A 115,343-nucleotide genomic window follows, 5' to 3' on the forward strand; every position below is an offset into this window, starting at 1 on the left:
TGTTACTCACCCGTCCGCCGCTAGGTTGTTTAGAAGCAAGCTTCTAAACAACCCCGCTCGACTTGCATGTATTAGGCACGCCGCCAGCGTTCGTCCTGAGCCAGGATCAAACTCTCCATTAAAGACCAACCGAAGCTGGTTTATAGAAAGAGCGATAAGCTCATTTTGAAACTGACGAGATAAAAATATCTCTTGTTTGATTTTGCGAACAAAATCGTTTTACTCACTCGTTGTTCAGTTTTCAAAGATCAAACCTGCATTTTGTCTCACTTTGTTTCACCACCGCATCTCAGCGGCGACTTAAATAATATATCATGTTTTCTACGTCTTTGCAACACTTTTTTTCAAGAGAATTTTTTTAAACAATTCTGCTTTGTTTTCGTGTTGCTGACTATCTTGTAAAAGACAGCTATAAGAATATACCACATAAATACGCTAAATAGCAACACCTTTCTTTAAAATTCTTTTCTCATCTTTAAATCACTGCATTTAAATAAAGAGACCATTATTCCCACAAGCAAAATAACAGTCTCTTTAACATTCATTTCTTTCTCTTAATGAATAGTAAAACTGGGGCACTACTAGAATGTCCCTCTCTTTTTACATTTAGCCACGTCAGTCCTTAATCCATGGATTTTTACGCGAACGAGCATTATAGGATGAGGAACGGGGTTCTCCTCCACTTGAATTATGGGATTTTTGCTTCTTATTGCTAGCATTTTTACTGGAAACCTTTGCTTTGGACGTCTCTTCTTTGGATGTACTGCCAGAACCGTCTTTTGATTTACCTTTACGCACGCTACGATCCTTTGGTTTAGAAGAAGAAACAACTTCATTTTGGGATGCAATAGTCAGATTGTTACCCATCTCCTGCGTTCCTGGAATTGCTGGTGCCGACTGGACGTTCTCTTCCCGGCACCCACAGTCTGGCATAAACATATAGGGGGTTGTATATCCCTCTAATGGATACATAGGTGCATTCCCATGCGCAAACGGATGATAAGGGGAATTCGCAGATTGTTGTCCTTGTAGCTGGCTATAGTCGGACACGTTTCCACCCGCAGGCAAACCATATTGAGGTCCTCCCCATGCCTGGCTCCATTGACTGCCCTGGACTGCACTCTCTGGATACTGCTGTGGATGCCCTTGATTGATAAATGGAGGATAGACAGGGTAGGATGCATTTTCAGACGCCTCATGACTCGGATAATATCCGGGGGCGCAGCAATCTGAATAGGCAGGATAAGGTGTTGGATGGGCATTTATGGGTGATGTCTGCACAGGCCCCCAGCACCATGGATGCTCACATTCATGATGATAGCCCTGATCAGAAACTACAGTAGGAGAGGCATATTCTGCTAAGGAGGTATTTATAGGCGCATTCCCCAAAGTTTGTGGAGACCCAATCCCCGGATACCACGAGTTCGGCATTGCATTTATTTGTGGGCTATAATCAAATGTCGGCTGTTGTGTCGACCACTCGGAATTCACCATCGGCTCCGATTTTGTGCAGCCGCAAAATTTTTCAGCTACAGGTTGCTTCACAACAGTTGTAGGAAGCTGTGGCTTAGATGCAATCGGTTGGGTAACTATAGGTTGCATTTGAGGTGGAGCAGGTGGAGTAACTATGGGCTGCATTTGAGGTGGAGCAGGTGGAGTAACTATGGGCTGCATTTGAGGTGGAGCAGGATTTACGGGTGCCATAGGAACTTCAGGCAGTTTTAATTCAGGAAGCTTAGGAGGATTCACTGTTTCTTTTGGCTGTGTCATCTCTTCTTTAGGGCTAGGCATATTCTCCTGCTTAGGCTGCGTCAACTCCGCCTTGGGCTGGGTAAGTTCTTGCTTGGTTGGGGATTCAGGTTTAGGCTGTGTCATCTCTTCTTTGACTGCGGTATTTTTTTTATTCTCAGTAAAATCAGACGCCTCTTCTTTGTAGTGTGGAATATTAACTGTTTCTCCAACCAGAAGTGCGTTCGGGTTTTTAAGCTGGGAATTGGCATCAATAATTAGCTTAAGCGGTACATTCCACGCCTTGGACAACTTCCACAATGAATCTCCTTGCTTAACCTTGTGTTGATATACCGTTGACGGCTGTGTTTCCATCGTAACAGGGTCTGTTGGAATTTTAATTTTCTCGCCGATGCTCAACTGATTAGGGTCTGCCAATTGGGGATTGGCGGCAATAACTTTCTCCAGCGTCACATTATACTTCTGTGCCAGCAAGTACAGAGTGTCACCTTTTTTGACGATGTGTATTTTCACAGGTCACAAACCTCCTAGACTTTCGTTCGGGCGGGATAAACGCCCGGCTTCTGTTATTACATCCTATGCACCTCCCGGGCGAATGACCCCATACAAACAAAAAAATCCTCTCAACCGAATACTCTCACGAGCATTCAGCTAAAAGGATTCGGTTTTATTTTAGTCCTGCCACACTTTGTAGCCATCCTTATCCACGATCTTCCGGAACTCAGCCAGGAGCTCCAAAGTCACTGGGCCAGCAACACCGGAGCCGATCGTACGACCATCCACTTCATAAGCTGCAATAACTTCTGCCGCAGTTCCTGTAAAAAACACCTCGTCCGCAACATATACATCATGCAGTGTAAAAGGTTGTTCCTTAAGGGGGTATCCAAGCTTAGTACACAAATCGATAATAGCATTACGAGTAATCCCTTCAAGCGCTCCCAAATAGCAAGGAGGTGTATATAACACTCCATTTTTGACAATGAAAATGTTGTCCGCAGAGCCTTCTGTCACATACCCTTGGGAATTGAGCATAATAGCCTCACCTACACCAGCATAGTTAGACTGGATCTTCACGAGGATATTGTTGAGATAGTTCAATGATTTAATCTTCGGATTCAAAGCATCTGGGATGTTGCGACGCTGAGAGACAGAAATTGTCTTCAGGCCAGTCAAGTAAGCTTCTTCCGGGTAAATGGCGAGCTGTTCCACGATAATGATGACACTCGCCTTCGCACAACGAAGAGGATCTAAACCTAGATTTCCTGCACCTCGGGATACAATCAGACGGATATATCCGTTACGCATTTCGTTAAGACGAATCGTTTCAGCCATTGCTTCCAACATCTCATCAGGAGACAACGGAATGTTTAACTGAATGGATTTCGCAGAATCATACAGACGCTCCAAGTGCTCCTTACATTTAAAAATATTCCCGTTATAGATACGAATGCCCTCAAATATACCGTCTCCGTACAAGAATCCATGATCATATACGGAAACCTTTGCGTTTTCCTTAGTCACATGCTGCCCATCCAGATAGATCCATTGTTCTGCCATTAAAACCACACCTCCGATTAATGTTCCTTTAAAATAGGTTCGATCGCTGCTTCAACATACTTGTAACTTGGATAAGAGCCAAGAATACGTACATGGCATCCCAAAGCCTCAATCTCTGCAAAGGCTGCCGGAAGCAGAACGGAATGCAGAGATTCCAAAACTTCAATGTAAAAATAATAATTCCCCAATTGCTTTTTGGTCGGACGCGATTCAATACGGGACAGATTTAACCTGCGCCATGCAAATGCGGATAAAACCTGATGCAGCGCTCCCGGGAAATCCTGCGGTGGCGTGACCAAAATACTGGTTCGCTGACCTTCAGGTGTACCCGGGAGACTTATAGGTTGATGGCCGATCAAGACAAAGCGGGTAAAGTTGTTATCGTGATCCGTTACTTTGCTGGCCAAAATATCCAATCCGTGTTTGGCAGCCGCGAGCTTGGTTCCGAGAGCGGTCCAGCCTTTACCGGGGTTATGTTTAACAATTTCGACGGCTTCTGCCGTACTTCCTGCACCCTCCAGCTCGGCCTGAGGAGCGGAAGCCTGTATGAATTCTTTACACTGGGGAAGCGCTACAGGATGAGACATAATTTTGACCACTTTGCTCAAATCCAGCTTGTCCAAATCCTTCGTAAACTCACTACGATGTCCAATAAGATTTTGAATTGAAGGATATACCCATTCCGCCTGCATTTGAATGTCTACTTCATGTACAAGCCAGTCCATATGCAAACTTACAGAGCCATCAATCGTATTTTCAATGGGAATTACACTATAGTCTGCCTGTCCCTTGTCTACTGCCTGAAATACTTCCGCAATATGCTTGTAAAACAGTAATTCATGGGGCGTATCTCCTAACAAATACTTAATCGCTTCATGAGAAACGGTCCCCTCAGGAAGAAGTGCAATTCGTTTCATATCGTAAGTTCCCCTTTAATCATATCCATAAAAGGGAGTGTATTCCCTTCTGTATATACTTTAACTCCTTCACTCTCAGGGCGCAATTTTAAAACAGAAGCAGTGATCCCCTCTTTGTTCATGGTATCCGTTAAATACTGCTCCAGCTCCGCTTTCCGATTCACCCGTTGATCCGTCAATGCCAGCAGCGTCGGTCCAGCCCCACTGAGAGCCACACCCAAGGCACCATAATGGTGCGCATCCTGCAGGATCTCTGTCATACCCGGCACAAGCGCCGCACGGTAAGGCTGATGAAGCTGATCACGCATCGCTTGGGCAATTAAATCGGTTCTTCCCGACGCCAATGCTGCTACTAGCATGGAAGCATGACTTATATTATATACGGCATCCTTCAATGATACATGCGCGGGTAGAACCTCTCTGGCTTTCGACGTGGATAGCTGAAAATCTGGAATAACTACCATAACCTCCAGATTAACATCCGGTTCAAGTCGTAAATGCCTAGCATTCTCGCCATCCCACATCGCTGTAATAATACCACCAAACAGGGAAGCTCCAACATTATCCGGATGTTTTTCAATGGCGCTTGCCATATCGAACAGTTTGGAATCCGGCAGAGGTGAGCCAATCAACGTATTGGCAGCGACCAAGGCGCCTACAATGGCAGAAGCACTACTGCCCAAACCACGAGTAAGTGGAATATCCGAGTACATCGAAATATCGAGCTCAGGAACAGATACACCTGCTTCCCGAAAAACCATTTGTGCTACCTTGAAAATCAGATTAGTTTTATCTTGGGGAACACCATTCATTTCATTTCCGTATAAATGAAAAGCCGTCTGTTCGGCCTTTTTCATTTCAATCCATGCATATAAGGACAATGCCATGCCCAATGTATCAAAGCCGGGACCCAAGTTGGCCGTACTCGCAGGCACACGCACTCTTGCTGTTTTTAAAACGGTCATACAGACAATTCCTCCTGCTTTTATTGACTATCCCTCTACTCGATATACGCTCTTGATGCGACGGATGACGTCCAAAGTTTCAAAATGCTCCAAAACCTTTTTCATACTCGCTTTACTGGCTAAATGAGTCACGATAATAATTTCAGCATCGGGGTTAACCTCATTCGGTTGCTGCACAACAGATGCCAGACTGACATCAAATTCAGCAAATACTTGCGTAATCCGTGCCAACACCCCTGCTTTATCATCCACATGCAGAAGCACGAAGTTTTTGAAATACACATCTTCATCGTTACTAATTTTTTTGGGATTGTAAGGAACGATGGCTTTAAGCCCATTGACACCAAGTTTGAGATTTTTCACTACAGCTACTAAATCGGCTACAACCGATGTTGCCGTCGGCATTTCACCTGCACCTGCACCATAAAACATGGTTTCACCCACTGCTTCACCATGCACATACACCGCATTGAATACCCCGTTCACCGAAGCCAATGGATGCTGCTTGCGTACCATAGTCGGCTGAACGTTAATCGTAAATTCATCACCTTGGCGCTCTGCAATCCCGAGCAATTTCATTTCATATCCTAGTTTTTTAGCAAAAGCAATATCTTCACTGGTTACCTTTGAAATGCCGCTGACACTTACATCCTTGAGCTCTACATTAGAGCGGAAACCAAGCGTGCCGAGAATTGCCATTTTACGAGCTGCATCCAGTCCTTCCACGTCTGAGGTCGGATCCGATTCAGCATACCCAAGCTCCTGCGCTTCCTTGAGAACTTCCTCGTACGAGGCCCCTTCCTGACTCATTTTTGTTAAAATAAAGTTTGTCGTACCGTTCACAATCCCCATAATGCGGGTAATGCGATCGGAGGAGAAGCCTTCAATTAATGTACGAATGATCGGGATACCACCTGCTACACTAGCTTCATAAAAAATATCACACTGCTTTTCCTGCGCCTTTGCTAATACTTCAGAACCGTGCAAAGCCATTAAGTCCTTATTTGCTGTTACGATGTGTTTTCCCCGCTCCAGCGCTTCAAGAATGTACTCCTTCGTCTGATCAACGCCGCCCATGACTTCAATAATTACATCAATTTCAGGGTCCCGAATAACTTCCCATGGGTCCTCAGTAAGCTTGGCTGTCTCCACTTCAATGGAACGATATTTTTCTATGTTTTTTACAGCTATTTTTTCAATGATGATCGGTGAACCGACTTGTCTGCTCAAGTCTTCCTGATTGCCTTCTACGATTCGAACGACTCCCGTTCCAACCGTCCCCAAACCTAACAATCCTACTTTGACCGGTTTCATCCATTCCCCTCCCGCGAACTTATGTCTAATGAACTGAATTGCCTTAACCTTGCCCAATCAGGCGAACACGTTTAACTCCAGAGATATCTTCCAAGCCCTCCAGTAGAACACCCAACTCTTCACTGAGTCTGGACATTTCTACGGAGATGACTACGTTGGCTCTGCCTTGCAGTGGAATACTTTGCTGGATCGTCAGCACATTGCCTCCGAAATCAGCCACTCTGCCAAGCACCCTGGACAACATTCCAGATTGATGCTCTAAATCAATAGAGATATTGACAATTCGCTCACGCTCCAGCTGGTTAACCAAATGTATGCCATCCTTATATTTATAAAAGGCGCTTCGGCTTAGCCCAACTTGCTCCACGGCATCATGCACGGTTTTAACATCTCCTGAAGCCAGCAGCAGTTTTACCTGTATGGTCTTAACAATTGCTTCAGGCAAAATATCTTCCCGTACCAAGTAATAGCGCTCTTTCAAGAACGTCCTCTCCTCAAAGACTTATGTTTTTGTATAGAGGACATTATAACGAAACTCTTGAAAATCGGCAAGCAAACAATGCAAAAAACGGCTACTGCCTTCTATAGAGTTTCCTATAGTACAGTAACCGTTCAGGTTTTAGACCTTTATTTAAAATTTAGTAGTAGCTGCTGCCTTCAACAAATTCGAACTCGAAATCAGCAATGCGTACAGATGTACCATCTTTGGCGCCACGCTTGCGTAACTCAGCATCCACACCCATATGGCGTAACGTTCTTGCTAATTTTAAAATGGCATCATGCGAGTTCAACTGCATTCGCTTCATCATGCGCTCAATTTTAGGACTCTGCACCACGAATGTATCGTTTTCACGTACAATTGTAAAGCCATCGTCTTCTGCTGTATCCAGCTTAAATACCTTACGTTCATTGACTTCTGCTACTTCCTCAACAACCGGCTCGTCCGGTATTTGATCCAGCAAATCAGCAGCCCGGTAGAGCAGTTCCTTCACACCTTGACGTGTCAGTGAGGAAATAGGCATGATTTCAAGATCAGGACGTATAGAAGCAATCTGCTCTTTGAAGTGAGTCAGGTTTTCTTCCGCCTCCGGCATATCCATTTTATTGGCCGCCACAATTTGTGGACGCTCAGCCAATGTTGCATTATATTGCTTCAATTCGTCGTTAATTTTAGTCCAATCTTCAAACGGATCACGTCCTTCGGAGCCCGCCATATCCACGACATGGATAATAATACGCGTCCGCTCAATGTGCCGCAGAAATTCATGTCCCAGCCCAATACCTTCATGAGCTCCTTCAATCAAACCAGGCAAATCCGCCATCACAAAGTTACGATGATCACCCACATCCACAACGCCCAAATTCGGAGTAATCGTTGTAAAGTGGTATGCCCCAATTTTCGGTTTTGCGGAAGATACAACCGACAACAAGGTAGACTTCCCTACACTAGGGAACCCGACCAAACCTACGTCAGCCATTACTTTTAACTCAAGCGTGATATAACGTTCTTGTCCCTCTGCGCCGTTCTCAGCCAACTCAGGCGCTGGATTATTCGGTGTAGCAAAACGGATGTTCCCGCGTCCTCCGCGTCCTCCTTTAGCTACGACGACTTGTTGACCATGACGTGTCATATCTGCTACTACTTCACCAGTATCATCATCTATGATGACCGTTCCCGGTGGTATACGTACGATCATGTGCTCCGCATTGGCTCCGTGTTGGCTTTTGTTACGACCTTTCACTCCACGTTGGGCTTTAAAATGACGTTGGTACCGAAAATCCATCAAGGTACGCAAACCCTCATCTACACGGAAAATTACGTCTCCACCGTTCCCTCCGTCACCACCACCTGGGCCACCTTCAGGAACGTATTTCTCACGGCGAAACGCAATTAATCCGTCCCCACCGTCACCGCCTTTAACAAAAATCTTCGCTTTATCTACAAACATGGTTACACCTTCCTTATGTCTGGCACTGCATCCGAATTTGAAACATTTCGCCCGTAGGGAGCTTCTCTGTTCGAATGCGTTCACTTCCGAGTACGGATCTGACCCGCTTTAGGATATTCAAATCCGCAGGTATGTCACTTCCTTCAAAACGGACGATAACATCATTCTGATCCATACCGAAAAAAAGTGTCAATCTGCGCACTTCTCCCCAGGACGACCGGCCCCCGCCATATTGATACGCACGCACCGTTTCTATGACGGCCGAGGCAAGCGACTCGCCGTCTTCGGGAGACATGACAGCGTCTAACTTTAACTGTTCCTCAACCTGTACCGACAACTGTAAATTACCGGCGTTCACGCGAAAAGACTGCAAATAAAACACCAGTGAGGGAATACCCAACTTAGATATTTTACTGTCTTCCGCCACGCGCCCTTTTATTGTTTCCACATAAGCAACAGATTTATCATGCTTATTCATACGAATATATCCATAAAGCACCTGCAAGTCATTCATCCAGTCATGCCGATGATGGTTAAGCATTGAAATCGCTGTACGCTCAAAAGAACGCAAAGCAGCTTTCCGCTCATACTCAACCTGTCTTTGCGTATACCACATACCAAAGCATGCAGCAACTACAGACCATACTGCTAATAAGATAATCGTTAATACTTCAGGATAGAGCAGTGAAAAAACCAAAGGAATCAGAATGGAACCCAACGCCAGATAAGGCGCTCTTATCCGCTGGAACATGGCTTCTCTCCGTTCTGCGAAATTAAATGGATTATTAAAGAACCTTAATCCAGTATAGCACAGACTAACTTTCCAGTTCATTACCATCATGCAAAAAAGCCTCCGACAAAAGTGCCGGAGGCTTTTCAGCGTGTCTAAGCCGCTATTAAGCTTCTACAGTAGCTGCTACTGGAGCAACGTCGATCGGGTAGATGCTCACCTTTTTGCGATCACGGCCCCAACGTTCGAACTTCACAACGCCGTCCACTTTCGCGAACAGAGTGTCGTCCTTACCGATGCCCACGTTCGTGCCCGGGTGAATTTTCGTTCCGCGTTGACGAACCAGGATGCTACCGCCGGTAACTGCTTGACCGTCAGCACGTTTCACTCCAAGACGTTTCGATCTACTGTCACGTCCGTTCTTTGTGGAACCTACACCTTTTTTCGATGCGAATAATTGAAGATCCAATGTCAATTTCAACATGATGTCTACCTCCTTCTTTGATTATTTTCTATTTGAATATACTTACCGTATGATTCAGCAATACTTGTCAGCATAATCACCATGGACTCCAGCAACAGTTGAACCTGTGCGTTCGCATCATGATAACTTTCAGGAGAAAGATACGCACTTAAAAAGCCGTTTTCCATTTCCGTTTCCATCTCAACGTCCGTAAGAGCTCCAATCGAATTGACAGTTCCTACCGTTACCGCTGAAACGCCAGCACATACGATATCCTCGCCAGATTTAGCGAAATTCGCATGCCCTTTAACGGAAAACCCCTGTATGCTGCCATCCTCCAGTCGTGTAATACGCACGATAATCACTTATCGCACCCTCTTACGCTTGGATTTTTTCAATCGTCACTTTCGTGTACGGTTGACGATGACCTTGCTTCACATGGTAGTTCTTTTTAGGTTTGTATTTGTATACGATGACCTTTTGACCTTGACCATGCTTCTCAACTTTAGCTGTTACAGAAGCTCCAGAAAGAAGCGGTGTACCTGCTGTCAAGCCATTGTCGCCGGACACTGCCAGAACACGATCGAACGTTACAGTTTCACCATCATTAGCTTCCAACTTCTCGATGAACAATACGTCGCCCTCTTGAACTTTGTATTGCTTACCACCTGTTTCGATAATTGCGTACATTTGCTTGCACCTCCTTATGTCTCAGACTCGCCTAATAGCAGGTGACAGATTCCCTTAGGATACTGTACTTCAGTACCTGATTGGAGCGGTTACAGCATGTGCAGCCAATCTTACGCATCACACATACTAAATGATTGTAGCACAAGCTTTGTACACATTCAACCTTTAGTTTTAAAATGATTTTTGGTTTCGAACCGCTCTACACGAGCGTCTTTTCCTCACGCACTTTTTTACGGGTCATTTCCAGCAAACCTAACCGCGTCCAACCGACAACATAAGATTTGGTCCGATCCTTCTTCAATCTTGCTTCCAGCACAGAGGATACTTCCCGACGATTCTCCTCTTGTTCCATGTCAATAAAATCAATGATGATGATACCACCAATATCACGCACACGTACCAGGCGGGCAATCTCTTCGGCTGCTTCAATGTTAGTCTGGGTCACCGTCTCTTCCAGATTACTGCCTCCCGTAAACTTCCCCGTATTCACATCAATGACGGTTAATGCCTCCGTATGATCAATGACAATATAACCGCCGCCCTGCAACCATACCTTTCGCGCAAAATCGCGTTCCAGCTGCTCATGAATGCCATAAGCTTTAAAAATTGTTTCTTCTGCACCACGAAATATACTTACATGAGCTTTCGCAGGACCAATCTGTTGCAGCATTATTTCTGCGTCCTTTGCTTGCTCTTCACTGTCAATAACCAGTTCATCCTGTTCAGGTGTAAACACATCCCTAATCAATCGCTGAACGATACTTAAATCCCGATGTAATTCGCACGGAGCCGAGTGTTCACCAGCTTTACGCTGAATAGCCGCCCACTGCTTACGCAGTTGATTTAAATCATTTTCAATCGCCTCTATACTCATGTCTTCCGAAACGGTACGGATTATGAGTCCTTCCTCACTTGTGCGTAGCTGCTCTCCCATTGCTTTCAAACGGGTACGTTCGCCCTCACGTTCGATCTTCTTGGATACGGCCACATAATCAGCACGGGGCATATATACGATCCAGCGACCCGGAAGTGAAAAATGAGTGGTGACCCTGGCTCCCTTGCTACCAACAGCCTCTTTTAATACCTGCACTACAATTTCCTGCCCCACCTTTAACACTTCTGAAATGGATGGCTTTACCTCCGGCTGCTTGTCCAAATGAGCATGAAGTACGTCATCTACATACAAAAAGGCATTCTTTCGCTGTCCAATGTCAACAAAGGCGGCTTGCATACCTGGTAGCACATTGACCACCCTCGCTTTGAAAAAAGAACCTAGAATTCCCCGTTTTCGCGGTAATTCAGCCGCATATTCAACCAATCGTCCCTCTTCCAACAGCGCCATTTGGGTCATCTGCTGCTGGCATTGTACAATCATTTGCTTCATGGTTTTTCAACCTCTCTGGATACAGCCTCTTCCTTAACTCATAAAACATTATTTGGGCTTGGGTTCTCCACCATCTGGCGGGCGTGTCGCAAAATAAGAGCGAATAAGACGTTGCTCCGGCAGTACGGCTACAATCCGTCCCTGTTCATTCATAACATAAACCATATGATACCGATCTCTTCTGAAAAGACGCAAAATAGGCTCCAAATGTTTCACTGGCAGGGATACAATAGGTAAGGCAATACTCCCCTTAGCTACTTCGCGGTAAAAAAGCTCGTCCCTCCCCAGCAAAAACCGTATAAAACGGTAAGGGATATTCCGATAATCCACAATATTAGAATAAAGCAAAAAAATCCCTACCGCCAGCAGATTTAAATGCATAGGTCCATTTTGCCTTAACAACGGTGAAATACCATACATACAAAATAGCAGACTCGTTACGATACTGGCTCTAAAAGTCCACACTAATGTGCGGTGATAAGAACAAGATAAGCTAATCAATGACTGTAATATTTTCCCACCATCAAGTGGTAAAATGGGCAGCAAATTAAACAGTGCAATAACTGCATTCCCCTGAATTATATAATTTACATAATCATACTCCAGCCCACTCACATTTCTGAACCACAAAAGGATGATGATCATGATTCCGTTTTGCAGGGGCCCCGCTAGCGCAATGACAATCTCCTTCCACGCATTGAGCTTCCCCTGATCCTCAATGACCGCCACTCCTCCAAAGGGTAACATCTGTATGGAAAGCACCCGCGCGCCCAACAACGAAGCAGCTGTCGCATGACCTAGCTCATGAATAAACACCAATGTAAATAAAGTTATGATCTCGATAAAATGTCCAGTTAATATAGAGGTCAGCATAACCAATACAAACAGTGGATGTAATGATAAGGTCACCCCTCGGACATTAATCAAGGGCTACCACTTCCGACGGGTCAATGTATTGATCCCCTCTCTGAACTGCCAAAAACAAAGTTGCCGCCTCGCTGCCACTGTGACTTGCTGGCAGTACACCGATCTCATCTCCCTCCTGAACCCAGTCGTTCACTTTTAAGGTAGAGCGGGAAAGCCTTCCGTAAGTTGCTGTGATACCGCCAGTGTGTCGAACTGTAACCGAAATCCCGCTTTTGGGATGATTTAATATGTCTAATACTCGTCCTGCATCTATACTTTTAACAGCGATTGCCCCGTTGTCGGTAACATTCGGCGTAATTTCTACTCCTTTAAGGCTCAGTACAAAAGGCTGTGTTATGTTGCCTTCGATCGGTGGAGATCCCTTTCGACTTGCGGCAACCTTGTGCGTTTCATGCTCCTCGCCAAAAATCGGCAAAAAGGAAGGAGCTCCGTCAAAATAAGTTTCATACCATTGTCCGACGGCTGCAAAATCCATATCCTTATTCAAGGCATCCGCAATAAACATTCTCAAATTCACTGCATAGGGAATATCCCAACGAAACATTCCCCATACCATTCCAAATAACACCGTTGCTATGACTGATCTTCGCCAAAAGGAAGTCCAAAAAGACGGACCACGATTCGTCCCAAAAGATTGCTGCCAGCGTTGCCGCTCATTTTTCCACTCAGTTTCTGGGTCTCTGGGCGAGTTGGCACTGACTATAGGCATCGACTTCATATCTTTATCCCCGTGCCTGTTCTGATATATGCCAGAGGGATATGTCTCCGCTTTGCTTCCCGCGATTAGCTGCTGTATACGTTCTTCTCTGCGCTGCTTGATTCCGGAATTTTTATTCATCCTGTTCAGCCCCCTCAGCGAGGTATGTTTGATACATCTTATGAGGACGGGCTTCAACTTATGTTGTCTGGTTCGGGAATACGCACCTAAAAATCAAAAAAAACCGGCGCTAGCGCACCGGTTATGTTTTGTATTTATGATATTCATGTAATGACCCTAAATTTTGAGAAACTGTATTATGGAAATTTAAAAAACAAACCAAAAACACTTAAATAAGATTACTACTTATTTAAGTGTCTAGTATTACAAATGAATACTACTACAGCTCCTACCTTAGAACCAATGGAAAATCACGTAGGAAGTGTGGAAGCAATTTACCAGTCATAACTTCCTGTTTTCCTCATCCACCCATACCAAAAAACTTCTTAAAGCGTGTCATCACGCTTTTCTTCTGGTCCAGCTGCATGAGGGGCACTGTATCGCCCAAAATCCGTCTCGCAATGTTACGGTAAGCAATCGCGGCCTGTGAATCTGGATTCATAACGGTAGGCTCCCCTGTATTAGCTGCTTTAATTACCATTTCATCATCCGGCACAATCCCAATAAGGTCTATGCTAAGCACTTGTAAAATCCCGTCAATATCCAGCATATCTCCGGATTTAACCATGCTATTGCGAATGCGGTTAACCACCAACTTGGGTGATATCACATGTGAGCTTTCCAGTAAACCAATTACCCGGTCTGCATCCCGTACGGCTGCATTTTCCGGAGTGGTCACAACAATGGCCTGATCCGCTCCGGCAATGGCATTTTTAAAGCCTTGTTCAATACCCGCAGGGCAGTCGATCAATATATATTCAAAATCCTTTTTAAGCTCCAAAATAATATCCTTAACCTGCTCCGGCGTAACAGCACTCTTGTCCTTGGTTTGAGCGGCTGGCAGCATATACAGCTCCTCAAAACGCTTGTCCTTAACCAGTGCCTGATTTAAACGGCAACGACCTTCCGCTACATCAACAAGGTCGTAAATAATCCGGTTTTCCAGACCCATCACAACGTCTAGATTACGCAAACCGATATCCGTATCCACCAAACATACCTTTTTGCCGAGCAGTGCAAGCGCTGTTCCTATATTGGCTGACGTCGTCGTTTTGCCGACGCCGCCTTTTCCTGAAGTGACGACGATAGCCTCTCCCATGTGCTACACCCCTTTGAACACGTTAAAATCGCGGCCCAGACGCACAATATTGCTCATTTTATCTATTTGCATAGCGCCATCCTTGAGATACGCAAATTCCATACCGGATTCACGTGTCTCCCATTCGTCTGGTGGACGGCTGATCATTTCGGAAATTCGCAGCTGTGTCGGTGCAAAATAGGAAGCCGCAATAATCGCTTCACTATTTCCCTCCATCCCTGCATGCGCCATGCCTCGCAAAGCGCCGAGGACATAAATATCACCAGTACATGTTATAATTCCACCCGGGTTTACATCTCCCAAAAAGAGTAGGTTCCCATTGTGATGAAGCACTTGACCAGAACGGATAATCCCTGTCACCGTGTGAATAGGGGGCTTTCCCTGCACTTCCACAGGCAGTCCAGGTGATTCTACAGACCTGATGAGCAGATTCCCCTTCTGCTTCAAAATCTCCAGAATACTTTCCTTCTGTTCCTCTGTCACTTCTCGGCTTCCCAGCTTAATATCCACATGAATGATCGGGCCTGTTAAAATATTTTGATGACTGTGCTCCAGCTTAAAACGCAGCTCACCCAGCAAATCTTCAAACTCGCATTGATCGTCCAGCAGGAATACCAGGCCATCTTTGATGCCTTTAATCGTGACATGATTCGATTTCACCGCCATTAGCCTGTCCCTCCTATCTCAATCATTTCGTCCCCGGGACGTCAAATCCCTGCTAACCCGGACAAAATGTGTGTAAAAAGACCTAGACAGCCTCTTCCTTTTTCACACGGGTACCCAAACGCTGCAATTGCTTGCGAACTGGGACATAAATGATGAGGGCGAACAGAAAATGGATAAATAAATCAGGAATCATATACTGAGCAAGTGCCCAATTGAAAGTCTGATGATTCAGCTGGAACAGCTGATCAATAGCAAATAGCATAGAATCCAGCAGGAAACTACCAATCAACACGGCTGCCATCATAATGGGCATCTGCGCACGTCGAGCTGTAAAAACAAGCCCCAATAAGTATGCAGACAACCCCATTGCAAAAGAATAAGGTCCAATGATAAACCCGTAGAACACTACATCATGAATAAGTCCAAAAACAATACCTAGCACCAATGCTGTATGACGGCTGTAATACACAGACACAAACAAGATCACGACATACACAAAATTCGGAACCATTCTTGAATGCCAACTATCCGGAAGAAGCCATGGAAGAATCGTCCCTTCAGCTATAAACAGTACAAACAGCAGCAGTATTAGAACCTGACCGCGCATCTTCATTATTCCGGTACCTCAGGAGTGTAGAGGATGAGCAATTCTTTCCAATCCACAAAGCTGGCTGCCGGTTTAATAATCGCTGTCCGTGTTTTGCCAAACTCTCCAACCTGAATCTTCTCTACCGTTCCAATCATTAGGTTTTTGCGGAATTTCCCGCCTGCGCCAGACGTAATAATCTGATCACCCTTTGCGATTGGATCTTTTTCCTCAATGCGAGTCATTTGAAATCTGTTCGTACCCGGATCATAGCTTTCAATCATACCAAACGATTGATTTTCCTTGCCCAAGACTGTCGCTGCAATGGCATAAGAATTCGGATTTTTAGGATCCAATGTAGTCAACAGTGTAACGGTGGACGTAAAATTCCCCGTTTGACTAATGACTCCTACAAATCCTTCAAGCGAACTGACTTCCTGACCAACCTTCGCTCCGTCCTTCTCACCAATATCGATCACAAGCGTTTTGGAATCATTGCTGACACTGTTCACTTGAGCAACACGATAATCATAATTATTCTTCGCCTTTTGCGTTTGGGTGAACTTCAGTTCATTCTGCAGTCTGGCATTTGTTTCAACATAATTATGGGTCTGAATCTGGTCACGAGTCAGCTTTGCTACAGCAATTTTTAACCGTTCATTTTCTTCGTAGATGCTGCGCATATTTCCGATATCTTCAAAGAAGCCCGCTATTGCTGAAGCGGGCCTGTAAAAGATACCTTGCACAAAGCCAATTGAATCTCTGGCGAACTTCTCGGGCCAGGTTAAGGAATTCCTCTGTCCAAGTGTAATCCCCATAAGGGCAATAAACAGAACGATTCCGATCAATAGAACAAATAGTCTTTTATTGCCAAACAGCTTAAACAGTTCCTACACCCCCGATTCAACGTTTGGAACGGACGGCAGAACTGCTGCGCGATTTGAACAAATGAATATTTTCCAGCGCTCTGCCTGTACCGATTGCCACACAATCCAGAGGATTTTCCGCTACGATCACCGGCATTCCGGTTTCACCTGCCAACAGCTTGTCCAGATTACGCAGAAGTGCTCCACCACCAGTAAGTACGATTCCTCTATCCATGATGTCCGCTGCCAACTCGGGAGGGCATTTTTCCAGTGTTACTTTGACCGCATCCACGATTGCATTGACTGTATCCGATAACGCTTCGCTAATTTCATCAGAAGTAATCGTAATCGTCTTCGGCAAACCTGTTACCAGATCACGTCCGCGGATTTCTGAGGTTTCCACTTGCTCTAATGGCATAGCTGAACCAACTTCCATTTTCAGTTGCTCTGAAGTCCGTTCACCAATCATCAGATTGTATTGGCGCTTCACGTATTGGATGATGGACTCGTCCATTTCATCGCCAGCCACACGCACGGAGCGGCTTGTTACAATCCCGCCCAGGGAAATGACTGCCACTTCGGTTGTACCTCCACCGATATCGACAACCATACTGCCTGTAGGCTCCCATACAGGAAGATCAGCGCCAATTGCTGCTGCAAACGGCTCCTCTATCGTATATGCCTCTCTTGCGCCTGCTTGCTTCGTCGCATCTTCAACAGCACGCTGCTCCACCGCAGTAATGCCTGAAGGCACACAAACCATCACGTTCGGATGGCGCGGAAACAAAGAGCGTTGTGCTTGCGCCTGACGGATAAAATATTTGATCATCGTTGCTGTCGTATCAAAATCAGCAATGACACCGTCCTTCATCGGACGAATCGCACGGATATTTCCCGGTGTGCGACCGATCATTTTTTTCGCAGATTCACCAACAGCCTCAATGGTTTTTGTATCTGTACGCAAAGCGACTACAGATGGTTCACGAACCACAATTCCTTTACCTCTTACGTATACAAGCGTGTTTGCCGTCCCCAAGTCTATTCCCAAATCTTTTGTAAAGCCACCCAGCATGATGTAATCTCCTTTTCTCTTCCCTGAAATCTGTTATCCATGTATAAACGGTTTATTCAGGCCGGATTATCCGGTCGTGTTTAAATGTTTGATTTAAATATTATATTATATTAGACCTTGTTCCTTCAAACTTACAAAGGTCCCGTCCCCGATCACAATATGATCAAGCACGTCGATACCCACGATGTTGCCCGCTTCCATCAGGCGGCGAGTCAACTGGACATCCTCCGGGCTTGGCTTCGGATCACCGCTCGGATGGTTATGAGCGCAAATGATTGAAGCACTGCTGCATTTGATTGCTGCCCGAAATACTTCACGAGGATGCACGATGGCAGAATTCAGGCTACCCATAGATAGTGTTTCCTGAGCAATGACATGATTTTTAGTGTTAAGGAACAAGCATACAAAATGCTCTTTCTGCAAATAACGAAGCTGCTCAAACAGCAGATCTGCCACATCCCGCGGGCAACTAATCACCGGGGTCTCCAAATGGCGAGACAATGCTAATCGACGCCCCAGTTCGATACCCGCTTTTAGCTGTATCGCTTTAGCATCCCCAATGCCCTTAATCTGGGTCAACTCGCTCAAGCTCATATCCACCAGTTGACGCAAATTTCCTGCCTGCTGCAAAATACGCTGCGCTAAATGCACCGAAGACTCATTTTGCGTTCCTGTACGCAGCAATATTGCCAGCAACTCCGCGTTGCTTAAGGCATCCGCCCCATATGTCATCATGCGCTCTCTTGGTCGTTCTTCATGGGGGAGGTCGCGAAGCATCAGTATTGGCGACTCCAGCATATGTTTATCCCCTTTATGGACGCAACACATTCACTCCAAAATCGGACAGCATGTCCGACAGCAAGGAAAGCGGCAATCCTACGACGTTAAAATAACAACCCTGAATAGATTCCACCAGCGTAGCACCCATGCCTTGAATGCCATACGCTCCTGCTTTATCAGACGGTTCACCAGTATTCACGTATGCCACAATTTGCTCTTGACTCAGAGGCTTCATTGTAACCTCCGTTTGGCGATGTCTGACAAGCATTTCGCCGGTTCCGGTATGTATGCAGGCTACCCCGGTGTACACACGGTGTGTTCTTCCCTGCAATGCAGTCAGCATGCGAACCGCGTCCGCATGGTCGGCAGGCTTGCCCAGTACCGAACCATCCAGCACGACAATGGTATCACTACCAATCACCAGTCCGGCTTCCTTCGACTGAGTGGCGGTGTTCACGACCGCTTCGGCTTTGCGTGCCGCAAGGGTCTCCACGATTTGCTGAGGCGTCCAGCTCTCAGGCGTGCTCTCATCCGCATGACTCGGCACCACCTCAAAGGGGAGTCTCAAAAATGCGAGTAATTCCTTCCTTCTTGGTGAAGTCGATGCCAGAATAATGCGGGGCGTAATTTTCCCGTCCATAAGGGAAGCTCCTTTTCATCAGTTAGAGCCTGCGGTACAGCCAGAACGCGGCAATGATGCCGATCAGACTAAGCAGGCTCAATTCAAAATTTATCGTTATGTTGTAGCTGATAATATCCAGGTCCGCTCTCGGCGACCAAGATATCCTAGTGGGGTGGGTCAGAAAGGAAAGGAACTTGATCGATTGAAGGGCTTTGGCAATCCATGCACCCAAGAGCCAACCGAGCAACAAAAACAGTATAAGCATTCCTACATTTTTTTTCATCCTGATCTTCCCTCGCCATTTTTTGACACCTTCATTATTATACGGTGATTTGTACTGCAATACAAACAGAAATCCGGCATGGGGAACTATTTCCAGTTCCTTGCCGGAAAATATGGTTAGCTTATTGTTTTATGAATTGGATAAATTCCCTCTCACGCAAAACATATTCCATCATGGAGGATTGAATCTCCCAAATGTGTTCCTTGGCTGTGTTCTTGTTATATTCCCCAATTGCAGAGATCGCACTGTTCATCGCCTTTTCAAGTGAGGTTGCGGAGACAGCCGCTTCCTTCGAAAGCCCAGTGGGAAGTGCAGTGATATTTTGTGTCCACTGCTGATGCAGGTCGTTCAGCTCCTTCATGTCGGAGGCTGGCACCGTATTCGGACCTCCTTCTCCGAGCAAGGTTGAGGAAAGTCCGCTCAACTTACCCACCAATGAACTGCTTAACTGAAAAAAGCTAGTGAGTTTATCACCTTCGCCTCCGTAAGCTGCTTTTTCGAATCCAGGCAATTCAAGCTCACGAACATACAAATCGACTCCTTGTGTTTTCAACTGATTGCTGAGCAACTTGGCTTGCTCCCTATCCGGCGATATTCCTGCATATACCCGGTTTTGGTCCTCGGTATCCCCTCCTGCTGCAATGCCTGCCTTCAACAGTTCTTCTTTTGCTTGTAAGGCCCGTTCTGGAGTGCTGAAAACCCCATATTGCAGCAAATAGTAGGTTTGTGGAGGTACCTGAGCCTCTATGACAGTGACAGGGACAGAATTCTCTTTTGCAGATATTGCATCCACACCAACAGATTCTTTAAAGACCGGTACAGCCTCCTCTACTGAAGGATCTGATCCCGGGACCATGCCTCCTCCGTTAAACAGTAACAACATAATATATCCAAACATGCCTCCAGTCACCAGCGCGCTGGCTACAGAGCCAACCAGTTTCCATCTTGAAGGGTGGGGCGGACGCTTTCTGTACTCTTGGACAGAATGATAAGCTTCCTCATCCTCTTCCAGGCTATCTGGTAGAACTTCCGCATCTGACCAGGAAGCCGCCGAACGACCAAAGGGGTCCTCCCATCCCTCTTGTACTCTTAATGTTGGAGCAAAACGCCGACTTGAAATGCGTTTGTTCAGATCCTCAGGCTCGTTGATCTCTGATTCTTGCGTAGCTACAGTATTTTTCTTCATTCCTCTGTTCCGTTCCGTTCCTTTATGCGAGTTATCATTTTCACGCTGTTCGTTCGTAATCGACTCGTTTTTGTACGGAAGCACCTGTAGCTTATCCTCCCGGCTTGTCTCCGGCAACTGTTGGTCGAACCGGAATGTCATCTTGGTCTTGTTCATGGATGCACTCCCTCCTTGTCCCATACTTCCTCATAGTCTGTTGTATGAGTCAAGCTAAGAATATATACCCCAGCATTACAAAAAAAGGGTATCCCGAAACACAGTCGTGTTCGGAATACCCTCGAATAAATGTAATTCATTGGCGTAACGGCTCATTTTTATACGTATTACACTTGCTGTCCGCGAAGATGGCGCGCTAACGCGTCACCTGCTTTCCAGATATCTCCCGCTCCCATCGTCAGCACAAGATCACCCGGCTGTAAGCGATCTTTCAACTCCTCGATCACAGCTTCTTTGGTCGGCAAATAGATTGCATTCGCATTGCTGTTTTGGACGATTAAATCGACGAGCTTGGAAGAATGCACGCCTTCAATCTGTTTTTCTCCCGCTGGTGAATAAATATCGGTAATTATGACTTCACTAGCCTCGCTAAACGCGCGGCTGAACGCATCGAGCAGGAAAAAGGTGCGGCTATAGCGTTGCGGCTGGAATACAGCAATAATACGTTTGCCAGTCGCTCTCGCTGCGCTAATCGTAGCCTCAATCTCTGTTGGGTGATGCGCATAGTCATCAATAATCAGTATGTCATTGCTTTCACCTAGTACTTGAAAACGACGCTTCGCGCCGTGAAATTCCACAATTGTCGCAGCGATTTGATCGAATGGAATCCCTGCTTCCAAACATGAAATCACAGTCGCCATCGCATTATACATGTTATGTTTACCCGGCACTGATAGTTCGATCGTTCCGAGTGCTGTTCCCTTGCGGCTCATAGTGAAGCTTAATCGACGGTCACCTAATTGGATATCTGTCGCCATATAATCCGCTTCATGCTCCACTCCATAAGTAATGACCCGAGTCTGGAGTTGAGGCAGCATTTCCCGGATGTTCTGATCATCTGCGCATACAATAGCCGCCCCATCCGGTCGAATTTGACTCAAAAACTGTACATAGGCACTTTTCAGACGATTAAAGTCGCCATCGTAATTTTCCAAATGATCCGCTTCAATATTGGTCACGATGCCTTGCCAAGGATGATATTGCAGGAAAGAACCATCACTCTCATCCGCCTCAGCAACGACAAACTCGCTTTTACCTGCTTTGGCATTCGTTCCCAAATTCGTGATTTCGCCGCCAATAATATACGTTGGATCAACGTTACATCTCTCCATAACCAGAGCGATCATGGAAGAGGTTGTCGTTTTACCGTGCGCACCCGCAACAGCTATTCCCTTACGTTCGTTAAGCAAGCGAGCCAGCATCTGCGAACGGTGCAGAGTTGGAATATTCAATTCCTCCGCTGCCACCCGCTCCACATTGTCACGTGACAATGCTGTTGAATAGACGACGATATCCGCGCCTGCAATATGCTCAGGCGTGTGTCCAATATATATTTTTGCGCCTTTTGCCGCCAGTTTTTCTGTCAGCTCCTGTGATACCACATCTGAGCCAGTCACGGTATAACCCATCTCCAGCATGACCCGAGCAATCGCGCTCATCCCGTATCCGCCGATACCGATAAAATGAACATGTTCCGAAGTAATCAACAAATTTCACCAACCTTTTTCCGAATCGGTTTGATACATAAGGGTAGCCCGTACATCCGCAATAAGGTACAGCGTGCCGGACACCACCCCCAGATCTTCCGCTTCCGTATGTGACTGAAGCAGGCCAAGAGCCTTTTTCCAGTCACCTTCTACAATTATTTTTAAATCCGTTTTGGCATAAGACGGCCGCAGCTTCTCCACGAGATGAGCCAATTCAGCGGCATTCATTTTGCGGCGAAAATCGGGCTCGGTCAGGATAAGCGTATCCACTAGTGGCAGTATATGCTGCAAGTATGCTTCATGATGCTTGTTTGACAGCATCCCCATCATTAAAACCAATTTTTTGTACGAATACACTTGAGGAAGACTCTTGGCCAGCGTCTGTGCTCCTTCTGGATTATGAGCTCCATCAAGGACAATCCTCGGCGAGGCACTGACTTGTTCGAGACGCCCTGCCCAGGCAGTTTGCCTAAAGCCCTCCAGCAGTTCTGCATCATCCAACACAAAAGCCATATACTGACGTAGGACCTCAAGTGCCATCATAGCTCCTGCCGCATTAGAACATTGGTGCTCGCCTAACAACGTGATGTCAATTTCCATATGTCGGAAGGGCCCCGCGAATGAAAAGGTCTGAGCTGTTTCATCCCCATTTAGCCGTTCATACGTAAACTGTTCTCCTGCCAGGTACAAGGTAGCTCCTTGCTTTGCCGCCGTTTCACGTATGACCTGAATAGCCTCGGGTTGGGAAACACAACTGACGACAGGTACACCCGGTTTGATGATACCAGCCTTTTCCCTTGCAATCTGTTCGAGCGTATCTCCCAAAATATCCGTATGATCATAGCCGACATTCGTAATAACCGAGACGATTGGACTCACGATATTAGTTACATCCATCCTTCCCCCGAGACCTGTCTCCCATACCACAACATCTGGGAAAGATACCGTAGCATAGTATAAAATAGCCAACGCTGTCGATACCTCAAACATCGTAGGTGATCCCAATTCACTATCTGCGATTTCTTTCACCAACGGATACAAGCGATTGGCAAGCAAAACCAGCGTTTCATCGGGAATATCGGTCCCATTGAATTGAAAACGGTTCGTAAATCGGGTGATGTACGGAGATGTAAAAGTTCCGACATCGTACCCACATTTCAGTAGCACAGAGGTCAGAAAGGCACAAGTCGAGCCTTTACCGTTGGTTCCCGCAATATGCACAAACTTCAGATGTCGTTGCGGATCACCCAACTTACTCATTAGCTGTTCAATTCGTTCCAATCCGGGTCTGATGCCAAACGGAATCAAGCCGTTAATCCATTCCACTGCTTCATCATAGCTTTGTAAAGGAGCCGTATCTCCGCCCCTGATCGTATCTGACATCCTCTTCACCTTCAGGTCATTTTATTGTGAGTGAAATTATCCCTTGAGTTCTTCAATACGTGCGATAACTTTAGCGCGCTTATCTGAGTAATCGGCTTGCTTGGCCTTTTCTTCCTCGATGACTTTAGCTGGTGCCTTCGCCACAAAGCCTTGGTTAGATAACTTTTTCTCCACGCGCTCCACTTCACTGTTCAAATGCTGAAGTTCTTTTTCCAGTCTGCTAATTTCCTGGGCAATATCAAGCAGTCCGGCCAGCGGCAGGTATAGCTCTGCGCCGCTAACTATAGATGTCATCGCTTTATCTGGAACGGTGAATTCTAATCCTGCGTCGAATTCAGACGTATTACAGAATCTACGTACATATTCCCCATTGCGGTTAATGATATCGAGAACGGCTTGATCGCCGGGTTTTATGAGTAATTCAATTTTCTTACTCATCGGCACGTTGACTTCAGCGCGGATATTGCGTACAGCGCGAATTACGTCGATCAGCAAATTCATTTCAGCGACTGCATCCTTATCCTCAAAAGCCGGATCATAAACAGGCCAAGCGGCCAGTGTAATCGTTTCTCCCTCATGCGGGAGATGCTGCCATATTTCCTCAGAGATAAACGGCATGAACGGATGAATCATGCGCAGCGTCCGATCCAATACATATGCAAGTACGGATTGCGTTTTCTTTTTCGCCTCTGCATTGTCGCCATATAGGGAAAGCTTCGCAAACTCAATGTACCAGTCGCACAAATCATCCCAAATAAAGTTATACAGAAGGCGGCCTGTCTCGCCAAATTCATAAGCATCTATTAGACGCGTGATGTCGCGTGAAGTTTCGTTTAGACGATGCAGGATCCAACGATCAGCGGTGCTCAAGTCACCAGTAATGTCTATATCTGCCGAAGTGACGCCTTCCAGATTCATCAGCGCAAAGCGTGACGCATTCCAGATTTTATTGGCAAAGTTACGGGCCTGCTCCACCCGCTCCCAGCGGAAACGAAGGTCTTGCCCAGGCGTGCTACTGGTGGAGATCATATAACGCATGGCATCGGTACCATATTGGTCAATCACGTCGAGCGGATCAACACCGTTGCCGAGGGATTTGGACATTTTTCTACCGTCCGCATCACGAACCAACCCGTGCATAAGTACGTCCTTGAACGGAATCTCTTCCGTAAACTCCAGCGCGGTAAAAATCATACGCGATACCCAGAAATAAATAATGTCATAGCCTGTAACCAAGACATTAGTCGGATAGTAGCGTTTGAGGTCCTCTGTCTGCTCAGGCCAGCCCAGTGTCGAAAACGGCCACAAAGCCGAGCTGAACCAAGTATCCAGCACATCCTCATCCTGTTTTAGCTTTCTGCCAGCGTACTCAGGCAAAGTTGTAGGGTCCTCCGCCGATACAATAACTTCTCCGGTTTCCTCATCGTACCAAGCCGGAATACGGTGTCCCCACCATAATTGACGGGAAATACACCAGTCACGCACATTTTCAATCCAATGCAGATAAGTACGTTCAAAGCGATCCGGTACAAAGTTTACCCCGTTGCCAGCCTTCTGCACTTCAATCGCTTTAGCTGCCAGAGGCTTCATTTCCACAAACCATTGTGTGGACAGATAAGGTTCTACAACTACACCTGTACGCTCACTGTGGCCTACTTGGTGTACGTGCTCTTCAATACGAATCAGTACGCCCTGCTCTTTCAGATCAGCGACGATTTGCTTACGGCAATCGCTACGATCAAGGCCCTGATATTTGCCTGCTTCGGCATTCATCGTTCCCGTTTCGTCCATCACCGTAATTTGTGGCAGCTGGTGACGTTGTCCCATTTCAAAGTCATTCGGGTCGTGAGCCGGTGTAATTTTAACCGCGCCGCTACCGAAATCTTTATCAACGTAGTCATCCGCAATGACCGGAATTTCCCGTCCGATGATTGGGAGCACAAGCGTTTTGCCAATCATTTGCTTGTAGCGTTCATCTTCCGGGTGTACAGCTACAGCTGTATCGCCCAGCATCGTTTCAGGACGTGTAGTAGCTACCGTAATAAATCCGCTACCGTCTTTCAGTGGATATTGCAGGTGATACAGATTTCCGTTCACCTCTTTGTATTCCACCTCAATGTCCGATAATGCAGTACGTGCAGCGGGGTCCCAGTTAATGATGCGTTTACCGCGATAAATCAGACCCTTCTTGTACAGTGTAACGAATACCTCGCGTACCGCTTGGGACAGTCCCTCATCCAGCGTAAAACGCTCACGAGAATAATCGAGAGAGAAACCCATCTTTTCCCATTGATTATGGATATTATCCAGATAAAGTTCCTTCCACTCCCACACTTTCTCCAAAAACTTCTCGCGGCCCAAATCATAACGTGTCAGGCCTTCTTCACGCAGCTTTTGCTCTACCTTTGTTTGGGTAGCAATACCCGCATGGTCTGCCCCTGGCAGCCACAAGGCATCATAACCCTGCATCCGCTTGGCGCGAATAATAATATCCTGCAAAGTAAAGTCAAGAGCATGTCCAATATGCAACATACCTGTAACATTCGGTGGTGGAATAACGATTGTAAAAGGCTCTGCCTCCGGATGTTGCCCGGCGCGGAAATAGCCCTTCTCCATCCACGTTTTGTACCATTTTTGTTCTGCTGATTTTGGATCGTACGTTGTTGGCATTTCCAAGGTTGTCTTGTTGTCTTGTTCTGACATATCAGGATACCTCCATGATTTTTCAATTGGCAAATAAAAAAAGCCCTTCATCCTCAAAGGACGAAAGGCTGTTCTCTCGCGGTACCACCTTTGTTTCACCCCTAGTGTATGTATCCACTGATCCATTACACATGGTGTGACACTTTATGCAGATAACGGTTGCGGACCGGCCTTATTCTACCGTGAACCTCTTATCTTCCGTAGGAATTAAATGAGGAACCGTTCAAACAGGCGACTCCCGGGTGACTTCGGCCAGTAGCTTCCTGCGGAACCTCACAGCGCTGCAATTCCACTCTCTGAAGGGCTTGCTGCCTACTCTTCCCGATCTCAGTCTTTCAATAACTATACCACATCATACATTTCCCATTGACTATAGTCAACACCCGCTGTGCATTTTTCAGCAACCGGATCAAGGGATGTACAATACCTGTCCTTCTTCCACATGATGCTCCGCCAATCTGTTATACAGTTGAAGCTCACGTGTGCTGAGCTGATAACGGTCAGCTATGGTTTCCAGTGTATCCTCGCGCTGTACAATGCATAAGCGCACCTTGCGAAAAGGTGTTTCATCTTGTGTATGAAAAAAAAGGTTCTTCCACTTGGCATTCTCCCGTTCTTCTTCGGCTTTCTGGTCCTGATCCTGCGGCTCCTGCTCCAATTGCTGCTGGTATTCGGCTTCCTTCACCGAACGGCTGGATTGGAGCAATGATGAGTAGACAACCGGGTCTGGCTCGTCTGCCCCTTCATCCTTTTTACTGTTAAGCGCCACACGCATCTCTGGCTTATCCTCAGTAAAGGTGTCATGGGCCTCGTGGTTCACCTGTTCTGACGCTTCAGGCCTGAAGTCGAAGTTATCTACTTGACTCTCCTCCAACTGTGGCTCCAGATAGACCTCGGACTCCGTGGCAGGATGCGGTTCATTCAACAAAGGGTCATATACTGCATTGGGAGATGCGGAAGATACTTTAGGTTCATTCCCCCCTGTCCATGCTTCCTCTTGCTGAAATCCCCACACTTCCGGAGACCCATGCTCATGCTTGACCTCTGGAGAGCTGTCTTCAACTGCTTTACCCGTCCAAGGCTCATAGAATCGGTTAGGATCTACTGCCGACTCATAAGCTTGCTGTTCCGACGATGCCTTCTGTTCTCCTTGGCCCTCAGACAGCTGTTCCCATGAAACGGACTCCTGTTGTGCTGGCACTCTGTAGGAGGTTTCAGGGTCTGTAACGTAATCGGAGGTCGAGTCATTGGTAGAATAGGCCTCTGCATGGCGATGCTCCCCATCGGCGGAATGGGATTGAACCGGTTGCTCAGGTGCATGCACTACGGTGAATTCCTCATCCAGCCAGACCGCCGTCTCCTCCGCGTGCGAGCTTTCCACGCCATGCAAAGAAAGAACACCTGTAATGTTTAGACTACGTAAAGAGAGCAGGTCCACATCAAAATTTTCAATCTCGACAGAGATATCTTCCAATCTCCCTACGCGGTTTAGCGGAATGGTAATTTCCACAGGGATCAAATGATGAAGCTCGCTCGTAATCTGTTCAGGTGTGCGGTACACGCCCTCCAGCAGCAAATGCCCTCGCAAAGCGGCATGGTCGCCGTGGGTTACAACCTGAATGCGTGGCAGAAGCTCAATTTCCTCCAACTCAGCAATCCCGGCAGCTTCCTCCGTCAAATGAATGCGTTCATAAATATCAAAACGCAAGCCTTGCGGCTGATCATTCTGTTGTTTGTTCAAGGATGGCATCCTCCTTTGGGCAGTCTCCGCACATCCTCTGACTTCTGGTCAGGCGCACGGAAACTCCATATTGCAAACCGTTTCTAGGTTCAAGTATATGCGCCAAAATAGAAGGCATGCCATCTTTTATAGCTGTTTGTGCAGCTTTTGAAAATCATCCGGCCAAGCATCCTCCACCGTAATTGTTTCGCCACTCAGCGGATGACAGAAGGTAAGACGCTCTCCGTGCAGCGCCTGCCTGCCAAAATCAGTAGCCCGACCCCCGTATAATACATCCCCAAGCAACGGGTAGCCAGCATGACTAAGATGTACGCGAATCTGGTGCGTCCGGCCTGTCTCCAGCGTCAGATATACGAGACTCACTGCACTTGAACCGCTTCCCCATACTTCCCCAAGTTCAATATGGGTAACCGCCTTCTGCCCAGTCGGAGATACACGGCGGCGCTGCTTATGATGCCTGTCCTTGCCAATCGGCCAATCCAACGTTCGCAGCGATGGAGGTACTTTCCCTCGTACCAAAGCTACATACCTGCGGCCGATATCCTTAGCTCTCATTTGCTCGTCCAGCTTGAGCAACGCAAATTCATTTTTGGCATATAGCACTGGGCCCGTCGTATCCACATCCAGACGATGTACATGCCGTACCGCCGCATGTATGCCATTCATCTCATAGTAGGATGCGACAGCATGATCCAACGTCAGCGGACCATCCTGCACAGCGCCGTCCGGATGTACTGCCATACCTGCTGGTTTATGCACTACCAGGCAAAAATCATCTTCATACAGTACCTTCAAATCATACCAACGAGGGGTGATGCCAAGGTTCATTACAGGAAAAAGGGCCAGCCGCAGCCGGTCCCCTGTAAGTTCAATCTCTTTTTCATGACGCAGTCTGCGCCACAGCTTTTCCGGTAATTCCAAACGATTCAGCAACCACTGATCTACAGCATCAGCGCTGTTTTTTTCCCCGTCTGCGACTTCCCGTCCTGGCGTGACTTCCAGCCACGGTCCTCTTCTTTTCCAGCCACCTTGCCAGCTCATAGACGTTTGAGCGCGCGATAGTTCGCCTCAATGGTGGCATCAATATCCTCTGCCGTATGCACGCCCGACACAAACATACCCTCAAATTGAGATGGTGCCACACTAACTCCCTCATTCACCATTTCAGTAAAGTAACGGCGGAAGTGGTCCTGATTACTCGTTTTAGCTGTGTCAAAATTGACAACCTTTTCTTCTGTAAAAAATGGACAAACCATAGAACCCACGCGATTGATCGTGACAGGGATACCCAGCTCGCTCGCATTACGTTCGAATCCGGCTTGAAGCCTTGCTGCCCGCTCTTCCAGACGATCGTATACTTCTGGCGTCAGCAATTTAAGTGTCGAATAACCTGCTGCCATAGCCAGCGGATTTCCGCTAAGCGTACCCGCTTGATATATTGGTCCCGATGGAGCAATCTGCTCCAGAATATCGCGACGTCCGCCGTAAGCACCTACAGGGAGTCCACCACCAATCACTTTACCCAGACAGGTAAGATCCGGCGTCACACCAAAGAGACCTTGAGCCGAATGAAGTCCAACCCGGAATCCAGTCATTACTTCATCAAAAATCAGCAGACTTCCGTACTGCTGGGTTACCTCACGCAAACCTTCCAAAAATCCAGGCTGTGGCGGTACAACGCCCATATTGCCTGCTACTGGCTCGACAATAATTGCGGCAATCTCTTCGCCAAATTTCTCAAAAGCTAGCTTCACCGAAGCCAAATCATTATAAGGGACGGTGATTGTATGGGTGGCCACGACTTCAGGTACACCCGGACTATCGGGCAAGCCTAAGGTCGCAACACCAGAGCCTGCTTTAATCAGCAAGCTGTCCGCATGACCGTGATATGATCCCTCAAATTTAAGAATTTTACTCCGGCTCGTAAATCCGCGTGCGAGTCGAATCGCACTCATAGTCGCCTCAGTTCCGGAGTTAACCATACGTACAATATCCATGGAAGGAACACGTTCACAAACGAGCTTGGCCATTTCAGTTTCTGCCAACGTTGGTGCGCCGAAGCTGGTTCCTTTTACAACAGCAGCCTGTAAAGCTTTAACCACTTCGGGATGTGCATGCCCCATAATAAGCGGTCCCCATGAACATACATAGTCTAAATAGGATTGACCATCAATATCATATACGCGCGATCCTTCGCCATGGTCGATATAAACAGGTGTAATCCCAACAGATTTAAAAGCCCGTACCGGGCTGTTTACGCCACCCGGAATGTATTGTTTTGCCTCATCGAAGGCTACTTTGGAGTTCGTATCCTTGCGCACTGTTCGTTGTTCATCGATCAATCTGACCACTCCTATCTTCTGAAAATAGACTTATTGCTTCAACCATCTTGCCGCATCCTTGGCCGAATAGGTAATAATCATATCTGCACCCGCACGCTTCATGCTTGTCAAAATCTCTAGCACCATTGCTTTTTCATCAATCCAGCCTTGAAGAGCTGCTGCCTTGACCATGGCATATTCACCACTAACGTTGTAAGCCACCATAGGCAGATCAAATTGATCCTTAATCGTGCGCATCACGTCCAGGTAAGAAAGAGAAGGCTTCACCATCAGCATATCCGCACCCTCCAGCACATCAGATTCCGCTTCTCGCAATGCTTCACGTGCATTAGCAGGATCCATCTGATAGGATTTACGGTCACCAAACTGCGGTGCAGAATCAGCAGCTTCCCGGAAAGGACCATAAAAAGCAGACGCATATTTGACGGAATACGACATAATCGGAATATGTGAAAAGCCTTCCAGATCCAGCCCCTGCCGAATCGCCTGTACAAAACCGTCCATCATATTAGATGGCGCGATAATATCCGCACCAGCTCTGGCCTGAGAAACGGCTGTACGTACCAGCACCTCCAGAGATTCATCATTCAATACTTCACCGCATACCTCACCATCATGCTCATGCATGTGTACCATACCGCAGTGTCCATGGTCCGTAAACTCACACAAACAAGTATCAGCCACAACCAGCAGTTCGGGATAACGAGACTTGATCAAACGAGTTGCTTCCTGAACAATACCATCGTCCACAAAAGCCGAAGTCCCTACACTGTCTTTTGTTTCCGGTATGCCAAACAGGAGCACGGCGGGAATGCCAAGCTCACTAATCTCTTTCAGTTCTTCCTCCAGCCGATCCAGAGAAAAACGGTATACACCTGGCATAGAGCTAATTTCCTGTTTCACTCCAGTGCCAAATGTTACGTAAATCGGTTGGATAAAATCAGCGGGATTCAATACCGTCTCACGCACCATACTGCGGATTGCAGCTGACTGGCGCAAACGACGATGTCTAGTAAAAGGAACACTCATGAATACAAACCTCCATTTTTTATACATTCATTAGCAAAAACAAAAAATTATAATGTCATAAGAGTACTTGATCGTTTCCAGTCACATAACGATTGAATCAGACTTTCAATGGTTGCCTTCTCTGACATAAAACTCACAGTCAAACCGGCTTGGGTAGCTGTCTCACCGGTCAAAGGACCGATCACAGCAATCGTAACTCCCTCCAGCAGCGACAACGGATCATGGATCCCCATTTGTCTGAGCGCTTCCAGAAAAAAGGTGACGGTTGAGGAACTCGTAAACGTAATCGCGTGAATGGCACGTTCCTCAAGCAGCTTGAGGAGCTCGTCATCCTGTGTGTTGGCTGCCAGCACCGTTTGATACAAATCAGCCTCGGTCACATGAAGGCCCATCTCCCTCAGCTTTTCTGGCAGCCACGACCGAGCTAGATCACCCCTTGGGAGAAATACATTCTGCCCTGCCTGCAAATCCTGCTCAAACCCTTCGAGCAAGCCCTCTGCCTGAAAAGGGCCTTCGATCTGTTCTGCTGCAATTCCGTGCGTCCGAAGCGCGGCTGCTGTAGCCGGTCCGACTGCGGCAATACGCGCTTTGAACAACGCGCGTACGTCTTTGCCCTGTTCCTTTAAGTGCGTGAAAAAGTATTCCACTCCATTAACGCTGGTAAAAAACACCCAATCATATTCAGGCAGTCGTGCAAATGCCTCTTTAATTTCCTGTTTGGTTGGCTCGTCCGAAGGGGCGACAGTCTGAATAACTGGAAATTCATAAGGCTCGCCACCAAGCTCTTCAATCCGGTGAACCAGACTGCTGGCCTGCGCACGCGCGCGAGTAACTAAAATCCGCTTGCCAAACAAAGGCATGTCCTCAGCCCATTTTAACTGTTCACGTTGATTGACCACTTCTCCGACAACGATGACGGCGGGAGGCTGAAAATTCGCGGCCTTCACCTTAGCTTCAATATCCGCCAGCGTACCCACCAGCGTATCCTGCTCGGCGCGGGTCCCCCAACGGATCAAGGCAACAGGAGTATCTGACGGCTTGCCGTGTTTTATGAGCTGTTCACTGATATAGCCGATCTTTGCTACACCCATCATAAAGATCAGTGTGCCCGTTGCGTTCGTCACTTTATCCCAATGAATACTTTTGTCGAGTTTATCCGGACTTTCATGACCTGTAATGATAGAAAGCGATGAGGCCATATCTCGGTGTGTGACTGGAATGCCCGCATAGGCGGGCACACTGATCGCTGATGTGATGCCAGGTATAATTTCATAGGAAATACCGTGTTTACGCAATAGCCCGGCTTCCTCGCCGACTCGTCCAAATATAGTGGGGTCTCCCCCTTTAAGACGAACAACTGTTTTGCCCTCCAAGGCCAAATCCACCAGCAGCTGATTAATTTCCTCTTGCTTCATGGTGTGACGATCTGGCAACTTGCCGACATATATTTTTTGGGCACCTGGCTTCATCAGTCCCAAGAGGCGTGGGCTTGCCAGTCTGTCGTACACAATGACATCGCCCAATTGAATGCATTCCCAACCCTTGACCGTAATTAATCTTGCGTCTCCGGGTCCTGCACCTACCAAATATACTTTTCCTGCCATGCTATCATCCCCTCACCTGCGCCAGAATCTGTTCCGCTCCTTTGGCTATCAAACTGGCCGCCACCGCTTCTCCTAGCTTTTGCGGATCATTTCCCTGGAGCGTTTCCTTCAAAATAACCTCGCCATCTGGCGATCCTACCATGCCCGTGAGGCTGATTTCTTGACCAGCCCAGACCGCATGAGCCCCGATCGGCACTTGACATCCCCCATTTAACACGCCCAGAAAGGTTCGTTCTGCCGCAACGGTAGCTGAGGTATCCCGGTCGTTGTAAAGGCGCAGCAAGGCCAATAGCTCTTCGTCGCTCGCACGACATTCAATACCCAGCGCTCCCTGCCCAACCGCCGGCAAACAGTCTTCTTCCGGTATATAGGACGTAATTCGCTCTTTCCAGCCCATCCGATGCAAGCCTGCTGCCGCCAAAATGATAGCGTCAAAACCTTCCGTCTCCAGCTTTTTCAGACGGGAATCAATATTACCACGCACAGGCTCCAATTGTAGATCAGGTCGCATGGACTTGATTTGACTGGCTCTGCGCAGGCTGCTCGTGCCCACCTTTGCCCCTTGAGGCAAATCCTCCAGGCTCTTGGCGCCCAATGTGATCAGGCAATCACGTGGATCCTCACGGCGCGGCACAGCGCCGTTGACAAGCCCTTCCGGTAATTCGGAAGGCATATCCTTCATACTATGTACTGCCATATCAATCTCACCAGCCAGCATGGCCTGTTCAATTTCTTTGACAAAAAGCCCTTTGCCACCCACTTTGGACAAGGTTACATCCAATATTCGATCACCCTTGGTCAGGATTTTCTTCACGACAAATTGCAAATCCATTCCATGCTCCGCGCACAGCGCGTTCAAATCTTCAATGACATGCCCGGTCTGAGTTAACGCCAGCGCACTCTGTCTGCTGCCTACCACAATTGTTCGCATGTTATTCCTCCTGATTTTGCGCAATCCATAGGTCTATTTCTTTTTCGGTCCAAGCCATAAATTCATGACGGCGTATTTGATCCAAAATTCCGCTACTCGCCAAGCGCCTCAGTAGTTTGGTCCTTTGCTGTGGAGAACTTATCTTATGTTTGATGATCTGTCGCATATCGTGCATGAAATCCAGATATGGCTCGTATTCGCTACCAAACAACGTATCCAAAGCTGATGTAATATCAGCGGTCACAGCAGGGCCAGCCCCTTCTGTGGAAATACTAATCGTCAATCTTCCTCGTCGAATGATACCCGGCGTTATAAAGTCTCCATCTTCCGATCGATCCGCTACATTTACCAGTATACCCCTTTGTCTGGCCTCATGCGCAACCTCATAATTCACTTCTCTCTGGTTCGTCGCCGCATATACAAGAAAGGCTCCCTGGAGGTCACCCTCGCGATATACGCGATTTACCCAGTGGAGCTGCTTGTGATCCGCCAGAACCTGTAAATCCGGCGTTATATTCGGGCTAATGACGGTAATGAATGCCCCACTTTCCATCATCCCCTTTACCTTTCGTTCCGCAATCCTACCGCCACCTACAACACAACAGATCCTATTCTTACAATTCAACGAAATCGGGACAAAATGCTGCAAAAGGCTTTTCACTCTCCCGTCCACTGATGAAATACAGACCAGGAATTCAGCAAAAAATTAAGAATCAATAGCGTGTAGCCCACCAATGCCCACTTTGCCATCACAAGCCCTGAACGCTGATTCAATCTTTTGCTCACTAAAAATACAATATACACGCACAAGGCAATCGCTGTCATCAGCACCTTGGTATCGAGCAAGAGACGCCAGCGTTCCTCGGCAATAATAGAAATAACGGCAACTACAATAGACACTCCCAGCAAAGGAGTACCAATCAACAGCGCCATATGCGTATACCGATCCATCATTTCCAGACTCGGCAGGCGCCTGATCGTGTCATTCCATTTCTTTACTTTCAATTTACGATGCAAAAACAGATATAACCCCGAAAATACAGCCGCTACCGTCATTGCTACAAAACCAAGATTAGCCAGCGCAATATGAATCAGGAGCAGCCCATGCACTGTATGCCAATTTCCAAGCGGGTTGTCGAGAGGCTTCATCCATATATTGTTGAGCACTAGCACTGCAAAACTAATAATATTAAGCAGCAATACCGCAAATTCGGATCGCTGATAACGTGTCAGAATCAAAGAAATCAGTACCAAAATAACTGAGAACAGAAATAGAAAATCATAGGTCACGAAAATAGGAAGATGCCCTTCATTCCAGGTTCTTATCCCCATATAAGCAAGCTGAAGCACCAGAACGACAACAAGAAGCCCTGTACCTGTCCGTTTAGCATTCGCATTGCGACGAATCCCATCCGAGAATACAAACAGAAGGCTCAGGGCAAAAACATAAATCATTGAATCATATATAAGCATGCCTGAAGCCACGTCTGTTCACCCACCTTTACAGGCTGGCCGGCGCAAACGACGCTGGCAAAGCCTGAGCCTGAACGGTCTTTTCATGAACACCGGCTTCCGGTTTCATTAACGCAGATGCATCGCTTTTATCTACTTTCTGAGCGGCGTCATCCAAACGATCCTCCAGAGCAAAAATGTGGCTAAACATGTCTAGGGCCTCATTTCCCTGCTTTTGGACAGCCAGTTCCTTTACCCGATTGATCGGATCATGCATCATCTGATTCAGCATACTCTTCGTCAAGCGGCTAATCACTTTGCGTTGCCGTTCATCCAGCTCGGGAAGCTTATTGAACAAGCTTTCCAACGTATCCTGATGTACAGACTCCGCTTTTTCCTGTAATGCACGAATCACTGGACGCACTCCCATCGTTTTCAACCATTGATAAAACTCGCTAAGCTCATCTTCGATCATATGCTCGATTTTTGTAGCTTCGGTACGGCGCATTTCCAAATTGCTCTCCACGATCCCTTCCAGATCATCAATATCGTACAGGAAAACATTCTGTAATTCACCAATAGCCGGGTCGAGATCACGCGGAACCGCAATATCAATCATAAACAAAGGACGGGACTGTCGACGTTTCATACTTGCTTCAACCCGAGTCCGATCCAGAATATAACCCTGGGCACCTGTCGAGCTAATAACAATATCCACATCCGCCAACCGATTCATGCCTTCCTCCATCGTAACCGGCGTTCCATGAAACTTGGAGGCAAGGTCTTCCGCACGGGACAAGGTTCGGTTTGCTACAATAACCTCGGCTGCTCCGCCGCTGTACAAATGCTTAACAGTAAGCTCGCTCATTTTACCAGCACCGAGAATCAGTACCTTTTTATCGGTAAACATCCCGAAAATCCGTTTGCCCAGCTCAACTGCTGCATAGCTGACAGATACGGCACTTTCTCCAATAGACGTCTCCGAATGGGCACGCTTGCCCAATGTGACGGCCTGCTTAAACAACATATTAAACCACGTTGCCGTAATTTTCTGGGATTGAGCCTGAAGAAAAGCGTTCTTTACCTGTCCCAAAATTTGTGTTTCTCCGATTACCATAGAATCAAGACCACAAGTCACACGGAACAAATGCCGAATCGCCTGCTCGTCCTCATATATATATAAATGTTGTGTAAATTGATCACGCGGAATGCCAAACCATTGCTCCATAAAACTGCGTATAAAATAACCGCACATGTGAAGGCGGTCCACCACAACATATATTTCAGTCCGATTGCAGGTTGCGACAACTACGCCTTCCAACACACTTTTGGTAAGTTTGAGTTGTTCCAGCGCTTTTGGCAAATCTTGTTCTGCAAATGTAAAACGCTCTCTGACTTCCACAGGCGCCGTACGATAATTCAACCCAACAACGACGATGTGCATTGCAAATTCACCTGCCTAAACTGTAATAAGAATAACCACTGTTATCATAAACTATGTTAATTATATCACAGAAGTCCGAATCTCCTCCGGCTGTTTTATGAATTGTTTATGAAAATTGGATGGCTTTCATGAACATCTAGCACGTTCTGTATGATTTGATTTAGTGTAAACCACTTTTAAAACAAATAACCATGGAAATGTTCCATGGTTATAATATAGGACGCACAAATGGCTCCATAAAGAACGATTTACACTAACTCGGCCAGCTTACACTCCGGTGATTCCACCTGAAGTTCTCCCAAGCCGCGAATCAGCTTCTTCGCATATGTTTTTTTCGGTTTTAGAACGGATACCAGGTAATCAATAGCCAGCTGCGGATCGACAGTCTCACCGCAAGTATAACAATCAATAGCGGCAAATCCTCTCTCAGGATACGTATGAATAGAGAGATGACTCTCCGACAACAGTACAAGCACGGTAGCTCCCTGTGGTTCGAATTGCTTGGATTGAACGGACATCACCGTTGCTCCGCAAGCTTCAGCTGCTTCAACTAATTGAGCCTCCAAAAGCTGCGCATCATTCAGCAATTCAAACTCAACACCCCAAGTATCTACGGCAACGTGTCTTCCGAAAGTTGAGTACTCCAATTCCATCTTTCGGTTCCCCCTTCCTAGGAATAAAATGTTTGAAAAAATTTCATCCGCTAGGACCTACGTCATTCACTTCCCGAGGGAATAACCTCTCGCAACATTCAATGTCCTGAGTGAATCCTGGTTCCTATATTCATTTTCAACGAGATTAAAAATAACATCTATGTGCAGCAAATGCAATCATTTTTTTGGAATAAAAAAGCCCCTTTCGGTAAAGAAAGGGACTACACTGCATAACGATTCATTCCATATATTCATGCCTTATTAAGCTTCCAGTGCAAATAATTTCGAGCAACTCATTCGAAGCTTGTGGTCAATCTGTTCCAACTCCGAGAAAGTGCGCGCCAAATTCCGCTGGTCAAGCAACGAATTAATGAGATGATATACGTCTGATATTTCATTTTCGACGTTCTGATGCTGAAAAAGCTGTTGCAGTTCCTGTACCGTATTTTTATATTCAAATACCAGCTTAGAGCCTGCGGCATTCTTCTCCATAATTTTACGAACCGTACCTTCATTATAAAAATACACCATAGTGAATCCTTGATACATTCGGTAAACGATGCCTTCACCCTTAAAACGAACAAAAAGTTTGCGTATAAATAGGGTTAGTTGCGGATGAATTAAGCGGCAAGTCAATTCACACACTAATGCTCCCTCTTTGGCTTCAAAAAACAAATGAACTTCCTCACCCGCACTATGCTCCAGAATGATTTCCTGACTTCCGTTATCCAGAACTTTAATGTGGTAATGCACCTGCGGATCATCCACTGCCCGCAAAAATTCGTCCATTTGAGTTTCCGACAAGGTCAATGTGGTTTTAACATACTCTGTGGCTAACCGCTGAGCCATACCAATCTCCTCAATTCTTTCCTGAACCTATAAGTTTAAGCTTTATGCTTCATTATACATCAGACCTACAGTGCTTTTCTTGCACATCAATCATAAATTTCCGCCATACATCGAAAAAAACAGAAAATAATGGGGTTGAGACTGCATTATCCTCCATATACTCACTTTTCTGCTTAAAGTCCACGAGTTCCTTTAGTTATTATATATTATTCCTACCCTTTTAATAAGTTTATTTTTCCGAAGCCCGAATCATGAAAAAAGGACGCCCTTAAGGACGTCCCTAGCCTTACAATTCCGTCTGCTCTTCGTCGTCATTCTCTATATAGCTGGAGATGACAGACCACAGCTCTTCCTTGCCCATACCTTCTTCGGATGAAAAGGGGATAAACAATCCCCCGGGAAGTATTCCGAGTTCCTGCTTGATTACTTTATAATGCTTTTCTCGTCGCGTTTTAGGGATTTTATCTGCCTTCGTGCCTACAACACATACGGGAAGCCCATTATGACGCAGCCAATCATACATCATGATATCATCCTTGGACGGCGGATGGCGTAAATCTACCATTTGAAGCACCAGTTTGAGTGGCTCACGCTCCAGCAAATAAGACTCAATCATCTGCCCCCAAGCCTTGCGGGACGTTTTGGATACTTTGGCGTAACCGTAACCGGGAAAATCGACAAAATAAAGATCATCATTAATCCGGTAATAATTGAGTTGCTGGGTTTTACCTGGCGTAGAACTGGTACGCGCCAAATTCTTACGGTTAATCAACCGATTAATCAGTGAAGACTTTCCTACATTGGAGCGCCCCGCCAGAGCAATCTCTGGCAAAGCGTCCACAGGAAACTGATCGGGGCCAACCGCACTTATTATAAATTCTGCTTTTGTTACTTTCATTGTGTCCTTAATTCCTCTCTAATGTACCCTTGCCTGCTCAACCAAAGCATGCTTTAGCACCTGATCCATATGGGCAACGGGGACAAATTCAACATCCTGCCGGATACTGTCGGGAATATCCTTCAAATCCCGTTCATTATCTTTGGGAAGCAGAATTTTTTTGTAGCCTGCCCGGTGGGCAGCCAGCGACTTCTCTTTCAAACCACCAATTGGCAATACACGACCGCGCAGAGTAATTTCGCCCGTCATAGCCACATCTTTGGATACATGACGGTTGGTCAAAGCTGAAATTAATGCGGTAGCAATAGTAATTCCCGCAGATGGGCCATCCTTCGGAATCGCACCCTCAGGAATATGAATGTGGATATCATTTTTCTCATAAAAGTCCAGTTCAATGCCCAGATCAACTGCTTTCGAACGAGTGTAGCTGAATGCCGCCTGTGCAGATTCCTTCATAACGTCTCCCAGTTTACCCGTAAGAATCAGTTTACCGCTACCAGGTACGACCGTCACTTCAATCATCAGTGTTTCACCACCGACCTCTGTCCATGCCAAGCCTGTAACCGTACCGATCTGATCCTCCAGTTCTGCAACACCGTAACGGAATTTAGCGATACCCAGATAATCCTTCAGATTATCCGGTGTGATTTGAATCGGGCCTTCGCCACCAGATACAACTGACTTCGCCGCCTTGCGGCACAGAGAAGCCATTTGCTGCTCAAGATTCCGTACACCGGATTCACGGGTATATTCGCGAATGACACGCAGTAGCGTATCCTCCCCGATAACCAGTTGTTCCTCGTCCAAGCCATGCTCTCTCTTCTGCTTGGGCAATAAATACCGATTGGCGATTTCCAGCTTCTCCAGTTCGGTGTAGCCAGGAATATATAATGTCTCCATGCGGTCCATTAGCGGACGCGGGATGTTGTGCGCAGCATTGGCTGTCGTTACAAACATCACATTGGACAGATCAAACGGCAGCTCGACAAAATGGTCACTGAACGTATTGTTTTGTTCAGGATCAAGCACTTCAAGCAATGCCGCCGATGGATCCCCTCGAAAATCGGAAGCCATTTTATCAATCTCATCCAGCAAAAATACCGGATTAGACGTTCCTGCGGTCTTCATCCCTTGAATGATTCGCCCCGGCATCGCGCCAACATAAGTCCGGCGGTGACCACGGATTTCCGCTTCATCCCGCACACCTCCGAGAGAGATGCGGACAAATTCCCGACCCATGGATTTGGCAATCGAACGAGCCAACGAGGTCTTGCCGACCCCTGGCGGACCTACAAGACACAGAATCGGTCCCTTAATGGTCTTCACTAGCTTACGTACAGCCAAATACTCCAATACACGCTCCTTGGGTTTATCCAGTCCGTAGTGGTCGTTATTGAGTACCTCTTCAGCTTTGACGATATCCAGATCATCATCGGTAAACTTGTTCCATGGCAAGCTTAACAACCAATCAACATAATTACGGATGACGCCACCCTCGGCAGAGCTTGCTGGCATTTTTTCCAGACGGTCGATTTCCTTTTCAACCTTCTCCTTCACCGGAACAGGCAACTCCAGTTCACTTAGCTGGTTGCGTAGTTCTTCAACTTCTCCTGCGCGACCTTCCTTCTCACCAAGTTCCTTCTGAATTGCCTTCATTTGTTCACGCAGATAATACTCCTTCTGCGTCTTTTCCATCTGCTTCTTCACACGCTGGTTGATTTTACGTTCCAGCTCCAGTACTTCACGCTCATTGTTCAAAATATCCAGAAGCTTCTCCAGACGCTGAGTAACGTCGATCGTCTCCAGTATATCCTGCTTTTCCTTAATTTTGAGCGTCAGGTGACTTGTGATCACGTCTGCAAGCCGTCCTGGCTCCTCAATATCGGATACCGCAGCGAGAGTCTCTGGTGTTACCTTTTTGGACAAGTTGATATAATGCTCGAACTGAGTTAATACAGTGCGCATAAGCGCATCCGTCTCAGGCTGTACGTTTTCTGCCTCGTGCAGCTCCTTCGCCATTACCTCGTAATATTCTTCATTGTCCGTATATTGAATAATCTCGGCGCGTTCCAGCCCTTCCACCAATACTCGAATGGTTCCATTAGGAAGCTTGAGCATCTGACGTACCTTGGCTACCGTGCCGACTCGAAAGATGTCCTCTTGTGTGGGTTCTTCAATATTTACTTCTGATTGAGAACACAGGAGAATCAAATTGTCTTCAACCATCGCTTTTTCCAAAGCCTTGACCGATTTTTCCCGGCCCACATCGAGATGCAGAACCATGCTCGGGTAGACCAGAAGCCCTCTTAAAGGCAGCAAAGGAAAACGACGACCTTTTGTCTTGGTGGGTCCCATCGCTTTCGCACCTCCAGTGATTCTCAGGTTCCGGATTTTACAATCCTGACGTTGCTATCTTTCATATTTTATCAAATGTTTTATGAAAAAACCAATGAAAGGGTGGTTTATCAGCAAGATCCTGTATCTGATATCGTCCCGTTATGCGTTCCATCAGCCTGTAACAAGGAAGATTGGGATGGGCGAAAAGTCTCAATTGGCGCATGTACAGGCAAATCCGACGTCATCTCTTCCCCAAACACATGTCGGAACACTTCTGTAACCGACTGTACGGGGATGACTTTTAGACCCTCAATGCTGTCAAAAAGAGCTTGCCAGTTATCCTGCGGAATGATCACTTTTTTGGCTCCCGCCTGAAAAGCGGCTTCAACTTTGGCTAATACACCACCAATCGGTTTGACACGACCATGGATGCTAACTTCGCCGGTCATAGCAATTTCATGATCCACCGGAATTCCCCGCATCGCGGAAGCAATAGCTGTTGCCATCGCAATTCCTGCGGACGGGCCATCTACCGGCGTACCCCCGGGGAAATTGATATGCAGGTCGTAATTCGACGGAGCCAATCCGAGCGTACGCAAAACGGTCAGAACATTTTCCACAGAACCTTTAGCCATGCTCTTACGGCGCAGTGTGCGGGACCCACCTCCGATTTCTTCCTCATCCACGACTCCTGTAATATTATAGTTTCCCTTTCCCTCAGGAACCGGAACCGCGGTAACTTCAATTTCCAGCAGCATTCCCATGTTCGGACCGTATACAGCTAAACCATTAACAAATCCGATTTGCGGCAAGCCCGGTATTTTTCGGTCAGGACGCGGCTGAATTTGACTGCTGCCCGCTACCCATTCCACGTCGGAAGCATTGAGACGTTCCCTTTTCTCGGTAAGTGCCAAACCAGCAGCAAGCTGGATCATATTGACCGCCTCCCGACCGTTCGTTGCGTAACGCTGTACAACTTCTACCGCCTCAGGACAAGGACCAAAGCCTAGCTTGTGGACAGCGTCCTCAGCAATACGGGCAATCTCCTGTGGCTGCAAGGCACGGAAATAAATTTCCATGCACCGGGAGCGAATCGCAGGTGGCAGTTCATGCGGCGAACGGGTAGTTGCACCTACCAAACGAAAATCCGCTGGCAAACCGTTTTGGAATATATCGTGGATATAAGCAGGAGTATGCGAATCTTCCGAGTTGTAATATGCACTTTCCAAAAATACCTTGCGATCCTCCAGCACTTTCAACAGTTTATTCATCTGCGTTGGATGCAGCTCACCAATCTCATCAATGAACAGCATACCCCCATGTGCCTTCGTTACAGCTCCAGGCTTAGGCTGCGGTATACCCGCCACCCCCATCGCTCCTGCCCCTTGATAGATTGGATCATGTACTGAACCTATCAGCGGGTCCGCAATACCGCGCTCGTCAAAGCGGGCCGTCGTAGCATCAATCTCCGTGAATTTGGCATCTCCCTTGAACGGGGATGACAGATTCTTCTTCGCCTCTTCCAACACCACGCGTGCAGCAGCCGTCTTCCCTACACCCGGCGGGCCATAAATAATGACATGCTGCGGATTCGCACTACATAACGCAGCCTTGAGCGCGCGCAATCCGTCCTTCTGACCCACGATATCCTGTAATGTGGCAGGACGTGTGCGTTCAGCCAATGGTTTAGTAAGTGAAATTGAACGCAATTTGCGTAGCTTATCTAATTCCTTCCGGGATTCTCGATCCACCGCACTACGGTTCGTTTTCTGGCTCCGCAGGAGGTTCCAGAAATACAGACCAATAACAATCCCGAAAAACATTTGCACCAATAACAAAATCATAGTCAAGTCCATCGTATTTCCTCCGTTTCTCATCTCAGCAATTTGAAAAATGCCGCTCTATGAAAAACAGTATTTCCTTTTCCGCGATAGCTAAACGGCGGTCTTTCAAAAGATCAGAGAGAAATACAAAAACACCGCGAAGAACAGTTCTGTAGCAGAGCTGCTCTCCACGGCGTATAAATGATGACAATAGATTATGACTATGCCTCTTTATAATAACTGCTTTTGCCTACACCTTCTCGGCGGTATGACGTTCTTCACGTCCAGGGATTTTCCCTGTTTCCTCATATGCCTTGACGATGATATCAATTTCTTTTTTCAATTCCTCGACCATATCAGCCTCAGGTACTTTGCGAATCATTTTTCCATAACGGAACAAAAGGCCTTCCCCGCGCGCTCCGGCAATTCCGATATCAGCTTCCTTCGCTTCACCCGGGCCATTCACTGCACAACCCAGTACTGATACTTTAATCGGTACCTTGAGTTTTGCAATGTAGTCTTCTACCTCGTTAGCAATAGAGAACAGATCAATATCCAGACGTCCGCAAGTCGGACAAGAAATCAGTGTAGCTGCGTTTGTGATCAATCCAAACGTCTTGAGCAACTCACGTGCTACCTTCACTTCTTCCACCGGATCGGCGCTGAGCGAAATACGCATTGTGGAGCCGATGCCTGATGCCAGCAAAGCGCCCATACCTGCCGCGCTTTTAACCGTACCCGTAAAGAGCGTCCCAGCTTCGGTAATACCCAGATGGAGCGGATATTTAATAATTTCAGCTGCCTTCGTGTAAGCGGCAATCGCCATAGGAACATCAGACGCCTTCAATGACACGATAATGTCATGGAAATCAAGCTCTTCCAGTATCCCGATATGATACAGTGCGCTTTCTACCATCGCTTCTGGCGTAGGGTAGCCATACTTATCAAGTAAATGCTGTTCCAACGACCCGGCGTTCACACCAATCCGAATTGGAATCCCTTTTTCCTTACATGCCTTAACGACAGCTTCCACTTTTTCACGTCGTCCAATGTTACCTGGATTAATGCGAACCTTATCAATTCCATTTTCAATTGCCAGTAGAGCCAGCTTGTGATTAAAGTGAATATCTGCAACCAGCGGAATATGAATCCGTTTTTTTATTTCCTTAATGGCTGCGGCAGCTTCCTCATTATTGACGGTAACCCGCACCAGTTGACATCCGGCTTCTTCCAAACGAAGAATCTCGGCTACAGTTGCTTCCACATCTGCTGTTTTGGTTGTACACATGCTTTGGATGATGACTTCATTGCTGCCGCCAATCGTCAGATTCCCGACTTTTACGGGATGTGTGTCTTGTCTTAAGAACATGTACTTTTCTCTCCCATTAACGCCAAACCTCCACCCCTTAAAACCTCATACAGGTTTAGTGAAGTGGAGATCCGGCTTCTCATGTTTTAGAGATCGCGAAGTATCAATCCTTAGGCGCTCTCTTCTTGTTTTTTATCCTTATCTGTACCACCGAGTTCCGGTGCGATTTTATCTTTTACAACCTGCTCATTGATGACGCAAGTAGTGATATCATCACGGGAAGGAACCTCATACATCACATCCAGCATAATGCCTTCAATGATCGCACGAAGACCACGGGCACCCGTGTTACGCTTGATGGCTTCACGGGCAATGGCTTCCAGAGCATCTTGCTTAAACTCCAAAGTAACATTATCCAGTTCAAGCATCTTCTGATACTGCTTGACTAACGCATTTTTCGGCTCAGACAAAATACGAACCAATGTGTTCTCATCAAGCGGCTCCAGCGTAGAAATAACCGGCAAACGTCCTACAAACTCCGGAATCAGACCGAATTTCAAAAGATCCTCAGGCAATACCATTGAAGTATATTCGCCTGGTTTCAGATCTTTTTGTTCGCTAGTAGCGTTAAAGCCGATGACCTTTTTACCGATACGGCGTTTAATCATTTGCTCCAGACCATCAAAGGCACCACCGCAAATGAACAGGATATTCGTGGTGTCAATTTGAATGAACTCTTGATGTGGATGCTTGCGACCGCCTTGCGGAGGTACAGAAGCAACCGTGCCTTCCAAAATTTTAAGCAACGCCTGCTGTACACCTTCACCCGATACGTCACGCGTAATGGACGGGTTTTCGGATTTGCGGGCTACTTTATCAATTTCGTCAATGTAGATAATGCCGCGTTCGGCTTTTTCCACATCATAATCGGCAGCTTGAATCAGTTTCAGCAAAATATTTTCAACGTCTTCACCCACATAACCTGCTTCCGTAAGGGAAGTGGCATCTGCGATAGCAAAAGGAACGTTCAAAATTTTAGCCATGGTTTGCGCAAGCAACGTTTTACCCGAACCTGTAGGTCCAAGCATCAAAATGTTACTTTTTTGCAGTTCCACATCATCAATTTTGTTTTGAGTATTAATACGTTTGTAGTGATTATATACCGCTACAGACAACGATTTTTTCGCTTGATCCTGACCAATGACATATTGGTCCAGAATGTCACGGATTTGCATTGGTTTCGGAATGTCTTTCAGATCTACTTCTTCTTCATGACCCAATTCCTCTTCTACAATCTCCGTGCATAACTCAATGCATTCGTCACATATATATACGCCCGGTCCAGCAACAAGCTTGCGAACCTGATCCTGAGATTTACCGCAGAAAGAACATTTCAATTGTCCTTTTTCATCATTAAATTTAAACATAGAGCCACCCCTTTACAGATTAATCGGTTTAGACAGCACCTGGTCAATGATACCGTATGCTTTTGCCTCTTCCGCTTCCATGAAGAAATCCCGGTCAGTATCACGTTCGATTTTTTCGAGGGGCTGACCCGTACGCTCTACATAGATTTGATTCAGCTTAGCACGTGTTTTGATAATCCAGTCCGCATGAATCAGCATATCGGAGGCTTGCCCCTGAATGCCACCGAGCGGCTGATGGATCATGACTTCACTGTTGGTAAGTGCGTATCTCTTGCCTGGTGCACCCGCTGTTAGCAGCAACGAACCCATACTTGCAGCCATGCCTACACAGATCGTCGATACGTCCGGCTTAATGAATTGCATTGTATCATATATACCCATGCCCGCAGTTACAGAACCGCCTGGCGAGTTAATGTACAAATTAATATCCTTCTCTGGATCTTCCGCAGAAAGGAACAATAGCTGTGCAATGACGAGATTGGCGACATCGTCATCAATCGGGCCACTTAGGAAAATAATACGATCCTTAAGCAACCGCGAGTAAATATCGTAAGATCGTTCTCCTCGATTCGTTTGTTCCACAACCATAGGGACGAGACTCATCACGACCAACCTCTTTTCTTTATTAAAATGAACACCTGTATTCATCCGCTTCCTTATGTCCCATTAAAACGGAAGCAGCAAGCATGAAACGTGAACACCTTACAAAATATTTTAACATGTTCAGAGTCTCGTGTCATATTTGCATGCGCTCATATATGCAGTGCGGGCTGTTTAAAGTACACTCTGCCGAGACCTTCTCATATTTAACCATGTTTCGTATGTATGTGCAAATATACGGTAGTGACTTATGTAAAACAAGAAAACACGACTCACAGCACTTTCCATAAACGACTAAAATTTGGGTTACCAAAGGTAAAAATAAGGCACGTAACTTTCACTACGTGCCTTATCCCTATCTAATTGCTACGTTGCAGCTTGTTACAGCATACTCCGTATATTTATCGTTTGAATTATTCAGCAGCTTCAACTGGCGCTTCTACTTCTTTGCTGTTTTCCACCAACAAAGCAATTGTTTTGCGCAGTGAAATTTCTTCTTTCAGGTTAGCGAACGAGCCGTTACCTTCCAGAATGCTGCGGATTTCCTCAACTGAACGTTTGTAAGCTTCAGCCATGTTTTTCAGTTCTTCATCAATTTCCGCTTCGGAAACTTCGATGTTTTCTGCTTTAGCCACTTGCTCCAGCACGAGATTGTTACGTACGCGCTTCTCAGCATCAGCTTTCATTTGCTCTTCCAGGTCTTCCTTGCTTTGACCAGAGAATCCGAGGAACATTTCAAGGTTCATACCTTGGCTACGCAAACGGTTGTCGAAATCGCGAACCATGTTTTGCACTTCGCTCTTCACCATTGCTTCAGGAATGTCGATTGTTGCATTCTCAGCAACTTTCTCCACTACAGCACCCTCACGGGCTGCTTTAGCTTCGTTTTCCTTACGATCCAACAATTGCTTTTTCAAGTCTTCCTTGAATTCAGCCAGTGTGTCAAATTCGCTTACATCTTTAGCAAATTCATCGTCCAGTTCAGGAAGAACTTTGCGTTTCAGTTCGTGAACTTTCACTTTGAATACCGCTTGTTTGCCAGCGAGGTCAGCAGAATGGTAGTTCTCAGGGAACGTTACTTCAACGTCCTTGGAATCGCCAGTGTGCAAACCAACCACTTGCTCTTCAAAACCAGGGATAAATGTGTTAGAGCCCAGTTCCAAAGAATACTTCTCAGCTTGTCCACCTTCAAACGGTACACCGTCCACGGAACCGTCGAAGTCAATAATAGCTGTATCACCGGATTGAGCAGCGTCTTCATCAACGACAACCAATTCAGCATGACGTTGTTGCAGGCGCTCCAGTTCTTGAGCCAATTCTTCGTCGCTTACTTCGAGTTTGCTTACAGGCACTTCTACGCCTTTGTAATCGCCCAAAGTTACTTCAGGTTTAACAGTAACCTTCGCTTTGAACTTGAAAGATTCGCCTTTAGCAAATTGATCAATTTCAACGTCAGGGCTGTCAACCGGGAAGATGTCCGTTTGCTCTACAGCTTGGCTGTAAGCTTCTGGCAACAGGATGTCAATTGCATCCTGGTACAGACTTTCAATACCATAGCGTTTTTCAAAAATAGGACGTGGTACTTTACCTTTACGGAATCCTGGTACACTTACTTGTTTTGCCACTTTATTAAAAGCTTTGTCGAGTGCAGCGGCTACACGATCCGCGTCAACCTCAACTTCAAGAACCCCAAGGTTCTTCTCTATTTTCTCCCAAGTTGCTTTCATTTTATGCTTTCCCCTCCAACAAAATCTTCACTTAGTTTTCATTACAATCAACGCACACAAAATAACCACTATAGTATATCTAACATTACTGTCTTTTTCAAGAGCAGCCCTTTGAATGCTTCACAGGTAAACGTTTCCGGTCATTAAGGAGTGTTCATTCCCGCCGCTACAAATAGTCGCATCGACCGATACGCCTGCTCAAAACGGAAGCGCAACGCATCTGTAATGCCATATATAGCACGGGTTTCTTCCTCATTATTATTTCCGTTTAAACTTTCCGAAACTGTCTGATGGAGTGCTGCAGCCCAAATATCTGGCATTCCGTCCTCTTCCACCAACATTGATCTATAATCTTTCGTACCGTATACTGCCATCACAAACTGTGACCACAGCTCCTGTGCAAAATAGAATAGTGTAGGCTCGTGCACCTCAGTCTGATCGGCCACCCGTTCCAAAATACGCATAATCGACTCTGGAAAATCACCTGGCTGTAACGGAACCGTTTCAATGTCGATTTCCGCTTGTTCATCACCCCGTTTGATTTCTATCGTCCCTTCCGTTCCGCGTCTTCGCATGGTCTGTAGAACACGGAATTGAAGTAAAGGATGGATTTCCCGTTCCGTAATCCAGCGAAGCAAGGCATCATCGATTTCTGGGAGTTCCAGATAGGACAACTGCTCCAATGCTAAAATCGTCTGTTCGGATAAGGGTTCATCCATAGCCATCCGCAACAGCTTGTTGCCGTAGCCTGCATCCTGCTCCTGCTTAAAGCGTGCATGACGGCGAGCTAACTCTACTTCACTGACTTCTTCTTCCACAGCGTCCGTTACCGCTCCGCTGTCAGCGTACTGTGGAAATGCAGCTTCCAGCCATTGTAATAGAGCGTTCCATTCATCGTATTGCTTCTGCTCCTGTCCCTGACACTGCATTAAAAAACGCAGCATCGCCATCGCCTCTCCGTAACGTTCGTTTTCAAGCATCACAGTAAGTTGAATTTGATAATAGTCCAGTGTCTTCGGAAACAATACAATATTATTTTCTTTTGTCGTCACCTTGGAGTCCTTTATTCAAGGCACCCCCTCTCCTTCGCAAGCTCAAGTATTTGTAGATTATATGAGAAACAGTAGCCGAAGTCCAACCACTCGTCTTACACATATTCACCTGTATTCTAACATACCCTTTTATAAGGCAAAAAAAACTACGTCTACTCAGAATTTATGCTGTATAAAGCTTAAATAAGCGATATATGCAAAATAAGACTTGAATTTCTTTTATCCATATGATATATTAATATTCGCTTGAATTTTATGTCCCAGTAGCTCAGCTGGATAGAGCAACGGCCTTCTAAGCCGTCGGTCGGGGGTTCGAATCCCTCCTGGGACGTCATAACAAGAAGCTTCCATAATGGAGGCTTTTTTTGTTCTCATGAGATAAACCACGGGGGAACGTCGGGCCATCGGCATCGTTAGCCTATACTTCTCAGTCGACCATAGGAGAGTTCTCTCCTGATATATTACACCAAAAAAAGCTTCCGCAAGGGAGCTTTTTTTCATTATAAATAATGTAGAAAGAGTAGTCTGCCCAACGCTACTTTAGGCGCTGGTTTCAAGTCTCTACTCTTTCAAAAAAACGCAGAAATTGCTATCATCTATCATGTTGCACCATTTTTAAGTGAAGGAGGTATACTGACTCCCTTGACTACGAATAAACTGCAAAAGTCGCGGGAAATTCATCGTTTTCTTGCCACTTTGCTTTCCATATTAGGTACTGGATTGGGTATGTTTTATCTCGCCATTCCTTCCTATATGATTGGAGGAGCGGCTCTTATCATCACACAGGGAATTCTGATCTATTTTACAATGTTCTCTCTCGGATACCTGCTTATTATCTCGGGACCGTTGGCCATTCTTTTTCACATTTTAGGCATTGTTTTTACAGTACGGTCTTTTCAAATTCCACACCATGCGGAGAGAGCGCCGACGGTTGCATCCTTGCCTTCCAAATGGCGCACTTTACTCAGTCTCGCTTTGGGAGCTACACTTCTACTTCTTGCAGTCACAATGAAATACGTAGATATTATCGAGCCTTTTACACAAACAGGTGAAAATAAACGCAACGTAGCCGCAGAATCAGAGCAATATCTGGAGCAGAAATATGGAGAGGACTTTCAAATTCAAAATATTAGCTATCATAGTATTCCCTCTACTGAATATACCATGGAGGTGATCTCTAATCGTCATCCTTCCGTACTCTTTAACATGACTAAGCGTCCTTATGAGGATGTCCCATTTAGAGAAAATTATCTTAACGCCCTTTGGGAGAGTCAACTGGACATGAAGCTCAAACCCGTTATACAGAAGCTTTACGATGATTCAGCCGCTGTTCATTCTGGGGTGCAAGAAGGGACTACGGATAAAATGATCAAAGAATACGACGATTTTAAACTGAATCCCAAAGCGGTCGGCGATCAGTATATTCGTATAATTGTATTCGAGGATCTAACTGACTCAGGATTGCCATTGGAAAAAGAACGAGTATTACAAACCGCGAAAGTTCTCAAGACAGTGTTGGCCGGAAATAAAGCCTCATTAGATATCGAATACTTCCCTTCGACTATGAATACCAAACGAAACCTTAAGGCAATAGAAATAAACGATTATATGTTTGGTCAGGACCATTTTGATGAAAAGACCTATGAAGTCCAGATAGAAGACATTTATAAACTTATGTCAACAAAGGATATACAAATCACATCGCTTGACCGCGTGAATTAGCAAGGAGATTAATCAAATGAAATTAATATCTTGGAATGTAAATGGCTTAAGAGCCTGTGTGACCAAAGGGTTTTATACTTATCTAAAAGAAACAAATGCCGATATTTTTTGCGTACAGGAAACGAAGCTTCAAGAAGGTCAAATCCTCATGGAGAACATGGAGGAATACACACAATACTGGAATTATGCTGAGAAAAAAGGATATTCCGGCACGGCTATTTTCACCAAAATCAAGCCGCTCTCTGTGCATTATGGACTTGAAGAAAATGAAGAACCGGAGGGCCGAACCATTACTTTGGAATTCGAAAAATTTTATCTCGTCAATGTGTACACACCAAATACCAAACGGGACTTATCCCGACTGCCCTACAGACTGGAATGGGAAGACCGTTTTCGCAGCTACCTGCAACAACTGGATGCTTTGAAGCCTGTCATCGTTTGTGGAGACTTGAACGTAGCTCATCAGGAGATCGACCTCAAAAATGCCAAAGCTAACTACGGAAATGCCGGATTTACGCCTGAGGAACGGGAACGCATGTCACAGCTGCTAGACGCCGGATTTATAGATACCTTCAGATACTTTTATCCTGACCGGACGGATGTTTATTCCTGGTGGTCCTACATGCTAAAGGTGAGAGAAAGGAATATCGGCTGGCGGATTGATTACTTCCTCGTCTCGGAGAGACTTCGTCCGCTATTGATGGATGCGAGCATTGATTGTCATATTACAGGCAGTGACCACTGTCCTGTGATATTGGAGTTGCAAGATATTTCAGCATAGCCCCCCCCCTGCCTGGCACAAGGATTTATGAAGTCTTAAAAAGCCGTCATGCTCTGTTATTACAGCATGACGGCTTTAATTAATGGAGCTATTTCCCCAAATATACCTCGATACGGGAAATCAACCGCTCTCTCACATCTTGCGCCTCTTTTTGATCTAATACAGCCTGGCTTATCGTCTTCTTTTCGCCACTGGCGTAATGCAGTACATACTGGGTCACTATGCATTCCGGTGCATAAGTATCCTTGCGATCCGTATTAAAATAAGTCACCTGGCAGCTTCCGAGAAAACAGAAAGATAGCTCACCTGTAGCTGTGAACAGCCAGCCTGGCAGCTTGGGCTCCAGTCTCAAGGATAGGCCCCTATGATCATAGCCAAACGGTTGCCCGCCGGTCATCATCCATATCCACATATGAATAAATTCTGCCGTAGATCCGCTCAGCCTCGCAATATATCCCGTTCCATGCAAACTTGCATCAGGATTAGCAATACTAGCAATAAAGGAGCTGTTCTCCAGCGTGCTTCTTCCGTAGACCTCTGGGTCCATAAAAGGCGGTAACGCTTTTTTAATGTCTGAAAAAAATTCAGTGTATAGACCCGCCCTTAAGCATTCAAGTAAATATTTGTATTCCATATGCATAAATATAGATTCATTTTCCAGCCAACCCGGTGTAAAAGCTCTGGAACGACCGAGTTCGAATGGCTGCCCCGCCAGACTTTCATTCACCTTATACATGCCCAGCTTCCCGTCGTAAAGTCCACTCTGCCTGATTTGCCGATACAGCTTCTGCCCATTTACAATGTCACCAACCACTTTCATAGCCCGGGTCGGTCCCTCCAGAAAATATGGTGTATCCTTACGTTCGAAGGAATGTATGTTTACGAGCTTGTCTTCGCAGTCATCCTCCTGTACCTCGAATTCTCTGGCTTCATAATAAAAAAAGGTTGGGTATATCCCCTCACCGATAAGCAGAGCATTATCCATCCCCTGTTGGAGCTTACGTTCAGCCTGGCGCAAAAACACCAGCACATCATCAAACGCTAGTGGTGTTTCTACCCCTTCAAATCCAAAACGAACTGTTTCTCGATACGCTTCTCTAGCATCGGAAATTCGTGACCAGAAGCTGTAATCCTTGCTTTCATTCCTGTAATCAGCCTCATCAGAAGCGTGGTAGTATTCCTCCATTGTGAGCCTCAGCTGTTGGATTAACTTAGCAACTTCTCGCGGCAACCGTAGCACAGAATCGCCCAAAAGCTTCACCTGTGCATGTATTAAAAATCTTACGAGTCGCTGTAATTCACACAGTTCACTGAATCCAGAAGCAAACAGCCCCGGAAGTCCGTTCATGGAATCATTCCATCCCGGCTTGCCCGCCTCCATCTCAATTCCCAAGCCCTCCGGGTCCAGCGTGGACAGCTTGATGGCTGCCAATGACAGCAGCTTTTCATATAAATTGGACTTATAAATCTCTCCGCTTCCATGTTCGGTTCGAACCCAATGAACATCGCGATCCCGGGCGTGCAGCTGAGCTTCTTTCTCCTTGCTCTCTACGACCGCCCCGTACTGACGGATACGTCCGTCCTTGATCTGCACGTATTTGTTTCGACGTGGCTGTACCCATGCCGGACTGTCGTAATACATGTACTCTCGGGTCGCGAGCAAGAGTTCCTCTTGTTTGTCCGGATAAATACTTAGATAACTTTCGATTAGATCCATGTTATAAGTCCAATGGTCGATCCAAAAACCTTCACCAAAATCAGCCTCATAGCATTGTTCGGAATGCTTGAGAGCTTCGGTTACAAACGTCTCAACCGTTTGCTTTAGCGCGATGTTGTCATGAATGATATGTTGAATCAACTCACCCGGGGTGAACGACGATTGGAAAAAAGCACGCAAAGACGAATGATCTGCCACCTCCACCTGTCCTAGCAACGGTTCCAGCTCTCGTATTTGAAAGCTACACCCCTTTACAACAAGCGGATTATAGCCGTCTGGCTGAATCAGGCTCATAAACAAACGGATATTGAAATCTCCTATGCTGGGGTTAAACCACACATCATTTCTCCGGTTCTGGTTCGCATCTCGAAAATTACCATTTCCTTGAGAATAATATCCCGCCTGGAGCTTAAAGAAATTATAGTCCCGTTCCAGATCCCCATGCTTGCGCGAAAATACATGGTATACAAATGGTTGCTCGGTGCCGTTGTCCAGCAGCAATGGATAACCCCCGCGTAACAGGTTATCCAGATAGTTCTGACGGCAGTATTCGTCAAATAACGGAATGGATGTCCGCGTTGCCATTTCATCCGTCAACTCTTCGATCAACGCTTTGGCTTCCTCCGCCTTCCGCTCAACATAAGACATGGTTGCAATTTCCGTAATCCGTTCATTGATAGAGTGAATATCATTCACATGCCCAATGATCGTACAGTGATTGACGGCAGTACCTGCCGCTAGTCGTGCTGTGTAGCCGCTAAACCCACAAGGCACTTTATTCGTCGTCACAGGCTGCTGTGAAACCAAGTATTCGACGCGTGAATGGATAAAGCGATCCGGGAAGGTCAGTGCCGTATTTTCACCAAATATTACGGACGGATCGACAATTGGACTCAATAGCCTGGTCTTTCCCTCCTCCTCCACAAAGCTGTACATAAAATGTCCCGCTTCAATTTGATGAATCTCACTTGTATCCGCTGTACTTCCACGTACCTTATAGTAAGGAATGCTATTGTTGAGATTATACACATCCATCCAGCTTTTCAGTGTATGTCCTAGCTCCTTGTATGCCGTATTATCAATACCGAAGGGCAGCACGGCAGGCATGCCGTCCAGCACCTCCAGTTCAAGCTCTTGAGCGGAATGATTGACAATCTCCACCTTGCGCACCAAAGCAGCGTAACTTTCATGAGGAAGCGTGAAATATTGCACACGCACCTCAAGCCCTGTGTCTGGATTAGAGCTGTGTATTTCGAGCATATGGCGGGATATCAGCATTTTTTGCTGTTCACGCTCCACAGGATGCACAGCCGAAAATGGCTCCACATAGCTCCACTCCCCCTGCATCTTCACCTTTAAAAACGTTCGAAAGCCATGTATCGGCACAAGACTATAACTGCGGTTGGCCGGAAAAAACTCCATGATTGCTCCATTCTTATCCTCTACACCAAAGCTTGCGATTCCTTGCCCACGATTAACATAATACGCCCACAGAGGAATCCCCTGAACCCCAGCAATACCGGGTAGAAAACTGGAAAAGGGCTTGGCCTGCGCATAATTCTCAATCACAAAACGTCCTTGATTGTCAAAATAATACTGCTGCATCGTATCCCCCTTTTCTATTTAAAACCCGTTATTCACCATCACTTGTTTGAACCACAGCGCACTTTGTTTGGGAGTCCGTTCCTGTGTGTCGTAATTGATGTGTATAATACCGAAACGTTTGCTGTATCCCCAGGCCCATTCAAAGTTATCGAGGAATGACCAGACAAAATAGCCCTTAAGATGACCTCCCTCCCCAATAAAGCGATGGCATGCCTTTAAATGTTCCTCAATGTAATACTGACGCCCAATGTCCTCAATCTTTCCATTCACCAGTTCGTCCTTCATCGCTGCTCCGTTTTCCGTAATCAGGATAGGTAATCCCTTGGTAAAATCCTTCTCAATCCGCGTCAGCAGCTTATAAAAGGATTCGGGGTGAATCTCCCATCCCATATCCGTTACCGGTTCCTCTATGGAAACCTGCTCGACCTGAAGCAACGAAGCGTCTGTAATCGCTCGAATGATGCTGCGGGCGTAGTAGTTGATGCCCAAAAAATCCCCTGGCTGCTGAATCAGCTCCATATCACCAGGCTGTACAAAATCCAATCCGTTCAAGCGCGCCCCGTACCATTCCACCATATCCTCAGGGTATTTCCCGTTAAACAATGGCTCGGCAAACCAACGATTAATAAAGCCATCCCGCCGGACAGCAGCGGCTACATCTTCGGGGTGTGCAGAGGCTGCATCGACATGCTCCATGTTCAGCGTAATACCGATGTTGCCCGTCAGGCCCTTTTCCTTGTGTAAATTCATGGCTATCCCGTGACACATCAGAATATGGTGAGCGGCAGTAAAGGCTTCCCTCCAGTTCTCGTGGCCGGGGGCATGCTCGCCTGTGCCATAGCCCAAAATAGAGGCGCAGTAGGGCTCATTTATCGTATTCCACCAGCTTATACGCTGTCCAAATCGATCCATGATTACAGAAGCATACGTTTTAAAATGTTGGATAATCTCTCGCTGCGTCCAACCGCCCTCGTCCTCAATCCACTGCGGTAGATCCCAATGATACAGCGTCAGCATTGGAATTAGCCCGGCCGACTCAATCTCATCCAGCAGACGCTCATAGAAAAGTAGCCCCTGTTCGTTAACCACGCCGGGGGCGGGAATAATGCGCGGCCAGGCCACGGAAAAACGGTAATGTAAAAAGCCAAGTTGCTTCATTAATTGCACGTCTTCCTTAAAGCGGTGAAAATGGTCACAAGCCACATCTCCGCAGTCCCCTCCTATCACCTTCCCGGGTGCTCGACAGAAAGTATCCCAAATAGAAGGCGTTCTCCCTTCCTCATCCACGCCACCTTCAATTTGATAAGAAGAGGTCGAAGTTCCCCACATAAACGTGGTGGGGAATGTATAGGTATTCTCACTCATACTCGGTATCATCCTTTCAGGAATCAAGACTTCACAGCTCCGGCCATTGCACCGCCGACAATAAAGCGCTGGAGGAAAATATACAAAATAACGAGCGGTAGTGTAACAATCAGAATGCCGCAAGCGAGCAGCGGCCAGTTGTTCATGTATTGTCCGTAGAAGGAGAACAATCCCTTGGTCACTGGCTGATAAGCAGGATCAGACAAATAAATAGTAGGACCTATAATGTCGTTCCACGCCCCAATAGCTGTCAAAATAATGCCTGTCGCCAACACCGGCTTCATCAGCGGGACAAGAATTGTAAACAAATATCGTGAATATCCGCACCCGTCCATTGCAGCCGCTTCATCCAGCTCTCGGGAGACAGACTTGATATATCCCACAAACATCAGGAAAGCGATGCCAGTACCTGTTGTTTTCAGCAAAATGAAACCAAGCTGGGTATTGTAAAGTCCCAGGCTATTAATGAGAGCAAATTGCGGAATCAGCGGATTCGGGAGATACATGGATATCAGAAAAAACACATAAAAGAAGGTGCTGAACTTAACATATCCCCGCGCCAGTGGAAAAGCCGCAAACACGGATATAATCAGCGTTAATAACGTAGATACGCCTGTATACAAAATGCTGTTCCACATGTATTGAGAGAAATTCCCTTTTTCCCAAGCATCCATAAAATTCTCCAAGCGCAGACTTTTGGCTAGAGCTACAGGGTCCATCAGATACTCACTTTGAGACTTCATCGATACATTAAAAAGGTAGAAAAGCGGGAATACATACAACGAAAGCATGAGCAGTACGATGATGTAGCTCAGTATTTTGGCTCCTTTGGTACTGCTCATTACATTTCCACCTCTCTTCTACGTAAGTAATACAGGGCAATCATCGATACCGTAAACACGAACACGAACTGGATCATAGCAACTGCGGAAGCAAGGCCGTAATCTGATGTCCCAGAGCCAAAGGCTGTGGCATATACATCAAACGCAAGTGTCGTCGTGTTGAATTTACCACCTGTCAGCACATAAATAATGTCAAAGGTCTGCAATGCGCCGATAATGGACAGCAGCATATTGACGGTAAAGGACGGTGCAATCATCGGAAAGGTAATATTTTTGAACGCTTTCCATCCAGAGGCACCGTCCATATACCCTGCTTCATATAAGTCACTGGGGATAGATTGGAGTCCGGCTAAGAAAATAGTCATCGAGTAACCCATGTACATCCAAATTTGCACAAAAATAATCAACTCAAATGCAATATCGTAATCCCCGAAGAAGTTGGAGCTGGTTCCAAAAAAGTTCATCAAGGCTTGCGCAGGGCCCCCAAGCGGATTGGCAAGCAGCTGCCAGATCAGGCCGGATACCGTTACCCCGAGCACAACGGGTAGGAAAAATACAGAGCGATATAACACATCCCCTTTGAGCTTCTTATTAATAAGGATGGCCATGAACAGCCCCACTGCATTTTGAATCACAACCACCGCTACGGCAAAGTATAGGGAACGGCCAATGGAAGCGATGCGATCTCCAGAATCGGAGGAGGTGAAAAAGGTCGTGTAATTCTCGAATCCGATAAAATGCCACGTCTGCCCCGGAACCCCGGTAGCATCTGTAAAGGAAAAAAGCACGGTTACCATAGAGGGTCCAAAACCAAGAAGCAAATAGAGCAGCACCGGAATACTCAGCAAAAGATAGGGCATTATCCGGGCCGCACCCTTTCCGAAGGGATACATGGGTCTCACACCTTTTTACATTATTATGGGAGCTTTGCAGTTGCCCATTTGTTTTCCTGTAAAATCTATAGATTTATTTAGGGGCTGCCGCATCCCAGTCTGCCTGAGATTTCTGGGCAAGCTCCAAAGGCGTCTTTAACGGACCGGCAGGCGCCAAAAATTCTGCATGTACGCTGGCTTCCTTAATGTACTGTCCAACATTCTTACGATTGATAAACAGCTGATCCCAAGAGAGCTTGAAGTTTTCCAGTGAAGGCTGGATTTCATTAACAAAGTCGCTGCTTATCTTCACATCAGACTGTGTTGGCAAAAATCCAGCAGCGTTCACGAAATCGGTATAGTTCTGCTTCTCGGAGAGCATTTCAAGCCATTTGATCGCATAATCCTTGTTTGGCGATTTTTCTAATACCATCCAGGTCATATCGTACTTGCCTGCAAGGTTTTTATTTTTGGCTGGATCGTTACTGCCCGGAATCGGGAAATAACCAAATTTCAGCTCTGGATTGGCTGTCTGGATCGTAGTTGCATCCCACGTACCATCCGCAATCATAGCTACACGCCCTGAAGCAAACAAGCTTGGCAAGGTTCCATAGTCAATCCCCATAAATCCACCAATGGCGTTGTTCATTAAAACTTGTGATTTTTCCAAAACTTCGAGCTGGGCGGGGTCTGTCAGCTTCGTCTTACCTGTCCACAGCCCTTTGATATATTCCAGCTGATCATCATGGATAGAGGCTTGAAGCCCTTGGACAGCAAGGTTAATAGGCCATACATCCTTACCGCCAAAACCAAGCGGTTCTACGCCATTATCCTTGAGCACCTTCATCACATTCACCAGTTCGTCCCATGTCGTTGGCACAGTAAGATTATATTTTTCAAAAATCTCTTTGTTGTAAAACAGACCTGTCAGGGCCACCTTTCCCATGTTTACACCGTATACTTTGTCGTTGTAGGTCATGGCATTTTTGACATCTGTAGGATTATAGTTTTTGATAAAAGCTTGATCCGACAGATCTGCAATGAGTCCTCCCTCAATCCACTGCTTCCACATCGGATCAGCTGCTCCCTTAGACCATTCCTGCGGTGCGCCTACGAAGCTGAATTTCAAAGGAATAATGTCTGCATCACCGGTTGAACCAGCATTCATACGCGTTTGCATCAGTTGATCATAAGTTGAATCAGCAGGAACCGTCGTATACTCCACCTGAACATCGGGATACTTCTCTTCAAACTTTTTATTAAATTCCTTTATATAGTTATTAATATTTTCTTGCTGCCAATGAATAATCTTTAACGTGACCTTTTTATTCCCGTTCTGTCCAGCTTCACCACCTTTGCCGCAAGCAGCCAATACCACTATTAAAGCGGTTACAATAAGTAAAGAAAAACACTTTTTCAGCATTGCAAAATTCCCCCTGTACTCTTAGAATGAATGCATTTACTTTTACGAAAGCGGTTTAGTTAATTACAGCTACTATTATGTATCGGATAGCCTGTATTTGTAAATAGAGATTTGTAAATTATCGAAAAAAACACAAATTATCGTTATTACTCTTTAAAATATTAGGCAACATCCTTTATTCGCACTGTTGACTCACTTCTATGAGGTAGCATAGAATACGAGTAATCATTAAGTTTGAAAAGCAAAGTCAATTTAACTAAATCAGTTTAGTTACGGAGGATTCCATGAATATAAAAACAATAGCTAGCATGGCAGGCGTTTCAGTGGCAACGGTTTCGAAAATCATTAACAATTATACGGACATCAGTGAGGAAACCCGGCAGCGGGTACTTAAAATCATGGAGGAAACAGGCTATAGACCCTCCTCCTCGGCTAAAACGCTTGCTACCAAAAAATCTAATCTGGTAGGCGTTATATTTGCCGGCAAGCTGAATGTTGATTTTAGTCATCCTTTTTTTGTAGATATCATAAATGTCTTCAAAAAACAGATTGGCTTGCTCGGTTACGATCTGCTGTTTTTTTCAAATGAGAAATTTCTGGATAATGGAGAGGACTATTTGGCTCGCTCGAAATATTTTTCAGTGGACGGGTGCATTATTATTGCTGGAGATGAGGTGGAGAAGAGTGTTTTTGATCTCGACGCCAGCCCTATCCCCTGCATCGGTGTCGATATTGAACTAACCGGAGCTAGTTCCTGCTATATCATGTCCGACAATCAGAAGATTTCAATGAAGGTTGTTGAGCACTTTTACATGAATGGATACCGCGAAATGGGTTTTATAGGCATTGAACGCCCCTCTTTGGTTATTAAAGAGAGAGAGGAAGCCTTTATCGCTTCACTAAAACGGTTTAGTCTTGACGTTAGACCTGAATGGGTCGTGTATGGTAAGGACTACGCAGCAGAAGATGGATACCAGATCGCGAAGACGTGGATACAACAAGGAAATTTGCCAAAAGCTATTTTTGCGGCGACCGACTTACTTGCTTTTGGTGCCATACGTGCTTTCAAGGAAAGCGGCTTGAGGGTACCCGAGGATATTGCTGTAGTGGGATGTGATGATATAGAAGCCTGTCGTTATACCGAACCTCCACTGACGACGGTAAAACAAGACAAGCAAAAAATAGGCCGTCTAGCCGCTATGGTGCTGTTTGACCTGATGAATAAACAAATGGATACGAAATGTATTAAAGTAGAGCCGGAACTAGTCATTCGTAGCTCCTGCGGAGCCCGGCAACATTGGAACCATACGAAGGTCAAGAGTTAGCATATGCCTTAAAAAAGATGACTTCTGATAAATTCAGAAGTCATCTTTTTGCAGTTTAATATTCAGAGACCCATCGCTTAATCTATTACTTGTAGGCCATCGTCGCATTCACAGCCTTTTTCCAGCCTTCATACAAGCTTTCACGTGTTGCTTCATCCATATTCGGGGCAAAAGAGGTTTCCACCCTCACCCGCTTGCGAAGTTCATCCGTACTCTTCCAATATCCAATAGCCAAACCTGCCAGACATGCAGCCCCCAGTGCCGTCGTCTCATGGATAACTGGCCGCTCCACTGTTGCATCCAGAATATCGCTCTGGAATTGCATCAGAAAATTGTTCAATACAGCTCCTCCATCCACCCGCAGCAATTTCACTGCAATACCTGAATCAATCTCCATGGCTGTAAGCACATCCTTGGTCTGATAAGCGAGTGACTCCAATGTGGCGCGGATAAAATGCTCCTTCGTGGTCCCGCGTGTCAGGCCGAACATCGCTCCGCGAACATCGCTATCCCAGTAGGGGCTGCCCAGTCCGACAAAAGCGGGTACAAGATACACTCCTTCTGTAGACGAAACACGGGCGGCATAAGGCTCACTGTCCTTCGCTTCACGGAACATGCGCAGCCCGTCTCGCAGCCACTGGATCGCCGACCCCGCTACAAACACACTCCCCTCGAGTGCATATTGTACTTTGCCTTCCTCCAGTCCCCAAGCGATGGTCGTAATCAGGCCGTGCTTGGATTCAACAGGCTGATCCCCCGTATTCATCAGCATGAAGCAGCCTGTGCCGTAAGTATTTTTGATCATCCCCTTTTCGTAACATGCCTGACCAAACAAGGCTGCCTGCTGGTCACCTGCTGCACCGGCAATAGGTACATTCTGACCAAAGAAATGATAATCCACGGTGTGCGCATATACCTCGGAAGAAGGTCTTACCTCAGGTAGCATGATTTTCGGAACACCCAGAATGTCCAGCAGCTCTTCGTCCCACTTTAGTTCATAAATGTTGTACATCAGCGTCCTAGCTGCATTGGAGTAGTCTGTTACATGTGCCGTTCCGCCGGATAATTTCCAGATCAGCCACGAGTCAATCGTACCGAATAACAGGTCACCTCGTTCTGCCTTTTCCCGAGCGCCCTCCACATGGTCCAGTATCCACTTTACTTTAGTGCCTGAAAAATACGGGTCGATCAACAGCCCTGTTTTGCTGTGAAACAGCTCCTCGTGCCCTTGCCGCTTCAATTCTTCACAGATGTCCGAGGTTTGGCGTGATTGCCATACGAGTACGTTATACACAGGCACTCCTGTATTTTTGTCCCACACAGCCACCGATTCTCGCTGATTGGTAATGCCAATGGCAGCCACTTGATTTGCTTTTACACCGGATTCGGAAAGACAGGAGGCAATGACTCCGAGAATAGAGCTCCAGATTTCATTCGCATTCTGCTCCACCCAGCCGGGATGAGGAAAATATTGTGGAAATTCTCGCTGAGCCGAGTACACTACATCTCCTTCGCTATTGAACAAAATCGCTCTTGAGCTTGTCGTTCCCTGATCTAGTGACAAAATATATTTTCCCATTGTTCATCTCTCCCCGTGTAAATCCATCGTTTTTAAGCTGTAAGTTTGTGATCCGTTTTATGATTTTTATAAGTACGACTCATACGGAAGGTAATCAAAAGTACAATCACGATGATCCCTAGTAAAATCCAGAAAGCCGGAGTCACACTCCCCTTAAAAACAGCCTGATAAAATAGCCCTGCGAAAGATCCACCCAACAGCGGCCCTACAATGGGCACCCAGGCATATTTCCAATTGGATGCTCCCTTACCGGGAATCGGTAGTAAATAATGCATCAGACGCGGCCCAAAATCTCTCGCTGGATTGATGGCATAGCCCGTTGTGCCTCCAAAGGATAAACCGATACTGACAACCAAAAAACCCACAATCAGCGGTTTCAAGCCCCCTGTAAATGAATTGGCACCAAATGACTGCAGAGCAAGAACAAAGATGAAAGTACCTATCATTTCACTAAGCACGTTGGCAAACGGATGATCAATAGCCGGTCCTGTCGCAAATACACTGAGTTTGGTTGCTGTGTCCTCCGTCTCTTTCCAGTGAGGCCAATAATGCAAAACGACGATTATCGCACCCGCCATGGCCCCGAGAAGCTGAGCCACAATATAGCCGGGAACGTCCTGCCATGGAAAAATGCCCTGAAATGCCAACGCCAGTGTCACTGCCGGATTCAAATGCGCTCCGCTGATTTCACCCACTGCATACACCCCAATAGCAACCGCGAGCCCCCATCCCATTCCAATTACAATCCAGCCGGAAGCGTGAGCAAATGACTTTTTCAGAGACACCCCTGCGCACACTCCGCCACCTAGGGCAATAAGAATCATTGTCCCTATGAATTCGGCTGCGTATGGCGACATACAACCTACCTCCTCAATAGATCATCCGATTTCGATCGCTTTCATCGCGCAAAAAAAGAAAAGCCATCACAAACCAACCCTGTGCTGTACCATGGGTGTCTGCGTGGCTCTCTTGTCTCCGTCACGATTATTAACTTAAATTTGATACTATATAAGCATGTAAGCGATGTCAACTACGGATTTACGTCTTTTCATAGCTTAAAATAATCGTTGACCATGTTAGTTTCTCCGATTTATGATGTAAAAAAATGGTTTAATGTAAGGGTTTCAGGATGAATACGACACTCCCAAACTCGATGAAGAAGGGAAGAATGTTATGCTGAAATTTCTGCAAAAAATCGGCAAGTCGTTAATGCTTCCAGTAGCCACTCTACCCGCCGCAGGGATTTTACAAGGATTAGCACTGATTAATTATGAAACGGATATACCACTTGGTCCCGGAGTTGGCGGATTTCTGAATCATTATGTCACTCCTTTTCTGAACGAGGGGGCGGGGGCTATCTTCGGTAACCTTGCGCTCATTTTCTCCATCGGTGTTGCCATTGGTCTGGCAGGCGACGCAGTAGCCGCATTATCGGCAGTCATTGCCTATATGGTGCTGACCCGTATTTTGGCGGCAGTGCCGGGTATATTTGCATATATTCCAGACGACGTCAAGCTGGACATGGGCGTATTGGGTGGTATTTTTATCGGTGGATGGTCTGCTTTTCTGTTTAAAAAATATCACAATATTCAACTTCCAGATTGGCTTGGCTTCTTCTCAGGCAAACGCTTTGTCCCCATGATCACCGCCTTCACGACCATGATTCTGGCCATTCTGCTCGGTATGATCTGGAGTCCGATACAAGATGGGATTGCAGTCTTCGGCAACTGGATTGTCGGCTTTGGCGGAATCGGATCAATGATATTCATGATTGCCAATCGGCTGCTGATCCCACTCGGTTTGCATCATGTGTTGAACTCGATCGCATGGTTTCAAATTGGTGACTACACCAATGCTGCCGGTGAGGTCGTTCATGGTGACCTGACGCGTTTTTTCGCAGGCGATACATCGGCGGGTATATTCATGTCCGGCTTCTTCCCCATTATGATGTTCGCTCTGCCGGCAGCGGCCCTCGCATTCATTCATACAGCCAAACCGGAAAAACGTAAAGCAATCGCTTCCATCTTCATCGGTTCTGCGGTGGCATCATTCCTGACTGGAATTACCGAACCCCTCGAATTTTCATTTATGTTCATTGCACCATTGCTTTACGGCGTTCATGCTCTGCTGACAGGTCTGAGTGGCCTAGTCGTGTATCTCCTGGATGTCAAACTCGGTTTTTCTTTTTCAGCAGGACTCATTGACTATCTGGTCAATATGAAGCTCTCCACCCACCCATTGCGAATGATCCCAGTCGGGCTTGCCTTTGCCGGCGTGTATTACTTCCTGTTCCGATTTATCATTCTCAAATTCAACCTAAAAACTCCTGGGCGTGAAGATGATGTAGAAGACAGTCTCCTGTCTGAGGTTAACGAAACTATACCCGATGGAAAGGCAAGCACCACATCCGATACTCAGTCCAGTCAGGCAGGCAAGGTACTAACCTACCTCGGCGGTTCAGACAATATCCAAAGCATTGATGCCTGCATCACGCGGCTGCGTCTTGTCGTCAAAGACGACAAAGCGGTTAACGATCAAGCTCTCAAGCAGCTCGGAGCGTCGGGAATCATCAGGCTTGGTAATGGTACCCTGCAGGTTATTTTCGGGACTCGGTCCGAAATTCTGAAAGATGAAATACAGCGGCTGATGTAAGTAAAAGGGTATCTCTTCAATCATCGAGATACCCTTTTGGGTTGCCGTCAATCTGCCAATAACTTAGGTACACCTAAATTATAGTATAATATATACGTTGTTACATGTACTATTTTCTTTTAGGTACTTATCTTAGATTGGTGCTGTGCGCTCTTTTTTTGTTTCAACAATAACCATTCACGACATACCTTTACCTTTATCTGCGCAAAGGCATAGACGACGCCGAAGGAGCAGGCCACAGTCGTCAGATAAACCAAAAGCAACGCTACAAATAAAGGAAGCTGACTTACCAAGTCACCGACCAAGCGCAGCACGATGACCAGAATGAATACGTTCGCTGTAAAGGCCCTGTACGCATAAGTAGAGAACCATTTGTAATAGGGAAGTGAACGGGAATTTACGCTGATCAAATGTCTTGCCAGCATGTAAATCAGGAAAATCACTACCAAACTGTACAAGGTCATGGACGGCTTCAGATAAATCAGATTGCCAAATGACATATGCTTGAATCCAAAGCTGAAAAATTCGCGATTTATCCAAATGAGAATAAGTAGCATCACCGGAATGAGTATGAACTGAATCCGTCGAAGCACCCCGTCAAATTTTCCCTTGAACACCCAAGCGATTCCGCCTAGTAGAGCATATATAAAATAGCTGACGAAAAAGCGGTCAAGGTATAGCAAACTGGACGCATAAGCTCCATGGAATACATAGGTATAATACATCCATACCCAGGCGCCGAAGATTATAAAGCTCACAATAAGCAACGGAATGACCCGTAAAGGCTTAGCCAGGTACTTATAGCAGACGAAAATAATGACTGGCATCAGTAATTGAAATTGCAGCATCATCACTGTGTACCAATATTGCGGTGATGAATTACCGAGCACATAAGACTCAATGAGCGTCCAAAACGAAGTAACGTGTTGATTAACCTGTATGTGCGGGAAGAAGAGCAAGCTGGCTGACGCCCACAGAAAATAAGGAATCACGAGCTCGCTGAATTTTTCCTTGTAAAAATGTGATACCCTGGTATGCTGATTATTCATCACCATTCCATACACGATGGCAAAAATAAAGACTGGCGCGGTATATTTCACTAAATTATAAATAACGCCTAGTAAGGCCAGATCCGCGTTATTATGGGCATACTTCAGTAACATGCCCAGAACGCTTTGCAGGATCGCTCCGCTGACGGCAAACACCTTTAAAATGTCGCTTTCATTAATATTAACTTTTGGGCCGGTAGTGTTTTCCATAATACGCACTTCCCCTTTGAGAGCTTATGTTGGCTTACGTCAAATGGTCGTGCATTCCTCCCTTTTGCCGTTGGTATAGTACATCCATCATTGCCAAGGATTGCAGACGAGCTTCGGACCTGAAGAAGTTCGCAGCACCACGGTGCTGGTCCGTCTCTCAAGGATTTCGCGCAGGACGTAGGCGCCGCCCTTCACCTCCAATTGAATATCGATTCGAACATCCAACTGCTCCAGCTTGCGCAAGAGGCCTTCAGCTGTAGAATAATCAATAGTCTCAGAACCATCTATTACGAGATCAAGATCACTGGTTGCCTTCACAGCGGGGTATCCTGTCGCTATTTCGAATCCCGCACTTCCCGCTGGCCCCCAGCGCCAATCCGCCATCATTTCTGCTAACAAGTCCATCAACTGAAGAACAGGCTGCTGCCGTCTCTCTGTAGGCAAGGAGTTCCACATCTGACGTTTCACTATCGCATAGGGAGACACGAGCTGGGACACCCCCTTCGGGTCCAGGAATGCAGCTTCCCGTTGATTTCGCTCCTGTCCACGTACTCCGACGGGAATACAACCATCCGCCGACGGATCGGCTCGACGAACGACCACAAAGGGGGTCCGCCTCAGCGAGGCGGTTACCCACTCCTTGTCTTCATATAAGGAGAGATATTTCAAATTGGACACTTCAATCAGATCATGTGGATGGATTACCATTGCTCCAAAAGCGCATCTCGAACGCCACGGGTTGCAGTCCGCCCGCCCGCCATAGCTTCCTTGGTCTGCAATCGGAAGCTAAGGTCGCGGGGCGCTCCTTTTGTACTCTCGATTGCCTCGGAAACGGTCTTTTCCACGATGGCTACATCACTACTCTGTGGATCGTCTGCATGGATACCGCTCAGCATCTGATATAATGCCCCCAGAGTACTGTAGCTACGAACATCGTAGGCCATAGCTGGAACTTTCTTGGTAGCTTCTTCAAGCTCGGCAATCGTCCGCTTGGTAATCCGAGCAGCAGAAGCCTTGGACATGGCCTGAATATTGACCTTGCTGTCATCCAGTGCGATCAAACGATTCGATTGCAGCCCATGCGCGAGGAAGCCCCCGGAAATCGCGTTACCGACAATCACACCGATAACTGGATGGCCTTCTAATCTAGCGGTTGCGTAAGCATCTGCACTTGCAGCCAGGGCAAGACTGATACCGACCATTTCTTCCTTATAGCCATAGGCTTGACTGGGTACATCAATGATGGCAATGATCGGACGTTTGGTTTCTTTTTTCTCATCTTGACGGATTGCGTCCCTGATGATTTGAGCCACCGTCCAGCCTTCAAGCATACCAACCTCACCGTTTCTGACACGCGGGAATCGGTTGGAGGCATTCGGAACAATGGCGATATATCTGCACAGTTGTCCGTGCTTATCCACGTCTGCCGCAAGCACTGAAGGAACATCGCTGATTGGGTGAGCAATGTCCGTCAAGCGGGAGAACCAGCGATAACCTCTACTATCCGACATGTCGGCCGCACCCTCTTTTGCCAGCGGGACAGGCTGCTGCACAGGCTGTATCTGCGTGTAAAATTCGCGATAGCGCTCAGGTGTCCAAGCTTCTGTAGGATCAAGAGTGTTTAACAGGGTCAGATAGAAATCGATTTGCTCTGTTTTAGCAGGCTTCGCCGGTGCCTTGAGCGCAGTATCAATCGCTTCGACAACTGCATCCGTCGTGTCTTCCACCATTTCGTCAATCAATCCGGTTTGGAAGCGCTGGTTAGCTCCGATTGTGTTCCAAATCAAGGCTTTGTCGCTTGCATCGAACTCCATGACCCCTGCTTCCTGCTCTATGACCTCCGGCCCGTTCAGACCGAGGCGCGCTTTCTTCGTAGCAATCAGAGTGGTAAACAATTCTGCTGTAATGGACATTCCCCCAAATGCCCCTACGCGGCCCGGGATCAATCCGATAACAGAAACGTATTTACGCAGGGCAACGATCTGGGTGGCAACCTCCGAAATCGACAACAACCCATAGTTCGCTTCCTGTAGCCGAACCCCTCCTGTATCGAAGATCATGACGGGATATAGTTTGTTCCCTCTCTTATTCTCTTCCAGTGCCAGTTCGAGCGCTCCGGAAATTTTGGCCCCGCTGACTTCTCCAATCCCCCCTCCTTGAAAAGCGCCTTCCATCGAAATGATCAAGACCTTCTGTTTGTGTATTTCGCCAAGAGCCAGAATGATCCCGTCATCGCTCTGAGGAACAATGCCTTGCGGCTCTAGGTGAGGGGATTGGATTTTGTCCAACGGCCCAAGTATCTCACGGAAAGTCCCTTCGTCCAGCAGCGCTTTGGCTCTCTCGCGTCCATTCAGCTCCACAAAACTATTCTGCATAATCCAGCACCTCCAGCATTTGCGTAAATCTAAGCATTACTACACCCGGAGTAGCTCCGAAGTCATGAACTGTAATATTAGCAGTAATTGAATAACGGTTAAAAAAACGGGTCAGAACATTCTCCCATACTTGTCCAAATCCTTCACTGCCTGTTAAAATGCTGACGTTGGTGGTCTGGCCTTTTACAGGCTCTACAATAATCTCCAAATCTCCCGAACCGACAACACCTATATGTGCCGGCTTACAGATGGGCTTCGTAGTCTGGTATTGAAACTGTAATTTTTCCATCCTTCAGAAACACCTCCAATTAAAAGTATCAATCGATAAGAAATAATGTGGCAGCTAGCAGGTCGGCACTGCCTCCGGGCGAGAGTTGTCTAACATTGCAATACTCGGACAAGCGGTAGAGCAGCTTTCTGCCAGACTGGGTTCTTAATCCGTCTGCTGCAAGGAACGCTGCGGACATTCTCTGAATCGCCATCAGATCCGTCAACTGACCGCGGTGCAGGATGCAGGTATCATCCACACTTGCCATCAAGGCCAATAAAGCTTCTATGCGTGCTTCCACCTCTGTCTTCCCACAAGCCCTGGCGCGCAGCAAAGCAGGCAAAGCTTCGTCCCGGATGTGTGGAAAGCCTAGCTTCGCTTCTTCCTCTGCCCCTACTACCGCGTATCTCTTCTTAACCGATTGTCCATTCGTCTGCTGCACCGGGCGATACCGGTCATGGAACGATGCGATTCTTCCTGCAATACTCATAATCTGATGTGGATCCCGTTCCCTTGGAAAGGCTGCCCGTGCACTGGTTAAAAGGCCAAGGGCCCAAATGGCACCCTTATGTGTATTGATACCGTTCGTTGCACTGAGCATCACCTTCTCGCCTTCCCGCCCGATTAGAGCTATCTTTTCGCGCAAAGTCTGGTCCACCGGGTGAAGGTATGACACAATGGCTATTTCCCGAAACGTATTCTCCAATACTCTCGCGGATGCAAGCATTAGCTCGATGGACATATCTGTATGAGAGCCATTGTCTCTGGCATCGACAAGTCCAGGCTTGGGCGTAAGAAGAGCCTCTTCCATCAGTGCCTTTACAGCTTTGGCAGCCAGAGAAGCCGCGAAAGCTGTATGCTTCATCGTGAGCATGGCTTTAAGACCAGCTCCGGAATTTAGCCGGCGGATCATACAATCCGTCTGACCAATCTACGAGATCGTTAATCGTCTGTGCTGCCAGCATCGAGCGCTTGGCTTGTCTGCGCATGATCCCAAGATCCTCCGGATAGGCCACGATCCCTCTGTCACGCAGCAGGCTTACATCGCTCTCATTGCTTTCCATCCCTAAAGGCGTTACGCCTCCGATTGCCGCGAGCGCCTTCTTTCTCTCCTCTATGCTGTCCGTCTTGTAGAGGTATGCAATGCCTTCCTCGGTAAGGACGTGGGTGACATCATCCCCGTAAATCATGACTGGCGTAATGGCAAGACCAGATTCATCCTTCACCTTGATGGCATCTAGCGAATCTACAAATACTGGCTTTTTGTTGGCACCGTATGTTTCAACCATCTGCACGACCAATTTCCGGCCTTTGGAGAGTTCCGTCGGGCGCTCGATCATGTCAAGCCAGGCAGGAGTCGCATGTCGCCGCCCCCGAGGATCATGCCCCATATTCGGCGCTCCTCCAAAACCGGACAATCTGCCGGAAGTAACGGTAGACGAATTACCTGCACAGTCCATTTGTAGCGTTGATCCGATAAACATATCTACAGCGAACTGGCCTGCAACCTGACACATCGCGCGGTTGGAGCGCATAGATCCGTCCTTGCCGACGAAGAACACATCTGAACGAGCCGCAATGTATTTCTCCATACCGACCTCGCCTCCAAAGCTGTGAATGCTTTCGACCCAACCCGATTCAATCGCCGGAATCAAAGTTGGATGCGGATTCAGGGCCCAGTGCTTGGCAATCTTCCCTTTCAGGCCAAGCTGTTCACCATAGGTCGGCAGCAAAAGCTCAATCGCTGCAGTATTAAAGCCAATGCCGTGATTAAGCGACTGCACCTGATGTTTTCCATAAATACCCTTGATCGCCATCATGCCCATCAGGATTTGCAGTTCAGTAATATTCTGCGGATCACGGGTGAACAGTGCTTCCAGTGCGTACGGTTTGTCGGCTTGTACAATGACGTCGACCCAGGAGGCTGGAATATCGGTTCTCGGCAGCTCGTCCACGATTTCGTTGACCTGCACGATCACGATCCCATCCTTGAAAGCGGCCGCTTCCACGATCGTCGGAGTTTCTTCTGTATTGTTTCCGGTATACAGATTGCCCTCGCGATCTGATTTGTCTGCCGCTACCAGCACCACATCTGGAATAAGGTCAATGAAGAGACGTCCGAACAATTCCAAATACGTATGGATGTCACCGAGCTTAAGTATCCCGTCATCAATCATTTGCGCAACACGCAGGCTTTGGGAGCCACTGTAGGAGAAGTCCAGCTTCCCAGCGATGCCCTTCTCGAAAATATCCAAATGTTCGGGTCTTGAAATGCTGGACATAATCATATGCAAATCATGCACTTTGCCAGGATCGACTTCCAGCAGCTTCTGGGAAAGGAAAGACGCTTGCTTCTGGTTATCTCCTTCCAGGACGACCTTCGCGCCTGGATCAATTAGCGCCTCCATCAGGTCGACAATTCGGGAGGAGTCGATGTATTTTCCGTCGAGCCACTTTTCCACCTTTCCTAACTTTTCCTGCTTTTTATCACGTTTTTGTGACCAGGATCGCAGTACTTTATTCATTCTTCTTGCTCCTTCCATTTTCTAATCAGATACTGAGTCGCTTCCAGACCGATTTCGTCCACGGCCATTTGCCGGGTACTCTTGTGGGCTTGCTTAACAAGTCTGGAAAGAGTATGGCCCGGCGGCATTTCGATGAAACAGTCAGCTCCCGATTCGACGCAGACAGCCGCCATATCCATCCACTGGACGGGATTTGCTACGTTTAGGGCAAGGTCCTCCGCAATTTTTTCCTTGGCTTTCGTCTTTCTGCCCGTATGATTCACCAAATATGGTATTTGAGCGTCCCGCAAAGAAAAAGTGTGTATTTTCAGCAATAGCTTATTGGCTACCTCTGACATCAGCGGGGAGTGTGAAGGAATCGGAACCTTCAGAAGCGCCGTTTTAGCGCTCCCAAGCTCTTTCACTTGCATAAATGCTTTATTTAACCCTACCAATGATCCGGATACGACGATTTGTTGCTCTGAGTTTATATTCGAGAGATAGACTGGCGTCGCCTCACTATGGGAGAGAAGCACGGCTTGTTGAACCTCTGCCTTCGTAAGCCCCATAATCACACCCATTCCATAGCCTTCAGGGAAGGCTTCTTCCATCAACCTGGCACGGAGCCATACGATCCGAAGCGCATCCTCGAACGAAAGAACTCCCGCGATGACCGCCGCAGGAAATGCACCAATGGAGTGCCCTGCCACGAATTGGGGCCGGATACCCTGCTCGATCAACCGATAGGCTATTGCCGTCTCCTTAACGAAGAGTGCCGTCTGAATCCAGACCGTTGAGCCCATAGCCTTCTCATCATCACGCAGTTCATTTCCGATGATACTTGTTGCCTTTTTCACATACTCGGGCACATCTTGGAGCATTCCAGGAACCTGTGACCCCTGGCCGGGAAATGTAAAAACGATGTTCAGAATCTCACCACCTTTAGCGGATTCAATTTCTTACATTGTCAATTGTAATAAGTGAGCAAATACCTGTAAAATATATATATTCACATATAATCGATAACCTAATGGTTATAAAGGAGCTACTCCATAATGGATTATTTGCAGCTTAAGTATTTTCAAGTGACCTCGAAGTATGAGCATGTCACACGTGCCGCGAACGAGTTGTTTATCTCACAGCCTGCCTTAAGTAAAATGATTAGAAACCTGGAGACGGAATTGGGTGTGCAGCTATTTGACCGCGAAGGAAAACATATCGTGCTGAATGAATATGGCAAGAAGTTCCTGAAAAGAGTGAACCAGTCGCTATCAGCACTAGAGCAAGGCGTATCCGAAGTCAAAGAAATGAAGAACGAAAAGGTAGAGGTCATCACGTTATACGTCGCTGTCGGCTCTATGCTATTGCCCAACCTTGTCGGCAAGTTTCGCGATCTCTATCCTCAAATTAGATTCAACCTGACCCAGCACCCTGCGAAGATGAAGAAAGGACCGGCGTACGATTTTGCGATTACGTCCGAAGAGTTGGCGGACAACGAGCATGCGATCCTGCTGGAGGAGGAAATTTTGCTTGGCGTACCAAAATCTCACCCTCTGAGCGTTCAGGACACCGTATTCCTGAAAGATCTAGAGCATGAGAAGTTTATCAGCCTTACACCTGGTAATTCGCTTAGGAAAACAACGGACCTCTTTTTTACTCACATCCCTTTTGAACCCAACATCGTCTTTGAAAGTGATGATCCGGCTACGGTAAGAGGGTTGATTCAAACAGGACTTGGCATCTCCTTTATTCCTTCTATCCTGTGGAGGAACGTCGTAACCGAAGACATTAAGCTGCTTCAAATCAGGGAGCCTCGATGTACGCGAACAATCTATCTGTCCTTTCCTACTGGGGAACTGCACACCGATATAGAGAAATCGTTCTTCGAATTCATCATTAGATTTTTCCAAGATATTGCTCAGCATTGACGATTTAGATACCTTTTGACATAATATCTGCCTTATTGTTTTATCATTCTTCGGATTAGTAAGATCAATATCTTTAGAGTATTTAATTTCTATACATGCTTTGTTTCAATTTTTTTGTTTTTGGTTAAGTCAATGCACATAAATGGGTAACAGCTTCATATGATGGAGCTAAACCATTTACAACTTGTTTAGCAGGCAGATTATCTCAGACAGCAAGGAGGGAAATGATGTGAAAACAGTACAATGGCTGGTATTATGTCTTGCTTTTCTCACGATGTTCAGTGCTTGTAGTGGACCCTCGTTCTCTGAAAGTCAATCATCTGAAACTAATTTGTCAAACGGAAAAAAGATAACGCTTACATTGTGGTACTGGAACCGTTCCATTGACGATGAACTACTCGCCCAGGCGGAAAAACAATTTCCCAACATTGAATTAAAAACTCAAAAAATAGGCGGTGACTTCAAAGCCAAACTGAAGACAACGCTCGCAGCTCGTTCCGGTGAACCAGACATCGTAGCTCTGAACGATTGGATGGTGGAGCTGTTCCCCAGTGCGGATCGTTTTTATGACTTAAGGGAACTCGGAGCAGACCGCTTGAAGGATCAATATTTGGAATGGAAATGGAATCAAGGGATCACTCCTGATGGTAAAATGATTGCATTTCCCATGGATACTGGGCCTACCGCCCTCTTCTACCGAAGTGATCTGTTTGAACAAGCAGGCTTGCCTAGTGATCCTGAAAAGGTTAGTGCCTCCATTCGCACATGGGATGATTACATGGCGGCCGGAGAACAACTTCGCCAGAAATTCGGAAGCCGTTCATTTTTGGCTGACAATATTGTAAACGTTTACAATCAGGTACTCGCTCAGCATACAAACCTTTACTTCAAGCCAGATGGCAGCTATATCGGCAATCAATCCCCTGACATCCGTCTGGGCTGGAAAACCGCTGTCGATTTCCACAAGAAGCATCTGCTCGCCAATGCGGATGGCTGGACTCCCGAATGGAACGCTTCAGTCAATAACGGCAAAATCGCCTCTTTTGTAGGGGCTATCTGGATGAAGCAAGTTCTCACAGAGGCCGCGCCGGATACAGCGGGCAAATGGAGAGTCGCCCGTGCTCCTGGAGGAGACGGCAACCTGGGTGGTTCTTTCATTTCTATCCTCAAATCCAGCAAACATCCCAAAGAAGCCTTTGAAGTGCTGACCTGGCTGCAAAACCCGGAACACCAACTGGAAGCCTACCACAAAATCGGACTGTTCCCGTCCACTCCCGGCGTCTATAACGATCCTATCATGGGGACACCCGAGCCTTTCTTTGGTGGTCAGGCCACCGGACTCATCTTTGCCACCTCCGCACGTCATGTGAAAAGCAGCTATTTCGGCGAGCGCTATCCTGTCATCCACGGCATTGTGACCCGTCGTCTTGCTAATGTCGCCAAGCAGGATGCCAATTCCGATGCATTATGGACGGAAACAATGGATCGAATCGAACGGGAATTACAGCGGTAAAAACAAAATTCAAAAAAGGCGTGTGGACATTATGCTGAGAGAAATCTGGAAGCACCGTGCCGTTTATGCTGCGATCTCGCCGTTTTATCTACTGTTTGGCATCTTTGGACTGTTTCCGATTGGTTTTTCATTATATCTAGCGTTTCACAAATGGGACGGGATCGGAGACATGACCTACAACGGCTTGGGCAATTTTCGCTACCTTGTGACAGACAATGAATTTTGGCAGGCTGTAGGCAATACGTTTGTGATTTGGGTGTACGCCACGATTCCAATGCTATTCTTCGCACTGATTATTGCCTTTCTGCTTTATGCCCCTTTTGTGAAAATGCGCACCTTATGGCGAGTTGGATTCTTCCTGCCCAATGTGACGTCTATTGTGGCTGTTGCCATCATATTTGGTGCCTTATTTGCCAACAATTTTGGATTTCTCAACTACCTTCTGCAACTCTTGGGACTACCCATGGTTCAATGGTTGAATGTGCCATGGGGTATCCAAATTGCCATTTCTTCTATGGTCGTATGGAGATGGATGGGCTATAACGCAATCATCTATTTGGCCGGACTCCAGAGTATTCCGCATGTGCTGTATGAGGCCGCCAAAATAGACGGGGCAACCGGAGCGCAAGCTTTTTTCCGCATCACTATCCCCATGCTACGCCCAGTCATTCTGTTTACGGTGATTACGTCCACCATCGGCGGTATGCAGCTCTTCACCGAGCCACAGGTCCTTGTCGGTAATGACGGCGGTTCCGGGGCAAGTGGCATGACCATCGTTTTATACCTGTATCGCGAGTCGTTCATTAACAACTATTTTGGATATGGTGCAGCCGTCGGATGGGGCATGTTCCTCATCATTGCTCTATTCTCCATCATAAACTGGAAACTCGTTCAAGGTAAAAAATAACGATGGGAAGGAGCTTCACAACATGATGCAGACACGCGCAAAATCCTTTGTTTTATATGCCGGATTGTTGGTGGGAATCATTCTGTCGATGTTTCCATTTTACTGGCTGATCGTCATGGCAACCCGTACAACCTCAGACATCTATCGTTTTCCACCACAATTGTGGTTTGGCAGCCACTTCTTGGATAACATAACGAGAGTATTACAACAGATTAATTTTGCCGGAGCCTTTTTTAATACCCTTTTTGTAGCCGGTTCTGTTACCCTATTGGTTCTGTTTTTCGATTCACTAGCAGGTTTTGCATTCGCCAAGTTTGATTTTCCGGGCAAAAAAGTGCTATTTATCGTTCTGCTAGCTACGATGATGGTCCCTTCACAACTTTCGCTTGTCCCCTCCTTTGTCATGATGGCCTCCTTTGGATGGGTAGGTACGTTCAAAGCGCTTATCATCCCGGGGATGGTAAATGCCTTCGGCATTTTCTGGATTCGTCAATATGCGGAAGAATCCATTCCAAAGGAACTGCTGGATGCGGGCCGGATGGACGGATGCAGCTTTTTTCGACTGTACTTGAATGTAGCACTGCCTATTCTACGTCCTGCGTTCGCTTTTCTCGGCGCATTTACCTTTATAGGAGCCTGGAATGATTATTTATGGCCGCTAATCGTCTTAACGGATGAACGTAAATTCACGCTCCAGATTGCACTGTCACAATTGAACGGGATTTACAATACGGATTATGCGATGGTCATTGCGGGCACCCTGCTGGCTGTACTGCCACTTATTATTTTATTTCTTTTCATTAGCCGCCAGTTTATTTCCGATCTTGCCGCCGGAGCGGTCAAAGATTAGATTTACTTGAATTCCCTTATTCATTTCATGTATAATAGCTAATCGTCATTTCAAATAGCTTACATGATGAAGTTAGGTATCCAACAGGCAATCAGGTTAAGCGATTTACGATTTGAACATGAACTATGAACTATGAACTGAGGGAAGCTTACCAGATGAACAAATTCACATATTATAACCCCACCAAATTAATTTTTGGAGACAATCAAATTGAAGAACTCCAGCAGGAGCTGCTGAATTACGGCAAAAACATTTTGCTGGTATATGGAGGCGGAAGTGTCAAACGAAATGGTCTGTATGACCAGGTATTAAACGCGTTAGAGCCGCTACATCTCAACATTCATGAATTGTCCGGCGTAGAACCGAATCCGCGCTTGTCCACCGTTAAGAAGGGTATCGACATTTGCCGAAATGAAAAAATCGACTTCTTACTTGCTGTAGGCGGTGGAAGCGTTATTGATTGCACCAAAGCCATCGCAGCAGGGGCTGAATATGACGGCGACGTGTGGGATATTATCAACAAAAAGCACATGCCAACCCAGGCTCTGCCATTCGGCACCATCCTCACACTCGCCGCCACCGGTTCAGAAATGAATCCTGATTCTGTTATCACCAACTGGGAAACGAACGAAAAATACGTATGGGGCAGCGCGGTAACGCATCCGAAATTCTCGATTCTGGACCCAAAAAACACCTTCTCTGTGCCACGTGATCAGACGGTATATGGCATGGTGGATATGATGAGCCATGTGTTTGAACAATATTTTCACAATGTTAAAAATACACCGTTGCAAGATCGTATGTGCTTTTCCGTGCTGCAAACCGTGATCGAAACTGCACCTAAACTGCTGGAGGATTTGCACAACTACGAGCATCGTGAAACGATTTTATATGCCGGAACGATTGCCCTTAACGGAACACTGCAAATGGGCTACTTCGGGGACTGGGCTTCGCATACGATTGAACATGCATTATCCGCTGTATATGATATTCCTCATGCTGGCGGTCTGGCGATCCTCTTCCCCAACTGGATGAGACATACGGTGGAACAGGATGCTGCACGCATGAAGCGGCTGATGCTCAGCATGTTTGATTTAGATACCACTGGTAAAACGGATAAGGAAATTGCTTTGGAGGGGATTGATCGCCTGAGTGCATTCTGGACAAGTCTCGGTGCCCCTTCCACCCTGGCCGATTACAATATTAATGATGAGCAATTGGAAAAAGTCGCAAACATTGCAGCCCGTGAAATGGAATACGGAGGCTTCGGTAATTATAAAAAGCTGAATCAAGAAGATATTTCAGCTATTTTGCACGCATCGTTATAACATTCAAAAGGGAGTGTCCTCAAGCCTGTGATGACTGAGGGCACTCCCTTTTGGAATTTATGAATTAACCGTTTGTCCTTTTTCTTCTACTTGGATAGCTGCCCCTACACTGGCACCTGCAAGAATGCCCTTTTTCTTACTAGAATTCAGAGAATCCATATAGGTTCGGGTTTCTGCGACTACAATTCCTGATAAGCCGAGCAGGGCAATCAGGTTCGGGAAAGCCATCATTGCGTTAAAGATATCTGCCAGCAGCCAAATCGCATCCAGTTTAATGAACGCGCCCCCGGCAACCAGTAGGATGAACAGATAACGGTATGGCTTAATCCACTTGACCCCAAGCAAATATTCAACACAGCGTTCCCCGTAATAGTTCCAGCCGAGCATGGTGGTGAACGCGAACATAATCAGAATGATTGTGAGCAGTTCTGCCCCCAGCGGGAATGCGCTGGAAAATGCTTGCTGAGTCATCAGGCCCGCATCGGTAGGCCCGCTCCACACACCACTAACCAGTAGCGTCAACCCGGTCATCACACAAATAACCATCGTATCAATAAACACGCCTGTCATGGAAATTAGCCCTTGCTCCGCAGGCCATTTGGTTTTGGCAGCTGCAGCTGCAATCGGTGCGCTTCCCAATCCGGCCTCATTGGCAAAAATACCTCTGGCTACCCCACTTCGCATCGCCAGCATAATCGTAGCTCCGGCAAATCCGCCCGTTGCAGATGTAGTTGAAAATGCCGAATGGAGCACCAGCGCAATTGCGGCAGGAAGTTGGTCAGCAAACCGAATCAGTACGATGAGACAGATCAGTACGTACAAGCCTGTTTTAAAAGGAACGACCTTCGTCGATACCTTGGCAATGCTTTTGAGTCCTCCAATAGTAACCAGTCCTGTAAGGATAGCAATAATCAGGGCCGTTACAATGGGCGGAACGCCGAAACTGTTTTCAGTCGAAGATACAATCGCTTTGACCTGCGGAAACGTTCCAATCCCGAACAACGCTACCAGCATGCCCGAAAAAGCAAACAGCATCGCCAGCGGTTTAAAACGGCGTCCCAGACCTTTCTCAATATAATACATCGGGCCGCCGGAAAATTGCCCATTCCGGTCCTTCACCCGGTATTTTACCGCAAGTACACCTTCCGCATATTTCGTCGCCATCCCAAAAAAGGCTGCAACGACCATCCAGAACAAGGCACCCGGCCCGCCCAGCTTAATGGCTGTCGCTACGCCGACAATACTTCCTGTGCCAACTGTAGCCGCCAACGCTGTACTCAAAGCCGCAAAACTACTTACATCCCCGCTACCTTCATTCGGGGCCTTACCGATCAGCTTGATCGCCAGGGGCAGGCGGAATACCTGCAGCATCTTCAAACGTATGGTCAGCCACAACCCCGTTCCCATGACAAGAATGATGAGAGGCGCCCCCCATATCCAACTGCTAATCGCTTCTAACACATGTACCAAATTCATTTCAACCCGCTCCTCCAGCATATTAGAAAACAAAAAAGAGTCAAATCCGCTGATTCGACTCCTGGAGAGGTTAAAGGCACGAAAAAATACAACCATCTTGCGCAGGTTTCTGCCTCTAATATAAAAAAGCCTAGGGCATTCCCTGTCACAGGTTATTCGCGTCTCTGTCCTTTTGCCTGAGAGTTTAAGCAGATGTTCTCTGCGGTGCACCTTCGGCGCCCAATTAAGGGTCTCTCCAGAGTTCTGTCCGTTTACGGTCCCCGCTTGTTGCTGTAATCAGCCTAAGCACCTGAGAGTTTTGCCCCTTCGGTCGGAACCTTCGTTCCATCTCCCGCAAACATCAACCAGACATATGAAATTTTTATTCATTATACAGAAAACTTTCAGCTTATTACAAGTGAAAAGTTTGTGAAGCCCTCTGAAATATTATTATTGTGTCTATCAAAAAAGCGGGTACAGCAGATTGCATCCTTAGGATGTCCTCTGCTATACCCGCCCGAGATGATATGAAATTACAATTCTTCACCATTGGTTGCTATCACATTTTTATACCAGTTAAATGAGTCCTTTTTGGAGCGTTTGAGCGTTCCGTTACCATCATCATCCAGATCGACGTAAATAAATCCGTAGCGCTTGGACATTTCGGAAGTAGACATGCTCACAAGGTCGATAGGACCCCAGCTGGTGTAACCAATCAGATCAACACCGTCGGCAATTGCTTCCTTCATTTGAACAATATGCTGACGCAAGTAATCAATACGATATGTGTCATGCACAGATCCGTCTTCTTCCACCTTATCATAAGCACCTAGGCCATTTTCCACGATAAACAGCGGCTTTTGGTAGCGGTCATATAACGTGTTCAGCGTAACACGCAGACCGATCGGATCAATTTGCCATCCCCAGTCAGAGGACTGTAAATATGGATTTTTCACCCCGCCAATCAGGTTTCCTGCTGCTTTCTCACCTTCTGGACCTGCAGAAACGGTCAAGGTCATGTAGTAGCTGAATGAGATATAATCGACCGTGTTATTTTTTAAAATTTCGGCATCGCCTGGTTCTGTGTGTATAACAACATTATTTTCTTCAAAATAACGATTCATGTAGTTGGAATATTCCCCACGGGCATGCACATCCGTAAAGAACAGGTTCATCTGATTTTCATGCTGGGCTTTCAGTATATCCGCTGGATTACACGTATGTGGATAGCTTTCCATACGAGCCAGCATACAGCCGATCTGAGCGCCTGGGATGATCTCATGTCCCCGTTTGGTCGCCAGTGCACTAGCTACAAATTGATGATGCAATGCTTGATATATCGCTTGTTGTTTGTTTTCTACACGGTCAATAACCACACCGCCACCGGTGAACGGACTCATGGTCATTACATTGATTTCATTAAAGGTCAGCCAGTATTTTACTTTATCCTTATAGCGTGTAAACACCGTTTCGGCATAATTTACGTAGTGTTGTATGACTTCACGACCCAGCCAGCCATTATACTTCTGAGTCAGACCTAGCGGTGTTTCATAATGCGACAATGTTACCAAGGGCTCAATATTATATTTGCGCAGCTCATCAAATACATTGTCGTAGAATTGCAATCCTGCTTCATTCGGCTCGGCATCATAGCCATTCGGGAAAATCCGCGACCAGTGGATGGACATACGAAATACTTTAAAGCCCATTTCAGCGAACAATGCAATATCTTCTTTGTAGTGGTGGTAAAAGTCCACACCTTCACGTTTTGGGAAACGGGCATTGACTTTGCCTGCCAAAATGTCTTCAAGTCGCTCGGACGAAATCTCCATAGCATGATCGTTCTTGCGTTCTGCTTTGGGTACATAGGCAACCATGTCCGCACTGGACAATCCTTTTCCATCTACGTCAAAAGCGCCTTCCAATTGGTTAGCTGCAGTTGCACCACCCCACAGGAAATTTTCGGGAAATCCTTTTAATGTCTTAGTCATAGTATAAAAACCTCTTTCCGTATTTAAGATTTTTACTTTGGTCTAGTAAATAATACCCCTTTGGTGCAGGGAGTAGCACTTCGACAACTTTGCCGCCGGACAGTAACCGTTCTCCTTTGAAAAGCATTGACAGTTGCTTTAAAATAGACGTAATGCCTTCATAAGCATCCTAATCGTTGTAACGCGTTTCATGTCAAGTATTTTTTTCTTATGTGAGGAGAAGCACCATGTCGAATCTTGATCAAATTGCAAAACTGGCGGGCTTTTCCAAAGCTACGGTATCCAGAGTATTAAATCAGTCCCCCCATGTCAGTCACGAAACAAGAACTAAGATTTTAAAAATCATGCAGGAATTGGATTATGTTCCTAATCGGAATGCCATTTCTCTATCCAAGGGTCAGACGCTTCAGATCGGTATCATTACTTCAACTATTAATGAAATTGTTCTGGCTTTTCTGGACAGCTTTGTGGAAGTAGCCGGCCAGTATGAATTCCAAACCATTATTTATACTTCGGGAGAAGACAAAAAGAAAGAGCTTCAAGCCTTTGAGGATTTAAAAAGAAAAAGAGTCGATGCGCTGGTCATCATTTCCTGCGTGAATGACACTGATTTTTTGAGTACCTATTGCAAATATGGCCCGATCGTTTCGTGGCAACGAATGGAGCATACCGATATTCGCTCCGTCGCTATGGATCAGTATGAAGGATATATGTTAGCGCTAAAACATTTGATACAAAAAGGCTATACTCGTATAGCCAACGCTTTTGGTCGTCCGAGCAGCATCAATACCCATAGCAGACAACGAGCCTACGAACAGATCATGAGTGAGAACAATCTGCCAGTGTTGCAACACTGGAATCACTCTTCTATTTATAATATCCGTGATGGCGAACAGGTCGTACGGGATTTGTTACAGCGTCGGGAAGAATTCCCAGAGGCTATTTTATGTGCTAACGATTATGTAGCAGTGGGCATTCTCTGCGAAGCACGCAGACAACGGCTGAACGTACCGGAAGATCTGGCGATTGTCGGATTCGATAACACGGAGCTGGCGCATACGATGGGGATTACAACGATTCAAAATCCCATCATGGCTCAAGCACAAAATGCTTTTTTCATGCTTTCCCCTCAGCTGATTGGACGCCAAATGGAGCTTCATTCGCTAGAGTACTGCCTCATTGAACGTACGACCACGTAAGGTAACGATTTACTTGCAAATTAGGCAAAAGGGCCTTGATATGAAATATTTTTTGTCGAATCAGAATAAAATATGTTGAAATCGCTTTTTTTTGTGCTACAATAGCACTATATCGAAGGATTGTGACCGGTGATGCGGGCAATGCCTGAGTTCAATTGAGTGCTATTGCTAACAATAGTGTTGAATTGTGCTTAGGCATTTTTTATTGGTAAAGGATGGGAGGGGGAACTTCAATGATTATTGAGAAGGTGCTCAATAACAACGTCCTATTGACTAAAAACGATAAAGGCAAAGAGGTCATCGTGATGGGAAGAGGTATTTCCTTCAAAAAGGTGGCTGGCGATCAAGTCGATGATGATAAAATAGATAAGATTTTCATGTTAAATGAAAACGAGTTCACGGCTAAACTAACTGAACTGCTGAACGATATTCCAGTGTCTCATCTGGAGGTCGTGAATGAAATCGTAACCCATGCAACGGAAGTGCTGGATACGGAGTTAAGCGATAATATTTATTTAACGTTGACCGACCATATTCATTTTGCCATACAACGGCTAGAAAAAGGACTGGCACTCCAAAACGCGATGCTGTATGAAATTAAACGCTTCTACAAAAAAGAATTTGCAGTTGGACTGGATGCTCTTCAAAAAATTGAAAATACGCTCGGAGTAAAATTGGGCGAAGATGAAGCAGGATTTATTGCATTGCATATGGTGAATGCACGGATCGACGGTAACGAAATGAAATCTACACTGAAAATGACTGAGATTGTCCAACATATATTGAACATTATTACGTATCATTACGGAATTGTGCTGGATGAGTCTTCTTTTAGCTATTCGAGATTTTTGACACATTTGCAATATTTTGCGATGCGAGTGATTCGCAAAGAAGTCATTCACAGTGGTGAAGAATTTTTGTACAACCAGGTGAAGCAGACGTATACCGAAGCTTTTGCTTGTGCCCAAAAGATCAATGAGTATCTGGAAAAAACATACGATCAATATTTAAGCAAGGATGAATACGTATATCTAACTATCCATATTCATCGGGTAACTGAGCGTAATAACATATAAGATTAACAACTTCATATCCTCATCGTTCATGGATTGTGACTGGTAAGGCAGGCAAAACCTAAACTGATGGTGAAATCGACGTTCCTCTATAGGAGAGTGCGTAGTTTTCACCACGAGTTTAGGTTTTTCTTGTTTACAAGTTTAAAAAGGTGCACGCCGGCGCATCTTAGCAACAGATGTAAACAGTAAATCCTATCAGTAGCAAGAATAACCCATAAGGAGTTCTGAACATGAGTGATAAAGAACTATCTAAAAAAATAGTGACCCTCGTTGGTGGCGAAGAGAATGTCAATTCGGTGTTCCATTGCGCTACACGCTTGAGATTTAAATTAAATGATCGTACAAAAGCAGACAAAGCCGCACTGGAAGCAACCCCTGGTGTCATTACAGTAGTGGAAAGCAGCGGCCAGTTTCAAGTGGTCATCGGTAACAATGTAGGTCAAGTGTTTGAGCATATGATGGCAGAAACGAATTTGCAGGATGCAGATAATCCCAATGCCAAAAAGGAAGAATCTTCTGAAAAAACGAATTTTCTTGGCAAAGCGGTCGATATCATTTCCAGCATTTTTTCTCCCATTCTCGGTGCTCTTGCCGGGGCGGGTTTGCTTAAAGGGCTACTGGCGTTAATTTTATCTTTTCAATGGATTAATGATAAAAGCGGTACGTACCTGATCCTAAGTGCAGCTTCCGACAGTGTTTTCTATTTTCTACCTGTGTTTTTGGCTATTACATCGTCCCGTAAATTTAAGACAAACACCTTTGTATCGGTGGCAATCGCTGGAGCTCTGGTCTATCCAGCAGTTATAACGGCGGTAAGCAACCCAGAAAGATTGGCGTTTTTAGGTATTCCGATCATTCTGATTAATTACAGTTCCAGTGTCATTCCAATTATTCTCGCGGTCTGGGTTCAGTCCTATGTGGAGCGCTGGTTCAATTCCTTTATCCATCAATCGGTTAAAAACATTATCGTGCCGATGCTTTCGCTCCTGGTCGTTATTCCGTTAACATTTCTGGCCTTTGGTCCAGTAGGTAACCTGATCAGTCAGGGCTTGGCAAACGGTTTTACATGGGTATACAATTTAAGCCCACTAATTGCCGGGGCTGTTGCCGGGGCATTCTGGCAAGTGTTTGTTATTTTCGGCGTACACTGGGGCTTCGTTCCAGTCATGCTGTCGAATATTGCAACATTGGGCTATGACACGATGCTTCCGATGCTTACAGCAGCCGTACTTTCTCAGGCTGGTGCAACATTGGGGGTATTCCTGAAATCCCGGAACACTCAGATGAAGGCTTTGGCAGGTTCCTCTACGCTGGCCGCTATTTTTGGGATTACAGAACCAACAATTTATGGAATAACTTTAAAATTGAAAAAGCCGTTCATTTATGCTTGTATTTCCGGAGCAATCGGCGGGGCGATTATCGCTTCTGGCGGAGCGCACGCACAATCCTTTGCATTACCGGGTCTACTGGCGTTGCCGACTTATTTCGGACCTGGATTCTTGTGGGTAGTCATCGGTTTGCTCGTTGCCTTTGTACTTGCAGTTGTATTGGTTATGATTTTGGGCTTTGATGATCCAAAAGAAGAAACTGCAAAAACAGAAGCTGCACCCGTAAAGAAAGAAGTGGCAATCGAGAAAGAAATTCTCGTAAGCCCACTGCAAGGTAAAGTATTGCCTTTGGAACAATCTTCTGATGTTGCTTTTGCTTCAGGTGCTATGGGGAAAGGAATCCTGATTGATCCTACAGAGGGTGTGCTGACATCTCCTGTCAATGGAACGATTACGACAGTATTCCCGACCGGACATGCCATCGGTATTACTTCCAATGACGGAGCAGAAATTCTGATTCACGTGGGTGTTAATACAGTGAAGCTGAAAGGACAATTCTTTGACAAGCGCGTCAAGGAAGGCGATATAGTTAAGCAAGGACAACTGTTGCTTGAATTTGATATCGAGCAAATTAAGGCGGCAGGCTATACTACGGCTACGCCGATTATCGTAACAAATTCCGCTCAATACCTGGATGTGTTGAACACAATGGAAACTGAAGTGAAGCGTGAGGATTACTTGTTGACTGTTGTGGTCTAACGTTTAACTTTCAGACTAGAGCATTTTGCATAAATCCCAGGAGCGTTTTCAAATCAGCAGTATATAGATCGAAACGCTTTAGTTCGTCTATATACTGTACTTACAAGCGTTGGGAATCGAATTATGCAAAATGCTGATTAAAGAAGCTTTCCCCATGGAAAGCTTCTTTTTTTATACATAATGAGACAAGTGTTACAGCGAAAAATGGAAATATCATTTATTGTAAGTGTAAGAATGTAAAAAAAGGAGGATTTCTGTGAAAAAAGGATATATCGCCGGGTTAAGTGTCATTGTGTTGCTTGTCATTGGTATCGCTATTTCAGCTGTAGTTAAATTTCAAGACCTAGAGCAGGTTGTTCAACAAAAAGACAAAGAAATCCAAGCGAGCAAAAGCAATTACCCAGAAATATATGACCACTTGAATGCGGTTACATTTGATGGTTTTAAGAGTTTGATTCAACAGGATCAAAGTGTATTTATCTATGTCGGCAGACCGAGTTGTGGCGACTGCAATCGGTTTGAGCCTAACTTTAACAAGATGATCGAACAGTATAATCTAGGCTCTAAAATTACTTTTTTGAACGTTCACAAAATCCATAAGGACAAGCCCCAATGGAATAAATTCAAAGAGGATTACAGCGTTAAATACACCCCCACCATTGCAGAATTCAGAAACGGCAAGCTGGTTGATAAAATAGAATGGACGCCTAAAAGAGATCTCAGTACAGACGCTGTAAAAGAGTGGCTGACCTCCAAGAAACTTATTTTATAAGTCTCTTTTCTATCCATTTCATTACGCACACAAAGAACTGTTTATGCAAAAAAAGGTATTCATTCGTGTAACGCATGAATACCTTTTTTAGGAATGTACAGGTCATCTAAGCTCTAATAAAAAATAGTTCCTACTACTCTTCACTGCCTTCTGATAAACCTCGTTCGTATCTATCAGTCCCTATATTGTAGACACTTCATAGAGTATGATCGTCAATCGAATCAGGAAATTCATATCGGATAATATCCGTTTCGGATACGATATGTCCGATTTGTGACTCAATGAATTCTAAATCTCCCTCTACTGCCCCTATAAAATGCTTTGTACCGGGTTCTATGACGATGACCTCACCAGGGCTGACTGTCTGTGTCACGCCATTGATAGAGACGCTCCCGGTTCCAGAAACTATAGTCCAAACTTCTTTACGAAACTGATGCTCATGATAGCTGATAAATCTCCCATTTGAAATGACCACGCGTTTGGTCACTGTCTGCAATCCACTTGCCGCCTGTTGATGGGATAATACGGTTTGCTTTCCCCAGAAGCGCTCCTCAAAACGCGGGCCGATTTCAATTTCTGCCACCATATCCTTAATTCCTGTTGACGACTGTCGATCCGTAACCAGCACGCCATCTGGACCAGCAACGACAATAATGTCTGGAACATTCCAGATGCTAACCGGAATCTCCAGTTCATTGATGATATGCGAGTCATGTGAAGCTTCTGAAATATATCCCGGGCCACTCAGCTTCGAACTTACTTCCCGTACCAAAGAATCCCATGTGCCCAAGTCTCTCCACTCTCCATGATAGGGAAGCACGGAGAGCTTATGAGTATGCTCTACTACCGCAATATCGAAGCTAGTTTTAGGTAAGTCTGCGTAATTTGTCGAAAGAGATTCATAGTCGGCTGGTAAACCCATTTGCTCCAGAATATCCAACAAAAAGCCCAGTCTAAAAGCAAACACCCCGCAATTCCATAAGGCCCCTTCACGGATCAACGCTTCTGAACGGATCAGATCCGGCTTTTCTACAAATGAACTAACCCTATAATATGGCTGGTCAAGTGAAGGAGAGGCTGAAGGCACAATATATCCGTATTTATCTGAGGGCTCCGTTGGGGCAGCCCCCATTAATGCGATATGGCTTCCTGATTGCTCTAATATCGAAGGAAGCCTACGCAGATGCTCGAAAAATTCATCCCCAGCATACCCGTCCACAGGCATGACCCCTACGATCTCATCGCGTGATGCGCCTGCAACGTCATGCAAGTAGGCCGTAGCCAGAGAAATGGCCGGGAAGGTATCCCTTTGAGTCGGCTCCTCAATCACTACAGCATCTCCGCCAATTTGCCCCCGAATCAGCTCGGCCTGAGTTCCACTCGTTGAAAAATAGGCCTCATCTGCCAAATTCGCCTCATCTAATTGCCTCCATATTCGTTGCAGCATGCTTTCTGGACGTTCATCATGACGTAAAATAGAAAGAAACTGCTTGGGGCGGTTCACATTGGATAAGGGCCATAGACGTTTACCCGAACCTCCAGATAATAAAATCATTCGCAAAGATGCAACCTTCTTCCTCTAAATTAATATTTTTCTTTCATTATAGGACTGTTCGATTTTCGCATTTCTGCCGAATACATAAGTATGTATTATCGTGGAAAATACATACTTATGCAATGTAATTGTATCTTTATCCGTACAGGAGATGTCAGTCATGCCCATAAAAATACTCATCATTGAAGATCAAAAAAGTTTGGCAGATATGATTGCTCTTCATCTTCAGGAGGAAGGCTATCATACCGAGCTTATTTATGACTCTAAACTTGCAATTCCTACACTTATGCGTTTTAAGCCCGATATTATTGTGACCGCTCTAATGTTTTCCGGTAAAGTCGAATGTGCGCTGATCAGCCAAATCCGTCAATTTACTACGGTCCCTATGCTGGTCATCTCTAATAACACCCTGCTGAATATAAGAATAAAGGCTCTGGACGACGGAGCAGATGACTTCTTATGCAAACCATTCAGCCTGATAGAGTTAAATGCCCGCATCAAAGCCCTGCTGCGCCGCTGCGGCCCCAACATGCCCATTGAATCGCAAACGGTAACTCAAAAGCTTAAAAAGGTAAGGGTTTGGGTGAATGATTACCGTCATAGCCTGTTAGTCGATGACCAAGAAATAGAAGTCACTCAAATTGAATTTTCCATTATAAAAGAGATGTCCTGCAATCCAGGTAAAGTCTTTACCCGCAGCGAGCTGATGGATCGGATCAAAGGTGGAGATGGCGCTTATCTGGATCGTACCATCGACGTACATATTTCCAGCCTTCGCAAAAAAATAGAACGTGACCCTAAAAATCCTCAGCATATCCGTACCGTCTGGGGCAGAGGCTACAAATATGAGATGTAGCCGTATCATGGCTACCCATTTCCCCACTGAGCAGCTTGCTTTTTATGGAAGATTTCGCTTCTTCCATCGCCGATAAGGAAGAAAACAAGCTGCTCCACCCAGTATCCCTATGAGGAACAGTACCCAGCCGAAACGGTAGGCGGAAGCCAGAATAACGACGACTTTCCCGTTCCCGTTACCATTGGTAATGAATCCGGTAGTCACTCCATTGACGGACAGACGGGCTCGCTGATTTTCGCTACCTAGCCTGAACTCCCACAGTGGATTGGGTGATTCGGTCTCCCGGATCAGCACCTGTTCATGCGTTGGATTATATAGCGTAAAACTGCGTTCCATGGAATTTTCACGAGTTGCCTGAATGCTCTCCGATGCATGTGGAGCCATAAAAAAGGTATCCATATCCGATCCCTCAAACAACGTAAACTGATCCACTGTAATCATGGCTTGATAAGGGATGATGGAATATTGCTTCATTTGAAATAAGCCTGACTGCTTCTTGTGCGCATGCGCCAAAATCTGAAACTGCATCAAGGCAGTTCCTGCCGGAGCCTTCACAATTTGATCATAATGATTCCATTGTTCCTTATCTCTCTCCTCCACCTCATCAATATAGGAGGTTTGGAGAACCTGGGACGCTTTATTCAAAAAAATGACCTTCATATGCCGACTTCCAATTTGTTCTGATCGCGCATCCAACTGAACGGCATACTCTTGCAGCGGCTCTGCCTTCATTTTCTTGGACGCATAAATATTCCAGTCACAGGAATAGCTAGGTGCGTAACGGATAGAGAGTCCTTCGTCCTTGATTGACAGATTCGTCTGCCCAGGTCGAATATCCGCCACACATCCGACATCCGTCGTGCTCAATGATTCCTTCGTATCCTCCCCCGGCATCATCGTCACTTCCTGCGCAGCCATTCGATGAATATCTCCAAAACGGCTCAATGACGGCACCTGACTATCCAGCACAAGGGTTAAGCGATACTTCCCCTTGGTTAGGAACAGATTTTTAAATTCGACTCGGCCGTAGTCATTCAGCAGACCGGGAATTTGTATGATTTTCTTGGCAAAACCATCCTGATCGGGCACCGTTTCAATAACCTGCTTTTCGGATAAAGAGGTCGCGGGTAGCCGCTTATACGACTCCTTCGTACGAATCGTTCTGGTCAGCACCTTTCCCGTCTCTTCATTCGTCCACTTCATCGTTAATGACCCCTGGTACCCAGCGGGGAGATTAGCCAAAATAGCTGTGGCATAGGTTCCCGTTTTGGCGACTTCCACATCCCTGCTTAACGTCCCCTTCTGATAGCTGATCCCCCGCCCCATACTAAGTCTTGGTAAAGCACGTTCCGTCTGTACATTCCCTTGTGCGTTAAAATCGCTCTCTGCCTCCAAGGTGAAAAAAAGCTTGCCCCGCTTCAATGCCTGCTCCACTGGAAAAGATAGCTGATCTAGCTGATCCACAGGGACAATCGCAAATTGATTGATCGCATTAAAGCCTTGCAGGTTATTAACCGTGACTGGAGTATCTCCTTTTGGAAAAACATGTTCTCCCAGATCCACCCATTGAAATTGGTTTAAACCATCATCCTGAGTCTTGATACTAACCACTTTGTCCGGCAGTGTGACTTGTAATTTTCCGCCTGCCTTATTCATAAACACTCTAGCATATACATGCGAGGTTTGAGGTTGATCCAGTTTTTTGTGCATCGTAAACGTGTTAGGCTTGCTATATTGCCCCAAATCACGCAGCTGGATATCATGAATCCACCAGTAATTTTTTTGCTGTGGACGCTGTAGGGTTAACAAATCCATTCGCATCCAATAGCTGCCGGGCGGCGACACGTATTCCCCGTAAAATTTCACACTGTCAAAATTATATCCCTCCGAAGGCGCCACGACATAGCTAACCCCCAGTTCACGCATTTGCTTATCGTAAAATCTCATTTTCACATGCATTTTGTTCGTCCCGCGACCGGAAACAGTAATTTGGAACTGATACGGATTATTTTCCTTGGCTTCCAGCAAACCCGATCTAGCGACCTGCCATATATTACTCGGGTCTCCCTTCATAATTTCGCCGTGCAGAGTTGGCACATCATTCAATTCCTCACGGGGATTAGCCTGCACACTGAACAACTGCGGATTATCCGGCTTGAAGAAGGTTTCGGTCCGCAACATGGAATCAAAGTCCACGACCGTCTTCCCATCGATGCTGCTCATCTGATACGGGGCCACATCCAGCTTCTTACTGGCAAAGGTGACCGCAATCCCTGCATCCATTTCCATATCGAACGGAAAGTTCCGTATATTTTGGGAGGATAAATACCATAACCAATCGTTAGTCGAGGCAAAGGTTTTGGACCATTTTAAAAAGGCATTACCATCCTCAATGGCATCAAAAGGCCGTAAGTAATCCTCTGCTGGAAGCTGTGACAATAACAAGTCATTAAAGGACGCCGCTTCCACATAATCCCCTTTGTTAATCATCTGGATGGTTTTTAGCTCAGGCTTTAACGCACTGAACAGCACCCCAAAGCGGCTAAAATCAAAACCAGGCAGATGACTGTAGCTCTCCAGTCGGCTAAAACCGTAAGGTGTTACAATTTTACTCGCAAGGATGTTCATATAGGGCGGTGTCTGATCGAGATTGAATATGGAAAATAGCCCGTTCTGGTACGTACGTTTCAGCCCGGTCTGACCTTCCAGCTGAGACAGGTGGAAATCCTGCCGCTTCTCCTGCCCCACATATTCATCATGGTAGACCAACTGATTGACCCCAAAGGTAGAGAACAGCCAGCCTAATCGGGAGCTTAATCCGTTGTCCATGACATACTGCAGAAAATTCATATAGTATGTAATGCCGGGATCATTCCCCTCATGATGAAAGATCGTATTTTTAGGAGAAGAGTATACCTGAAAATCTCCGGTTGCCTTTTCGTTTGCGGTCTTCCCTTTATTCCATTTGGGCGTGGCTACTCCGTTATAGCTCTGAATCATATTGTCAGCAATCGGAAAGTATAATGCCTTGCTATCGAAACGATCCGGGTCAGTCAGCTTTTCAGCCATTTGACCATAAGCCTCCGGCACTTGTACCGGCTTGTAGTACCCCTCAATGAACTGAGTACGCAAGGGAGCAAAATATATCCCCAGGCACAAAACGACAATAACTACCGCCAGCTTTTTATATACACGCTGCAACGGGGATGATCCGAACCATTCCATAAATTGAATAACACCAAAGGTCAGCAACACCCCGAAATTAAGGGCAATCAGTCCAATAAATTTGTTAGGATCACGGAAAACCGAACCAATCACAGGGGTTTTCGTAACCAAAATGACAAACCACTTGGCAATGGATGGGAACGTCGTCCCGGTAGCTGCAACCAGAAACAGCAACGTAAGTAGCGAGAAGATCAGAATGATCGGATTTTTATGTGAACGTGTCACCATCGCATACCCGATCAATAGCAACAAAAATCCCCCTCCTACATAAAACATGACAGGCAGTGAGGACAAGGAAAACATGGGCCACCAATAGCTCAGTAAATAACCCACATTATATAAACTGCTGTTGCGGCTGAACAGAGACAACGTATCCACGACGTTAATATTATGCTGAGACGCTTGAGCGTCCATCAACATGCTACCGACATATAGAGACAACCAATAAAAACTGAGCAGACCGAAAAACACGCCAAAAATGATCCCTTTACGCAAAAAATTGCCGTATAACGGCTGCAAATAGGTGCGACCGGCCTTACGGTGGGTCCAGGTCAACTTGATTAATAGCAACATGGTGAACAATCCCAAATAAATCATGCCGAAGAAAAAATAATGAATTGCCGCAGCACTAACGGTGAATACCGCAGCCAACAGGAACAGGTCGATCCAGTTTCGCTGATACAACTTGTGGGGATGATAGTTTTTAATTTGTTGAATTTGAAACTTGGGGTCCACCGCACTGAAAAAGAATCGCAGCATTAACGGAAACAAGCTATATCCACAGAGCAAATAAATATGCTGAATGCGGAAAATAACCCACGGATTCAGCGCATAAAACAACGAGCCGACCATGATGGCAAAAATACGGGTCTTCGTAAAGCTTGGTGAATAATACACGCTGACCAGTCGCTTGGCAAAGGCATACATCGAAAATGCCGAAACAAATAATAAGCCTGTAATAAACGACTTGAGCAAGACCGGGCCGCTTTCGTCAAATAAGAGTGACAGTCCATAGAAGGGCAAGATGTACAGGATACGTGGAGCATTGAACAAGGTCGAGGTAGACCATCGCTCGTTCCATACTCCGGTTATTTCCTCCAGATACCGATGAGAGGTGGCTCCAAAAGCAATGTCGCTAAACACAATTTGCCCTGGTCCATAGATGGGTGCAAGATATGCAACAATCGCAATCAGCATCAACATCATTGCCGCCATATCGTAGCGGTAGCGAAATATCCATTTTTTCATGCTTGTCCCCCTCTCTTGAACTTCTCGTATATCTGTCGGTTATCTTGGGCCTATCTCCTCAAACGAACGATTGCCTGCAAGCCCTGATCGGTATTACGCAGCTTTAAACGACCGCCTATGGTCTTCAGGTATGCATCCATATGATACAGGCTGAATGCATGCTCCTGGGAGTTTTGTGAATAGTCTGGCTGGAAATAGCTCCAACGCATTTTATCATCAATCCCGCCACCCGTGTCTTCAATGTTAATAATAATTTCTCCTTCTTCCAGCCGTGAACTAACCTTAAGCACTTGAGATTGCCGCTTGGACCGCAGACCTGTTCGGCCCTTTTCCTGATTCTCAGGCTGCTCTCCATCTTGGCCCATGGCCTGAACTGCATTTTCCAGCAGTCCCTGAATCGTTTTGTACAGCATGGGTGCTTGTGCTGCAATCGATGGAACAGGCTCTTGCCGCAAGATCACTTGAATGTTCTTCATGTTCAATGAACGGTTCGCCCATTTCAGCGACTCAGACAATACTTCATTCATATCTGTAAAGCTAATTCCACTATTATCATGCATCTTCTCTTCCAGCTCATCGCGCAAGCTACGGACTCCCGTCAGTAACTCTCCCAGTGAGGATTCCTGTCTGAGACGACCCTGGATGAAATTTTCATTCAACTCGCGAAAATACTCCAGTTCCTCATGAGAGGCTCCTTTTCCCTGACTGGAAGCCGCTTCAAAACGGTTTGCTAGATCATGATAAAATCCCAGCAGCTTCAAATCATCACCGCCTGTGAGACGGCTAGTCTGCTCTTGCAGCTCTTGTAGCTGCTGCTCAATCGTCTGCATTAACGGCAAATAATAGGTGTCCTGCTGCTGTCGCATATCTTCATCGCGCCGTTGGTCACGCACCTGATTGTTCACGATGGCATCCTTTACAATCCTTTTGCGGAACTGTACGAGCATGGCCCACAGAATGAACAATATCAGAACCATGACCATCCACAATTGTTTGCGAAAGGAGCTGATTCGCTGTGCTGTATCCTCGCTGACATCCTTAACCGATATGTAAAGGGCCTCTTCCCCAATGCGGCTGAATCCTATTCCGTGTTTCTCACCGTCATCTTCAATGACACCTGTATTGCCCTCCAGCAGCCTACGGGTTACGCCCGTGATGTCCGTTCGGTTAATATCCGGAGTACTTCGGGAAGCTACGACCTTAAATTGACCGTTATAAAATAAAGTCTCATGCTGGTTAACTGGTTTACTTTTAATAATCCCGCTGAGCATATCAGCGTCAACCGTGCGCACCATAAAACCGCCCATCTGCGCTCCTTGAATCCTGCATGCTATATACTGGGCAGGCTGATGATCCTCTGTCACAAAAGAGCTTACTGCACAACCATTTTGCAGCCATTTAATCTGCTGGACCGCACTTTTCATCTCACGATTGTCTCGTCCGACCATCACACGATACTGCTCATCCAGCACATAAAAGGCCCCGCCGCTTTCACGCTTAAACCCTTCAGGATACTGGCGTGTTCCCTGATTCAGCATATCTCTGCCCAGACTGGACGACAGCTCCTTCAGTTCAGTCTGCCATGCGGCATAACGCTCGGTTATGCTGCTGGAAAGTTCCTGTACCTCATACTGGAGCTGCTCGTTCTGAATCTCCGCCAAGTGACCACTGAATTGCCGCACAACAAACCATTGAAGCACAGCGGCCAAGAACAATGTCACACCCAGAACGATCAGGTACAGGATCAGCTTTTGCCAACCTGGTTTCAACAAAGCCCATTGCTTCATGCTCCCCTGTCCCCTCCATTCTGTTCAAGACGGCTCAAAATAGCCTGCATCAGGCATTCCAGCTCGTAGCTGACCAGCGGTAGCCGTGCGCACAGCAACCGGGGAGTACGGCGCTGGAGTGCAGCAAACCTCGCAGCGGTTTCCGTTGCCCCGTCCGTCAGTAGGATCAACTCGCATGTTTTTGCGATATATAAGCGATCCAGCTCTTCCTCGCCGTATTCTCGCAGATCAACAACGTAAATATCATGACGATCGTCCATATGCTGAAGTGCGCTGGAGACAGCCAGGGTCACTCCTGTATGCCGTGCAGCATGATACTGATGAAGGAGACGCATACCTTTTTCCCAGAGGGCATGTTCAGCCGAATCAAATCGTTCACAAAAAAGACGCAACGCCCGTTCTGTATTGACATCTTTCAAAAATGCCAAAACGCTGATATTATACATGTAGTTCCTCATTTCTTACTTCCTGATTGGAGTTGCGCAGTTCTTATGACACCCCAAAACATTCTATTTGTTGACGACAGCCCTATGGTTCTGTCCCTGCTTGAACGGACCTTGACGCAAGAAGCATTCACCTTACATACCGCTCACACGCCCAAAGAAGCCTTACAAGTGCTGGAACAGCACCCGATTGATGTGGTAGTTTCCGATCTGCTCATGCCTGGTCTGGATGGGATTACCTTCCTTCGCATGATTAAGAAGGATTATCCACATATCGTACGAATTATTTTGTCTGGTCACCTGCATACGCAGTCCATTTTATCGGCGATTAACCAAGTCGGTGTGTTCCGTTTTTTGACGAAACCGCTGGAGCTGGATGATGATACGCTAAAAAAAATACTGTATGAGGCGCTTGATCAGGCCAAACTCAACCGAAACAGCCTACATGCAGACCAGAACGTAGCTTCCAACCTGTCAGTTTTTATAGACAGCATTTTGAATGCACCGTACCGACCCTATGTGCTGCTGAATGAACAAGATATCGTAACCGCTGTACACATTGCACTCGCTGAGCTGTATCCTGTCGGCTGCTCACTACGTCATCCTGACGGGGAAGGTATTCAGTTAACCACGCATTCATTATATATACCGTATGAGGAGTCGGAATCTTCCGATCCCGACTTATACACGCTGGATACACTGACCCTCGGCCATTCATCCTTACGCCTTATCCGCCTTAGCGAGATCGCCTGAGTGACGGGTGCCGCCCTTTAACACGGCGGCTACCCCAATCACAGTCAGGCATACATACATCCACAACATCCCCATCGTCAGCAAGGGGTGACGGATATAGTTTTTCAAATTCCCCCATGTATACAGCACCGGACGGAAGAAGTACCAACGTTCCAGCGCTTTTCGCAATCCGCCCTCTTCAGATGACATCGTACGATCCATCACCGAAAAGTAGTAGGCTTTTTTACGTAATACATCGTGCAGATACACCTGTTTTTCATCATGATATACCCGTGTAAATACCGCCCGGCGAATGACTCCACCAGACTCTATATAACGCAAGGTTGGCTGTATTTCTTCAAAAGCAATCTGCTCCGCATTAAACCCACCCGTCGATTCGTAAGCGCTCATTCGCCAGAAACGTGCGGCTTCAATGGAGCGTTTTCCCAAGGTTTCACCCGCATTGTTAATCACATTTCGCTCAAAAACCTTTACTTTGGAAAAAAAATTGTTTGCTTCCGAATACGCCTCCTCCGGAACGACCAAGGCGCCAATATCCTGATGATCGTCAAAAAAGTCAATGCTCTGCTGAATCAGATGTTCGGCTAAAATCATATCGGAATCCAATACAAATATGTATTCGGCACCCAAGCGTTTCGCTTCCTCAACCGCCCTGACCCTAGCGACTCCCCGCTCCCCATGGGGAAGCTCCAATACCGTTACGGGTACTGAACTCCCTACCGACAGCATACGAATCGTCTCAACGGTCCGGTCATTGGAGCCATCATCAGCAATTACAATATGCAGATCCTTGTAATTTTGCCCCATACAGCTTCGCAAACAAGGCTCTATCGTCCGTTCATTGTTGTACGTGGAGAAGAGAATGACCACTTTGTCCACTCTGTTCCGCCTCCTCTACCCAATCTTCCATCAACTGCTCAAACGCAGCAGCCGTATGATCAAAATGGAATCTTAACGCATATTGATACGCCCGCTCACGGATGGCCATGTAATCTTCGCCGCCCTTTGCTGCTCTTTCCATTTGTTCAGATAATCCTCGGATGTCGCCGTGAAAGCATAGATACCCGCTCTTCCCAAAATCCGTTGCATCCACCAGACCCGGTGAATTGCTGACAATGCTAGGGGTTCCAACGGCTGCCGCTTCGGTAATCGTCAAACCCCAGCCTTCACGTAAGGAAGGAAATACGAGCGCGTGGGCACGACTCATCAGCTCCAGCTTATGCTCTGCTGAAACAAATCCGTAAAAGGTAATATCGGCTTGCGATTGCCCCTGTTCATCCGGTTCTCCGTATGTCAAACCATACTGTTTCATAATCGGCACTAATTGTTCTGCCACATAGGTTTTATCGGTTTTTCCGGCAATCCATAACATAGCCTGAGGGAACTTTTCCTTGAGCTGCCCAAAGGCCTCAACGACCAGATCAATACCTTTATATTTGACGAAGCGCCCAGCATACATAAAGGTCGGATTAGGCTCCTTCGTTAAAAATTGTTCGCGCGGCCAATGATCAAACTCAATGCCTTCCGGTAAAAGATGGACACGATTCGGGTGAAAGCCCAGCTTAAGTAGATCATATCGAGTAGACGGAGATACCGTAAGCGTCCGATCCTTACGAGCCAGCTTAAGCATCAAGGGCTCCATATGAAACCCAATAACATTTAGTGGGAATTTGGCGTTCTCAAACCATATTTCCCTTGTTAGCTGATGTATGAAAAAAATCCGTTTGGATGCCTCCACCCAAAATCGGGTAAAGAATTGATGCGTATTCGCCTGGTTAATCACATAGTCGATCTTCCCTCGATGACGACGGTAATAGCGCATCGCATAATAAATAACACTGTATATGTTCCCTTTTCGAATATACGTAATACCGTCAATAATTTCATGCTCAGGCATCCCCTCAAATTGGGGTGAAAAATGAATGAACTGGAAACGTCCTTGCTGTGAGCGTTTAAGCATTTCATGGGTAAAAATTTCTGCCCCCCCGCTTTTAGGTGAACGAATGTCACGCCAGGAAAGCAATAGAACTACGGTTTTACCGTCCTGTTCATGTATGGTATTCATGGGGTAAATCCCCCTTTATCTTTATTTTGAACAAATGCACATAGGCGTCTATCACAAAGTAGAGAGCCATAGCCCCGTAAACTATGAACTCAGATAGCAAAAAATCTACCGGATCTGTGTGGGCAATATGAAAGGCTACTAATAAAGCCGCGGCTCCTGCCATCAGACTGAACATAAATTTTCGTCTGCCCACCAATACGTGCACATGCACAAAAAACAGCACGATGGAAAATAGCCAGTACACCCATCCTCCCCATGGAATATAGGCCTCGGCCGATTGGTAAGAGGCTCCGAATAATATGGGAATAGAGGATGGGAACACAAAGGTCGTGCCCACATATACACAGATCGCAGCTACAGCCATTAAACCGGCATAGACGGCAATCAACTTGCCCAAAGCTTGGCGGTCATGCCCCTGCGCACCGATCTTTGGAATAAAAGCAGCAATTAGGCTATACGAAACGTAATAGACCAACTGGCTGTACTTCAGCGCAATGGCATAGCTGCTGGCCTGCTCAGGAAAGTAATGCTGTACATACAACATGTCGATGGAGATACAAAACAAAATGAATAAATTCGTCATAAGGCTATCGGTGAAATCCTGACCCAATGATTTCCATAGCCCAGAAGGGATATGTTCTCCACTGTATGTGAATAAGGACAAGCCACGAGCCGAAACGATCCAGCCGTGGAGCAGCGACAGCAACATTCCTCCACAGCTTGCTAACAGTAGGGCTTCCAGCTTTAACCCCAGTGCAGCCAGAACAAAAAACAGGCTCAGCTTCCCTAATACCTCAATGTAATAGTTCACATTGAGCGCCAACATGCGTTCCCTGCCCTGTAAATCTCCGCGGCACGAACTCACAAGAATATGCAGTCCAATCAAGCCATACAGCATGAACAGCGGACCGGATTCGACACCTAATAGCGAACGCAGTAACGGATGAAAGATGAGTAAAATGACCATGGCAAGCACGGTTAGCACCAGAGGTGCTTTGAGTAATAAAGAACCGAGCGGTAAGCTTCGTAGCGCAAGCTTTTGGTCTCCCTTAGAGACCAGTTTGGCGGTTAATAGCTGGATGGATAAACCCAAAACGGATAAAAGTGCAAAAAGTGCCAGCAGCGCATTCGCCTGGCCATAAGCTTGTCCGGTAAGATACCAACTCGCTGCAATGTGGAAGAAAAAATTAAATCCGTTAAGCAGCACATTAAAGAGAGGGAACATCAACGATCGCAATCGGTTGTTCACGTTGTTATCTCACCCGCCGATCCAGTCGCCAAATATCAATGATGGAGCGTAAAAAACGAATAGAATCCTTCCAGACATGAATGTGCGATCCATCGCGGTCAATACATTTGACGGGTAATTGCAGCACACGAAGCTGGAGTCGCTTGGCAATAAACATCATTTCTAGATCCAGCGCCAGTCCGAGCTGTTCCTTTAAATGCGGAAACATCCGTTTCACTGCAACCGAACTCATCACTTTAAGCCCAGTCTGCGAATCTACCACACCTGTTGGTAAAAAAGGACGGGAAATGACCCGCTTACCAAAGCTGACAACAGATCGCAATAAAGATCGATTCTCGGCGGTCATATCCTTGGTTCCGATCACGACATCATAATAGCCCTGCTGAACAACATTAATCATTCTGGCAATATCCTCAATAAAAAAGGAGTCGTCCGCATCCACAAATACGTAGTAATCCGCACCTATGGTCCGCATCCCTTCCAGATACGTCCCTGCCTTACGTGTATTGCGTCCCAATTCCCTTGTTTGAAGCAACGGGCTAAGATTCTGATTAATCCTGTTTACGGACAAGTCCGTTGCTGCCTCCAGCGCTTTAATCAAGGCATTGGTACCATCGTGACTGCCATCATCAATGAGATAAATCGAACCTTCAATAATATGGCTGCGGATAAAGGCTTGCAGTCGTTCAGCAAAGGTTTTGACATGAACAAAACGTTGCTCTTCGTTATATACAGACAAGATAAATGCAATATGTTGGCTTTTGGTCGAATACTCGGGATAGAGCAAGCTTTGTATTTCCGAAAGCATTTCTTCGGTGTCATTGGCTTGCCAAAATAGCAGGCGCAAACGGCCTACTCCGGTGATTTGCACCATATGCTGATCACTGAACGGAATTGTTACATCCGTCACCAGTAACAATGGCATTTGCGGAAATTGGCTACGGATCTGATTGGCTTTCCGCACCGCCTGCCCCGGCTCCCTATAATCAATCAGGCAACAACATGCGTTCTCGTAGACTGAAGCTGCCTCCGTGTCCTCGCACTGTATATATTGGTAAAAACAAATCACATTGGGATAATCAATAGCCCTGTCGTTATCGCTAAAAATGGCTATAGGTCCCTGCACACAAACCTCTCCTTTTCCTCCGAATAGTTCTATTTTGTTGAAAAAGAATTAAGAATGTTTGCTTATAGGAGTTAAATTAATGTCCAAATACTTCATATTTCCTTAACAAAATAGCTGACACTCCATGATATATAAGGATATAAGAGAAGAAAAACTGATTTTCATATTTGATAAAAACAGAGTGTTTAGGCCTGATTCATTAGAACCAAAACCATCAGAATAAGTTAGCGCATCTATATCGAAAATTAGTTCTTTTAGATCAACAGAAGGAAAAATATATGGTTATTTTGTCATAGATAAATAGAAGAATAAAACAGATTCGCACGTCCATACTATGGACAACATGTCATCTTGAGGATTTTGCAAAAATCCGATAAGCGACTTTCAATGAACAAGATATAGATCGAAATGGTTTAGTTCGTCTATATCTTGCACTTCGGAGCGACTGAAATCGAATTTTGTGAAATCCTTACCATATGTAAATGAAGAGAAGGAAGGTCTTTCTATGGAAGCATTTTATGTCAATCGCGATGGGTCATTATCTACTCCATTACGGGGAAAGGATGTGTTGGCAAATCCTCTTTTGAACAAAGGTGTCGCTTTTACAGAAGAAGAACGCAAAGAGCTGGGTTTGGAAGGAATCCTTCCTCCAACCGTCCTTTCATTGGAGAAACAGAGCGTACGGGCATATCAGCAGTTTCTCGCACAACCCACCATGCTGCGTAAAAATGCTTCTCTCAACGACCTTCACAACCGAAATGTCGTACTCTACTACCGGCTGCTAACCGATCATTTGAGTGAAATGCTGCCCGTAGTCTACACGCCGACCGTAGGAACCGCGATTCAAGAATATAGTCACGAGTACAACCGCCCTGGAGGCGTATATTTGTCGATAGATAACCCGAACGGTATTGGACAAGCATTCCATAATTCTGGTTTGAGCGGCCATGATGTGGATCTGATTGTCGTGACAGATTCCGAAAGTATTTTGGGGATTGGTGACTGGGGCGTCGGGGGGATTAACATTGCTATTGGCAAGCTTGCAGTATATACGGCTGCGGCAGGCATTCATCCTGGGCGGGTGCTGCCAATTGTACTGGATGTAGGCACGAATAATGAAAAGCTGCTGAATGATCCACTGTACATCGGAAACCGCCATAAACGAGTTCGCGGAGAAGTCTATAACCAGTTTATTGATACTTTTATCAGCAAAACGTTAGCGCAATTCCCGAAGGCGCTTTTACATTGGGAAGATGTGGGTAGCGTTAATGCGCGCCATATTATAGAAAAATACGGTCAAAGCATACTCACCTTCAACGATGATATACAAGGTACAGGAGCAGTGACCCTGGCTGCGATTCTTTCGGCGGTGGGTGTCACCAAGACTCCGTTGCGTGAACAAAAAATACTTGTTTTCGGCCCAGGGGCTGCAGGGATCGGTAACGCTGATCAAATTCGGGGCGCTATGATCGAGGATGGCCTTTCCGTAGATGATTCATTCAAGTCCTTTTGGGCCTTTGATTATCGCGGGCTGTTAACGGAAGATATGGAAGACGTATTGGAGTATCAGAAACCGTATGTGCGCAAAAAGGATGAAGTCAGCTCATGGACCCGGTCGGGTGACGGCAAAATACCGCTACTGGAGGTCATCCGTCAGGTGAAGCCTACGATATTGATTGGAACTTCCGGTGTAGCAGGTGCCTTTTCTGAAGAGATCATCAAGGAGATGGCAAAGCATGTAGAACGCCCGATCATTATGCCCATGTCCAATCCTACAAACCTTGCAGAAGCAGTACCCGAGGATTTGATCCGGTGGACAGATGGCAGAGCACTGATCGCAACCGGAAGTCCTTTTGAGCCCGTTACCTATAACGATACAAATTTTGAGATTGGACAGGCGAACAATGCCTTTGTTTTTCCGGGACTGGGTCTGGGTGCGATTGTGGTTAAAGCCAAAAGGATTACCCCTGCGATGTTTACAGCGGCAGCAGTTGCTGTTGCCAATGGTGTAGATTCGAATACGCCTGGCGGTGCGCTACTCCCTCATATCCGAAAATTACGCGAAGTTTCGTACGCTGTTGCGATTGCGGTTGCAAAAGCCGCGATTCAGGATCAGGTAGCGCAGGCGCACATTTCAGATGTGGAACAAGCTATACAAGATGCAATGTGGAAACCGAAATATGCCAAGGTCAAAGCAGTGGAAAGTGTAATTCATCACCCTCACTAAGCCCAAAACACCTAACTAGAGGAAATTTAATATTTTGTACACTATGTTTGACATAGCATATGAACGAATGTACAGTAATAGTCAAAAGAATAGAAGTCCACTAGGGGAGCCACTATGGCTGAGACAAGAGCGTATCTTGGACCCTTTGAACCTGATCTAGTTCGTACTAGCGTAGGAAAGTGGAGCCTTCGTATATAAGGTTTCAAGCGTTTTTTGCGTATTGGGCCTATTGTTGAAGCCGCTCCATTTTTCCGGGGCGGCTTTTTAGCGTTGTTCCGGAATTATATTCTTACAGGACTTCTTGCTCTTCAATTTAATGGAGGTGGGGAAATTGAGTTTTACACAAGAACTCCGTCGGCAGGCGGACGGCATTTTTCAAGCGATTTTTGAGCATCCCTTTGTGAGAGGTATTGCTGAAGGAAGTTTGACAAGGGGACAGCTGATTCACTATGTAAAACAGGACTTTGAATATTTGAACGCCTACATGCGGATATACGGCATCGCAATCTCCAAATGCACGAATCGGGAGGACATGGCTGTATTTAATGAACAAATCTCTTTTATTCTCCACAGCGAGGTTCATCCGCATCAAAATTTCTGTGCTGTCGCAGGGGTGAGCTATGAAGAGTTGCAGGGATATCCGCTCGCTCCGTCGGCCCATCACTATATCCGTCACATGCTGACGGTTGCGCATGAGGGCAGCCTGGGCGAGATCTTGGCTGTGCTGCTGCCATGTATGTGGACGTATGCCGAGATTGGTCGCAGGCTGCTGGATGAAGTAAAGCCGGATGAGTCTCATCCGTTCTATGAATGGATGGGCTTCTATGGAGACCAGCTTGATGATACAACACTCAAGTTCCGAGAACGTGTAGATGCTTGGGCAGAAGGCGCAACGGCTGCTGAGCGAGAGCGGATGATTGAGCATTTTATACTGAGCTGCCAGCTGGAATATAAGTTCTGGGACATGGCTTATAACCAGGAAGAATGGCCGGTCCAGATGCAGGCAGCGGTCTTGGAATAGTCAGCCTGGCGATTCGATGCGTGAAGTACGGTTAATGCCCTGTTGAACCACCAACTATAGAGAGGATAATCATTATGAGTACATGGGAAAAAAGTTATTCGGATCTCCTGACGAAGGTACAAAACAGCAAACCTCTCGTTCACAATATGACCAATGTGGTAGTCACTAACTTTACGGCCAACGGCCTGTATGCATTGGGCGCCTCCCCGGTGATGGCCTATGCACCCGAGGAAGTAGCAGACATGGCAAAAATAGCGGGAGCCGTCGTGTTAAACATCGGTACGCTGAACCGCGAACTGGTGGATGCCATGATCATTGCTGGACAATCGGCGAATGCACACGGTGTTCCGGTCCTGCTAGATCCGGTCGGTGCGGGAGCAACGAGCTTTAGAACCGAATCGGCACTGCGAATCCTGAGAGAAGTCAAAATCTCATTGGTGCGGGGCAATGCAGCCGAAGTCGCGCATCTTGTTGGAGAAGCGCGTGAGATTAAAGGCGTAGATGCTGGTGACAGTGCTGACAGCGGAAATGTCGATCTGGCAATTCGGGCTGCTCAAACGCTCAATACAATGGTTGTCATTACTGGAAAAGAGGACGTCATCACCGATGGGGCCGAAGCACGAATGATAAGCGGTGGAGACGCGCTGCTCACGAAGGTAACCGGAGCAGGCTGCCTGCTGACCTCTGTGTTAGGTGCCTTTGCAGCTGTTGAACCCAGCCTGCTGCTCGCAGGTACAGCAGGCTTGGCATTTTACGGTGCAGCAGCTTCCCGAGCCGCAGCACGTACCGCAGAACTGGGGCCCGGCAGCTTCCAGATTGCCTTTCTCGACGAACTCGCCAAACTACATACAGGTTCGCTAGAGGGGCATGTCACTGTCCGTGAAGCCGGAACAACCACAGCAGGTGGTGCGCGATGACAGACGTTCGTGTACCCAGAGCACTGACGATTGCCGGTTCGGACAGTGGCGGCGGGGCCGGGATTCAAGCCGATCTCAAAACCTTTCAGGAGCTTGGCGTGTACGGCATGTCGGCTATTACGGCCGTTACTGTACAGAATACTTTAGGGGTCCACGGCGTATATCCGCTACCACAGGAAGCAACAGCGGAACAGATCGAAGTTGTAGGATTAGACCTTGGAGTGGATGCCCTGAAGACTGGCATGCTGTTTCATGCGGGCATCATCCGTCTTGTGAGCAAGCAGATTCGAAAGTTCGGCTGGAAAAAGGTCGTCGTCGATCCCGTGATGATTGCCAAGGGAGGCGCTGAACTGCTGCAACTGGAAGCGGTGCAGGCTTTGAAGGACGACCTGCTCCCCTTGGCCCTGGTCGTTACACCGAATATCCCGGAGGCGGAAGCCCTGACAGGGATCAGTATCCATACGATGGAGGATCGCCGCGAGGCTGCGAGACATATTAGCAGTATGGGATCAAAATTCGTTGTGATCAAGGGTGGCCACGCTGACGAGAGCGAGAGCAGCGAACAGATTGTGGACCTACTCTTTGACGGAACCGCCTTTACAGAGCTGAGCGGCAAGCGAGTACGGACTGTTCATACACACGGAACAGGATGCACCTTCTCAGCAGCGATTACCGCGGAATTAGGGAAAGGGATGTCTGTACCGGAGGCTATCTCGAATGGCAAAGCCTTCATCCAGGCAGCGATTGAGGAACCTTTGCAGCTTGGACAAGGACATGGACCCACCAATCATTGGGCCTTCCGCCGTCGTCAGGAGATGCTGCTATGAACGGCAGAATGTTGTCAGAGGTGGTGCGCCGCCAGCTACAGATGTACCTGGTGCTTGGAAGCGTGAATTGCCTCGCGGAACCAGGCTGGGTCGTGCAAGAGGCTCTGGCTGGCGGCGCAACCATGGTCCAGTTCCGGGAAAAGGGTCTTGGCGCATTAACGGGCGTTCCTATGTTCGAACTTGCGTGCCAGCTACAGGAACTGTGCCGTCACGCTGGTGTCCCCTTCATCATCAATGACGATGTGGAGCTAGCTCTTGAAATCGACGCCGACGGTGTTCACATCGGTCAAGACGATGAATCCGCCGAATCCGTCCGCGAGCGAATCGGAAATCGAATTTTAGGCGTCTCTGCCCATACCATTGAGGAAGCACGTCGAGCCATCCTGCAAGGTGCTGATTATCTCGGCGTCGGACCCATCTATCCCACCATCTCGAAAGATGATGCCCATGCCGTACAGGGACCGGCAATTTTATATGAGATGCGTAAAGCGGGAATTGATGTGCCGATTGTTGGGATCGGAGGTATTACAGTGGACCGTGTTGAGGAAGTCGCACGTGCAGGTGCAGATGGTGTGGCGGTGATTTCAGCCGTGACACAGTCAGAACAGGTTAGAGGTGCGGTCAAGGAATTAAAGGAAAATATGGTATCATTTCTCAATGATCCGATCTACATGTTTGATAATGATTCAACAGATCATCCAGCTTTTTAGATTGTTCTATTACTTTGGGATGTGTTAAAAATCCATACTTTTTCTGGACCTGGTACAGTTTCTTCCTAGCTCGTTCGACACAAAGTAAAGTCACACCTTGGTTCATCAGCATGATCCCTCCTATATGTCATATTTTATGACAAAAAGACGTTTTTTGGATTTTCGAATGATGCGCCTAACAAAAAAAGAACATCCCAAAAGTTTGCATAAACAAAGATGCCCCTAAATCCACGTTAAAAGAGCCTCCGTTTCCACTAATTAAGTGGAACAGAGGCCCTTTTCATAAAAAGATCCAATGAATACAGAGCATACATGCCAATTCTGACCTAGAGATTAACCTTATTTTGTTGGCTCTCTAATAGTCGCTGAACTCCCCAAACTTGAACTAGTCGGTGAGAATTGTCTTTGTTTCTAGTCGTTTAAGCACCTCCAATTTGTACGTGAGGCGTTATTCTTTGATTTTGGTTATGCGACTGAACAGGCATTGCTAAAATAAACAAGAAGCTAGCTGCGATGACCAGCAGAATCATTTTTTTCAACATTGTCTAACCACACCTTTTCTAATAGTTTGAAATACTCTTCCCTTGTTTCGGGAAGCGCATGTGCTTGGAAATGTGCAAAAAGTCCTGTACAGTTTATGAAATAAGTCTCATTATTTAGTATATGGGCTTTTACCAATGCATATATTAAGTGTTTAAAGCCATCATTGTACATTCCCCGTCTTAAATAGTAATAAGCCAGTTCGTAACCAAACCATGCAAAATAATCCGGCATCACTTGTTGGGTGTACATATCAGTAGATTGTGATAGCAGAGCAAAAGAATTAATCTCCACTTCAAAACGTGAAAGGACATCATTAATATCTATTGCATATCGGTTAGCAGCTATCATAACGTTCAGCAACTTGGATAGCTTTTCATTCTCGGTAGTGATTGATGTGGATGCAATATATTCAACATAATGAGGAAGCACATTCGTATCTCCAGATAGGAGTTTATTTACATAAGTATTACCTTCTGCCCAATGCTTGAACAAGTTGACCCAGTGTTGAGTTTTCTGGTCTGTCTCGATCACCCAATCTAAATCTGCGTAGGCATTTGTAAATTGTAATGCTTGCTGATAATCGCCTTGGGCTTCACAGACACTCGCACACAGTAAATCAGCATAGGTAATGTACACAAACATCGGGCGACTCAGCCTCTGTTCAGACTCCTCCCACTCTCGCTTTTTCTGTTGATGTTTCAAAGAATATTGGATCTCCGCTTTGGCTCTCATTTTTCGAGCAGTTGCATCGAGCTTGTCCCATTCACGCAGAGAACGATACACATTCGCCAAATCTTTTAACGCATCGAGTTGATCTATTTCATTCAGACGTTCGACAAAGGGTTCAAATCGTGTAGCCGCCTTGAGATTTCGGATCTGATTGTTACCCACCTGAATGGTAAACAGACGATACTGACAGATAGCCAAACGTTCAGAATGCTGGTACTTCTCGCCTTCCGCAATCCCTTCGTAGAGCAACAATGCAGCATTGTGCTGACCTTGTGCGAATAATTTTTCTGCTGCATCAAATAACTTTGGGGAATATAGAAGATTGTCCATAATATGTCCCACTACAAGCTGGATAGCATCCAACTTGTCCAGTTCCGCACAGCGAAACAACAACGGCTCAATTCGCCTCCAATCCGGGGAGCGCTCAATGATGTAGTTATCTATGTATAGTTCGTAAAAAAAACCCTCTGGTAGTCCCATAGCCCAAGTGATTCGATCTAGCTGATGTATCGCAACAGGACGATGCTTGGCAATCCAATTATTAAGTGTTCTTTGATGAACACCTGAATGTTCGGCAAATTGTGCCAGCGTCAAATTATTTTCCCCTAAATAATCCTCTAACTTCGCCAAAATCGTAGGTGTATGTCCCAAGTCATAACCACCCTTCATACAAAAAATCCAAATTTTATACTTTCACCTCAAATTATTCACCAATTATTAACATGTGTCAACATTTTTCTTCCATTATTCCTACTATATAAACTTGAATATGGTAATTAATAACCACTAACATGAAGTCCCTTTTGGAATTAGGTGGTCGCTCGTTCTACTAATTTGAATTCCAGATGATGTATCGTTTCATCCATCCCTTCAAGGGCATTGCAAATCATAATGAACGCATTCTCCGCTTGTTTGTCTATCGGGTAATGAATCGTTGTTAAATCAAGCAAATGCGATATTTCGGTGTTATCAAAGCCTACTACTGCAAAATCCCTTGGTACAGAAACACCGAGTCTCCGTGCTTCAGTCAAAAGACCTGCTGCCAAATAATCAGTAGAACAGGCAAAGGCATCCGGTCTATCTGTTTGTTCTCGTTCTGCCCACCAATGAGCTATTTGTTCACCAGCTTCTATTGAATTTAAATCATAAAAATGCGGGAAGGCCTCAGCATCCAAATCATATTTTTCGCAAAAGTCATGATAAGCTCGAATGCGTTCTTTTGTGTTCAACCCCCGCATGTTGCCGTACACATTCACAATTTTCCGATATCCTCGGGCGTACAAATGTTCCAACGCCATCGTATAGCCCTGATACTGATCCATAAATACAGACGGGATTGCCTCAATGTTTACACGCTGCCAGGTCACAATCGGACCATATTTTGTATAGTGCTCAATCACACTCCACTCATTAACACGAATCATACAGACCAAGGCGTCCAGTTGCTTTCTCCGCAACATTTCCAGCGCTTCAAGTTCTCGCCCCTTCTCCCCATTCGTAATAAACAGTGCTATATTAAAGCCATGCTCCTGGGCATACATTGTAAATCCACGCACAAATAAACCCAATGAATCATTAAAAGAAAGTGAAATAATCCCTATGAGCTTGGTCATGCCTTTTTTTAAAGATACCGCATTTAGATTAGGAACATAATCCAGTCGGTCTATGACCTCCTGCACACGCTGTCTTGTCGGTTCACTTACATACGGATGGTTGTTAATGACACGGGACACCGTAGCCGAGGATACGCCCGCCAGCTTTGCAATTTCATGAATATTCGCCATTTTTCTCACCTCGTTCTTTCTATTTTAGCATGTTCGTGTTTAGCATGTTCGTAGTGCCCGCCCTATAATTGTCACCTTCCCAAAATAAGTTTTTTAAAAGCGCTTGACCTGTAATGCATTACAGGGATTACAGTGAATTTGTGCTTAAGAAAGCGGTTAAAAAAACATACTTAGGAGGCACTAACCATGAAAAAAGGCATAAAGATTGCAACCATTGGCGGAGGTTCCAGTTATACACCAGAATTAGTAGAAGGCTTCATCAAACGTTATGCAGAGCTTCCCATTCGGGAATTGTGGCTGGTAGATATTGAGGCAGGACGTGAAAAACTGGAGATTGTAGGTGCCATGGCCAAACGGATGGTGAAGGCCGCAGGCATTGATTGTGAGGTACATTTGACACTGGATCGTCGGGAAGCGTTGAAGGACGCCGATTTTGTAACGACCCAATTTCGGGTAGGCTTGCTGGAAGCCCGGATTAAGGATGAAAGTATTCCGTTAAAACATGGCATGATCGGTCAGGAGACCAATGGTGCCGGCGGAATGTTCAAAGCGTTTCGCACCATACCCGTTATCCTCAATATCGTCGAAGATATGAAAGAACTGTGTCCGAATGCATGGTTGATTAATTTTACCAACCCTGCGGGTATGGTCACCGAAGCTGTGCTTCGTTATGGTCAGTGGGATAAAGTCATCGGATTATGTAATGTTCCAATCGGCGCGATCAAGAGTGCATCAGCTGTGCTGGACAAACCGGAAGAAGAGCTGTTCTTTAAATTTGCAGGGATTAACCACCTTCATTGGCACAAAGTTTATGACAAAACAGGGGCCGAATTAACAGAGCAAGTCATTGAAGGACTGTACGCTCCTGGCGCAAAACCGGAGAAGGTCGTTGAAAATATTAGAAACATGCGCTTCCTGTATGATCAAGTTCGTCAATTGAAAATGTTGCCTTGTCCTTACCATCGGTATTACTATATGACGGATAACATGCTCAAGGAAGAATTAGAGGAAGCCAAAAACGAAGGAACTCGGGGCCAAGTCGTCAAACGTCTGGAAGATAGTCTGTTTGAATTGTATAAAGATCCGAATCTGGATTACAAACCAGAGGAACTATCCAAACGCGGCGGTGCGCATTACAGCGATGCAGCCTGTGAGATCATTAATTCCATTTATAACAACAAAGGCACATTGATGGTGGTTAGTACACGTAACAATGGTGCGATTGATGATGTTCCTTATGATAGCGCCATCGAAGTGACCAGTGTCATTCGCGCCCATGGCGCCGAACCTGTCAACTTTGGCAAATTCCCACCTGCACAGCGGGGCTTGCTGCAAGTGATGAAGGCAATGGAAGAGCTGACGATTGAAGCGGCGGTCACCGGTGACTATGCAACAGCACTGCAAGCCTTCACCCTGAATCCGCTCGTACCAAGCGGGGACATTGCTCAAACCGTACTGGATGAATTGCTAGAAGCACACAAAGAGCATCTACCTCAATTCTTTGCTCATAAGGAGAAGGCGACGGTATAAAGCTAGCAGCAATCATCCTGCTGGAACACAAAAAAGCTTCCTACATGTAGGAAGCTTTTTGCTATACGTCCCAGGAGTACTTGCTGGGACATTGGTGTTATTGGTTTGTACTTGGCTTGACAATCCGTCATTAAGCTTATTGATAATTTTGTTAGACTTTTTTAAAGTACCATCTCCGTTGAAAAAGCAATAACCGCTTTCCCCGTAATTTGAACTAATACGGGTTTTCCCTGTTCCTTTTTCACATGAACATGCATTGTTCCCTCTCTTTTGATTGCCTCACCTTGTAAAATATCAAAATCAAAAGACTGCTCATTCTCATTTTGCAAAATGTTATAGTGTACCAAATAGGCTCCAAGCGGTCCGTTTGCATTTCCTGTCACCGGGTCTTCAGCTATTCCAATTGCAGGAGCAAACATTCTTCCGTGAACCAATATATCCTCTTGTGGATTTAATGTAAAAACATAATATCCATTACATCCAATATGCTTGCTAATTTCTGTAAGCTTCTGCAAATCAGGTTTCAAACTATGTAGTATTTCATTGGAGTAAATCGGAACCATTACCTTAGAATGACCTGTTGAAGATATTGCAACTGGATATTCCATGCAAATATCTTTACAAGAAATACTTAACGCATTTGCAATCTGACTTCTTATTTCATCATTTAAAGGCTCTGATACAGAAGGTTCTCCCTGTGTCATTACAATAGAATAGTCATCTTCATACTTTATAACATCAACAGGCAATATACCTGCTTTTGTCTTTTGAATAATTCTTCCAGTTTCAGCTTTTCTCTCAATTGAATAAATATAATGCGCTGCTACTGTTGCATGACCACAAATTGGAACCTCTGTTGTTGGAGTAAAAAATCTTACTTCAACATCATAATTTGAAGAATCTGTTTCAAAAATAAATGCAGTTTCCGAATTATTTAATTCTCTTGCAATTCTCTGCATCTGCTCATCTGTAAGTCCATTTGCATTTGGAACAACCCCAGCAGGGTTACCATGAAATCTATTTTTTGTAAATGAGTCTACTTGATATATTCTATATTTTTTCATAATTTCGCCTCTATAAATACTAGTTTGTCTGTCTGTTAAATCTGATATTAACATACTTTTTAGGCAGTTTCACTTAAATTAAAAGATATAATATGGCCCTTTAATAAAAACGAACTGATCCTTATTATAGAATCGCGCTCTTTTATGGAAGATTGTGATTAAACTAAAGCCGCAGTTAGCTGAAATGGTCTTCTCAATCCTTATCTAAAAGTGGAATAAATCTTTTATGATTATAGATACTTTTAGATTCTGCCACGCCTGTTGAATAACCAAAATAAGTAACTCAATTCATGAAACAAGAGGTGCACTGAAGAAGAACGCGCTGAATCTGAATCAGCCATTCAACAGGTAGTTTTGAAGAAGAAATAGACGAGAAAATCGCGCAAAGGAAAGAACGGCATGTTGGGGCCATGAAGTCTGAGCAGCAACAAATAGCCAATTGAGCAGGACATAGACGATTAGAGCACAGAATAATTGCCCATAGACCGCATTTTCAGTCGTACCAAACAGCGTTGGAATATTCAAATGTTGCTTGATCCAACGAAAGAAGACTTCAATCTGCCATCGAGCCTTATAGATCTGTGCGATTTGTTCTGCGGTCACCTGCATTAAATCGGTAACCACCCGAATTTCCCGACCTTCAAAATCCCGAAACATCACCACACGATGACGTTGTCTGGAACGACACTGAGGGGTTCCCAACTGGCAAGTGATATCCCGAATGACGGATGAATCTGGCTTCGTAAGGCGACGTAGCGCATGAGGCTTTTCCAAATGGACGTTGTCGCGAAGCCGAATGACAAACGATTGTCCATGGGTTTTGAAGTGATCCAGACGCTCCAGTTCCCCATAAGCACGGTCCATCACCTTTGTCTTCATAACCTATTAACTTCACAACCCCTTGAACTTCACAACCCCTTGAACTTCTTCAGGAGTCAGCATGGATTGAAGGATAGATGTAATCGTGATAGAATTTTTCATGAGATCGTCTTCTTTCGGATTCGTTTGGATGGTACCAACGATTCTATAGAAAAGACGATCTTTTTTCTACCATTTTGTGGTTATTCAACAGGCGTGCTACTATATAAAGGTATTAGTTTACTGTATGTTTCGGAGCGGCTTGGTCACGCCTCATTAGATATCACTACCTCTACATATGCCCACCTTATGAAAGAGCTACGTGAACAGGATTCAAAACAAACAACAGACATTTTTGAACGTTTATATAGCGTGTAAAAATCGTGTGTATAATTTGAGTAAACAGGTGTATTAATCACACCTTTTTCTAACGTTTTCTATCGTAACCCCAATAAAAGAAAAAACGCCCCAAACCCTTATATATCAAGGATTTGAAGCATTTTAAATTTCGTTCAAACTTTACATATCTGAACGCTTCGACGTCCCAGGAGGGATTCGAACCCCCGACCGACGGCTTAGAAGGCCGTTGCTCTATCCAGCTGAGCTACTGGGACAAGATAGTGATCAATAAAACCTTATGTATTCAGCGCATTGATTATTATATCACATTTCGGGCAACTGTCAAAAGCATTTTTTTATGATATAGGGAAGCTGGCTGCAAAAGGAATCATTTGGACGCTAACGGGGTATTATGTACAAAGAACCATGCATAAAGGAGGGGTTAATCCGTGAGAGGTCTTTTGTCGTCACTTTGTTATTTCAGCATTTTCTTCGCACCTTTTCTAGTGCCTGTCATTGTGTGGATTGCAGTACGGGACGAATATGTTCAGGGACATGCAAAAAAGGCTATTTTATCGCATATTTTCCCCATTATTGCGGCAATTCCGCTAGTGTATTTTATTATTACGGCGAATCATGCAGGTTCAGTGATCGGGTTTGTACTGCTATTTGTAGTGGTCTATCTCGGGGTTTTTGTTTATAACATCTACAAAGGGATTATGACGCTGCGTGAAGCGGCTTAGTTCAAAAAGAAGCCTCCTGCATACCGCAAATTTGGCGGGATACGGAGGCTTCTTTAGGGTCATTTTTGATGAGTTGCTGTTGCTATTTAGTTCAATGGCTGCTTATTTATTCCCAAAGCGTTTAGGACTTTTCCGTACTTCATGTCTTACGTTTTTCTCCAGCACTTCTTCCGCGAACTCATTGTTATGAATATAACTGCTGCCTTTGTTTTTCTTATACTTCGCTTTGCCGTCTATGATTTCCCCCTCCTTTCACGCTGATCTGGCGATGGCGCCGGAGCCCAAATCAACAAAAACCGAGGCATAGCACACCATATCCTCATGCCCCGAACTCCTTGGCGAACTCTGTGCTGAGCTGCCCATAGGAGAGCAATTCTTTTTTAAACTTCTCTCGCTCCTCACCAGCAGTAATGTGTGTAGAGTCGGTAAAAGCCTTGTCTGTCACTTCCTCAAATGCCGAATGCAGATTATTGTCGTACCAATCCAGCTCCAGATCGGCGTCATTGCGGATGATCCGTACCATGTCATAGTCATGCTGACCATCCGTCTGATCCTTGGCCGTGATATAGACCAGCAATTCCGGGTCATCTGCGGCACCGGGCCGCACCTCTACCTCAGCGCAGCGCACTCCGTCAAGTTCAGTGAAGCGGCGTATTTTGG

At 46.1% G+C, this 115,343-nt stretch carries 97 protein-coding genes, 2 tRNA genes, 1 rRNA gene, 3 riboswitches and 1 other annotated feature (2 of these 104 only partly in view); of the genes, 23 read left to right on the plus strand and 77 right to left on the minus strand.

Annotation, left to right across the window (positions count from 1 at the left end):
* The 46 genes from JOE49_RS25210 to JOE49_RS25435 form a co-directional block, all read right to left on the minus strand.
* Positions 1-122: ribosomal RNA gene (locus JOE49_RS25210) — 16S ribosomal RNA — on the minus strand; it reaches 1,434 nt to the left of the window's first position.
* A gap of 493 nt (positions 123-615) precedes the next feature.
* Positions 616-2,262 (minus strand): LysM peptidoglycan-binding domain-containing protein, encoded by a 1,647-nt coding sequence (locus JOE49_RS25215; protein WP_209943399.1) that lies wholly within the window; start codon positions 2,260-2,262, stop codon positions 616-618.
* A 159-nt stretch (positions 2,263-2,421) separates the two neighbouring features.
* Positions 2,422-3,306: a branched-chain-amino-acid transaminase gene (ilvE, locus tag JOE49_RS25220; RefSeq protein WP_023989941.1), complete on the minus strand. Its 885-nt coding sequence runs from the start codon at positions 3,304-3,306 to the stop codon at positions 2,422-2,424.
* A gap of 17 nt (positions 3,307-3,323) precedes the next feature.
* On the minus strand, positions 3,324-4,223 hold the full coding sequence (gene pheA, locus JOE49_RS25225) for a prephenate dehydratase (protein WP_209943401.1): 900 nt from the start codon (positions 4,221-4,223) through the stop codon (positions 3,324-3,326).
* Positions 4,220-5,188 (minus strand): homoserine kinase, encoded by a 969-nt coding sequence (thrB, locus tag JOE49_RS25230; protein ID WP_209943403.1) that lies wholly within the window; start codon positions 5,186-5,188, stop codon positions 4,220-4,222. The genes pheA and thrB overlap by 4 nt, the downstream gene beginning before the upstream one ends.
* A 27-nt stretch (positions 5,189-5,215) precedes the next feature.
* Entirely contained in the window at positions 5,216-6,502 is a 1,287-nt protein-coding gene (locus tag JOE49_RS25235) for a homoserine dehydrogenase (RefSeq protein WP_023989944.1), read from the minus strand.
* Positions 6,503-6,545: 43 nt separating this feature from the next.
* Positions 6,546-6,983: an ACT domain-containing protein gene (locus JOE49_RS25240; RefSeq protein WP_013311587.1), complete on the minus strand. Its 438-nt coding sequence runs from the start codon at positions 6,981-6,983 to the stop codon at positions 6,546-6,548.
* Between the two features lie 157 nt (positions 6,984-7,140).
* Complete coding sequence (gene obgE / locus JOE49_RS25245; protein ID WP_023989945.1) at positions 7,141-8,451, minus strand: GTPase ObgE; 1,311 nt, start codon at positions 8,449-8,451, stop codon at positions 7,141-7,143.
* Positions 8,452-8,464: 13 nt separating this feature from the next.
* Positions 8,465-9,202: a Spo0B domain-containing protein gene (locus tag JOE49_RS25250; RefSeq protein ID WP_053326604.1), complete on the minus strand. Its 738-nt coding sequence runs from the start codon at positions 9,200-9,202 to the stop codon at positions 8,465-8,467.
* A 145-nt stretch (positions 9,203-9,347) separates the two neighbouring features.
* Complete coding sequence (gene rpmA / locus JOE49_RS25255) at positions 9,348-9,665, minus strand: 50S ribosomal protein L27 (protein WP_013311590.1); 318 nt, start codon at positions 9,663-9,665, stop codon at positions 9,348-9,350.
* 5 nt (positions 9,666-9,670) lie between these two features.
* The gene (locus tag JOE49_RS25260) at positions 9,671-10,009 is read right to left on the minus strand and encodes a ribosomal-processing cysteine protease Prp (RefSeq protein WP_013311591.1); all 339 of its coding nucleotides are present in this window, start codon (positions 10,007-10,009) and stop codon (positions 9,671-9,673) included.
* Between the two features lie 13 nt (positions 10,010-10,022).
* A complete protein-coding gene (gene rplU / locus JOE49_RS25265) occupies positions 10,023-10,334 on the minus strand; it encodes a 50S ribosomal protein L21 (RefSeq protein WP_013311592.1) in 312 nt (103 codons plus the stop codon).
* A gap of 13 nt (positions 10,335-10,347) precedes the next feature.
* Positions 10,348-10,435 (minus strand) — a sequence feature (ribosomal protein L21 leader region).
* A 98-nt stretch (positions 10,436-10,533) separates the two neighbouring features.
* Positions 10,534-11,718, minus strand: coding sequence for an Rne/Rng family ribonuclease (locus tag JOE49_RS25270; RefSeq protein ID WP_023989948.1), 1,185 nt, complete (start codon positions 11,716-11,718; stop codon positions 10,534-10,536).
* A 48-nt stretch (positions 11,719-11,766) separates the two neighbouring features.
* Positions 11,767-12,645 (minus strand): M50 family metallopeptidase, encoded by an 879-nt coding sequence (locus JOE49_RS25275; RefSeq protein ID WP_023989949.1) that lies wholly within the window; start codon positions 12,643-12,645, stop codon positions 11,767-11,769.
* The gene (locus tag JOE49_RS25280; protein WP_160789656.1) at positions 12,638-13,483 is read right to left on the minus strand and encodes a peptidoglycan DD-metalloendopeptidase family protein; all 846 of its coding nucleotides are present in this window, start codon (positions 13,481-13,483) and stop codon (positions 12,638-12,640) included. Before JOE49_RS25280 ends, JOE49_RS25275 begins: the two co-directional genes overlap by 8 nt.
* A 340-nt stretch (positions 13,484-13,823) precedes the next feature.
* The gene (gene minD, locus JOE49_RS25285; protein WP_013311596.1) at positions 13,824-14,621 is read right to left on the minus strand and encodes a septum site-determining protein MinD; all 798 of its coding nucleotides are present in this window, start codon (positions 14,619-14,621) and stop codon (positions 13,824-13,826) included.
* 3 nt (positions 14,622-14,624) lie between these two features.
* Positions 14,625-15,287: a septum site-determining protein MinC gene (minC, locus tag JOE49_RS25290; RefSeq protein ID WP_013311597.1), complete on the minus strand. Its 663-nt coding sequence runs from the start codon at positions 15,285-15,287 to the stop codon at positions 14,625-14,627.
* 82 nt (positions 15,288-15,369) lie between these two features.
* On the minus strand, positions 15,370-15,900 hold the full coding sequence (mreD, locus tag JOE49_RS25295) for a rod shape-determining protein MreD (RefSeq protein WP_023989951.1): 531 nt from the start codon (positions 15,898-15,900) through the stop codon (positions 15,370-15,372).
* Entirely contained in the window at positions 15,900-16,721 is an 822-nt protein-coding gene (mreC, locus tag JOE49_RS25300) for a rod shape-determining protein MreC (RefSeq protein ID WP_023989952.1), read from the minus strand. Before mreC ends, mreD begins: the two co-directional genes overlap by 1 nt.
* A 55-nt stretch (positions 16,722-16,776) precedes the next feature.
* On the minus strand, positions 16,777-17,811 hold the full coding sequence (locus JOE49_RS25305) for a rod shape-determining protein (RefSeq protein WP_013311600.1): 1,035 nt from the start codon (positions 17,809-17,811) through the stop codon (positions 16,777-16,779).
* Positions 17,812-17,916: 105 nt separating this feature from the next.
* Complete coding sequence (gene radC / locus JOE49_RS25310; protein ID WP_025722728.1) at positions 17,917-18,609, minus strand: RadC family protein; 693 nt, start codon at positions 18,607-18,609, stop codon at positions 17,917-17,919.
* 13 nt (positions 18,610-18,622) lie between these two features.
* Entirely contained in the window at positions 18,623-19,231 is a 609-nt protein-coding gene (locus JOE49_RS25315; protein WP_061828812.1) for a Maf family protein, read from the minus strand.
* A 22-nt stretch (positions 19,232-19,253) separates the two neighbouring features.
* Positions 19,254-19,496 carry a DUF4321 domain-containing protein gene (locus tag JOE49_RS25320; protein WP_023989955.1) on the minus strand — a complete coding sequence of 81 codons (243 nt, stop codon included), beginning with the start codon at positions 19,494-19,496 and terminating at the stop codon, positions 19,254-19,256.
* 121 nt (positions 19,497-19,617) lie between these two features.
* Complete coding sequence (locus JOE49_RS25325) at positions 19,618-20,838, minus strand: SPOR domain-containing protein (RefSeq protein WP_209943405.1); 1,221 nt, start codon at positions 20,836-20,838, stop codon at positions 19,618-19,620.
* A 167-nt stretch (positions 20,839-21,005) separates the two neighbouring features.
* Entirely contained in the window at positions 21,006-22,385 is a 1,380-nt protein-coding gene (murC, locus tag JOE49_RS25330) for a UDP-N-acetylmuramate--L-alanine ligase (RefSeq protein WP_209943711.1), read from the minus strand.
* 6 nt (positions 22,386-22,391) lie between these two features.
* Positions 22,392-23,768: a bifunctional folylpolyglutamate synthase/dihydrofolate synthase gene (locus JOE49_RS25335; RefSeq protein ID WP_068941681.1), complete on the minus strand. Its 1,377-nt coding sequence runs from the start codon at positions 23,766-23,768 to the stop codon at positions 22,392-22,394.
* A 36-nt stretch (positions 23,769-23,804) separates the two neighbouring features.
* Positions 23,805-26,471 (minus strand): valine--tRNA ligase, encoded by a 2,667-nt coding sequence (locus JOE49_RS25340; protein ID WP_023989958.1) that lies wholly within the window; start codon positions 26,469-26,471, stop codon positions 23,805-23,807.
* A 409-nt stretch (positions 26,472-26,880) separates the two neighbouring features.
* Complete coding sequence (locus JOE49_RS25345) at positions 26,881-28,212, minus strand: LysM peptidoglycan-binding domain-containing protein (RefSeq protein WP_160790499.1); 1,332 nt, start codon at positions 28,210-28,212, stop codon at positions 26,881-26,883.
* A 126-nt stretch (positions 28,213-28,338) separates the two neighbouring features.
* Positions 28,339-29,253, minus strand: a complete 915-nt coding sequence (locus JOE49_RS25350) for an RluA family pseudouridine synthase (RefSeq protein WP_209943407.1) — start codon at positions 29,251-29,253, stop codon at positions 28,339-28,341.
* A complete protein-coding gene (gene hemL, locus JOE49_RS25355; protein ID WP_160789356.1) occupies positions 29,250-30,554 on the minus strand; it encodes a glutamate-1-semialdehyde 2,1-aminomutase in 1,305 nt (434 codons plus the stop codon). Before hemL ends, JOE49_RS25350 begins: the two co-directional genes overlap by 4 nt.
* A gap of 30 nt (positions 30,555-30,584) precedes the next feature.
* Positions 30,585-31,583, minus strand: a complete 999-nt coding sequence (gene hemB, locus JOE49_RS25360; protein ID WP_028541574.1) for a porphobilinogen synthase — start codon at positions 31,581-31,583, stop codon at positions 30,585-30,587.
* Between the two features lie 47 nt (positions 31,584-31,630).
* The gene (gene cobA / locus JOE49_RS25365) at positions 31,631-33,187 is read right to left on the minus strand and encodes a uroporphyrinogen-III C-methyltransferase (protein WP_023989963.1); all 1,557 of its coding nucleotides are present in this window, start codon (positions 33,185-33,187) and stop codon (positions 31,631-31,633) included.
* Between the two features lie 4 nt (positions 33,188-33,191).
* A complete protein-coding gene (gene hemC / locus JOE49_RS25370) occupies positions 33,192-34,118 on the minus strand; it encodes a hydroxymethylbilane synthase (RefSeq protein WP_025722717.1) in 927 nt (308 codons plus the stop codon).
* Between the two features lies 1 nt (position 34,119).
* Positions 34,120-34,767: a precorrin-2 dehydrogenase/sirohydrochlorin ferrochelatase family protein gene (locus JOE49_RS25375; RefSeq protein WP_028541572.1), complete on the minus strand. Its 648-nt coding sequence runs from the start codon at positions 34,765-34,767 to the stop codon at positions 34,120-34,122.
* Positions 34,768-34,775: 8 nt separating this feature from the next.
* The gene (gene ccsA / locus JOE49_RS25380; protein WP_023989966.1) at positions 34,776-35,603 is read right to left on the minus strand and encodes a cytochrome c biogenesis protein CcsA; all 828 of its coding nucleotides are present in this window, start codon (positions 35,601-35,603) and stop codon (positions 34,776-34,778) included.
* 16 nt (positions 35,604-35,619) lie between these two features.
* Positions 35,620-37,014: a glutamyl-tRNA reductase gene (gene hemA, locus JOE49_RS25385; RefSeq protein WP_013311616.1), complete on the minus strand. Its 1,395-nt coding sequence runs from the start codon at positions 37,012-37,014 to the stop codon at positions 35,620-35,622.
* Between the two features lie 248 nt (positions 37,015-37,262).
* A complete protein-coding gene (gene speD / locus JOE49_RS25390; RefSeq protein ID WP_053326605.1) occupies positions 37,263-37,661 on the minus strand; it encodes an adenosylmethionine decarboxylase in 399 nt (132 codons plus the stop codon).
* A 267-nt stretch (positions 37,662-37,928) separates the two neighbouring features.
* The gene (locus tag JOE49_RS25395) at positions 37,929-38,516 is read right to left on the minus strand and encodes a non-ribosomal peptide synthetase module (RefSeq protein ID WP_209943409.1); all 588 of its coding nucleotides are present in this window, start codon (positions 38,514-38,516) and stop codon (positions 37,929-37,931) included.
* A 286-nt stretch (positions 38,517-38,802) separates the two neighbouring features.
* Positions 38,803-39,414, minus strand: a complete 612-nt coding sequence (gene yihA, locus JOE49_RS25400) for a ribosome biogenesis GTP-binding protein YihA/YsxC (protein ID WP_013311619.1) — start codon at positions 39,412-39,414, stop codon at positions 38,803-38,805.
* A gap of 18 nt (positions 39,415-39,432) precedes the next feature.
* Entirely contained in the window at positions 39,433-41,769 is a 2,337-nt protein-coding gene (gene lon / locus JOE49_RS25405) for an endopeptidase La (protein WP_023989969.1), read from the minus strand.
* Between the two features lie 110 nt (positions 41,770-41,879).
* Positions 41,880-43,607, minus strand: a complete 1,728-nt coding sequence (gene lonB, locus JOE49_RS25410; RefSeq protein ID WP_076160836.1) for an ATP-dependent protease LonB — start codon at positions 43,605-43,607, stop codon at positions 41,880-41,882.
* 217 nt (positions 43,608-43,824) lie between these two features.
* Entirely contained in the window at positions 43,825-44,943 is a 1,119-nt protein-coding gene (gene ispG, locus JOE49_RS25415; RefSeq protein ID WP_209943411.1) for a flavodoxin-dependent (E)-4-hydroxy-3-methylbut-2-enyl-diphosphate synthase, read from the minus strand.
* Positions 44,944-45,053: 110 nt separating this feature from the next.
* Positions 45,054-46,310, minus strand: coding sequence for an ATP-dependent protease ATP-binding subunit ClpX (gene clpX, locus JOE49_RS25420; protein WP_023989972.1), 1,257 nt, complete (start codon positions 46,308-46,310; stop codon positions 45,054-45,056).
* Positions 46,311-46,322: 12 nt separating this feature from the next.
* On the minus strand, positions 46,323-46,913 hold the full coding sequence (gene clpP, locus JOE49_RS25425; protein ID WP_016324659.1) for an ATP-dependent Clp endopeptidase proteolytic subunit ClpP: 591 nt from the start codon (positions 46,911-46,913) through the stop codon (positions 46,323-46,325).
* A 410-nt stretch (positions 46,914-47,323) separates the two neighbouring features.
* On the minus strand, positions 47,324-48,637 hold the full coding sequence (gene tig, locus JOE49_RS25430) for a trigger factor (protein WP_028541569.1): 1,314 nt from the start codon (positions 48,635-48,637) through the stop codon (positions 47,324-47,326).
* A gap of 143 nt (positions 48,638-48,780) precedes the next feature.
* Positions 48,781-49,689: a hypothetical protein gene (locus JOE49_RS25435; protein WP_209943413.1), complete on the minus strand. Its 909-nt coding sequence runs from the start codon at positions 49,687-49,689 to the stop codon at positions 48,781-48,783.
* Positions 49,690-49,946: 257 nt separating this feature from the next.
* Here JOE49_RS25435 and JOE49_RS25440 point away from each other — a divergent pair.
* The 3 genes from JOE49_RS25440 to JOE49_RS25450 all read left to right on the plus strand — a co-directional run bounded on the left by JOE49_RS25440 (position 49,947) and on the right by JOE49_RS25450 (position 52,192).
* Positions 49,947-50,020, plus strand: a tRNA-Arg gene (locus JOE49_RS25440).
* Between the two features lie 311 nt (positions 50,021-50,331).
* Positions 50,332-51,411 carry a hypothetical protein gene (locus tag JOE49_RS25445; RefSeq protein WP_209943414.1) on the plus strand — a complete coding sequence of 360 codons (1,080 nt, stop codon included), beginning with the start codon at positions 50,332-50,334 and terminating at the stop codon, positions 51,409-51,411.
* A 16-nt stretch (positions 51,412-51,427) separates the two neighbouring features.
* Positions 51,428-52,192, plus strand: coding sequence for an exodeoxyribonuclease III (locus tag JOE49_RS25450; protein WP_023989976.1), 765 nt, complete (start codon positions 51,428-51,430; stop codon positions 52,190-52,192).
* 88 nt (positions 52,193-52,280) lie between these two features.
* On the opposite strand, the gene JOE49_RS25455 is transcribed toward JOE49_RS25450, so the two are convergent.
* From JOE49_RS25455 to JOE49_RS25475, 5 genes are all read right to left on the minus strand, one after another.
* A complete protein-coding gene (locus JOE49_RS25455) occupies positions 52,281-55,514 on the minus strand; it encodes a cellobiose phosphorylase (RefSeq protein WP_209943416.1) in 3,234 nt (1,077 codons plus the stop codon).
* An 18-nt stretch (positions 55,515-55,532) separates the two neighbouring features.
* Complete coding sequence (locus tag JOE49_RS25460) at positions 55,533-56,879, minus strand: GH1 family beta-glucosidase (protein WP_209943418.1); 1,347 nt, start codon at positions 56,877-56,879, stop codon at positions 55,533-55,535.
* Positions 56,880-56,902: 23 nt separating this feature from the next.
* Entirely contained in the window at positions 56,903-57,721 is an 819-nt protein-coding gene (locus JOE49_RS25465) for a carbohydrate ABC transporter permease (RefSeq protein ID WP_023989979.1), read from the minus strand.
* Positions 57,721-58,614, minus strand: coding sequence for a carbohydrate ABC transporter permease (locus JOE49_RS25470; protein WP_034095085.1), 894 nt, complete (start codon positions 58,612-58,614; stop codon positions 57,721-57,723). Before JOE49_RS25470 ends, JOE49_RS25465 begins: the two co-directional genes overlap by 1 nt.
* A 73-nt stretch (positions 58,615-58,687) precedes the next feature.
* On the minus strand, positions 58,688-60,016 hold the full coding sequence (locus tag JOE49_RS25475; protein WP_076295611.1) for an ABC transporter substrate-binding protein: 1,329 nt from the start codon (positions 60,014-60,016) through the stop codon (positions 58,688-58,690).
* A gap of 284 nt (positions 60,017-60,300) precedes the next feature.
* Here JOE49_RS25475 and JOE49_RS25480 point away from each other — a divergent pair, with 284 nt between their 5' ends.
* Positions 60,301-61,341, plus strand: a complete 1,041-nt coding sequence (locus JOE49_RS25480; protein ID WP_209943420.1) for a LacI family DNA-binding transcriptional regulator — start codon at positions 60,301-60,303, stop codon at positions 61,339-61,341.
* 85 nt (positions 61,342-61,426) lie between these two features.
* Here the strand turns inward: JOE49_RS25480 and glpK are convergent, their stop codons facing one another.
* The gene (glpK, locus tag JOE49_RS25485; protein ID WP_209943422.1) at positions 61,427-62,920 is read right to left on the minus strand and encodes a glycerol kinase GlpK; all 1,494 of its coding nucleotides are present in this window, start codon (positions 62,918-62,920) and stop codon (positions 61,427-61,429) included.
* A 32-nt stretch (positions 62,921-62,952) separates the two neighbouring features.
* Positions 62,953-63,777, minus strand: coding sequence for an MIP/aquaporin family protein (locus JOE49_RS25490; protein ID WP_028541560.1), 825 nt, complete (start codon positions 63,775-63,777; stop codon positions 62,953-62,955).
* 316 nt (positions 63,778-64,093) lie between these two features.
* On the opposite strand from JOE49_RS25490, the gene JOE49_RS25495 reads away from it, so the two are divergent.
* Positions 64,094-65,572 carry a PTS transporter subunit EIIC gene (locus JOE49_RS25495; RefSeq protein ID WP_209943424.1) on the plus strand — a complete coding sequence of 493 codons (1,479 nt, stop codon included), beginning with the start codon at positions 64,094-64,096 and terminating at the stop codon, positions 65,570-65,572.
* 119 nt (positions 65,573-65,691) lie between these two features.
* Here the strand turns inward: JOE49_RS25495 and JOE49_RS25500 are convergent, their stop codons facing one another.
* From JOE49_RS25500 to JOE49_RS25530, 7 genes are all read right to left on the minus strand, one after another.
* Positions 65,692-66,831 (minus strand): acyltransferase family protein, encoded by a 1,140-nt coding sequence (locus JOE49_RS25500; protein WP_209943426.1) that lies wholly within the window; start codon positions 66,829-66,831, stop codon positions 65,692-65,694.
* A gap of 87 nt (positions 66,832-66,918) precedes the next feature.
* Positions 66,919-67,539 carry a malonate decarboxylase holo-ACP synthase gene (locus JOE49_RS25505; RefSeq protein ID WP_209943428.1) on the minus strand — a complete coding sequence of 207 codons (621 nt, stop codon included), beginning with the start codon at positions 67,537-67,539 and terminating at the stop codon, positions 66,919-66,921.
* Positions 67,533-69,206 carry a biotin-independent malonate decarboxylase subunit beta gene (gene mdcD / locus JOE49_RS25510; RefSeq protein ID WP_209943430.1) on the minus strand — a complete coding sequence of 558 codons (1,674 nt, stop codon included), beginning with the start codon at positions 69,204-69,206 and terminating at the stop codon, positions 67,533-67,535. The genes JOE49_RS25505 and mdcD overlap by 7 nt, the downstream gene beginning before the upstream one ends.
* Complete coding sequence (locus JOE49_RS25515; protein WP_209943432.1) at positions 69,196-69,495, minus strand: malonate decarboxylase subunit delta; 300 nt, start codon at positions 69,493-69,495, stop codon at positions 69,196-69,198. Before JOE49_RS25515 ends, mdcD begins: the two co-directional genes overlap by 11 nt.
* A 28-nt stretch (positions 69,496-69,523) precedes the next feature.
* A complete protein-coding gene (locus tag JOE49_RS25520) occupies positions 69,524-70,348 on the minus strand; it encodes a triphosphoribosyl-dephospho-CoA synthase (RefSeq protein WP_160789169.1) in 825 nt (274 codons plus the stop codon).
* A gap of 4 nt (positions 70,349-70,352) precedes the next feature.
* The gene (mdcA, locus tag JOE49_RS25525) at positions 70,353-71,999 is read right to left on the minus strand and encodes a malonate decarboxylase subunit alpha (protein ID WP_160789167.1); all 1,647 of its coding nucleotides are present in this window, start codon (positions 71,997-71,999) and stop codon (positions 70,353-70,355) included.
* Positions 71,996-72,835, minus strand: coding sequence for an ACP S-malonyltransferase (locus tag JOE49_RS25530; RefSeq protein WP_341163277.1), 840 nt, complete (start codon positions 72,833-72,835; stop codon positions 71,996-71,998). The genes mdcA and JOE49_RS25530 overlap by 4 nt, the downstream gene beginning before the upstream one ends.
* Before the next feature lie 198 nt (positions 72,836-73,033).
* On the opposite strand from JOE49_RS25530, the gene JOE49_RS25535 reads away from it, so the two are divergent.
* The 5 genes from JOE49_RS25535 (at position 73,034) to JOE49_RS25555 (ending at position 78,504) form a co-directional block, all read left to right on the plus strand.
* A complete protein-coding gene (locus JOE49_RS25535) occupies positions 73,034-73,906 on the plus strand; it encodes a LysR family transcriptional regulator (RefSeq protein ID WP_023989993.1) in 873 nt (290 codons plus the stop codon).
* A gap of 229 nt (positions 73,907-74,135) precedes the next feature.
* Positions 74,136-75,419, plus strand: coding sequence for an ABC transporter substrate-binding protein (locus tag JOE49_RS25540; protein ID WP_209943436.1), 1,284 nt, complete (start codon positions 74,136-74,138; stop codon positions 75,417-75,419).
* Positions 75,420-75,450: 31 nt separating this feature from the next.
* Positions 75,451-76,326 carry a carbohydrate ABC transporter permease gene (locus tag JOE49_RS25545; protein ID WP_160789168.1) on the plus strand — a complete coding sequence of 292 codons (876 nt, stop codon included), beginning with the start codon at positions 75,451-75,453 and terminating at the stop codon, positions 76,324-76,326.
* 22 nt (positions 76,327-76,348) lie between these two features.
* Entirely contained in the window at positions 76,349-77,176 is an 828-nt protein-coding gene (locus JOE49_RS25550; RefSeq protein WP_023989996.1) for a carbohydrate ABC transporter permease, read from the plus strand.
* Between the two features lie 155 nt (positions 77,177-77,331).
* Entirely contained in the window at positions 77,332-78,504 is a 1,173-nt protein-coding gene (locus JOE49_RS25555; RefSeq protein ID WP_209943438.1) for an iron-containing alcohol dehydrogenase, read from the plus strand.
* A gap of 57 nt (positions 78,505-78,561) precedes the next feature.
* Here JOE49_RS25555 and JOE49_RS25560 read toward each other — a convergent pair whose 3' ends face one another.
* Complete coding sequence (locus JOE49_RS25560; protein WP_023989998.1) at positions 78,562-79,980, minus strand: alanine/glycine:cation symporter family protein; 1,419 nt, start codon at positions 79,978-79,980, stop codon at positions 78,562-78,564.
* 154 nt (positions 79,981-80,134) lie between these two features.
* Positions 80,135-80,229, minus strand: a riboswitch (glycine riboswitch).
* Positions 80,230-80,247: 18 nt separating this feature from the next.
* Positions 80,248-80,324: riboswitch (glycine riboswitch) on the minus strand.
* Positions 80,325-80,492: 168 nt separating this feature from the next.
* Positions 80,493-81,950, minus strand: coding sequence for a glycoside hydrolase family 1 protein (locus JOE49_RS25565; RefSeq protein WP_160789162.1), 1,458 nt, complete (start codon positions 81,948-81,950; stop codon positions 80,493-80,495).
* 227 nt (positions 81,951-82,177) lie between these two features.
* Here JOE49_RS25565 and JOE49_RS25570 point away from each other — a divergent pair, with 227 nt between their 5' ends.
* From JOE49_RS25570 to JOE49_RS25585, 4 genes are all read left to right on the plus strand, one after another.
* On the plus strand, positions 82,178-83,149 hold the full coding sequence (locus JOE49_RS25570; protein WP_160789161.1) for a LacI family DNA-binding transcriptional regulator: 972 nt from the start codon (positions 82,178-82,180) through the stop codon (positions 83,147-83,149).
* Positions 83,150-83,382: 233 nt separating this feature from the next.
* Positions 83,383-84,225 carry a BglG family transcription antiterminator LicT gene (gene licT, locus JOE49_RS25575; RefSeq protein ID WP_160789160.1) on the plus strand — a complete coding sequence of 281 codons (843 nt, stop codon included), beginning with the start codon at positions 83,383-83,385 and terminating at the stop codon, positions 84,223-84,225.
* Between the two features lie 230 nt (positions 84,226-84,455).
* A complete protein-coding gene (locus tag JOE49_RS25580) occupies positions 84,456-86,312 on the plus strand; it encodes a beta-glucoside-specific PTS transporter subunit IIABC (RefSeq protein WP_023990002.1) in 1,857 nt (618 codons plus the stop codon).
* 256 nt (positions 86,313-86,568) lie between these two features.
* Positions 86,569-87,084, plus strand: coding sequence for a thioredoxin family protein (locus JOE49_RS25585; protein WP_209943440.1), 516 nt, complete (start codon positions 86,569-86,571; stop codon positions 87,082-87,084).
* A gap of 196 nt (positions 87,085-87,280) precedes the next feature.
* Here the strand turns inward: JOE49_RS25585 and JOE49_RS25590 are convergent, their stop codons facing one another.
* A complete protein-coding gene (locus tag JOE49_RS25590; RefSeq protein WP_049827706.1) occupies positions 87,281-88,639 on the minus strand; it encodes a sugar phosphate nucleotidyltransferase in 1,359 nt (452 codons plus the stop codon).
* A 160-nt stretch (positions 88,640-88,799) separates the two neighbouring features.
* On the opposite strand from JOE49_RS25590, the gene JOE49_RS25595 reads away from it, so the two are divergent.
* Positions 88,800-89,495 (plus strand): response regulator transcription factor, encoded by a 696-nt coding sequence (locus JOE49_RS25595; RefSeq protein ID WP_023990005.1) that lies wholly within the window; start codon positions 88,800-88,802, stop codon positions 89,493-89,495.
* 42 nt (positions 89,496-89,537) lie between these two features.
* On the opposite strand, the gene JOE49_RS25600 is transcribed toward JOE49_RS25595, so the two are convergent.
* From JOE49_RS25600 to JOE49_RS25610, 3 genes are read right to left on the minus strand one after another with little or no spacing between them, the layout of a single operon-like run.
* Complete coding sequence (locus JOE49_RS25600) at positions 89,538-93,968, minus strand: polysaccharide biosynthesis protein (protein ID WP_209943441.1); 4,431 nt, start codon at positions 93,966-93,968, stop codon at positions 89,538-89,540.
* Between the two features lie 50 nt (positions 93,969-94,018).
* The gene (locus tag JOE49_RS25605; protein ID WP_209943443.1) at positions 94,019-95,755 is read right to left on the minus strand and encodes an ATP-binding protein; all 1,737 of its coding nucleotides are present in this window, start codon (positions 95,753-95,755) and stop codon (positions 94,019-94,021) included.
* Positions 95,752-96,201 (minus strand): hypothetical protein, encoded by a 450-nt coding sequence (locus tag JOE49_RS25610; protein ID WP_028541546.1) that lies wholly within the window; start codon positions 96,199-96,201, stop codon positions 95,752-95,754. The genes JOE49_RS25605 and JOE49_RS25610 overlap by 4 nt, the downstream gene beginning before the upstream one ends.
* A 45-nt stretch (positions 96,202-96,246) precedes the next feature.
* On the opposite strand from JOE49_RS25610, the gene JOE49_RS25615 reads away from it, so the two are divergent.
* Complete coding sequence (locus JOE49_RS25615) at positions 96,247-96,951, plus strand: response regulator (RefSeq protein ID WP_023990009.1); 705 nt, start codon at positions 96,247-96,249, stop codon at positions 96,949-96,951.
* Here JOE49_RS25615 and JOE49_RS25620 read toward each other — a convergent pair.
* From JOE49_RS25620 to JOE49_RS25635, 4 genes are read right to left on the minus strand one after another with little or no spacing between them, the layout of a single operon-like run.
* Positions 96,919-97,830 carry a glycosyltransferase gene (locus JOE49_RS25620; RefSeq protein ID WP_160789922.1) on the minus strand — a complete coding sequence of 304 codons (912 nt, stop codon included), beginning with the start codon at positions 97,828-97,830 and terminating at the stop codon, positions 96,919-96,921. The genes JOE49_RS25615 and JOE49_RS25620 overlap by 33 nt on opposite strands.
* Entirely contained in the window at positions 97,790-99,016 is a 1,227-nt protein-coding gene (locus JOE49_RS25625; RefSeq protein WP_028541544.1) for a glycosyltransferase family 4 protein, read from the minus strand. The genes JOE49_RS25620 and JOE49_RS25625 overlap by 41 nt, the downstream gene beginning before the upstream one ends.
* On the minus strand, positions 99,000-100,265 hold the full coding sequence (locus JOE49_RS25630; RefSeq protein ID WP_076160808.1) for a polysaccharide biosynthesis protein: 1,266 nt from the start codon (positions 100,263-100,265) through the stop codon (positions 99,000-99,002). The genes JOE49_RS25625 and JOE49_RS25630 overlap by 17 nt, the downstream gene beginning before the upstream one ends.
* Positions 100,266-100,269: 4 nt before the next feature.
* On the minus strand, positions 100,270-101,391 hold the full coding sequence (locus tag JOE49_RS25635; RefSeq protein ID WP_028541542.1) for a glycosyltransferase: 1,122 nt from the start codon (positions 101,389-101,391) through the stop codon (positions 100,270-100,272).
* A gap of 505 nt (positions 101,392-101,896) precedes the next feature.
* Here JOE49_RS25635 and JOE49_RS25640 point away from each other — a divergent pair.
* The 5 genes from JOE49_RS25640 to thiE all read left to right on the plus strand — a co-directional run bounded on the left by JOE49_RS25640 (position 101,897) and on the right by thiE (position 107,093).
* The gene (locus JOE49_RS25640) at positions 101,897-103,618 is read left to right on the plus strand and encodes an NAD-dependent malic enzyme (RefSeq protein ID WP_160790250.1); all 1,722 of its coding nucleotides are present in this window, start codon (positions 101,897-101,899) and stop codon (positions 103,616-103,618) included.
* A gap of 92 nt (positions 103,619-103,710) precedes the next feature.
* A riboswitch (TPP riboswitch) is annotated at positions 103,711-103,813 on the plus strand.
* Between the two features lie 136 nt (positions 103,814-103,949).
* Entirely contained in the window at positions 103,950-104,639 is a 690-nt protein-coding gene (gene tenA, locus JOE49_RS25645; RefSeq protein WP_053325989.1) for a thiaminase II, read from the plus strand.
* Positions 104,640-104,713: 74 nt separating this feature from the next.
* Positions 104,714-105,556 (plus strand): hydroxyethylthiazole kinase, encoded by an 843-nt coding sequence (thiM, locus tag JOE49_RS25650; protein WP_179086212.1) that lies wholly within the window; start codon positions 104,714-104,716, stop codon positions 105,554-105,556.
* The gene (gene thiD / locus JOE49_RS25655; RefSeq protein ID WP_209943445.1) at positions 105,553-106,383 is read left to right on the plus strand and encodes a bifunctional hydroxymethylpyrimidine kinase/phosphomethylpyrimidine kinase; all 831 of its coding nucleotides are present in this window, start codon (positions 105,553-105,555) and stop codon (positions 106,381-106,383) included. The genes thiM and thiD overlap by 4 nt, the downstream gene beginning before the upstream one ends.
* Positions 106,380-107,093 (plus strand): thiamine phosphate synthase, encoded by a 714-nt coding sequence (gene thiE / locus JOE49_RS25660; protein WP_160789828.1) that lies wholly within the window; start codon positions 106,380-106,382, stop codon positions 107,091-107,093. The genes thiD and thiE overlap by 4 nt, the downstream gene beginning before the upstream one ends.
* Here the strand turns inward: thiE and JOE49_RS25665 are convergent.
* The 3 genes from JOE49_RS25665 to JOE49_RS25675 form a co-directional block, all read right to left on the minus strand.
* Positions 107,038-107,205: an aspartyl-phosphate phosphatase Spo0E family protein gene (locus JOE49_RS25665; RefSeq protein ID WP_071558335.1), complete on the minus strand. Its 168-nt coding sequence runs from the start codon at positions 107,203-107,205 to the stop codon at positions 107,038-107,040. The genes thiE and JOE49_RS25665 overlap by 56 nt on opposite strands.
* A gap of 392 nt (positions 107,206-107,597) precedes the next feature.
* Positions 107,598-109,016: a helix-turn-helix domain-containing protein gene (locus JOE49_RS25670; protein ID WP_209943447.1), complete on the minus strand. Its 1,419-nt coding sequence runs from the start codon at positions 109,014-109,016 to the stop codon at positions 107,598-107,600.
* Between the two features lie 158 nt (positions 109,017-109,174).
* On the minus strand, positions 109,175-110,149 hold the full coding sequence (locus JOE49_RS25675; RefSeq protein ID WP_160789826.1) for a LacI family DNA-binding transcriptional regulator: 975 nt from the start codon (positions 110,147-110,149) through the stop codon (positions 109,175-109,177).
* A 186-nt stretch (positions 110,150-110,335) separates the two neighbouring features.
* On the opposite strand from JOE49_RS25675, the gene JOE49_RS25680 reads away from it, so the two are divergent.
* A complete protein-coding gene (locus tag JOE49_RS25680; protein WP_069080424.1) occupies positions 110,336-111,679 on the plus strand; it encodes a 6-phospho-beta-glucosidase in 1,344 nt (447 codons plus the stop codon).
* 161 nt (positions 111,680-111,840) lie between these two features.
* On the opposite strand, the gene JOE49_RS25685 is transcribed toward JOE49_RS25680, so the two are convergent.
* The 3 genes from JOE49_RS25685 to JOE49_RS25695 form a co-directional block, all read right to left on the minus strand.
* Complete coding sequence (locus tag JOE49_RS25685; protein WP_160789827.1) at positions 111,841-112,743, minus strand: PhzF family isomerase; 903 nt, start codon at positions 112,741-112,743, stop codon at positions 111,841-111,843.
* 333 nt (positions 112,744-113,076) lie between these two features.
* Positions 113,077-113,622: an IS4 family transposase gene (locus JOE49_RS25690; protein WP_075154665.1), complete on the minus strand. Its 546-nt coding sequence runs from the start codon at positions 113,620-113,622 to the stop codon at positions 113,077-113,079.
* Between the two features lie 519 nt (positions 113,623-114,141).
* Positions 114,142-114,215 (minus strand) — tRNA-Arg (locus tag JOE49_RS25695).
* 174 nt (positions 114,216-114,389) lie between these two features.
* Between JOE49_RS25695 and JOE49_RS25700 the strand changes: the two genes are divergently transcribed.
* Entirely contained in the window at positions 114,390-114,683 is a 294-nt protein-coding gene (locus JOE49_RS25700) for a magnetosome magnetite crystal formation protein family (RefSeq protein WP_016324668.1), read from the plus strand.
* Positions 114,684-115,002: 319 nt separating this feature from the next.
* On the opposite strand, the gene JOE49_RS25705 is transcribed toward JOE49_RS25700, so the two are convergent.
* Positions 115,003-115,343, minus strand: partial view of a hypothetical protein gene (locus tag JOE49_RS25705; protein WP_013311672.1) — the 3' portion only. Its footprint extends 19 nt past the window's final position; 341 of the gene's 360 nt are visible here — the last part of the coding sequence; the start codon falls outside the window, past its right edge; it ends in the stop codon at positions 115,003-115,005.

It is taken from the genome of Paenibacillus sp. PvR133, from assembly GCF_017833155.1.
GTDB lineage: Bacteria > Bacillota > Bacilli > Paenibacillales > Paenibacillaceae > Paenibacillus > Paenibacillus polymyxa_B.

What these genes read in the sequence shown, in the direction of transcription:
- ilvE (WP_023989941.1), bottom strand. Translation starts at nt 3,306, where the DNA reads ATGGCAGAACAATGGATCTATCTGGATGGGCAGCATGTGACTAAGGAA.
- pheA (WP_209943401.1), bottom strand. Translation starts at nt 4,223, where the DNA reads ATGAAACGAATTGCACTTCTTCCTGAGGGGACCGTTTCTCATGAAGCG.
- thrB (WP_209943403.1), bottom strand. Translation starts at nt 5,188, where the DNA reads ATGACCGTTTTAAAAACAGCAAGAGTGCGTGTGCCTGCGAGTACGGCC.
- JOE49_RS25235 (WP_023989944.1), bottom strand. Translation starts at nt 6,502, where the DNA reads ATGAAACCGGTCAAAGTAGGATTGTTAGGTTTGGGGACGGTTGGAACG.
- obgE (WP_023989945.1), bottom strand. Translation starts at nt 8,451, where the DNA reads ATGTTTGTAGATAAAGCGAAGATTTTTGTTAAAGGCGGTGACGGTGGG.
- JOE49_RS25250 (WP_053326604.1), bottom strand. Translation starts at nt 9,202, where the DNA reads ATGTTCCAGCGGATAAGAGCGCCTTATCTGGCGTTGGGTTCCATTCTG.
- rpmA (WP_013311590.1), bottom strand. Translation starts at nt 9,665, where the DNA reads ATGTTGAAATTGACATTGGATCTTCAATTATTCGCATCGAAAAAAGGT.
- rplU (WP_013311592.1), bottom strand. Translation starts at nt 10,334, where the DNA reads ATGTACGCAATTATCGAAACAGGTGGTAAGCAATACAAAGTTCAAGAG.
- JOE49_RS25270 (WP_023989948.1), bottom strand. Translation starts at nt 11,718, where the DNA reads ATGAAGCAAATGATTGTACAATGCCAGCAGCAGATGACCCAAATGGCG.
- JOE49_RS25280 (WP_160789656.1), bottom strand. Translation starts at nt 13,483, where the DNA reads ATGAATAAAAATTCCGGAATCAAGCAGCGCAGAGAAGAACGTATACAG.
- minD (WP_013311596.1), bottom strand. Translation starts at nt 14,621, where the DNA reads ATGGGAGAGGCTATCGTCGTCACTTCAGGAAAAGGCGGCGTCGGCAAA.
- minC (WP_013311597.1), bottom strand. Translation starts at nt 15,287, where the DNA reads ATGGCGGTGAAATCGAATCATGTCACGATTAAAGGCATCAAAGATGGC.
- mreD (WP_023989951.1), bottom strand. Translation starts at nt 15,900, where the DNA reads ATGAAGATGCGCGGTCAGGTTCTAATACTGCTGCTGTTTGTACTGTTT.
- JOE49_RS25305 (WP_013311600.1), bottom strand. Translation starts at nt 17,811, where the DNA reads ATGCTGGGTGGCTTTACAAAAGATTTGGGAATAGACTTGGGGACGGCA.
- radC (WP_025722728.1), bottom strand. Translation starts at nt 18,609, where the DNA reads ATGCTGGAGTCGCCAATACTGATGCTTCGCGACCTCCCCCATGAAGAA.
- JOE49_RS25315 (WP_061828812.1), bottom strand. Translation starts at nt 19,231, where the DNA reads ATGGACGGGAAAATTACGCCCCGCATTATTCTGGCATCGACTTCACCA.
- JOE49_RS25320 (WP_023989955.1), bottom strand. Translation starts at nt 19,496, where the DNA reads ATGAAAAAAAATGTAGGAATGCTTATACTGTTTTTGTTGCTCGGTTGG.
- JOE49_RS25325 (WP_209943405.1), bottom strand. Translation starts at nt 20,838, where the DNA reads ATGAACAAGACCAAGATGACATTCCGGTTCGACCAACAGTTGCCGGAG.
- JOE49_RS25335 (WP_068941681.1), bottom strand. Translation starts at nt 23,768, where the DNA reads ATGTCAGATACGATCAGGGGCGGAGATACGGCTCCTTTACAAAGCTAT.
- JOE49_RS25340 (WP_023989958.1), bottom strand. Translation starts at nt 26,471, where the DNA reads ATGTCAGAACAAGACAACAAGACAACCTTGGAAATGCCAACAACGTAC.
- JOE49_RS25350 (WP_209943407.1), bottom strand. Translation starts at nt 29,253, where the DNA reads ATGAGCTGGCAAGGTGGCTGGAAAAGAAGAGGACCGTGGCTGGAAGTC.
- hemB (WP_028541574.1), bottom strand. Translation starts at nt 31,583, where the DNA reads ATGAGTGTTCCTTTTACTAGACATCGTCGTTTGCGCCAGTCAGCTGCA.
- cobA (WP_023989963.1), bottom strand. Translation starts at nt 33,187, where the DNA reads ATGGCAGGAAAAGTATATTTGGTAGGTGCAGGACCCGGAGACGCAAGA.
- hemC (WP_025722717.1), bottom strand. Translation starts at nt 34,118, where the DNA reads ATGCGAACAATTGTGGTAGGCAGCAGACAGAGTGCGCTGGCGTTAACT.
- hemA (WP_013311616.1), bottom strand. Translation starts at nt 37,014, where the DNA reads ATGCACATCGTCGTTGTTGGGTTGAATTATCGTACGGCGCCTGTGGAA.
- JOE49_RS25395 (WP_209943409.1), bottom strand. Translation starts at nt 38,516, where the DNA reads ATGGCTCAGCGGTTAGCCACAGAGTATGTTAAAACCACATTGACCTTG.
- yihA (WP_013311619.1), bottom strand. Translation starts at nt 39,414, where the DNA reads ATGAAAGTAACAAAAGCAGAATTTATAATAAGTGCGGTTGGCCCCGAT.
- lon (WP_023989969.1), bottom strand. Translation starts at nt 41,769, where the DNA reads ATGGGACCCACCAAGACAAAAGGTCGTCGTTTTCCTTTGCTGCCTTTA.
- lonB (WP_076160836.1), bottom strand. Translation starts at nt 43,607, where the DNA reads ATGGACTTGACTATGATTTTGTTATTGGTGCAAATGTTTTTCGGGATT.
- ispG (WP_209943411.1), bottom strand. Translation starts at nt 44,943, where the DNA reads ATGTTCTTAAGACAAGACACACATCCCGTAAAAGTCGGGAATCTGACG.
- clpX (WP_023989972.1), bottom strand. Translation starts at nt 46,310, where the DNA reads ATGTTTAAATTTAATGATGAAAAAGGACAATTGAAATGTTCTTTCTGC.
- clpP (WP_016324659.1), bottom strand. Translation starts at nt 46,913, where the DNA reads ATGAGTCTCGTCCCTATGGTTGTGGAACAAACGAATCGAGGAGAACGA.
- tig (WP_028541569.1), bottom strand. Translation starts at nt 48,637, where the DNA reads ATGAAAGCAACTTGGGAGAAAATAGAGAAGAACCTTGGGGTTCTTGAA.
- JOE49_RS25450 (WP_023989976.1), top strand. Translation starts at nt 51,428, where the DNA reads ATGAAATTAATATCTTGGAATGTAAATGGCTTAAGAGCCTGTGTGACC.
- JOE49_RS25455 (WP_209943416.1), bottom strand. Translation starts at nt 55,514, where the DNA reads ATGCAGCAGTATTATTTTGACAATCAAGGACGTTTTGTGATTGAGAAT.
- JOE49_RS25460 (WP_209943418.1), bottom strand. Translation starts at nt 56,879, where the DNA reads ATGAGTGAGAATACCTATACATTCCCCACCACGTTTATGTGGGGAACT.
- JOE49_RS25465 (WP_023989979.1), bottom strand. Translation starts at nt 57,721, where the DNA reads ATGAGCAGTACCAAAGGAGCCAAAATACTGAGCTACATCATCGTACTG.
- JOE49_RS25470 (WP_034095085.1), bottom strand. Translation starts at nt 58,614, where the DNA reads ATGTATCCCTTCGGAAAGGGTGCGGCCCGGATAATGCCCTATCTTTTG.
- JOE49_RS25475 (WP_076295611.1), bottom strand. Translation starts at nt 60,016, where the DNA reads ATGCTGAAAAAGTGTTTTTCTTTACTTATTGTAACCGCTTTAATAGTG.
- JOE49_RS25480 (WP_209943420.1), top strand. Translation starts at nt 60,301, where the DNA reads ATGAATATAAAAACAATAGCTAGCATGGCAGGCGTTTCAGTGGCAACG.
- glpK (WP_209943422.1), bottom strand. Translation starts at nt 62,920, where the DNA reads ATGGGAAAATATATTTTGTCACTAGATCAGGGAACGACAAGCTCAAGA.
- JOE49_RS25490 (WP_028541560.1), bottom strand. Translation starts at nt 63,777, where the DNA reads ATGTCGCCATACGCAGCCGAATTCATAGGGACAATGATTCTTATTGCC.
- JOE49_RS25495 (WP_209943424.1), top strand. Translation starts at nt 64,094, where the DNA reads ATGCTGAAATTTCTGCAAAAAATCGGCAAGTCGTTAATGCTTCCAGTA.
- JOE49_RS25500 (WP_209943426.1), bottom strand. Translation starts at nt 66,831, where the DNA reads ATGGAAAACACTACCGGCCCAAAAGTTAATATTAATGAAAGCGACATT.
- JOE49_RS25505 (WP_209943428.1), bottom strand. Translation starts at nt 67,539, where the DNA reads ATGGTAATCCATCCACATGATCTGATTGAAGTGTCCAATTTGAAATAT.
- mdcD (WP_209943430.1), bottom strand. Translation starts at nt 69,206, where the DNA reads ATGCAGAATAGTTTTGTGGAGCTGAATGGACGCGAGAGAGCCAAAGCG.
- JOE49_RS25515 (WP_209943432.1), bottom strand. Translation starts at nt 69,495, where the DNA reads ATGGAAAAATTACAGTTTCAATACCAGACTACGAAGCCCATCTGTAAG.
- JOE49_RS25520 (WP_160789169.1), bottom strand. Translation starts at nt 70,348, where the DNA reads ATGCTCACGATGAAGCATACAGCTTTCGCGGCTTCTCTGGCTGCCAAA.
- mdcA (WP_160789167.1), bottom strand. Translation starts at nt 71,999, where the DNA reads ATGAATAAAGTACTGCGATCCTGGTCACAAAAACGTGATAAAAAGCAG.
- JOE49_RS25535 (WP_023989993.1), top strand. Translation starts at nt 73,034, where the DNA reads ATGGATTATTTGCAGCTTAAGTATTTTCAAGTGACCTCGAAGTATGAG.
- JOE49_RS25545 (WP_160789168.1), top strand. Translation starts at nt 75,451, where the DNA reads ATGCTGAGAGAAATCTGGAAGCACCGTGCCGTTTATGCTGCGATCTCG.
- JOE49_RS25550 (WP_023989996.1), top strand. Translation starts at nt 76,349, where the DNA reads ATGATGCAGACACGCGCAAAATCCTTTGTTTTATATGCCGGATTGTTG.
- JOE49_RS25555 (WP_209943438.1), top strand. Translation starts at nt 77,332, where the DNA reads ATGAACAAATTCACATATTATAACCCCACCAAATTAATTTTTGGAGAC.
- JOE49_RS25560 (WP_023989998.1), bottom strand. Translation starts at nt 79,980, where the DNA reads ATGAATTTGGTACATGTGTTAGAAGCGATTAGCAGTTGGATATGGGGG.
- JOE49_RS25565 (WP_160789162.1), bottom strand. Translation starts at nt 81,950, where the DNA reads ATGACTAAGACATTAAAAGGATTTCCCGAAAATTTCCTGTGGGGTGGT.
- JOE49_RS25570 (WP_160789161.1), top strand. Translation starts at nt 82,178, where the DNA reads ATGTCGAATCTTGATCAAATTGCAAAACTGGCGGGCTTTTCCAAAGCT.
- licT (WP_160789160.1), top strand. Translation starts at nt 83,383, where the DNA reads ATGATTATTGAGAAGGTGCTCAATAACAACGTCCTATTGACTAAAAAC.
- JOE49_RS25580 (WP_023990002.1), top strand. Translation starts at nt 84,456, where the DNA reads ATGAGTGATAAAGAACTATCTAAAAAAATAGTGACCCTCGTTGGTGGC.
- JOE49_RS25590 (WP_049827706.1), bottom strand. Translation starts at nt 88,639, where the DNA reads ATGATTTTATTATCTGGAGGTTCGGGTAAACGTCTATGGCCCTTATCC.
- JOE49_RS25595 (WP_023990005.1), top strand. Translation starts at nt 88,800, where the DNA reads ATGCCCATAAAAATACTCATCATTGAAGATCAAAAAAGTTTGGCAGAT.
- JOE49_RS25600 (WP_209943441.1), bottom strand. Translation starts at nt 93,968, where the DNA reads ATGAAAAAATGGATATTTCGCTACCGCTACGATATGGCGGCAATGATG.
- JOE49_RS25605 (WP_209943443.1), bottom strand. Translation starts at nt 95,755, where the DNA reads ATGAAGCAATGGGCTTTGTTGAAACCAGGTTGGCAAAAGCTGATCCTG.
- JOE49_RS25610 (WP_028541546.1), bottom strand. Translation starts at nt 96,201, where the DNA reads ATGTATAATATCAGCGTTTTGGCATTTTTGAAAGATGTCAATACAGAA.
- JOE49_RS25615 (WP_023990009.1), top strand. Translation starts at nt 96,247, where the DNA reads ATGACACCCCAAAACATTCTATTTGTTGACGACAGCCCTATGGTTCTG.
- JOE49_RS25625 (WP_028541544.1), bottom strand. Translation starts at nt 99,016, where the DNA reads ATGAATACCATACATGAACAGGACGGTAAAACCGTAGTTCTATTGCTT.
- JOE49_RS25640 (WP_160790250.1), top strand. Translation starts at nt 101,897, where the DNA reads ATGGAAGCATTTTATGTCAATCGCGATGGGTCATTATCTACTCCATTA.
- thiM (WP_179086212.1), top strand. Translation starts at nt 104,714, where the DNA reads ATGAGTACATGGGAAAAAAGTTATTCGGATCTCCTGACGAAGGTACAA.
- thiD (WP_209943445.1), top strand. Translation starts at nt 105,553, where the DNA reads ATGACAGACGTTCGTGTACCCAGAGCACTGACGATTGCCGGTTCGGAC.
- thiE (WP_160789828.1), top strand. Translation starts at nt 106,380, where the DNA reads ATGAACGGCAGAATGTTGTCAGAGGTGGTGCGCCGCCAGCTACAGATG.
- JOE49_RS25665 (WP_071558335.1), bottom strand. Translation starts at nt 107,205, where the DNA reads ATGCTGATGAACCAAGGTGTGACTTTACTTTGTGTCGAACGAGCTAGG.
- JOE49_RS25675 (WP_160789826.1), bottom strand. Translation starts at nt 110,149, where the DNA reads ATGGCGAATATTCATGAAATTGCAAAGCTGGCGGGCGTATCCTCGGCT.
- JOE49_RS25680 (WP_069080424.1), top strand. Translation starts at nt 110,336, where the DNA reads ATGAAAAAAGGCATAAAGATTGCAACCATTGGCGGAGGTTCCAGTTAT.
- JOE49_RS25685 (WP_160789827.1), bottom strand. Translation starts at nt 112,743, where the DNA reads ATGAAAAAATATAGAATATATCAAGTAGACTCATTTACAAAAAATAGA.
- JOE49_RS25690 (WP_075154665.1), bottom strand. Translation starts at nt 113,622, where the DNA reads ATGAAGACAAAGGTGATGGACCGTGCTTATGGGGAACTGGAGCGTCTG.